The sequence below is a fragment of the Bacillus sp. 05T21 genome, assembly GCF_056396785.1.
Genome location: NZ_JBFTMD010000013.1, coordinates 1 through 113,039, shown reverse-complemented (window position 1 = coordinate 113,039; position 113,039 = coordinate 1). Strand labels below are relative to the sequence as shown.

Sequence of the window (113,039 nt, the reverse complement as noted above, 5' to 3'; positions counted from 1 at the left end):
ATCAGTTAATTGTTAACTTAGCTCATGATTTAAGAACGCCGCTAACATCTGTTTTAGGGTATTTAGATTTAATTCTTAAAGATGAGAATTTGACGAAGGAACAAATTAAACATTTTTCCACAATTGCTTTTACGAAATCCGAAAGGCTTGAAAGTTTAATTGATGAATTATTTGAAATAACGAGAATGAATTATGGCATGTTGCAAATTGAAAAAAGATCAATTGATATAAGTGAATTACTTATACAGTTAGATGAAGAATTATATCCGTTATTAGAAAAAAAAGGTTTAGAAGCGAGATTGAATATGGATTCGTATTTACCTATTAACGGTGACGGGAAATTGTTAGCTCGAGTATTTGAAAATCTTTTAACGAATGCGATTCGCTATGGATACGATGGAAAGTTTGTTGATGTGAACGGATATATTGAGAGTGAAGAGATAGTAGTACAAATTATAAATTACGGAGATAGTATCCCAGAAGAAGATTTACCGTATCTTTTTGATATGTTTTATACAGGTGATAAGGCAAGATCAGAGCAGCAAGGTGGTACAGGCCTTGGGTTATTTATTGCGAAAAATATTGTCGAGCAGCATGATGGGACAATCTCTGCTGAAAGTAACGTAATTAGAACGATATTTGAAGTGAGATTACCAAAAGAAGAGAGCAAAGCAATTTAATAAAAATTTAAACTTTACCCCACTTTTTATTTTAATAGTTTTTTCTATTCTATACGTAAGTTACGTTAAGGAGGAACTAGAAATGAAAAAGTGGGTATTTATTTCTCTTTTTATAGTATGTACAGCATGTGTAGGCTTTTATATATCACCATTATTTCAAAAGGAGATCGATGTTAAAATTGCAGAAAAAGATTACAAAGTAAAAGCCGCGAACACTGAAAAGATAGAGGTCACAAAGGAACAAATTTATAAAGGGGATCTACTATTAGTTAATAAAGATTACCCGGTTAAAAAAGATAGTGTTAGGTCCGATATTATAAATGTAAATCACAATAGTGAATTAGTAAGAGGCTATGTAATATTTGATAGAAATCTTCGCTTATCAAAGGGTGTTGTAAAAAAGTTTTTGAACGTTGTCGATGCAGCTGGGAAAGATGGAGTACAGCATTTCTTAATGAGTAGCGGTTACCGAGATTTTCAAGAACAAAGTAAATTATATAAAGAAATGGGATCTGATTATGCACTTCCAGCAGGATATAGTGAACATAATTTAGGGTTATCACTCGACGTTGGGTCTACTCAAAAGAAAATGGAGAAAGCTCCTGAAGGAAAATGGATTGAAGAGAACGTATGGAAGCACGGATTTGTTTTACGTTATCCGAAAAATAAAAGTGATATTACGGGCATTCAATATGAGCCGTGGCACATACGTTATGTCGGCTTACCACATAGCGCAATTATGCAAAAAAAGAAGATTACGTTAGAGGAATATTTGGACTTCTTAAAAGAGGAAAAAGAAGTTTCAACTGAGGTTGAAGGTAAGAAATATACGGTTTCTTATTATAAAGTTTCAGATCGTATGAACGTGAATGTTCCGGTGAATAAGCAGTATGAAATTTCGGGGAACAATATGGACGGGGTTATTGTGACTGTTCAGGAATAGAGAAAAAAGCTATCTGAAGTAGATAGCTTTTTTTATGGTTGGCTCCCGTCATATGCCTATCAAGCTAGCGAAATAAATCAATGGATACGAAAAATTATCGTTTCCATGCTAGCAAGTAATACAAAAGTAGGATTACTAAAAAAAGTTTATTAAAGTGCGATTTTTTTATTAGGTACTTGTCTATGCTTTATCGTTGTTTTATACACAATATCTGCTTATAAAAAAGGGGTCATTTTCTTATATCGATGAGATTTAAGACCATTCTTTTTAAGCAGTTGATAAAGGCGATTGCTTGAAATAGGAACGAAAAGGAATCATAAATTATATAAATCGCTCTATATTTGCACCGAGTGAATTAGTTATGAGATTTATTTTAAATGTCATTAAATAATTGTTTTATGCAAATTAATAGTAACAAATATTGAAGATTATTAATAGACTAGTTTAATTTTTCTGAATGTTTTATCATTTGAATTGCGAGATAATAAAAAAATATATTTTTATTGTTTTCTGCTGTTATATATTTAGGAGGGAGAATGGTAGATGAAAAAAAATTTATCACGGGGATGATTTCTGCTGCATTATTGCTGAGCTTTACTTTACCATCAATTGCTGATGCAAGTATTGAAACGGAAGATGATGGTATTGTAACGAAGTATCAACCTTTGATTTTGAAAATTTCGAAAAAGAGTATGGTTTTTTAGTAAATGACCGTGTTTTTTTACAACTAGAGGAGGAAGTAAGTAAACTAAGGGTTGAATCTGTTGTTGAAAAAAATCCTTTTACTGGCAAATTGGTTGTTAAGCAGGAAATATTGCCTGCTATTGTTCTTGGTGCATTAAGAGTATTAGTTTCAAAAGTAGGTAGAACTGCTGCGGATAAAGCCTGGGCGATTGCGCGTCCATATGTACAAAAGGCACTCAATTCTCCAAAGCAATATATTTTAGAAGCAGCTAAGGGTGGAATGATAATACAAGTACGTTCTAAAGCTACTGGTAAACGAGTTTTTGCCATAGATTATCATTATATTGATGGAAAAGGTCCTATCTTACATTATCATAGTCCTCCTAATGTGGATGCACATAAATATTTTAGATAATGTCTAAGGAGCTTATATCTATGAAAAAATATAACTTTGACGATTCAATTCATATGCATTTATTTCATTATAGGGATATAGAAGAGGTTTTTACATATGAGGCTATAGCTTATAAAGTATGTAATGAAAATTTATGGGTAGTGTATTTTGATATTTCTTACTATGATGATTTATCAAATCATTAATTTTCTAAGTATCCATTCTATGATAAGTATGGATATGAAATTCTCCATGTTCGTACAAAAGATCTAGATGAGTGTGAAGGAAATAAATTATTTACTGATTGGTTAATTAATAATTCAATTGTTTAGTTCTAGTCCGCTATTTGCGGGCAGTAAGATTTCCACCTCAAAATTTGGTGAAGGCTAATCCACACTGATTAAAGTTTCATTTTATAAATTTATCTATCACCAAAAAGCCTATCAATTTAAGTGCTTTTTGTTTTTTTTATTTATGGCAGAGAAATGTCTTGGAAAATCAGAGACTCAATTTACTAAAAATATCTTAACATATAAAATTTACGAAATGCTAATGGTACCCATTATCGGAATTAAACATTATAACGTTATATTTACTTCTTCCTTTTTTTGTGTTACGCTAAACGTGTGAAAGAGATATAAAATGAAATTTTAATGTAAGCGTATTCTTATGGCTTCTTATAGAAAAGGGTGGAAATACAATGACAGAACGATTCGTGCTACGTAATGTGAAACGTGTGAACGGGGAAGAGATTGACATTGTAGTTGAAAATAATAAAATCGCACAGGTGACGAAAGCTGGTTTTGGCGAGGGCGAAAAGGTTCTTGATTACGCAGGTACTTACGTATCGAGTGGCTGGATTGATTTACACGTTCATGCTTTTCCAGAGTTTGATCCGTATGGCGATGAGGTAGATGAAATTGGCGTTAAGCAAGGGGTAACGACAATTGTTGATGCGGGAAGCTGCGGAGCTGATCGTATCGCAGATTTAGTACAAAGTAGAAAGCAGGCAAAAACGAATTTATTTGCCTTTTTAAATATTTCTCGCATCGGTTTGAAACGAATTGATGAATTATCCAATATGGAATGGATAGATAAAGAGAAAGTAATAGATGCAGTAGAAAAGTATAAAGATGTAATCGTTGGATTAAAAGCGAGAATGAGTAAAAGTGTCGTTTGTGATAGCGGAATTGAACCGCTGCACGTAGCGCGCTCTTTATCTCGTGAAACATCATTGCCGATTATGGTACATATCGGTTCAGCTCCTCCGCGTATTGAGGAAGTTGTACCTCTTTTAGAAAAAGATGATGTCATTACACATTACTTAAACGGGAAAGAAAATAATTTATTTGATGAAGAAGGCAAACCGCTACCTGTGTTGTTAGATGCAGTGAAACGCGGCGTACATTTAGATGTTGGGCATGGTAATGCTAGTTTTTCTTTTCAAGTAGCAGAGGCAGCGAAGCGTCACGGCATTGTCCTTAATACAATTAGTACAGATATTTACCGGAAGAATCGTATACACGGTCCAGTGTATAGTATGGCTAACGTTCTTTCGAAATTCCTTTACTTAGGCTATCCGCTAGAAGAAGTAATTGATGCGGTTACGAAAAATGCGGCAGAGTGGCTGAAAAAACCAGAGCTTGGTCGTATTCAAGTAGGAGATATTGCAAACTTAACTTTATTTACGGTGAAAGATGAACCGATTACGTTAATTGATTCAGAAGGGGATCAGCGCATTGCTGAAAGAAGAATTGATACGAAAGGGGTTGTAATCAATGGGTCATTCATTGAATGCTAAGTACGGATTAAAAAGAGTGATTAATGCGAGCGGTAGAATGAGTATTTTAGGTGTATCCGCTCCTACAGATACAGTTATGGATGCGATGAAACATGGTGGACAAAATTATGTGGAAATTGCTGATTTAGTAGATAAAGCGGGAGACCATATTGCGAGAATTCTAGATTCAGAGGCAGCAGTTGTTGTAAACTCAGCATCGAGTGGAATTGCGCTTTCTATCGCTGGTATCGTTACAGAAGGAAATCGCCGTAAAAGTGAAAGACTTCATCAAGAAGTAATCGCGAAAAACGAAGTGATTATGTTAAAAGGTCATAACGTTCAATACGGTGCTCCTGTTGAAACAATGATTTATTTAGGCGGCGGTAAGCTCGTTGAAGTCGGTTACGCAAATGAAGGGAAAGCAGAGCATATTGAAGATGCGATTGGTGAAAATACAGCAGCGATTCTGTATGTGAAATCCCATCATGCCGTGCAAAAAAATATGATTTCTGTTGAAGAAGCGTGGGAAGTAGCACAGCGAAATAATGTACCACTTATCGTTGATGCGGCAGCTGAAGAAGATATTCAAAAATACGTGAAGTATTCAGACCTAGCCATTTATAGCGGTTCAAAGGCAATTGAAGGACCTACTTCCGGTATTGTCGGCGGTAAACGAAAATATATCGAATGGTTGAAAGTGCAATTACATTGCAGCGGTAGAAGTATGAAAGTTGGGAAAGAAACAACTTTCGGTTTACTTCAAGCGCTTGATGAGTACGGAGTAAAAGAAGATAAGAGTGAGCAAGAAAAAGAGTTGTTACAAGTGCTTATGCCGCTGAAAGAGTTAAACGGTGTAAATGTAACAATCGTTCAAGATGAAGCTGGAAGAGCAATTTTTAGAGCGCGTATTCAAATTAACGAGAAAGAGTTAAATAAAACAGCAAAAGATGTTGTGACGGCATTACGCGAAGGGGAAATCGCAATTTACACACGTGATTACGGAATAAGACAAGGGTTCTTTGATATCGATCCACGTCCACTTCAAGGTGATGATATACATGTGATTGAAGAAAAAATGAGAGAAATTGTAGGGGGAAATTAAAATGACAAACATTCAAAAACGTTTTTATAAAGGCCGCGTAGCATTAAATGTATTAGCGAACAATATCCGAAATGCGAAAGATATTTTTGAAGCAGCAGAAGGTTATGTAGTAGTCGGTGTGTTATCAAAAGACTATCCGACAGTAGAAGAAGCAGTAACTGCAATGAAAGCATACGGAAAAGAAATTGATGACGCTGTATCAATTGGACTTGGAGCAGGAGATAATCGCCAAGCGGCAGTTGTAGCTGAAATTGCGAAGCATTATCCTGGTAGTCATATTAACCAAGTGTTCCCTTCAGTTGGAGCGACGCGCGCAAATCTTGGCGGAAAAGATAGCTGGATTAATAGTTTAGTATCACCAACAGGAAAAGTAGGTTACGTAAATATTTCTACTGGTCCAATTAGTGCAGCTGGAGAAGAAAAAGCAATCGTTCCAATTAAAACAGCAATCGCACTTGTACGTGATATGGGCGGGAATTCATTGAAATACTTCCCAATGAAAGGCTTAGCTCATGAAGAAGAATATCGCGCTGTTGCGAAAGCTTGTGCGGAAGAAGGGTTCGCATTAGAGCCAACGGGCGGAATTGATAAAGAAAACTTTGAAACAATTGTACGTATTGCATTAGAAGCAAACGTAGAGCAAGTTATCCCGCACGTGTACTCTTCTATTATTGATAAAGAAACTGGTAATACGAAAACAGAAGATGTTCGTGAATTACTAGCGGTCGTGAAGAAGTTAGTTGATCAATATGCGTAAGAAAATTGCAGCATTTGGTGAAGTAATGATGCGCCTGCAAGTGCCAGGGTATGAATTGCTATCGCAAGCAAACTCATTAAATTACTCATTTTCAGGTACAGGTGTGAACGTTGCAGCAGCACTTTCTCATCTAGGGCATGAAGGGCTTCTTATTTCAACTTTACCGGAAAATTCGGTTGGAGATGCGGCGGTATCGCACATTCAAAAACTAGGGATTCAAGCACCGTTTATTTCAAGAGGCGGTAAATATGTTGGTATGTACTTTTTAGAAAATGGATTTGGCGCACGTGCAAGCCGCGTTACGTATTCTAACCGATTAGAAAGTAGTTTCAATACGGCGTCTGAAGAGATGTACCAATTTGAAGAAATCGCTAAGGAAATTGATATCGTTCATTTTTGCGGAATTACACTTGCGATGAATGATACTGTTCGTCACCATATGAAATCGTTAGCGAAAGCAGTAAAGGAAAACGGAGGCACTGTTGTCTTTGATTGTAATTATCGTCCATCGCTTTGGGGAGAAGATGGGTATGAACAGGCGAAGCCTCATTATGAAGAAATGCTAGGCCTTGCCGATATTGTAATGATGAATGAAAAAGATGCGATGTTTGTTCTCGGAATGAAAACGGAAGAGACAGAGCGAGAAGCACAACTTGTTGATCTTATTCCAAAAGTCGCAGAAATATATAATATCGCTACAATTGCTGGTACACATCGTTCTATTAATAGCGATAATACACACTCACTTCGCGGATTCATATGTAAAGATGGAACGTTCACTTTTGCCAAAACACTTACGTTTTCTGTATATGATAGAATAGGTGCTGGAGATGCTTATACGAGCGGAATTATTCATGGCGAGATAGAAGAGTTTGCACCAGAGAAAGCTGTTTCATTTGCGTCAGCAGCTGGAATGCTTGCACATACAATCGTCGGTGATACGCCAATGTCATCAGAGAAAGATATACTTCGGGCAATGACGGCATCAGTAGGTGATGTAGAAAGGTAGTGGGTGTAACGGTGAACGTAACGAGAAAAAGAGGTCCATTATATTTACAAATTAAAAATATTATTCGTGATCGAATATTACATGGTGTTTATGCCATTCATACAAATATTCCTTCTGAACCACAATTAGAAGAAGAGTTCAAAGTGAGTAAAATTACAGTACGAAATGCAATTAAAGAGCTCGTTCAAGAAGGGTATTTAGAGAAGAAAAGCGGTAAAGGAACGAAAGTCATTCGAAATACTTCTGCGACAAAGCTTTCAAAGGGAAAGAAATTTACAGAAGTGTTAGTGGAAGAAGGCTATAAAGTACAAAAGAAATTGCTAAAGGCAGAAGTGGTTCATAATGAAGAAGGAACAGTACCATTTCGTTTGTTTGGTAAAGAGAGTTTTCGTATTGAGCGTCTATATGCTTTAAATGATACTCCGTACATTCATTATACGCACTATTTCTCAGCACAAATGGCAAGTACAGACTTAGCGGACTTTGACTTACAATCGCTCTATGATCTAGTCGAGGACCGTGGTATACATTTAGAAAACTTCAGAGATGAATTCGCTGTTGGATTTGCGCCTAATTTTGTTGCAGAAGCGTTAGGAGAAAAAGAGGGAACAGCGTTATTAAAACGTATGCGCTATTCTTACGATGAAGTTGGCGAAGTAATTGAATATAGTGAAGGCTACTACAATACGGAAATGCAGCATTACGTTGTAAATTATGATGTGTAAAAAATGAAGAGGGACCAATTCCCTCTTTTTTTGTAAAAAAATTTCATATCGAAGGGGAATGGGATATGGATATATACTTATTAATCGTCACGTTAATTGCGATCGCAATTGTTATTTTAGGGGTATCGTGGTGGAAGTGGCATGCATTTATTAGTTTAACAGTTGCTAGTCTATTTTTAGCTATTATGTCTGGACTGAACTTGACCAAAATTGTTACTGCCTATGAAACTGGTGTTGGTAGTGTACTAGGGCATTTAGTTGGTATTTTGGCTCTCGGAACAATTTTAGGGAAAATGATGTCTGATTCAGGGGCTGGCATGCAAGTTGCAGATTTCTTTATTAGATTTTTCGGGGTGAAAAAATTACCTTGGGCTATGTTATTCGCCGGATTTGTTATAGGGATTCCAGTGTTTTTTGAAGTGGGAATCGTCATTTTATTACCACTTGTTATTTCAATTCGAAAAACAACGAAACAAAATATATTGTTAATTGCGTTACCTGTTATTGCTGGATTATCGATTGTACATGGGCTAGTGCCGCCGCATCCAGGTGCGATGACAGCAATCGGGATTTATAACGCGAATTTAGGAAAGGTACTATTGTATTCATTAATTATCGCGTTACCAACAGCAATTATCGCAGGACCGGTATTTGCAAAGTGGGTACATAAGCGAGTTATACCTGAAAATGAACCAGAACTTGTTCGTGTTACAACAGTATCTACTGATTTGCCAAGTCGTAAAGCTTCATTCTTTATCATTTTATTACCAGTAGTCTTAATGATTTTATCAGTAGTCGCACCATATATTTCATTACCGGTAAAAATAACTGAATTTTTAGTATTTGTAGGAAGTCCGGTAATCGCTTTACTTATTTCATGTTTCGCAGCGTTTTATTTGCTTGGCATAAAACAAGGAATTAATAAAAAGATGATTAAAAAATTAACAGATGAAAGTTTACTACCTGTCGGTTCCATTATTTTAATAATTGGTGCAGGCGGTGGATTTAAACAAATATTAATTGAAAGCGGCGTTGGAACAGCCATCGCTCAAATGGCAGAACATATTTCATTATCACCGATCGTCTTAGCGTTCATGGTAGCGGGATTAATCCGAATTGCAACAGGTTCAGCTACTGTAGCATTAACGACAGCAGCTGGAATTGTTTCACCGGTTATTCAGCACATGTCTGGTGTAAATTTAGAATTACTCGTTATTGCAACCGGTGCAGGTTCATTAATGTTTTCTCACGTAAATGATGCAGGATTCTGGCTTGTAAAAGAGTATTTAGGATTAACGGTAAAGGAAACATTTAAAACGTGGACGGTGTTGGAGACATTGTTATCATTTATTGCATTTGGCTTTGCGCTTTTACTTAATATGTTTGTTTAGAAGAAGGGGGTGCCTATTTAAAGGTATCCTCTTTTTGTGTTGGGGCTCTTTTCATGAAACAAGCCCGTTTTTAGGAGTGCCAAGCTTCCGATTTGCCCTGAAAACATAATATAAATGGAATCCCCTCATTTAGAGCAAGTTGAACTTGTTATGAATGATACTAAAGGAGGAATAGAGTAATGGGCGAAAAGTGTGAACACAGACATGATGATTGCGACCGTAGACGTGATGATTGCGACCGCAGACGTGGGTGCGGAGGCGGTTTTGCGCTTCTAATCGTATTGTTTATTTTATTAATCATTATCGGTGCTAGCTGCTTCGGCGGAGGTGGCGGCGGTTATGGTGGTTACGGCGGTTATGGCGGCGGCTATGGTGGATATTGCTGCTAATTATTTAAAAACTATTGAAAATAGCCTTGTGCATATTGCACAAGGCTATTTTATTCACGTTTTAATATGCTGTGATAATTTATTGATGTAAAGAGAACGGATTAAGAGGAAGAAAATAATCTCGATAATCCCGAAGAAAGTAAGTACGATGAAGGCCTCTTTTAGTAATGAGAAAGAAAACATGCTTTGTAAAAACTTAATTGCAAATACTGTATGAATACCCGCGATGATATAAGGAACGAAAAATAAAATTCCTAACTGAATCGTTGCAGAACGAAACATTTCGGATTCCGTCAATCCAAGCTTTGTAATCGTAATATACTTCTGTTTTTCACTTGTTAAGTCATTATACATACGGAAATATAAAACGCTAGCTGCACCGATAAAGAAAATAAAGCCGAGAAATGCCCAAATAAAGAAATTCGCAATTGCATGTTCTTTACCGTGAACTAGTTCATCAGTAGCCGTATATATGTAGAAAGGAACTTGCGCTTTCTCTTCTTTATGTTTTTCGTAGAACTCACGTGCATCATCACCAATAGCACGTAACATATTTTTTGTTGGAACCATTGCATTTTCCCAGTTTTCTACGAAGTAGTTATAGATTACGGTCGTTTCAATATGAGGAATCATATCGTCAAAAACATAATCTTGTACAACAATTAAATGGGGGAATGCAAAGGATGGTTCTATCCCTTTATTAATAAATCCTTTAATATGAAATTCTTTTTTATTAGATCCGAGTGCAATTGTATCTTGTTTTGCAAATGGGTTTGAGACAAGATTTAAAAGCTCTGGCGAATGGCGGGAAATAATATAAACTTGTGTAGAATCAAGAGTGATTTCCGGCCTCTTCAATTGTTTAGCAATTGTATTATAATCACTCATTTTCATAAGTAAAATATCTTTTTTCGATGCTGTGTCTTTTAATACTGTAAACTTATATTTCTTGTATTCAAAATTGGCACTCGTAAGCTCAGTTTCAATTGTAGTAATATGCTTTTGTTCAAGGTAATTGTCACCTTCTGATGTATACGTAAAGGGGACAGGATATTGCGCTAGTACGGATGCTTTCGTATTGTTATTAGCAGCAAACAACCCAATAATAATTGTAAATGCAAGTGCAGATAACATGGAAACGATAAAAAGTACATTAATATTACTACGAGTACGAGCAACCAAATCTGAAATCCATAACATATTTATTTGTTTCATATAAAACTTTCTTCGTTTTTTTAAAATGAAGATGAAGAGAAGAAATGTTTGTGAAAAGAAAAAATATGTCCCGATGACTACGAGTGGCAAAATAGATAATATTATAAAGAATACAGATCCATTTTGTACATTTTTTTCCGTTACATAGCCTTGCGGATAACCAGCAATATAATAACATAGTCCTAAACAAGTTAAGGCAAACAATGAGATTATTATAGATGGTCTTTTTTCTTCCGTTTCTTTTTTAGAAACTTTAATTAGTCGAATAGTTTTACGAGTACGAATGAACATCGGTGTAAATGTAGAAACGATGAAAAATAAAATAATAAAAGTTACTGTTGTAACGATAATTGCCTTTGTGGGCCAATATAAGTAGAGGCCTTTCGCACCTGTTAGTTTAGAAGTAACTAGTAAGAAAAAGTTAGAAAACACTAGCCCGCCTTGTATACCAACAAAAATAGCTAGTATTCCAATTATCATATTTTCAGTAAATAAAAGTCGCTTTAATTGTTTTTTTGATATACCAAGAACGGTTAATACCCCGAATTGTTGCTTCCTTACATTTAAAAATGTTCCAAGTGAATAAAGCAGGAAGAAGAATGAGAACAAGACAATGACAAACTGGGCTGAACCAGCTAAGTTCATCAGGGTATCTCGTTCTTGATAGCTCTGAATATTTTGTAGGCGCGGATGATATGAATAGACAGCAAATGAAAAGAAAACCATTATAGAAAAAGCACTACTTACAAAATAAGCAAAATATGCTTTAGAATTACGTGAGACATTTTTAAATGCAAATTGCCAAAACGTCATCCACGCCTTCCTCCTAATAATGCTAAAACATCTAATATTTCTTGATAAAATTTTTCGCGATATAGTCCGCGGTGTAATTCATTGTAAAGCCCACCATCTTTAATGAAAATAACGCGGTTACAATAGCTTGCTGCAAATGGATCGTGCGTAACCATTAAAATTGTTGCATCTTCTTCTTTATTTAACTTCGTAAATAACTCCATTACATCGATTGCTGCTTTTGAATCTAAGTTTCCTGTTGGTTCATCGGCAAGTAGAAGTGAAGGATGATGAATAACAGCACGTGCTACTGCAGTACGCTGCGCTTGTCCTCCAGAAACTTCAAAAATACGCTTGTCCAAAATATGATCAATCCCAAGCTTTTTTGAAATGTTATCGAGTTTTTCGTCCATTTCTTTTAAAGGAACATTATCTAACGTTAAAGGGAGTACGATATTTTCACCGATTGTTAGTGTATCTAGCAGGTTAAAGTTTTGAAAAACAAACCCTAACTCTTGGCGACGGAAAATAGCTAGTTTCTCTCTACGAAATGTGTGCGGTTTTTTTCCATTAATCACGACATCACCAGAAGTAGGGGAGTCAATTGTAGAGATAACGTTTAAAAATGTAGATTTACCGCTACCAGATGGTCCCATGATAGCAACAAATTCTCCTTTATCTACATGTAAATTTATATTTTTTAAAGCAGTATGAGGGACCTTTCCTTCATACACTTTTGAGACGTTTTTTATGTGTAATACTTCTTCCATAATAATCACCTTTCTATTTTTAAAACTTAATATGTTGTGATAATTTTTGCATATAAAAGGAACGAATTAAAAGGAAAAAGATAATTTCAACCGTTCCAAAGATTACAAGTACAACTGTAATCTCAGCGAATAATGATAGATGTAATATCTCTTGTAACATCTTTGTCGCAAACATCGTATGGATCGATGCCATAATGTAAGGAACAAAGAAAAGAATCGCAAGTTGAATTGTAGCGGATTGCTTCATTTCGACTTCTGTTAAACCGATTTTTGTAATCGTTATATACTTTTCTTGCTCATTTGTTAAATCTGTATACATACGGAAGTAAAGAACACTGCCAGCACCGATAAAGAAAATAACACCTAGGAAAGTACCAATTAAGAAAAACGAAGCAACATTTAATTTTGTTTTGTATAGAGAATCGCTTGCTTCACTTGCATGAAACGGTGGATGTTCTGCCTGAATAGCTGCATTGTCATTATCAATTTTTGTTATAAATGCTGAACCGATATTATGTGCCTTTTCCCAATCTGGAACTTTGAAGCTATATACACTCATCTGTTTTGAAGCGGTTGATAAGGCTTCTACATTTTCATCAGATAGTACGAGTAATTGGTATATTAAGCTGTTTGGGAAGGGGTTATAACTTTTATATTCTTTCACTTGTAGTTGTAAATTGTTTTGAGTAAGTGGAAGAATATTTTTCTTTTCTTTAGTATGAATTGTTCCAATAACTTGATCGTCTAAGTCTTTCATAAGAATATAAGATTCATTCTTATTCACCGTGAGAGTTTCCCAGCTTAATGCTTTGGCAAGTACATTATAGTCACTTTGTTTAATGGCATAATAGAGCTGTGAGTTATCCTCAGCTGAAGATACTTCATATATGTCTGTTTTAAATTTTGTATAAGTAAAGTGCTCTTCGTTAAATTTTTGTTCTAACCAATTTAAATGTTCATCGGCAAGCGTATTTTCAGTATGTGATAAATAAGTAAACGGGAAAGGATTTTGCCTTATTTCATCAAACTTTGTGAATTTCCCAAACCCATATAAGAATGTAATCATTGTGAAAGCGAGTGTCGATAACATCGTCACGATAAAGAGCATGTTAATATTTGTCCGAATCCGAGTTGCTAAATCAGAAACCCAAAGCATATTAATACGTTTCATATAAAATTTTCTTCTCGTCTTTAATATGCGAATGAGCAAGAAGCTAATGTGTGAGAAGAAAAAATATGTCCCAGCTGCAGCAAGTGATGGGATGACAAATATACAGGAGGCAGCGTACAAAAGCCCGGCGATATCTCCTAGTGACATAAAATATAGTGGGTTTGCTGCTAAAACATATCCAGATATTAAACATATCGCACCAAAGAGAGAGATGAGTACAGATGCTTTTCTTTCTTTTTGTTTTGTTCCTTCTTTTAAAAGACGTACAGCTTTTCTCGTACGGATTAGCATCGGTGTAAAAGATGATACGAGAATGAAGAGTCCAAGAAAGATAATTATAGTCAAAACGATAGCAGCTGTAGGCCACCAATATAAATATAAACCAGGCACATGCGTAATTTTGGCGGTAACTAATAAAAAGAACTGTGAAAAGACAAGGCCAAATTGAATGCCGAAAAATATGGATAGGCCACCAATTAGCATGTTTTCTAGAAATACGAGCCTCTTTAATTGCTTTGGAGATATGCCAAGTACTGTTAAAATCCCGAACTGTTTTTTTCGTACTTTTAAGAAAGTACCGATTGAATATAGTAAAAAGAAAAATGAAAAGAATACAATGACAACTTCTGAGATTGTCATTAATATGTTCAGAGCAGCATTCACGCCTGTCATATGCAATTTAGGATGAAATAAATAAACTGCAAACGAGAAGAAAATTGCAATGGAAAACGCACTGCTTACAAAATAGGCGAAATAAGCTCTGGCGTTCCGCGTCACGTTTTTAAATGCAAACTGCCAAAATGTCATTCACCTAGACCTCCTAGTAGAGTGATCGTGAAAAGGGTACGGTAGATACCCTTTTCATGTAAAAATTTTTTCGAAAAGATTGTTTTAAATATTTTATCCATTTGTATACTGTGATAATTTTTGCATGTAAAGCGAACGAATTAATAGGAAAAAGATGAATTCTACGGTTCCGAAAATAATAAGAACGGCTGTAACTTCAGTGAACAATGATAAATCAATTACATCTTGTAGCATTTTTGTCGCAAACATCGTATGGATGGATGCCATAATGTATGGAATGAAAAACAAAATACTAAGTTGAATTGTTGCAGAGCGTCTCATTTCCGCATCCGTTACACCAATTTTTGAAATTGCTACATATTTTTCTTGTTCGTTCGTTAAATCCGTATACATTCTGAAATAAAGAACGCTACCTGCTCCAATAAAGAAAATGACACCTAAGAATGTCCCGATTAGGAAGTATGCAGCACTCCCTGATGTGATTCTATATAATGAATCTGCTGATTCATAGGAGCGTATAAGGTGGCCTTCGTATTGGAATGCCTCTCGATCTTTTTGTATTTTTTTCATAAAATCATTAGCAATTTCATACGTCTTTTCCCAGTTTTGTACGTTATAATTGTACGCTGATACACGCTTTGTTGTACTTGGTAAGTTGTTTACAACAACATCAGGTAAAATTAAAGTTTGATATGAAAAGTAAGAGGGAATGGCCCCTGCTTGTTCATTGCCCTTTACTTGTAATATCGTATTTGTGCTAGAAAGTGTAATGGATTTTCTATTGAAGCTTGGCTCAAATTGGCCGAATAAGGTGAAATAAGCGCCACCGTTTAAGACATATGCTTCGTTATCGCTCATGAATAGTTGTTTCATTCGCAGGGCAGCCGCGAGTTTATTATAGTCACTTTGTTTCATTGCATAGATGTCATTGTAAGTTGTTATACCTTCATCTTCTTTCAGTGGTGTTTCATATAAATCAGCTTTGATCTTTTTATAAGAGAAATTTTCTTTTTGTAACTGCTGCTCAAGCCAAGTTAAATGCTCGTTAGTAAAAGGATTTGCGTCATATGAAAAATAAGAAAATGGAAAAGGTGAATTTCTCGTAACCTCTAGCTTTATAAATTTTCCAAATCCATATAGAAATGTAATCATTGTGAAGGCTACTGTAGATAGAATCACTACAATAAAAAGCATATTGATATTCGTTCGAATACGACTTGTTAAATCAGAAATCCAAAGCATATTAATTCGTTTCATATAAAAACTTCTTCTTTTCTTTAAAATATAAATAAGTAAGAAACTAATTTGAGAAAAGAAAAAATATGTCCCAATTGTAACAAGTGCTGGAATCACAAAAATACTTGAAACCATATATATAACGCCTACTTGCGTGTTTATTGAGAAGAAATATTTAGGGTTTGCAGCTAAAATATAACCACCTAATAAACAGATAGCACCAAATAGAGAAATGAATATGGATGGTTTTCTTTCTTTTTGTTTTACATTGTTTGTTTTTAAAAGGTTTACCGTCTTTTTCGTACGAATTAGCATGGGTGTAAATGAAGATACAGCGATAAAGAGACCAAGAAACACAATCGTTGTTAAAATGAAAGCATTTGTAGGGGGATATAAATATATCCCTGGTAGATGTGTAATTTTCGCTGTCACTAATAAGAAAAATTGTGAAAATACAAATCCAAACTGCATACCGAAAAAGATAGATAAAATACCAATTAACATATTTTCAGTGAAAACGAGTCGATGTAATTGCTTTTTTGATATACCTAAAACAGTTAAAATCCCAAATTGCTTTTTACGAACTTTTAAAAACGATCCGATTGAATAGAGTAGAAAAAAGAACGAGAACAAAACAATAACAACTTCTGAAAAAATCATTAATCCTGAAATTTCAGAGATCATAGTGGAATTTTGTAATTTCGGATGAAATAAGTAAACAGCAAACGAAAAGAAAACAGCAATGGAAAAAGAACTACTTACAAAGTAAGCAAAATAAGCTCTCGAGTTGCGCGTTACATTTTTAAAGGCAAACTGCCAAAATGTCATAATATGTACCTCCCGCTAGAAGGTAAATATGTAGTCTTATTGCAAAAAATGTATGAGAGTAAGTTCTCATACATTTTGCTAGCATATGTTACGATCATGCTTCGGTCACCTTCTCTGTATGTTCTGCTTGATTACTTGCAGCTTTGTGGAAGATGATTTTAATCGTCGTTCCTTTACCAACTTCAGAGTCTAGTTTGACAGAGTGACCTAAGTAATCACAAATTTTACTTACAATATAAAGTCCCATACCAGTAGATTCTCCGAATGCACGACCATTTTTCCCAGTGTAAAATGGTTCAAATACTCTTCGAATATCTTCTTGCGGAATACCAACGCCTTCATCGCGAACTTCTAAAATAATGTCTTTTCCATTTCGATAAGCGGATAAGAACACTTTCTTTCCACGCTCACCAGAGTAACGGACTGCATTTGTCATTAACTGATAGATAATAAATTTTAGCCATTTCGCATCAGAAGCAACTTTTAAATCAGAATGTACTTCTAAAACAGGGAAGACTCCGTTTCGAATGAATAATTCTTTCAATCCGTTAATATTTTTTGTTACAGCATCTTTTAATGAAATCGTCTCAACATGGAAATCCTCATGGAAGTTATTTAGCCTTGCCATATATAAAGCCATATCGAGTCCTTGATTTAATCGTTCTAATTCTTTTTTGAATTTCGGGATTAAATGTTCATCTTCCATTTCAAGCACCATAAGCTGCATAACAGAAACAGGCGTTTTCATTTGATGTACCCAATGATTAATAAATAACTGGTGTTCTTGCTGCTTTACTTCGAATGTTTGTAGGTCTTTTTGGAATAGACGATATTGCGTACGAACGAGCTCGTTTACACCGTGTGGCATAGGAGCAGTTGCTCTTTCAATAAACGCATCTTCCAGTTTCTCTGGTGGTTCACTTAATCTGTGATACATTCTACGGTTACGAACGTAACGATAAGCGAGAAAACAGATGAATAAATATAAGCTTAAAACGATGAAGTAAAACTTATTATTTTGAAATCCGTCTACTGCATCATAAAGAACGAAAATGATTCCGAAGTTTAATACATATAGTAGGAAAAATGAAAAATGATCACGTAAAAATAACTTCATGCTTATTCACTCCAAGTTGCGTTAAAACGATACCCAAGTCCACGTACTGTTTCAATAGCATTTTCAATACCAAGCTCATTGAACTTTTTACGAAGACGCGTGATGTTTACGTTTAATGTATTTTCCTCAACGAAGCTTTCGTCGTCCCAAAGAGCGGCTAGTAAATCTTCACGACTCGCTGTACGAGGGAATTTAGATAATAACATTTCTGCTAAAATCGCCTCTTTCTTCGTTAAAAGAACTTGCTCAGCTCCAAAATGAATTTCTGGACGCTCAGGGAATAGTTTTAGTCCTTCAACCTCAACGATACGTTCAGAAATATTTGGTGCATAATCACCATAAATACGGCGTAATTGACCTTTAATTTTCGCCATTACAACGTCATAGTGGAACGGCTTCGTAATATAATCGTCCGCACCGCTTTCAATCGCCATAATTTGTTCCATTTCACCAGCACGTGCCGAAATGAAAATAATTGGACAAGTAGATTCATGACGGATTTGACGGCACCAGTAGAAACCATCGAATTTTGGTAAGTTTACATCAAGTAAAACAAGATGTGGTTTCACTGCGTTAAACGATTCCATAATATCATCGAAGTTCTCTGCAACAACAGCTTCATAGCCATATTTTTGAATGTGAGATTGTAGTAATGATGAAATATTTGGATCGTCTTCAACGATTAAAATTTTATACATATGTATATTCCTCCTAAAAAAACAATTGTAGCTATAGTGTATCATGTGTTTCAAGTCTTTTCATTATGTTGAAAGATAAGCTAGTAAACAGTATGGGTCAAAAGTGGAAAAAGTAAAAAGGGCCTTATATATAATTGACAATTGACTGAAATCATTTTAACATTTAGATAAATATCTAAATGTCTAATTATCGAAAGGAAGAAAGACATTGAATCAAGCATTTAAAGCATTAGCAGACCCGACAAGGCGAAAAATTTTAGACTTATTAAAAGAAGGCGATTTAACAGCTGGGGAAATTGCTGAACAGTTCAACATGACAAAGCCAAGTATTTCTCATCATTTAAATGCACTTAAAAATGCTGAACTTATCCAAGATGAAAAAAGAGGACAATTCGTTATGTACTCTTTAAACACAACTGTATTTCAAGATTTATTGACTTGGGTGTTTACGTTTACGAATAAGGGGGAAGAGGGGAAATGAAAAAACATCTTTTCGCAATTATATTAATTCTGATAGCTTGTATAGCTTGGACGTTTGCTTGGCCGAATTTACCGGATACTATGATAATTCATTGGGGGACTGAAGGTGCGAATGGTTTTACTTCCAAGTTGAATGCAATGCTGTTGCTACTTGGAATTATGATTTTCACTTATGTTTTATTAACAGTCACTCCTAAAATTGATCCTAAGAAAAAGAATTATGATAAGTTTTCTAGAAGTTATATGATAATGAATTATAGCGTATTAGTAGTATTATTTTTAGTAAACATGCTCGTAATTGGGGTGGGATTAGGTTATGACATTCCGATGAATAGTACACCGTATATTATTGTTGGTCTTTTATTTATAGTCATCGGCAACTATTTACCACAATGTAAACCAAACTACTTTGTAGGTATAAAAACACCTTGGACATTAAGTAACGAGGAAGTGTGGAGGAAGACGCATCGTTTTAGCGGAAAGGTTTTTGTAGTATTAGGAGTTATTATGATGTTAAGTATTTTTGCTCCAGCAGCATGGAAAGCTTTCTTACTAATTGGAATTATTATTGGTGCAGTAGGACTAACGATGGGATATTCTTATGTCGCTTATAAAAAAGAACTAAAAATGTAGATAAAAGCTGCGTTTCCTTTCATGGAAAAGCAGCTTTGTTTTTTATAACTTCTTCAAAACCGGTATCCAAATTTCACTTTTGAAGTTTGGAGAGGTTACATCTTTCTGTTCATTCCACAATATTTCCGGTCCTTCCGCTAATTCATAGTTTGAAGAAGGGAACCATTCGGAATAAATACGCCCCCATACATTTTGTAATGCATCAGGAAATGGACCGACAGCTTCAAATATAGCCCATGTTGAAGCTGCGACTTCAAGTTGTTTGAATTGCTTTGGACAATCTTTCGTTGTGGCTACTCCAATGTAGTGATCGAGTTCGCCTTTTTCCTCCATTCTTCCTTCAGAAAAATTCGTAGAAGCACTAATGATTCCATTTGGGTTCACATTTGAAAGCATCTTTAATGTTTGAATGGACTGTGGGGTTAAACTTTTCCACATAGAAGCAATTTCTTCGTTTACACCGTTAAAAACGATTGGTACTCGTTTTTGTATACCAATGATTTGAAATGGCCCTTTTTCTTCAATTCGATAGTTCATTTCATTTCCTCCTTGAATGGATAGTTGGAAGGTCATTGGTGAATAAGCTTTCAAAGAACGACTAGTACTTCGAGCTTTTGAAGGCGTTATTCCGTGCAAATTTTGAAATGCACGTGTAAATGAATCTGGTGAGTTGTATCCATATTTTATAGCGACATCAATGACTTTTGCATTGCTATCTTTTAGTTCAAAGGCAGCAAGGGTAAGACGTCTACAGCGAATATATTCTGATAGTGATATGCCAGCTAGAAAAGAAAACATTCTTTTGAAATGATATTCGGAGCAGAAAGCTATTTTTGCGACTTCTTTAAAATCAATTTCGTGTGTAAGGTTGTCTTCAATATACTGCATTGCCGCATTCATATTTTTAAGTGAATCCATACTATGACCTCCTTTGTATATAGAATAGCAAGAATGAAATAGCTCCATCCGACATTTCATGCACAACTTTGTAGGGGGCATTTTTAACCTTACAAAATTGTAATGTTCCTGTAAGGAGAATGAATGGATGGCATGATATCCCAATGTTATAGTAACAAAGTACTTTAGCTCATTAGGTTAAATTTTGATTTCTCCGCTTATGTGCCTTACATAACTGTCATGTTTGTGTAAGAAACATCGATAGTGGCAAGAGTAGAGAGTGTATATAGTTGAAAATAGAGAATAGAAGAAATGAGGGATGTCGAGATGAAAACAGTGTTAGAAGCAAAAAATATTGAAAAAGTATATGACACAGGTGGGAATAAATTTTCAGCTTTAAAAGGTATTAACTTACAAGTAAAAGAAGGGGAGTTCGTTGGGATTATGGGACCTTCTGGTTCGGGTAAGACGACTTTTTTAAATGTTCTTTCTACAATTGATAATGCGACGAACGGTGAGATTTTAATTGATGGAAAAGACATCGTGAAGATGAACGATGATAAGCTGGCGTTATTCCGCCGGGATCATTTAGGTTTCATCTTCCAAGATTATAACTTATTAGATACGTTAACGGTGAAAGAGAATATTGCGTTACCTCTTGCGTTATCAAAGGTGAAAGCGAGTGAGATTGATCGCCGCGTTCTTGAAATCTCAAAGAAATTCGGTATTGATCATATTTTAAGTCAGTTCCCATATCAAGTATCTGGTGGACAGAAGCAGCGCTGCGCAGCATCGCGTGCGATTGTTACAAGTCCTAGTATGATATTTGGAGACGAGCCGACTGGAGCACTTGATTCAAAATCGGCAACTGACTTGCTAGAAAGTATGAAGTCGTTAAATGAATATGATAACTCTACAATTTTAATGGTAACGCACGATGCATTTGCGGCGAGTTATTGTAAACGAGTTATTTTCATTAAAGATGGTGAACTATATAAAGAATTGCACCGCGGTGAATCAACACGTAAACAGTTCTTCCAAAAAGTCGTTGACGTAATGTCTTCTATTTCTGGAGGTATGGCTGATGACCTTATCTAGCATTGCCCTCCGCAACATACAGCGGAACTTTAAAGACTACTTTGTATATTTTGCATCTATGATCTTTAGCATCGTCATTTATTTTACATTTAAGGCGTTGCAGTACAATTCACAAATGGAAAAAGCTGCGGCAGGTTCTAAAAAAATTAGCGGTGCATTTCAAGTTTCCAGTGTCATGCTAATTATATTCGTAGCGGTGTTCATTATATATTCGAACGGCTTCTTTACACGAAAGCGTAAAAAAGAAGTTGGACTATATTCGTTACTTGGTATTCGTAAAAGACAAATCGGTAAAATGCTCTTTTATGAAAACATGTTAATGGGATTAATGTCTTTAATTATAGGGATTGCGGTTGGTAGCGTCCTTTCGAAACTATTCCTTGAATTATTAGTAAGCATGATGGGATTAAACTTAAATGTACATTTTGAAGTACCGATGGCTGCAATTGTTGATACAGCAATTATTTTCTTTGTGATTATATTGTATACATCACTTCAAGGATATCGTTTAATTTATCGATTCAAGCTAATTGAACTTTTCCGCGCTGAACGTGAAGGAGAAGCAATGCCAAAAGGATCAGTAATTATGGCATTAATTTCAGTTTTCTTAATCGGTTCAGGTTATTTCTTAGCATTAATGTATGTGAAAGCACTTAAGTATGCCGACTTTATGGTAGTCGCACTTTACATTTTACTGGCGACAGTAGTAGGTACGTACTTACTATTTATGTTCTTTACAGTATTCGTATTGAAACGTGCAAGAAATAATAAATCATCGTTTTATAACGGTATGAATATGGTAACGACGTCACAGTTACTATATCGTATTAAAGGAAATGCAAAGTCACTGGCGACAATTTCTATTTTAAGTGCAGTGACATTAACAGCGGTTGGTACGTCAGTTACGATGTATTACAACACATTTACGCAATCAAAAGTAGCTGCGCCGTACAGTTATTCTTATGAGAAAAAAGATGAAGAGCTAGATAAGAAAGTAAGTGCGATCCTTGCTGAAGAGAAGGCGAATCACCCTGTCAAAGATCAATTTGAAATTGAGACGGTTCCTGTAAAAGGAAAGTTTGAAGGGGATAAAGTGGACTTCATTCTTAATCTAAACTACACGATTTCAGAGAAATATCAGTTTATGTCTCAGTCCGAATTTAATAAACTTGCTAAAAAAATCGATGCAGAAACAGTGAATGTAGCTACTGGTGAAGCATTTATATATGACAGCTCTTATATTGAAGGGTATGAGTTTAGTCCTCAATATAAAGGAAGTAAAGCAGTATTCCAAATTGGCAATGAAACGAAGACATTAACGATTCAAGGTGCAAATAATACAGCAATTACGAACTTAGGTGAATTAGTGATTGTCGTTTCAGATGACATGTATGAACAGGCGAAACAAGCATTTGGAACACGTACTGTAAAAAATATTGATGTAAAAGATGAAAGAAACAGTAAAGTATTAACAGAAAAGTTAGCAAAAGTGATGCCAGCTGGTGAATCAGAAATGGTACCATCATTTAGAGATTTCTATACTGGTTTCCAAATGGGGCTTGAAGGAACGGGACTCATGATGTTCATCGGAATGTTCTTAGGACTTGTATTCTTACTGGCAACAGGTTCTATTATTTACTTTAAGCAATTAACTGAAGCAAATGCAGATCGTGAGCGTTACGTCGTACTTCGTAAAGTTGGTGTAACGAAACAAGAAATGAAAAAAGCTATTGCAAAACAAGTAAGCTTTATCTTTGCGATTCCGTTAGTAATCGGAATTCTGCATAGCTTATTTGCACTAAAAGGCTTAGCAAACTTATTACCATTCGAAATTATGATTCCGCTCCTAATTAGTATCGGAGTATATGGCGTCATTTATATTGGATATTACTTCTTAACAGTTCGCTCTTATTATAAGATTGTGAGCGCGAAGTAATAGATGGTAGCTGTAAGGAAATAAGGACTATAAAATAGTGATTCACCTGATTTTTTTAGTCAGGTGAATCACTATTTTTTGTTTTGATAAGCGCTAGTGAGAGATAAACCAAATAACATTTGAGGAGGGAGTAGGCATACAGAATTTGTGTACTATAAGTTTGTTATTCTTATTATATTAATAAAATGATATAAATGAAGTGTTACATATTACTTGATGGGAATAGCATGAATTTTATAGACATAATTAATGCGCATCAATTATGTCTATAAAATTAAAGGTATGTTTATAGTCAAAGGTATCTATGCATATTACATAACGCTTCAAAGGGTTTATTTCAATTACAGTCATACGGCTTGAGGGAAAATAACGATCTTCATAATAAGTGATTAATATTTCTTTTTCGGAAATGAATGACTGTAATAGAAGATCTTCAATCCGCTCCCTATCATTTTGTGGTGATACTCTTATTGGTCCTTTAATAACCTTGCGTGTGCCAGCAGATTGTTCAGGTGTAATAGTCATTTGATTCAATTTCGAAGTGTCGCTATCTTTTGATATATTTGCGCTACTCATGCCTTATATTCTCCTAACAATATATTTTCTGTATCTTTCTAACTTAGGAAGAACAGTTACTATTTAATTACTATTAATTTAAGCGCTAAATTTCTTATGTTCTTGAACTGTACACACTGTATAAAGAGCCTATTTTGAGAAGTAGTCAGCTATAAAACTTATATAATGAAGAAATTATGGCGAATTAGCTTAGTATTAAAAAATTATCAAATTTATCAACTTATTTATAGTAATTTATTTGTCATTATTGTACTTTTTTGAAGGGGCTAGAACTTTATTAGGATTAAAGGAAATAGGGGCGTGTAAAGATAAATAGAAAGAATATAAAAAAGAAGAAACAATCGACTGATTTTGAGGTGAGAGTATTACTACTCACAAATGATAGGATGTATTGACTTGGTGAATTTTATATGTAGGTGAGCTAGTATTATATCTATCCCACCTAGTGTTAAGAAATCGCTTCTATATTACAGTATGATTTTCCCGATATTGTCTAGGGGTCATACTAGTGATTTTTTTGAAAACTCTTGTGAAATAACTTTGATCATTAAAATTAAGCCAAGCACAAATATCCGATAGTGGATATGTTGTTAATGTTAATAACTTTTTGGCTTCTTCTACTCGTTCCCTTTGAATGTATTCACTTAAAGGAATCCCTACTTCTTTTTTAAACAACTTAGATAAATAAGTAGGAGAAATCTCTAAAAGGCTAGCAAGATCATTGAGAGATATTTCATCGTAAATATGCTTGTGAATATGATTTAGGCATGTAGTTATTGAATTAGAATATGCTTGATTACTATATTCTGTAACACGTTCTGCAAAAGTACATAAGGCATCTTCAATTAATCTATTTACGGAGTACATGTTATCTAGTTTTTCAATGGTTTGGATATATAAAGTACCAAGTGAAAAAGCAATATGTGATGGAAGATTACCAGCTATCGCATATCGAATAGCTAAAGTAATTGCGATAATACCATTGTTTTTTTGGTTTCTGAGTTGATCTCCTTTTGATGAAATCGCCGCATCCTCTTGTGGAAATGAATACGCATATTGTATTACTTTTTCTTTATTTCCTTCTTTAATTGCTGAAAAAAATTTACGTTCCAATGATATGTCATAATTTTGCGGATCATGCCGGCGACGTTTTGAAATATATAAATCAGGATTTACAATTTTGTAAGAAACATCTTCTAGTAATTTATTTTTTTCCCAAACAATATCTCTATCTAATTTTTCATTGAAAACTACGTAATGTAACCAAATACTTATATCAATTAGAGTACTTTTTTTAATCTCGGGTAGAAATTGATAGTAGTCTATTCCTTTTTGTATATTAGTACAATTAAAATATTCCATAAGTTTGATGGCCATTTCATCTGATACCTTTGGATAGGTAGTGGGGCCGACTATTATAGTTCCTTTTACATGTTCATGATTTGTTATATGGATACTAATGAAATTCTCAAGATACTTATTTCCTTTGAAAATTGGAAAATTACAAGGAGTGTTTTCTTGATAAATTTCATTAAGATGTTCTTCTTTAGAAGAATAAAAGGGACTACCAATCGTATGAGAAGTAGATTCATATACAATTTTTTTATCAGTAGATAGAAACTGAACAGGAACATGAAATGTACTATGTACAAGATCACATAAGTGCTGTAGGTCGATGGAATTATTCATTATTTTCTCCTTTTAAATAGTTTTGAAATACCACATATTCATACTTAGATCTACATTCATTTCTATAAGATATAAATTTCTTATTATTTTAATTTTTTACTTACATGAAAAGAATTACATATATTGGATAGGAGTGAAAGGTGATTTACAGATTAATTTCCACAGATGTTGTGTGAAAATAGACGTAGCAATGGTACCTTCCATAAAAGTTGTTTTTATATCCATTATACCAAATTAATAAATATAAAAGAGATATTTATATATGGAATATGAAATGTTTTATGTATAAGAATGATAGATAATGCTTTTTCATTCTTCATAAAATCTTAAGAAATCTCCTCAATTTTTGTTAAGAAACGATAGTTATACTTAGAAACAAGTTAAAAACTATTGAACGAATGGGGAGAGATTTACATGCAACTCATAACATTCTTACATGAATTTATTAAACATCCGAAACATACTGGTGCAATTGCGCCAAGTTCAAAAATATTAGCAAAGAAAATGGTAGATGTAATTGATTTCAATAGAGCGAAATGCATCGTAGAGTTAGGGCCTGGTACAGGTGTCTTTACGAAAGAGATTATGAAGAGAAAGAAGAAGGAAACAATATTTCTTCTGATTGAAATTAATGAAGTGTTTTGCAAAGAGTTAACGAGAATGTTTAAAAATGAGCAGAACGTTATTGTTGTACACGGTTCAGCTGAAAATATAAAAAAATATATGGAAGAGTTCAATATAGAATGCATTGATTACGTCTTATCGGGATTGCCTTTTACTTCTTTACCAGAAGAGGTTTCAAAGCGTATTTTAAATAATGTGATGGAAGCCATACATGAGAACGGTGAATTTATTACATTTCAATATTCACTTGTGAAAAAGGGATTTATACAGCATTTTTTTCCTGAAATTACATTGAAAAAAGTGTGGTTAAATGTTCCGCCGGCTTACGTCTTTAGCTGCAAAAAAGAATTACGGAGGGCGTATGCATAATGGAATTACATGAATTATTATCATACATTGAGCAGTACGGTTATTGGGCATTATTTTTCTGTTTATGGCTCGGGATCGTCGGTATGCCAATTCCAGATGAAATGATTGTAATGAGTGGCGGTTTCGTATCATCATTAGGCATATTAAATGTAATTCCCGCTTTTGTCTTAACATATTTAGGTGTTGTATCAGGGCTTTCTTTAGGTTATATATTAGGAAAAGTATTTGGTACGAAAGTACTTGATAAGCTAATGAAAAAGAAAAAAGCAAAATATTTTTTAAAATCGCAACAGATGGTTGAAAAATACGGTCAGTATGCGTTAGTTACAAGTTATTTCATACCTGTTGTAAGACATATTGTGCCGTATTTAGTTGGAATGAATAACATGTCATTTAAGACGTATGCTTTATATTCCTATACGACAGGGTTCGTTTGGACACTTGTTTATTTTGTGCTCGGTTCTTTATTTGGACAACATATTGAAAGTATTGTAGCAGTTGCGATAAAGTATGGCGCGTATTTTGGCGGGATTGTTTTTGTTGTTGCAAGTGGTATTTATTTGTATAAGCAAAGAAGAAGTACAGTGATGAGCAAGTAAATAGACTAAAGGTTTATGCTTATTGAGAGTAGTATAAAAGGGAGAGTTATTTTGTAAAATAACTCTCCCTTTTAATGTAATAGCTCCTTATTACTTACATTAGGTGTTGTTTGAAATACAGTTATATAAATTGTTAATATGATTGTATTGATCAGATTAGCTAGTATAGTCATAAAATCACTTGATGGAGTGATAAGAACAAAGATTGAAAGTGCGGCAGAAGCAAGTGGAATGAACTTTTGTATCGTAGTTAACTTTCCACCGTTATGAAGCTTCGAAGATTGAAAGAAGCAAAGTAAGAAAATAAAGGATGTAAATACTAATCCTAAATATCCCCATCCATCCTCAATATACCAAGGTAAAAAGCTCATTCTTGATGTGAAAATAAATAAATTGAATACTAAGGTGCTAATGATTAACGTATTTAAAATCGTGATATTTGTCTGTTTTTTCATTTGAATTATACTCCGAAATTTATTTTATCCCGTATTAAAGGGCAGTAAAATTCCCACTGATTAAAGGTTTACTTTATTGAGATGTTTTTGCCATTTCCATAAATCGCTGTTCAATTTCATCCAAATCGAATGAATGGCATATTCTGCGGTCTTCTTTATCTAAAATTCGATAATGTTGAGATAAAATATTTTGTTGTATTTGATAACCGTTTAATTCTTTTATTTGTCGCCACCACATTTTTCCGCCTAATGTCTTCGGGAAGTTTGTATTGTAGTGTGTAAAAGCGATTGTTTTTATAATTTCATTCACATCATCTCCGAATGTCATTTGGACTGTATCGCACTGTTCGAAGAGTGTTACGACACAAACTGCACCTGACCATGTTAGGGTGCGTCTTCCTTTTTCAATTTCCACTAATGTTTTCTTCGATAAACCAATAATTTCTGACATTTTATCTTGTGATAAATTATTTTCAACACGGATGAGTTTTAATTTTGAATTAACGAGTTCAATAAATTTTTGTTTATCCATAATACGGCTCCTTTTTTGTTATAGTGTAAAATTACACTGAAGGTGTAATTTTGTCAATTGTAGTGTGAAGAATTCTTTTTATGTTTCTTGAGCTTACTAATTAATATTTCACTTTTAGTTTAAGAAAATATTAAGAAATCAAACGAGTTTTTATTAAGGAATACGCTCTATACTTAGGAACATCTTAAAGAAAACATAATGAAAGGCGGAATATAGATGAAAAGATTTATTTTTGGATCACTACTTGTTATTGTGGCAGGAGCTATATATTTATTAAATGGGAGCGCTAAGCTAGATCAAATGAATCCCTTTCTTGATATAGAGGATTATTATGCAGTGATTGATAATGATGGCAAAGAGTTAGGTGGAAATAAAGGTCGTGAATATAAAGTGAAAGCTTATGATGAAAGTGGGAAGGAAAAAGAAGTTACAATTAACGGAGTAGATGAATTGCTAAAAGGTTCATACTGGCATGTGCTCACGAGTGGTAAGTTCTTACATGATAAAGTGCAAGTAACGATAGATAAAATTCCTGATGGGGCGAAGGCTAAGTTAGGACTGTAAGTATAAAACCGATTCTCAATGAGAGAATCAGTTTTGTTATTTTATGGTAAAATATAGAGGGGAGGAGTGAGAGTTGTGCTACTCATTGTTAGCCTTATATTAATTGGGATTATGTGTAGTATGAGAATAGTATCCTTACATATGATAGAGCGGCAAAAGATAGAAGAACGATATGTATATTGTCCAAAATGTGATTCGAAAATTAGAAGAGGAAATTCGGCTCCTTTTTGTTCGAAATGCAATGTAATATTTTAACTATATTAAATCCAAAATCACTTTGTATGGTTTTGGATTTTTTATGTTGAAAAATCACAGTGCGATTTCAGAAAAATGAAAGAGAAAATGATGTTCTCTTTTGTTTTTTTAGTTAAAATGAGGTGTGCATAACAAGGATATTTTAAATGGAGTGCTATATTTGGGAATTCTTATCATAGTAGGGTGCCTATTGATAGGCATCATTTTTATTGGTTTAAGTATGTATAGGTTTGTAAAAGAAATAAAAGAAAAAAATTCAAAAAAAGATAAATGGACAGTAGTGGCACAAAACATTCTAGAGCTATTTTGTGATCCGCTGCACGGAGCACCGTTCTATTTTTTAGTTGGTGCGCTCTTTTTTGTAGTGGGGCTTTTATTTCTCTATATGGGAATGGGCTGGGTTGAAACTGATTAGTTAGCGCTAGAGAATCAATTATATAGTCGTAGTATTAAGAAGGAGAGAGTAAATGCCAATTATAAGAGATATCCGATTAAGTTTTCTAAAAAGAAAAGAGCATATAAGTAGTTTAGAGACATTAAAATTAACATCCTCAAGCAACTATGATGAGGAGCTATCTTTTTTTAAAGAAACGAGCTGTATTACTTCTTTATACGAGCGACATATGTCAAAGTTAAGAACAGACTATGAAAAAGTTATTTTGATTTACTGTGTGGATGATATTTCATTATTAAATCAGTGGGAGAAGAAATATCGAATTTTTCCTGGATATATGAATGTGTTTGTAGAGTATGAGAGTGTAAAGGATTTTCCATATTTATCAGATAGAGAGAAAAAAGAATTAGCCCTTCAAATCGTTCATACTGAAATGAAGAGTTTAGCTGTGGAATGTGATTGGGATATAGAGATGTTAGAAAAAGCATACAATAAGGTACTGAATTTGGATTATAAAAATGAACTTGTATATATAAAGAAGAGTAGTCCAAATAAAAAATATGTATGTAGTATAATTTGGCAGCATGAAGTGGCTTATGCTGATATGTACTTAGAAATAAGGGAGTATAGAACGAGACGATTAATCAAAAAGGAAAAGCTTATTAGAGAAGAAGATATGTATAAAATGTTTAATCATATTAGTGACGTGGCTTGGAAGTTAAACCATAAAGTGATGTTGATGAACGACAAAGGGAAAACTATATGGATGTTAACCTTTTTAGAGAAAAACGAGCCAGATAATTTAGTTTGGAAGATTGAAAGAATTGAGGAAAGTTGATAAAAAAGAGCTTGAAACCATTCAAACTCTTTTTTATTACTATTTATGTCCTAAAATATGCTCAACCTCATGCACACTTAATTTACTTGCCTTAGCAATCGTTTCAAGTGGTATACCAAGATCATACATACTTTTAATCATTTGAATTTTTCCCTGCTGAATCCCTTCTTTTCGACCCTTTTCAATGCCTTTTTCAATCCCTTTTTTTATTCCTTGTTCCATTCCTCTTTTTATTCCTTCTGTCTCTGCGTGAGCGAATTTTGCTGCCTCATCCATTAAAACTTCCTCCCTTGCGTCATAGGCTTGTCGGAAAGAAGAATCTTGACTCATACGTTCCAAATTATTTATCGCTTTTTGTAAAATAGGATCTCGGTTCATAGCAATATCCTCCAATGTTTTAGTTAAGTGCTCATCCTCATTTGCTGAAAGTAATAAAAGCCAACGAACAAATGGATCTTTCCACGGATTTACTTTTTCTTCATGCCATTGTTCTGTTAACTTTGGGATTTCTACAATGTGAATTTCTATGTCATGACTTAGGAGTTTCTGTTGTTGTGTATTCCATAATATACTCGTTGAATGGAAGGCGTTTTGTTCTGAAAACATTATGAAGTTTAATAAATTTATGGTGATGGTTTTATGCAGTGAGCTATATGGCATGCCCTTTTGTAATTGGGATGTGTATAATTTTCCCCAATAATATAAACTACGTTTTATCATATCGTGATTATTATTGAGCTGTATTTCTACATTTACTTTTGTTCCTGTGTTTAATATCGCTGAAATGTCTAAAATAGATAACTTATCCTCTTCATATTCCCGATGCAAATGTGGATCTTCTAGTTGTAGAGAAGCAATGGGCGACTCTAAAGACTCTTGTAACATAGCGTTTAAAAATGCAATTAGGATATCTTCACTACCATTCGTACCAAACAATTGTTTAAATGCAAAATCAATGCGTAAATTAACTAACTGTTGGTTGAACACAGCGTTTTCTCTCCCTTGTATCAGGTTGTTTCTTTCTTTCATTGTACCTAAAAAGAACTAGGCCATGCAAACAGGCCCTTCTGCTATTTTGTTAGTAGTATTATTAGAAAATGAAAGGCAAGTATGTCTATGTTATACTCTAGTGAAATTGAATTTTTTCAATCAGTAGCTGCTACAATAGAGAAGAAAGATCCAAGTGTTATTGTGAATAAGGATTCTAATACACATTGGAAAAATTGGATGGATTTTGAGTGTGAATGAAATTTAAAGGATAGGAGAACTCATAATAGATGAAAAGAAGAAAGTCCGGAGAAAAGATACAAATGAACCAATTTACATTCCCTTTATGTTACGGAAGTGAAGCACCATCTTATTACTATGAGGTAGCGGCTCATGAAAGAGAGGGACGCTTCCATTTAACATCAGATCTTTGTGTAATGGACGATGAACATTATTTTATTAGAGGCTGTTTAGAGATTCCTATAATTGATTACCACGAAAATTTCATCTGGACTGTGTGGGTATCACTTAGTAAAGAAAGTTATGATAAAGTACTAGAAGAGTGGGATGAGAGAGGACGAGAGAATAGTGATCCTCATTTTGGCTGGTTATCTGTAGAAATACCAGTTTATCCAGAAACACTAAATTTAAAGACAAATGTACATATAAGAGAAGTTGGAATGGCACCGTATGTTGAAGTAGAGCCAACCAATCACCCTTTAGCGATAGAACAAAGAAATGGAATTACTTTAGAGAGAGTTAAAGAAATACAAGAAATTATACAACGACATAATTAGATTAGAAGAAAAAAACGAGTGATATCACTCGTTTTTTTCATTACACAACATTAGGATTATAAATCATCGTAAAGTGCGCTTGTAACAACTCAATATGACACGGTGTATGTAGAGAGCTTTCACCATCTGTATCTACTTCTTTTTCTTCTTCTGTTTCAATATGAATGGATTTAGCTTTGACGTGGAAGATGTCATTTTTATTTGAGTCTTCAAATAGTTTCTTTCCGATATAATCTTTAAACGCTTGAATGCCTGTTGATTTGACTACGAAAATATCAAGTGTTCCGTCATCACATTTTACGTTCGGAATAAAGGATGGGATACCCCCGAGATATTCACCGTTTCCAACCATAACAAGGACAGCTTCATCTTCATACACTTGTCCGTCGTAAGTAATTTTTACTGGGAATGGTTCAGCATTTTTTACAGTTCGAATGGTGCTTAAATAGTAACCAATTTTACCAAGCTTTGCTTTCTCTTCTGCATCAATATTGTTTGATACTTCAGATACGAGTCCAATGCCCCAGAAGTTTAAGAAGTGTTGTCCGTTTGCTTTTGCGACATCAATGGGTTTTACATGTTCTTTTGTAATGAGTTTCGCTGCTTCTGCAATATTTTGCGGAACACCAAGTGTGCGAGAGAAGTCGTTGCAAGTTCCGCCTGGAATGATTGCAAGTGTAGGTCTAGTTTCAAGAGGGGCTAAGCCGTTTGTGCATTCAAATACAGTTCCATCACCACCAAAGACGATAATTAAATCTACTTTACTAGCAAACTCTTGGCAATATTTTGTTGCATCACCTTGTTTTTTCGTATGAAGGATATGTAGGTCAGGAAAAGCTGTGGCAAGTGGTGGTACGATTTTTGTTAAGTTCGTATGTAAATCGCCTTGTCCTGCTTTCGGATTTACGATGAGGAGTACTTTTTCAAATTTTGTTTTTGTCATTCTTCATCTCTCCCTTTGTTTTTATAAATTACGGTAGAAATAAAACTTCCACCAATAATGCATGGAAGCTTATTTGATCCCGCTATTTGCGGGCCAATAATCATTGGGAATGGACAAAAATCCCAATGATTAAGGTTTCACTTTATTATATTATTCCGTTACAACTGAAGCGATAAATGGTAAGTTACGATATTTTTCTGCGCAGTCGATACCGTAGCCAACGATAAATTCGTCTGGAATTTGGAAGCCAACATACTCAGCTTTTAAGTCCACTTTACGGCGTTCAGGTTTATCAAGTAACGTACAGAATTTCAATGCTTTTGGTTTATGCATGAAGAAGTGATCTTTTAAGAAGTGAAGTGTTAAACCAGAATCGATAATGTCTTCTACGACAATTACGTTTTTTCCAGTAATGTTTACATCGATATCTTTTAATAGTTTTACTTTTCCAGTTGTTTCTGTTTGATTTCCGTAGCTAGATGCAGAGATAAAGTCGATAGTTACTTCGTTTTTAATATGACGAATTAAATCAGCAGCGAATACGAAAGATCCTTTTAATACAGCGATTACAACGATTTCTTCTCCTTCAAAATCACGTTCGATTTGAAGCGCTAGTTCTTTTACTTTTTCTTGTAATTGTTCTTCAGAAATTAAAGTGTCTTTTATTTCAATTTTCATTTGAATCCTCCTACAGTGTAAAACTTGTGAACATTTCGACTGTAAAGGATAGAAAGAAAAAAGTCAAAGAAGATATAAGTTTTTTACAGAAATCCCCACAAAATAGTCAGATGATATGATATACTGATAACATTAAGAAAACGCTTCCAAAAAGGGTGGTTATGATGAAAAAGAAACAGTATACAAGTGTAACATTTATAAAAGCATTGCTTTTAACAATTGTTCTTGGTATGTTGGCTTACATAATTGATGTACCTGCAATTCGCATTTCACTAATTGGAATGACTTTAGTATTAGGCGCAATTTCCCACGGTATGATGTCGCAGCTGCAAGAGGCTGGACTTGATGATATGAAAGATTCTATAGATAAGAAATGAGAAACCTTCACGTATATAGAGTGAAGGTTTTTCATTTCTTACAAAAATGTAAGGTGATTTGTAAGACAAATCGATAGTTGCATAGTAGTGTTTTGGATAAACTATAAGTGTAAGGTAAAAGGCAAGCATATTTTAGGTAAATTAAGTTTTAGGCACTCTATATGTGAAAAAGGAGTAGGAGGGCATGGAGAAACATTGGACGACCTTTTCTTTTTTAGCAACTAGTAACACCGTAATGCTAGCTGGAGAAATGGATTTTTTGCATACGTTTGATCGAGAAGACGATCATTCTTCTAAATTTACAATGAAATGGAGTAAGTGGAGCGATAGTTGTAAATTGGAAGAAGAGGCCCCTAACGAAAGGCAAAAAATTATTTTAACAAATCCTATTAAAGCATGGGTCGTTCAATGTCGTAAGTGTAACGTCAAAAATCACTTCAAGAAAACTGAGCCGAGACAATTAGTTATCACTCCGGCCCTTTCTACTTCTCAATCACGCGAAAGTAACAAATAAATATCGAGACACACACCCGAAAAAACATCGTATATATTACGGTGTTTTTTTATTTTTCTAAAATGAAATCTTTAACAGAATTCCATTTCATCTGCATCTTATATTTACATCTCTTGTTTATTCTAATAATACATCCGGTGCGACGTGATGTGTTACTAGAATAAAGTATAAAAGGAGAGAAATAAAATGAAAAAAAAACTATTACCAATTTGTGCGATGGCACTTTTAACAGTAGGATATTCTTCAGTAGCGAGTGCGGATACTGGAACATTAACAAAGGAAGAAGCGGCGCAAGTGCAGCAAGATGCAGCTAAAAAAGAAGAAGCAATTAAGGTACAGCAAAAAAATGATGTAGAGAAAAAGCAAGCGGCACAAGTACAAGAAAAAAGTGATATGGCTAAAAAAGAGGAAGCAATAAAAGCAGGGCAAAAGAATGATACAGCGAAAAAAGAAGTAACACCACAAGTTCAAGAAAAGGAAGCTCTTGCAAAAAAAGAAGAAGCAATTAAGGCCGGGCAAAAGAATGATGCAGCGAAAAAGGAAGTAGCAAAGCCAGCTGTACAAGGTGAAAAATTACCAAACACAGCATCAAATAATGTAGCAATGATGGCACTAAGCGCATGTCTTGTAGGGATAGGGACATTATTTGGTTTGAATCGTCGTAATAAAGTTAAGGCATAAATAAAATATTTTTCTATAAAGAATGGGATAATTTCATATATTAAAAATGGTAGGTTATTCCTACCATTTTTTGCATGGAGGGATTCACAGTGACAGTTCTAAATCGTATTGGATTTACGTTAATGATAGTAGGCTTCTTAATGGGAGTCTATTACGCTTTTGAATGGTATAAAGGAAAAAGTTCTGCACAAGATTTAACGACAGAAGAAATTAAAAATTTTGAACAACAAACATCCAAGCAGCATTCTAGCGAAGTACCAGTAAATGTACAAGTACCTTCTTCTCAAATACAACATAAAGAAGGAGAAAAGATAGCTATGTTAAATATACCGAAAATAAAGAAGAAGTTTTCTATATATTGGGGAGCAAATGATGCAACATTGAAAAAAGGAGTCGGTATGTTTGTTAGTGATTTAACGACAACACCATCTGGAGGGGGACATACTGTACTGAGTGGGCATCGAGATACTGTATTTACAGATTTAGGAGAGTTAAAAGAAAAGGATAACCTTATTTTGGAGTATGATAATAAAATTTACACATACGAAATTCAAAAGACATGGATTACACATGCGGATGATCGCACTGTTATTGTAAAAAAAGAAGAGCCGACATTAACACTGACGACTTGCTATCCATTTGATTATATAGGGGATGCACCGGATCGATATATTATCGAGGCAAAGTTAATTACGAGCAATTCAACATAAAATTATCAAGTACAAAATGCTAGCTACTTAAAATGAGAGGGGGAGACATAGATTATGTCAAAAAACATTTTAATTGTTGAAGATGAAGATATTTTACGCGAAATATTAAAGGATTACTTTTTGAGTGAACAATATAAAGTGCTTGAAGCGAGAGATGGAAAAGAAGCTTTAGTCTTATTTGAAGAAGAAGAGGTCGATTTAGTTATACTTGATATTATGTTACCAGAACTAGATGGATGGTCTGTTTGCCGAAGGATCCGTAAGACGTCCGGGGTCCCAATTATTATGCTGACGGCACGTGTAGATGAAGATGATACGTTACTTGGATTTGAGCTTGGGGCAGATGATTATGTTGCGAAACCATATAGTCCGCCTATTTTATTAGCGAGAGCGAAACGATTATTAGAAAGTAGACAAGCATCAAAGAAACCTTTAGAAAATGAAGATGATACGTTATCAATTCATGGCATTCACGTCCATTTTCCGTCACGTACTGTTACTGTTGATGAGGCAGACATTACTTTAACACATACAGAATTTGAAATATTAGCTTATTTCATGAAAAATCAAGGGATTGTTTTAACGAGAGAACAGTTAATTTCAAGAATTTGGGGGTACGAATTTGCTGGCGATGATCGAACGGTTAATAGTCATATTCGTAATTTGCGAAATAAATTAGGAGAGAAAGCAAAGTACATTACAACTGTAGTGCGAACCGGTTATAAATTCGAGGGGAACATATGAGAAAAGGGATTGTACTTAAATTATTTACCCTTACAACAGCTCTATGTATGTTGATTTTAGCGACGATATTTATTGGTCAAACGATATTTTTTAAACAATATTATGCGAACCGAAAAGTAGAAGATATTAAAGTGAATTTAAATTCCTTTGAGAAGAATTATTTGAATTATGTAGGAAATGCAGAAGGAATTCAGAAGCTGGAGCAAGATTTTTTAAGAGAAAATAATACGTGGATTACGATATTAGATCAGAATGGGAATTTAAAACATGTGGATGATTTTTATTTTGAAGTAACGATAGACCGTAGGCAACAAAAGAGCTTTGGACAACAAATATTCAAGATTCCCTTAGGTAATCTCGTCAATATAGAGGAGATTGATAATAAATTATCAGAGAAGTTTTTAGGACAAGAAATTTATTTTTCTGGAGTGAGAAAAGAAGAAAGTTTTATTCCATTCTCTTTCTCGTTAGGTAAGCAAAATTTAAGTGGATCTAATAAACCGTTAGAAAAAGCGTTTCAGGAGAAAATGATTAAATCAGATGAGGAAAAAAAGAAAGCTGATCAAGAGTCAATTGTTAAGGAAAAGAAGCCAGTCGTTCAGGAACAAGCTACTCAGGAATTAGGTGCTTACATAGGAGGACGTGTTACGAAAGTACAGTTCCCCGATGTAAAAGGTCCTGTGAATCCAATTTATAAAAATAGTTTATTCTTAGATAGAATAAAGGAATTTCAAACTGATTTATTATTAAAAGAGAGTAATCATATACAGTATTCAACACAAATAACGGACTATGAAAAGAATGATATAAAATATAAATTATTAATTAAACCAAAAAAAGAAAAAGACGGATCGGTAACATATATATATGCGATGGCTTCTTTGCAACCTGTCGATGAGGCTGTACAAATGGTGCAAGATTATTACATCTATATTGTTGCATTTGTAGTCGTTCTAATTTTTCTAGCTTCGTTTTATTACTCAAAACAAATTGCAAAACCGCTACTAAAAATAAATGATACAACGAAGAAAATAGCTCATTTGGATTTCACAGAAAAAATTCCGATTACTTCAAAAGATGAAATTGGTGATTTATCGCAAAATATTAATACATTATCTAATAAACTACATTCACATATTGGACAGTTAGAACAAGATATTGAAAAAGAAAGAAAGTTAGAAAACACAAGGAAAGAATTTATTGCGGGTGTATCGCATGAACTAAAAACGCCACTGAGTATTATGAAAAGCTGTATTTCCATTTTAAAAGATGGGGTAGCTGAACATAAAAAAGACTACTATTTTCAGGCGATGGAAAAAGAAGTAGACAAGATGGATATACTAATTTTGGATATGCTTGAATTAGCTAAATTTGAGTCTGGCACATACAACATGAAGATGGATTCTTTCTATATCGATGGAGTGATTGAAGAAATATGTGAACAGCTTTCATCGGAGATAGAGAAAAAAGAACTGGGTGTGCACAAGCATATATGTCCAGCTGAAGTGGTTGGGAATCAAAATAGAATTGAACAAGTAATTGTGAATTTTATTACGAATGCAATACGTTATACACCAGAAAAAGAAGATATTATTATTTCCACAATAGACGGGAAGGATCATATAAAAGTATGTATTGAAAATAAAGGTGCTCACATTGAAGAAGAACAATTAGATAAAATTTGGGATCGTTTTTATCGCGTGGATGCGGCAAGGAAACGTTCACAAGGTGGAACAGGGCTTGGTCTTGCAATTTCAAAGAATATTTTAGAATTGCACGATGCTGAATATGGGGTGAAGAATACCGAAGATGGTGTGTTATTTTACTTCTATTTACCGAAAAAAGCGTAGACAATACTATCTACGCTTTTTTAATTTATTTTCATATTATCTTTACCTAATCTTTATTTTGGAGCAGTATAATTTGAATAGAAAATGAGGTTATGTAAGGAGTCGATGAACCGTGCATAGCAATTGGCTAAGTATAATGGTATTTATTTTCTTTTGTGCATTTATTGTATTTTTAATTGATATTACGATGTGAAAAAAGAGCGCTAAGTTAAGCGCCCTTTTTTTGTGTATTCATTTGATAAGCACCGATGCTTTTGAATAAGCGTGGTGAAGTTGTAAATAAAAGAATTAGTAATACAGTACATAGTATGAAAGAACCGATCATGGTACTGCCGTTTACAATTAATGAATATAGCACAGCTGATTGTCCTTTAGGTGCATATTGACCAAAGAAAATAATACCAGCAATAAAGTGACAGAAATAGCGTGCAAAGCTGCCGACAAATGTGGCAAGGATAATGTAAACGAGTGCTTTTTTTCCTTTGTTTTGTTTTGGTTTATCTTTGCGACTACCAAAACTTGAATGCTCTGCATTACTGTTGTCTGAGGCAAGTGCTTTTTGAATTGGACGATAGAATAAACCAGCAAAGCCGATAAAGGCAAAGGCAATGAAGTACTCAATGAATGCTTGAACTGGTGTTAGAATGTAAGCATCGCCTACGACAATTTGTAAAAGCCCCCAAATTAAGCCTCCTAAGAAAGCCCTTTTGAAGCCCCAGCGGTATGCGATAATAAAAATAGGAATCATAGCAAATGAGATGGAACCGCCTGTTGGAAGTTTAATTGATAATGGTAGAATGTCGATAATCAAGGCGAAGGCTGCAAGAATAGCAGATTCGATCATCGCTTGTAAATTGGTGTTACGCATGTTGTCTCCCCCTAAATCCAAGTTGCACAAAAAAGAACATTATCATAGGAGGATACGAAATACGTAAATAAAAAAAGAGGTGTGTATTTCGGACGTTTGCACAATTCCTGCGTTAGCATTAACTAACAGGTTCAAAGGGTCGGAACGAATTGTTCCCTCTCAGCGGTAAGGCTCCCCCTGTGATAACGAGATTCTTTATTTGTTATTATTTATTGTAAGTGAAATGGATGAGAATGGCAAATATACTTTGTATGACAATTATTGAAATATAATTGTATTGAAATGTTAATAAATATGAAGCAAAAAGATATAGTCCAAGTGAAATAGAGTATGATATAATTTTTTTGAAAATAATTATCATTCTCTTCTGAGGGGGAAGGTTATGAGCTTAGTAGATATTAAAATTGGTGAGAAAGTGTTAGTAAAAAGTATTCAGTCGTTAGATCAGTTATTAAAGCGTAGATTAGCTGCTTTCGGTCTTGCGGAAGGAAGCGAACTTCGCATAAAACAGAAAGCAATGTTTAAAGGTCCTTGTACATTGGAGTGTCGTGGGCAGTTAATTAGTATTCGTCATTGTGACGCGAAAATGATAAAGGTGGAATTAGCGTGAATAAGGTTGCTTTGCTAGGGAATCCGARTACAGGGAAAACATCATTATTTAATGCACTTACTGGTTCTTATGAATATGTAGGAAACTGGAGCGGTGTAACAGTAGAAAAGAAGGTTGGTAAATTAAAAGATAAGCAAGGAACATTAATTGATTTACCAGGCGTTTATGATTTGAATCCAGTTTCACGTGATGAAGGTGTCGTTACGAATTTTCTACTAACAGATGAATTTCATCATATGTTAAATATAGTGGATTCTTCTCAATTTGAGCGAAATATGCATTTAACATTGCAATTACTTGAATTTGGTAAGCCCGTTTCAATTGGTTTAAATATGATTGATGTGGCAAAGCAAAGAGGAATTGTTATTAATGTAAAACGGCTATCAGAAATATTAGGTGTAACAGTCGTTCCTGTCATCGCAAGAACCGGAAAAGGCTGTGAAGAATTACTTACTACTCTTCATGAAGAGAAACAAAAAGAGAAAAAGCCATTCATTATTTCATATGGTGTACAAATGGATGAAGGGATTGGAGAGGTAATCGCTCTTTTAGAGACAGCGAATTATGAGCATCCGAGATGGTTAGCCCTTCAATTTTTAAGCAATAACGAAGTAGTAGAAAAAGAAATGAAAGCATTACCAATTTATAAGGAACTTATAGCCATTCGATCTCGTTTAGATGGAAAACTTGATTGTACGTTGGAAGAGCACATTTACAAGACTCGTGAAGCGTATATTGAAAAGTTAAAAACAAATGTTATGCAACATGAGAAAGAAGGGACAATTCCTTTTTCAGAAAAAATTGATAGGTTAATTACACATAAAATTTTAGGACTTCCAATCTTTTTAGCAGTTATGTTTTTTATTTTTCAGGTTACGTTTACGTGGATTGGTACACCTTTATCTGATATGCTTGATGGATTTTTTGGCGGACAACTTACTGATTGGGTTACAGCTGGGCTCACAAGTGTTGGGGCTTCTGACTTTATTCAAGCACTCGTTACAGAAGGTATTATTGCTGGCGTTGGTGCGGTATTAGTATTCGTTCCACAAATCTTTGCACTATTCTTCTTCATTTCATTATTAGAAGACTCAGGATATATGGCACGAATTGCAGTTGTTATGGATAGAATTATGGAGTTTTTCGGTTTAAACGGAAAAGCATTTATTCCGATGATTATCGGCTTTGGATGTAACGTTCCAGGTATTATGGCAGCGAGAACGATTGAACAAGAAAAAGAAAGGTTACTTACAGTTCTTGTAACACCGTTTATGTCTTGTTCGGCACGTTTACCTGTATATGCACTATTTGCGGGAGTTTTCTTCCCTCATAGTCAGGCGACTGTTGTGTTCTCTTTATATATCGCAGGGATTGTTCTTGCATTACTCGTTACAAAGATTATGTCTCTTACTATTTTAAAAACAGAAAAATCTATTTTTGTAATTGAACTACCACCTTACCGTGTGCCGCAAGCGAAAACGTTATGGCTCAGCACGTGGGAGAAAGGTAAAGGATTTGTTCGTAAAGCGGGTACATTCATCTTCGGTGGTTCTGTTGTCATTTGGTTATTAAACTATGCAGGTCCATCAGGATTTGGTGTTGATATGGGAGACAGTTTCTTAGCGATGATTGGTGGATTTATCGCACCACTTTTTGCACCGCTCGGTTTTGGAACGTGGCAAGCTGCGGCATCCCTTTTAACAGGATTTTTAGCGAAAGAAGTTGTCGTTTCTACGATGGCAATTATTTATGCAGTTAAAGAAGATGTGCTAGGAAATGTAATGGGGGCACATTATACGGCGCTATCAGCCTATGCATTTATGTTCTTTATTTTATTATATGTTCCGTGCTTAGCGACAGTAGCTGTTATTAAACGTGAAACTGGATCGATGAAATGGACAGTTTTCTCTGTCGTTTATCCGCTCGTTATTGCTTATGTATTAACGCTCATTATATACCAAGTTGGGTCCTTACTCGGATTCTAGAAGGAGATGTATCGCGGTGATGGTCAATATTATAATTGGAGCTATCATTTTTGGTTATGCAGCATATACGTTAGTTAATTTTGTAAAGAGAAGTAAAAAAGGCAAATGCGCAGCATGCTCTTTAAGTAAGTCATGTCAATCGCAAACTTGTAGTCCAGATATGGAGCAAATTGCTCAGAAATAGAAAAAGCTTTGCGAAATTCGCAAAGCTTTTTTGTTTACTTTTTAATTTTTACAAGTTGTGATGCTTCTACTCCATTTGCTCCAGGTAATTCTTTGCTAGGGTCTTTATCAAATTTTAGAATACCTACAGATTTTTCTTCACCTTTTACATTTCCATATGCTGCGTCATCAACGATGGCAAACATATCTCCATAAGAACGGCCGTCACCGATAATTGTGTTACCTTCATATTTTAATTTCGCTCCATCAAGTGTAGCATTTTCAACTTTCTCTTTTGCAAATAATACACCTTGTTCTGCTGTTACAGCTGGTAATTTATCAATTGCTTTTGTGTCATCATTTTTATCGACTTTTTTAAGTAGTTCTTTCTTAACGAGTGCCTCGCCAGTTTTCTTATCCATTACAAGAACTTTTTTATCTTCAATTGTTGTAAGTTTCATTTTATACATATCTTTTTCTTTTACTTCTTTTTTGTTTGTATCCGCAATTTGCTGAACTTGATCTTCTGTTCCGTATAATACTAAGCCGTTCGCCTTTTCTCCTAATAAAGAACAACCTGATAATGCTCCGAATGAAATTGCTGCTGCTAACCCGATTCCTACTAATTTTTTCATGATGATTTCTCCTTTTTATATGTTTTATAGTAAATACAGTTTTTGTATTAGTCCTTACAGTATGAGAAGCTTTTTTGCTATTCCGTTGCTTCTGGTATAAGTGTATAAGAAATATTGAAACGTAACTATCGAGTTAGCTTACAGTAACATTACAATTATGTAATTTAGTGAAAGTACATAAAAATAAGTTAACTTTGAGAACAGAAATAATAAGAATATAGTAGGAATACAATATTATATCTGGAATGTCATATTATATTGGCTGTATTTTGGAAATAACATGTAAGGACATCTTAGTTTTGTTATAATAAACACATAGGTTGTAAAAATGAATATTCTTACTGAAAAGGGAGATTTTTAATTTTCCAAGTAGTGAATTTGAAATATGAGGTATATCATAGGAGGAATTTGGATGTCTGTATTTAAACGATTAAGAGATTTAACAATGTCGAATGTGTATTCATTAATTGAAAAAGCTGAAGATCCAGTTAAGATGACGGATCAATATTTACGCGATATGCAAGCGGATGTACAAGAAGCTGAGAAAAGTGTAGCAGCTCAAATCGCACTTGAGAAGAAATTCAAAATATTATTTGAAGAGCAAGAAGCACTTGTGAAAAAACGTGAAGAGCAAGCTCATATGGCTGTTCAAGCTAGCAACTTAGATCTTGCGCGCCGTGCTTTAGAAGAAAAACAAAATGCAGAGCAAAAGATGAATGAGTATAAAGCGAGCTATGAGCAAAACAAAGCAGCTGCTGATAACCTTCGTCTTAAGCTAGAAGAAATGCGTAAGCAATTAACAGAGCTGAAAAATAAACGTGAAACACTTGTTGCACGTGTAAATGCAGCGAAAGCACAAAAGAATATTAATCAGGCGATGTCTGGATTTGATTCAAATTCAGCAAAAGCTGGTTTAAGCCGTATGGAAGAGAAAGCACTTCAATTAGAGGCTGAAGCAGAAGCAAGCGGTGAAATTTACAAGAAAGAAAAGTCGTTAGATGATGAATTCGCAAGCTTAAACAAAAATTCTGTTGTTGACGATGAATTAGCTCGTATTATGAAGCAGTATGAGAAATAATATAGAATAGACAAAGAAACCGACATGTCTGAAGAGAATTCATGTCGGTTTTCTATTACCCCGCTATTTGCGGGCAAAGACTCCCACCTCAACATTTTGTGAAAGCAGAGAGGTTGGTGGGAGATCGACTGCCCGTAAATGCCCGATTGGTGAAGGCTAATAATCAGTAGGGGATGGAAAACTCCCTACTGATTAAAGTTTCACTTTACTTTTTTAGAGGAGGTTTTGTAATGACGTGGATGAATGTTTTAGCTATGCTTGTATGGACTGGAGCGAGTGCGGTACTTTTATTTGCAATTATGTGGGTTGATTCGATTTTTACAAAATACAATGATTTAAAAGAGATGAAAAATGGAAATACAGCAGTGACAACGCGTTTCGTTATGAAATTATTCGCTCAAGGATACATTTTGTCACAATCGATTACGAAAGCGAATGACTTATGGCAAGCGCTTCTTGCCTCAGCAGTTTCATTCGTTATTTTATTAATTGTAGAAATGTTCATTGAGTTTGTGTTAAAGAAAATGTCTGGTTTAGATTTAGAAGAAGGAACGAAAGAAGGCAGCGTAGCACATGCGTTGTTAGCTGGTTCATTACATATCGTTGGTGCACTTATTTTAGGTGCTTGTTTATAAAGAGAAAAGGAGGGGTAGATTGTGAGCTTATTTAAACGTATTAAAAATATAATGAAAAGCCCAGAGCCGCCGAAGCCAGAAAAGAGTCTTTTAACGTTGGCTCCTGGCGATATGATTGAAGTCTCGTTAGTCATGTACGAATTAACTGGGAAAACGAGCATGCATTCTCGCAAAGAGATTGTTTTAACTTTGCAGGACGGGAAAGATATTCGTTATTTGAAAATTGAAGACCGTGAAAATACGTATTACAAATTGTATACACCGATTGATGGTCGTTTAGATTCAATCGATGAAATTCCGACGACGATTGAAATGGATGATATAGAGTATCATATGGAAGAACAATATAATGGACGTGTTGTTGTTATGGGGAAAACACCATTCGCTGCTTCAGAAGAACAGTACGTATGGGAATTCCAATCTGATAACCGCAAATTATTACGTGTTGAATGGCAAAATGGTCGCACAATGATGTATGAGGGAGAAGTAATTATTCCTGCTGATGTACAAATCATAAGAGCAACATAAGGGGGGCGTAATCATGTCAAACCGATTGTTTACCATGATTAAATCGTTCGTGATCCCTATACTTGCTATCGTTACATTACTTGTTATTGCCGGTTATGCTTTATCGGGCTGTCAAAGTGGTCAGGCGAAGTCAATTCAGGACCGTTACCCACTAGAGTCTGTCGCAAAGGATGGTAAACAAGAATCTTACGTGTATAGGGCCGCCAATCGGTCAGTTCCTGAAGTTGCAAAGGAACTTATAGCCGAAAGGAAACCGAAGCAAGCATCTAAAGAAGACGAAAATCAAATGTTCCTCGTTTATTCTGATAAAATGTATAATTTACAAAAGGATAAAGAGAAACCATCTGATACGTTAATTGAAATAAGTAATGAAGAATTTGTCCGTCAAAATTACCAACCATCCTTCTTACAAGGATATATTATGGGGAGTATATTAAACGATATATTCGGTTCACGAAAATCAACATACGGTGATTATCGCGGATATAATGACAGACAAAATCATAAACCGGTTATCCCGGAAAGACCACCTACGAAAGAAGAAAAGAAAACCCCGCCTCCAATTACGAAGGAAGGGAAAGGATCTATTATTAAGCGAGGCGATAATGTAGATCCGAAATCATCTGTAGGTGATAAAGGAAGTATTACGGAAAAAGGAAGTGACAAGACGCCACCGCCTTCTACCGGAAGCAAAGGGAAAATTACGAAAAACCCGGGTGGCTCGAGTGGATCTGATGTGAAGCCGAAATCATCCATTAAAACCCCACCAAAGAATACGTCGCCCCCGAAAACAAGGGTTGGCGGTTCAGGGAAAATTATGAAGAGAAGATAGTATAGAGACCGAAAAGTGGAATTTGCTTTTCGGTCTTTTTATTATGGGAATTAATTCCTTGCAGCTGGTACAATTAATGAATAAGGAGGGAATATTATGACTATGTATAAAAGATTTAGTTTAATCATGTTCCTCGTATTATTCCTCAGTTTGTTTATTAGTACAACGATGAAATTTCACTTTGTAGTTGGTATTCTATGGATACTATGTACATGTACTCTCTTTCTATATGTTCCGCTTCGCTTTCAGCATGAAGTGCCCGCTTTTCAAAAATACGTAGAGTGGATTAAGAGGGGAGGAAGATGGGGGAAGTAAAAATATATCAGCGATTATTGGAATATATCGACTTACCGACAAAAACTGACAACGACCGCAACTTAATAATAAAAAGAGGCTGCACCAAAATTTTGGCACACCCTCTTTTTTCATAATGATTAATGAATATCACGTTTCTTAAAGTTACCGCCTTTTACTTCAGCTACGTCATAAACTGTAATAAAGGCATTAGGATCGATTTCATTAATCAGGTCCTTCATTTTACTTTCTTCTAAACGGTTAATTACACAAGAAATTTCTTTGAATTTCTCTCTTGAATAACCACCGTATACTTCGTTATACGTTGCGCTTCGGCCTAAACGATCGCGAATTGTTTCTACCATTAATTCAGGCTCTTTCGTGATGATTTTAAATGTTTTCGAACCACTTAAACCAACTTCAACGATATGAATCACTTTCGAAGCGATAAAGTAAGCAATTGCCGAAAGGATAGCCCCTTGAAGACCAAATACTGTTGAAACAAAAATAAAGACAAACATATTTAAGAATAAAATAAGGTCACTTGTTCCAAAAGGTAACTTACGAGAAAGCAATACAGCTAGCATATCGATTCCATCTAATGCGCCACCGTTACGTAAGGCAAGTCCCATACCGAAACCGATAATAATACCACCAACAACAGTAATTAAAAGTGTGTCGCCTTCAATAATTGTTGGTATTCCGTGCATGACAACGGTACCTATTGCTAATGAAGCAATCCCGATGATGGAATAAATTGCAAAGCTTTTACCGATTTGTTTATATCCTAACCAAACGAAAGGAATGTTAATAACTGCGATTAGAGCTCCTAATGGCAATCCAAATAATCTTGAACTAACGATACTTAAACCAGTCACACCACCGTCGGATACGTTATTTGGAATTAAGACAGCTTCTAATCCGTACGCTGTGATAAATGCCCCAATAATAATCATCAAAGCTTTTGAAGCAATTTTCAGCTTATTGGGCTTACTCTTGACAATTTTCTTCATGTAATTTCCTCGTTTCAAACTAGTTTCTTATTTGTTACGTAATTCACACCTAAACTCCATTTTAACATTTAATTTGAAAAAATTCTCCTTTAATGGATGTATGCAGGGGATATTATCACCATATTACCATTAAAATATTTTTGAAATTCGTATAAGAAATCCCATCCTTTTAAAGGATGGGATGTTGTTAAGAAAGTATAAAACTAACGACTGTTAGGAATAAAGCGAAACCTAAAATAGTTCCACATATTTTCATATGGCGCTTACGCCCCATAACGACAATTGCGACATATTCACGAATCATTGCATTAGGCCAGTAATAAAAGGCTGTTTTTGATCCGATTCCTTGGCTATTAAGACCAGCTTGTCTTGCATATATACCAGCGCGGAAAAGGTGAAAATTGTTCGTTGTAAAAATACTTCTATATTTACCTTCAGGCTTTAAAGAATCCATAATTTCTTTAGAGAACAACATATTTTGATATGTGTTTACAGAGCGATTTTCTTGTACTGTATGTTCAAGAGAAATTCCTTTTTCAACAGCGTAATTTTGCATCGCCTCCGCCTCAGGAAGGCCTTCATCTGGACCTTGTCCACCAGAGAAAATGATTGTTGGTGGTGTATTCACAGCGGCTTGTTTCCAATAGAAGTCGATCGCTTTATTAATACGACTTGCAAGTAAAGGTGGCACTTTGTCATTAATTAAGCCACTACCAAGAACGATGATGAAATCTTGATTACGCCTTGGTCTGTTGAATTGGTATAAAAAATAAGCAGTTAAGAAGTTAGATAAGTGTATAAAGAAATATACAGTTATAAGAGAAATACCAGCGAAAATAGGCTGGAAATGTGATGAGAACAAACTTGCTGGATTTATAATAGGGAGTAACATAAAGAATAAAATACCTAAAGCAGCAATGAGTGTTAAACAGTTAGTGAAACGTCTTCCTTCTCGTTTCATTAAAATTCTAGCATTCAGAAATAACCCAAACATTAAAGCGATAATACCAAAAGGAATCATAATGATAAGTGCTAAAATAGGTAGCAATATAATTGAACGCAGGGTAGTATTGCCTGAATCATAGGATGTAATAGTACAAAAAATAAGGAAAGAACAGAAAAAGGCATTGAATAAAAAACCGTTTATTATTTTCCGTGGATCTTTTAAGTAAGAAATAAGAAAAATAATAAACAATATAAGAGGAATAATTCCGAAATACATAAATATAGTACACCTCAATTTGTATAATGTTTTATTGCATCCTTAATATTACATGATTTTGAAGATGTTGATAAAAAAATAACGATTTCGAATTTTCTCAACAAACGATATAGTTAAATATGGTAAAATGTATTCAAAGTGATATATTAAAAGTAAAATGGTTGAAGAGGCACTCTGTGGAGTGTCTTTTTCTTTTTGGTATGTAATTATGCATATTATGTTTATTTTCAAGGGAAGAGGATTAAAATATAAGTTGTGGATACACGCTATAAAGCAGAATTTTATATTAATATTTACCTCTACTCTTTTTGTACCTAACAATCTTGTAACAATTCATGATTCTGTTTTCTAGTGTGTGTTTACAAAAAGCGGGATGGGGTATATATAAACAGGGGAAAGGACGTCTTCTTGAAAGGCGTCTTTTTGTTTCTTAGTATAGATAATTTTCACTATTAACGTAGTGCAAACTATCTATACTAAACATTAGCAATCTTCCGTATAAAGATTATCAATTTACTATATATTCCAGTGGTGTTAAGCTACATATGAAAGGCTTTCTTTTTCAAAATATTACCCCTAATAAAATTTTGAAGAAGTCAACTGTCTCCAAACTTGCCAGTAATGCTTAGAGAAAAAGCACTCAATTTGAGTGCTTTTTCTTATTGAAACATGCTATTTTTTTAGGCGATGTTCATAAAATAAAAGTAACGAAATGAAAGTAGGTGAAAAAATGCCGGCAGTCGTTGAAGGTGTTATTATTGAAAACTGTAACGGAACAATTAATTTAGGTGATAAATATAATGTGCATCCGATTGAAAAAACGAAAGCTTATAATGGATCGGGATCTTCAAATACCGGATTAAATGTGAGGACATTCAGTGGTATTAGTACGGCAGATGTAACGGATAACGATGTGTATGACCAAGTAATTCAATCTACGTTATAATTTTTATATGTAAAATTGCATAAAATGATGTGCTTGCCCTGTGATACAATTTAGTTGTGAGCTGTTAGTGATTCTTCTTTATCATAGTTGTTAGATTAGAAATGTAACATCTTATCGAAAATCATACGTAAAATAAAAAAGACACTTCGCTCGAAGTGTCTTTTTTATTTTAGTGATATCCTTTAGCAGAGTCTTTATGAATTTTATTTTTAAATATGCTGTAGCTCCAAAGCTGATATCCAATAACGATTGGTACCATGACGATTGCAACGAAGAACATAATTTTTAAGTTTAATTGACTACCAGCTGCGTTGTATAACGTTGTACTATAAGCGTCGTTAATACGAGATGGTAACATTCTTGGGAACATACCTGCAAAACCAGTTGTCATAAACATTGCGATTGTTAAGCAAACGAATGTGAATGCAAGGCCGATTTTATGTTTGTACACCATAATAAGTGTGAGTACACTCATTAACATTGCAAGTACTGGAAGAATGAATAGTACAGGATATTCCGTGAAGTTTTGGAATAAATTTGTACGATTTGCAGTTGCGACATAGAAAATAGCTAAAATGATAGCAGCTGCCATTGAAAATGGTCTTGCGATTTTATAAGCACGATCAGATACTTCGCCAGTTGTTTTAATCATAATCCAAAGGGCACCAGATACGACGAATATAGCAGTGAAGAAAAGACCACCTAAAATACCATAATGGTTTAGTAAGCTAAGTAAAGTTCCTTCATAACCATCTTTTCCGATTTGCAGCCCGTAATACAGGTTAGCGAATGTAACGCCGAATAAGAAGGCGATTAGGAAACTACCAATTGTAAATGCCCATTTACAAGTTTTTTGCCAAATTGGTGAATCGTCTTTATGCATAAATTCAAGTCCAGCGGCACGAGCAAATAGTGCAAGTAATACTAAAAACAGTGGTGTATATAGGTAACTAAACATATTTGCATATGTGATTGGGAAGGCAGCAAATGTTGCACCACCAGCTGTAATTAACCATACTTCATTACCACCCCAGAATGGACCAATTGCTTCTTGTAATTGATTTCGTTCTTGTCGGTCTTTCGCAACGAATGGGAAAATCATCCCGTTACCGAGTGCGTAGCCATCAAGAATGAAGTAAACTGTCCAAATTACGCCCCATAAACCGAACCAGATAATTGCAAGCATATCATGAGACATGAGCTGTACCTCCTTCAGTAGCAGGTTCTTCTAATGCAGCGGGTCCTTTTTTCGCGAACTTCAGCATTAAGTATACATCTGCAATTAAGAGCAAAGTGTAGAACAATATTAAACTAATTAATGAGAACCAAATTTGTGGAACTGATATAGGTGACACAGATTCTGCTGTACGCATTAGTTTATAAACTGTCCATGGTTGACGACCTACTTCAGCGACAATCCAGCCGGCGTTAATTGCGATATATGGAAGTAAAACAGACCACATTGTAATTTTTAAATAACGTTTTGAGTTTTCTAGTTTTCCTTTTCGGTTTAAATAGAAACCGTACCAAGTTAATGCCATAAAGAACATGCCAAGTGCAACCATTAAGCGGAAGCTATAGTACACGAGGTTAACATTTGGACGATCTTCTTTCGGAATATCTTTTAAACCAACAATTTCTCCATCAAATGAGTTTGTATAGAAGAAACTTCCGAGTTTTGGAATAGTAAGGAATTCAAAGTTCTTTTCATTTTTCACATCAGGAATTTGAATGATTGAGAAGCCTTGTCCTTTTCCAGTTTCCCAAACTGCTTCCATCGCAGCTCCTTTTGCTGGTTGATACTTAGCAGCTGATACACCGGATTGATGGCCCATAAATGGTGTAATTGTTGCGGCGAATAAACCTAACATTAAACCAAATTTAAATGATTTTTTGAAGAATTCCACTTCGTTTTTACGTAGTAAGTGATATGCACTAATTGCCATAACGAAGAAAGCACCGACAATATAACAACCAATTACAGTATGGAAGAACATATTCCATGCATATGGATTTGTAACAAGAGCCCAGAAATCATTTAATTCAGCGCGGCCATTACGTATTACATAGCCAACGGGGTTTTGCATAAAGCCGTTTGCTGTAATAATCCAAAGGGCAGAAATATTTGTTCCAAGTGCAACCATCCACATACAGAAAGCACGGAACTTTGGTGAGATTTTGTCTTTACCGAATAACCATATTCCCATGAAAGTAGATTCTAAGAAGAAGGCAACGAGTGCTTCGATTGCGAGAGGTGATCCGAAAATATCCCCCATATATTTGGAGTACTCAGACCAGTTTGTTCCAAATTGGAATTCCATCGTAATTCCGGTTATAATCCCCATTACGAAGTTAATTGTAAAAAGTTTTCCCCAGAAATTTGCCATTTTACGGTATGTTGGATTCAATGTGCGGGCGTATTGAGTTTCCATACATGCTACTAAAATAACAAGTCCGATTGTCAAAGGTACAAATAAAAAGTGATAAAAAATAGTAATTGCAAATTGAAAACGACTTAGTAACAGAACGTCGGACATAATAAATATTCACTCCTTTTTTACATTATCTACAATCAGTTTATAGTGAAAAAACGTTTAAAGTATGTGAGACTTGTTACAAAGGTGTGTGTATATTTTGAAAGAATTATGTCGATTATCTGAAAATATCCTATTTTTACTATAAATCAATATCCTTTTTGAGTTTTTCAAATTTTGGTACACTATATATGTAGTGTAAATGAGAGAAAAGAGGGTTCTTTACTATGAAGTCATTAGAAGAGATTTTACAATACAATGAAAAATTTGTTGAAGAGAAAAAATACGAAGAGTATGAAACAGGGAAATTTCCAAACAAAAAGATGGTAATTATCTCTTGTATGGATACTCGTCTTGTTGAATTATTACCGAAAGCAATGAATATGCGTAACGGTGATGTGAAAATTATTAAAGTAGCAGGCGCTGTTATTTCACATCCATTCGGAAGTATTATGCGTAGTATTTTAGTCGCTGTATATGAGCTTGGAGCTGACGAAGTATGTGTTGTCGGTCATCATGATTGTGGTATGGCAAAAATTCAAGCAAGCAGTACAATTGAGAAAATGAAAGAGCGCGGCGTAACAGAAGAGAAATTAGATACACTTCGTTATTCTGGAATCGATTTAGAAAGATTCCTACAAGGGTTCTCTAGTGTAGAAGAAAGTGTAGAACATAGTGTGTCAATACTTCGCAACCATCCGTTACTTCCGGAAGAAGTACCTGTTCACGGTCTTGTTATAGATCCTGACACAGGAAAATTAGATTTAGTTGTAAATGGTTACGAAAATTAAGAATTTACTTTGTCATCCTTTTTATCTGGGACAGGATCAAATCCTCCTGGATGGAAAGGGTGACATTTTAATATACGCTTACATGTAAGCCAAAATCCTTTGAAGGCACCGTGTTTTTGAAACGCTTCTAATCCATAATGAGAGCAAGTCGGATGAAAGCGGCACGTTGGCGGTGTCATCGGAGAAATGAACTTTTGATAAAAGCGTATAATACCGATAAAAATCTGTTTCATAATGGTCTCCTTTTCAGCATAGTCTTAAAGTATTATAGCACGACCGTACATAATTCTTTACTAATGTTGATTTCCGTTATATCATATTGGATATAACGGAATTAAATTAAAAGCGGGAGAGATGTTATATGCCATCAGTAGAAAGCTTTGAATTAGATCATACAATTGTAAAAGCGCCTTATGTAAGACATTGCGGAGTTCATAATGTAGGTAGTGACGGTATTGTAAATAAATTTGATATTCGTTTTTGCCAACCGAATAAACAAGCAATGAAACCAGATGTTATTCATACGTTAGAACATTTATTAGCATTTAATTTACGTAAATATATTGATCGTTATCCGCATTTTGATATTATCGATATTTCACCGATGGGCTGCCAAACAGGGTATTATCTTGTAGTAAGCGGGACACCGACAGTTCGTGAAATCATTGATTTATTAGAACTAACATTAAAAGATGCGGTTCAAATTACAGAAATTCCAGCTGCAAATGAAACACAATGTGGCCAAGCGAAGCTTCACGACTTAGAAGGAGCACAACGCTTAATGAACTTCTGGTTAAGCCAAGATAAAGATGAACTTGAGAAAGTATTTGGATAGAAAGAAAAACTGCCTGTGAAAGGGCAGTTTTTTTTATTTTGTTAAGAGAAAACTTGCTCTTTTTTTATGAAAGTATACTAGACACTCCAACATATAAAATAAAGACAGAACCGAGAAAATAAACAAATGCTTTTGCTTTTTGCTGCTCTTTTATTTCATCAATTCCAAAAAGGATAAACATAATACTTAAAAGGATAAATACGAATGGTAAAAGCATAGAGAGGTTTGCAAAGAGGCTAAGTAGAGCGAGAATGAGAGCGATAGTAGCTATTATAATTTGAAAGTTTTTTAACATGAAATCCTCCTTAGTAGAAGTATTGTTATTGAGAAACAAGAATAAGAATGACCATAATTAAAGTAAAGACGCCAGAAAAGAAAGAGATTGTACTATTTACTTTATTTTGTTTCTGTTTTTCTTCTGCGCTCATGATGAAAGTCATAATAGATAAGGCGATAAGCATATAGGGCATAATAACAAGTGCGTTTGTAAATATTCCGGATAGAGCGAGAGCGATGACGATAAGAGCGGATATAATGCGAAATATTTTTAGCATACTATTCTCCACCTTTTTCGTTTTTTTTTATTGTCCTCAAATGTATTACCTGTTCGAAAAAGCAAAATTGGTGAAAATAATCGTCAATAGGTGATTAAAAGTACATGTTACCTTTAGCGAAAGTAGGTCGATATTAAAACGAAGAACATAAGAATAGAAACGAAAAAATACGGAATACTCATTGATTATCGTCCGGATTTCAGTTCATTAATTCCTAGAAGAATAAAGAAACAACTGAAAGTAAATTGTATGTATGGGAGAATTGTGAAATTATCGGTAATAAGAGAATAAGTGCAAAGAGAGTATCAGGAGCATGAAAAGCATGAGAAAAATACGTAATCTAGTTAGCGTTGTATCCCTCCTTTAAATAGACAAATTAACGAAGTATTTCTGAGATACCTAGATATAAAACTGCTGCACCGACTAAAAAAACGAGCGTACTACTTACTTTTTTATGTTCCATCATTTCCTCTATACTTACAATGAAAGCCATACCGCCTAAAAAGATAAACATATAAGGCATAATTCCTCTATTTCCAGTAATAAAACTATAGATTGCTATAGATAAAGCGATAAGTGAAAAAGTAATTCGAACTCCTTTTAACATAAAGGACCCTCCTTCTATTTTATGTAGGTAATGATAAGAACAATCCAAATGAAAGCTCCAGCAACAATGCAAATAAATCCGGTTCCTGAATCCTTCTTTTTTATTTGCTCAATTGCGATGAGAAACATTAAAGCTCCTAATAGAAATTGTGAAAGTGGTAGAAAGTTATTTTGACCTGTATAGAGCCCAATTGCCGACATAGTTATCACAGTGAGTGCGATTGCGATGCGAAGTATACGAGGCATACTATGATTCCTCCTTATTATTTTTCGGGTAAGGGTTATCTTCGGGCTTATCAACAGAATGTTTATATGCGTAGCCTTTATTAATCGTCATGACGGAGAGTACTAATACGATCAGTACGATTATAATGCCGATAATTAATATTTTGAGCATGAAATCCCTCCTTTTCTTTATTTTACATAATTTTGTAATTGATGAAAACAATAGAAATTAAAAGGATGAAAGAAGGGTGTTACATGGAGAATAAAAAAACATATTATATATCAGTTGGAAATGGTCAAATTTCGCAAGTGAAGACGGCGGATACGTATAATTTTGAAATTTATGCAAATGACGAAGAGATTACGGAGTTAAGAGAGTATTTTGATCAAGCGTATGAAGAGGACTTAGGTTCGTATGTACGCTCCCACGTTCCATTCGTTGAGTATCATCACGATTCGAATAATGATCGATATGATGAACAACTACAAAAAGCATATAAAATGATTTATGATCTAGGGAATCATGAAACGAAAGAATTAGTCGCACAAATGGGAATAATCAATGGATTGTAATTGGATAATATTATGCAGAAAAGCGAGAATATGCTACAATTTGTGGTAGGAAAAACTTGTAATCATCAATAGGGGAGTAATGGCATGTACAAATTTAAAGATTATTACCACAACACTGTACAATTATCGTTTGAACGTTACCCATTTTCTCCTGAGCCAAAGCATGTTTGGGTTGTATGCCGGTACGGGGATCAATGGTTATTAACGCATCATTTACGCCGTGGTCTTGAATTTCCAGGTGGTAAAGTAGAACTCGGGGAAACACCGGAAGAAGCGGCAGTTCGAGAAGTTCATGAGGAAACCGGCGGCATAGTTTCTGATTTAACTTACTTAGGGCAATACAAAGTATCCGGAAAAGACAAAATAATCATTAAAAACATTTATTTTGCAACAATTAGTGCGGTAGAGCAACATACGCATTACGAAGAAACGAAAGGGTCTGTGTTATTAAAAGACATTCCTGATAATATTAAAACTGATAGAAAATTTAGCTTTATTATGCGCGATGATGTATTAGCGCGTACGATGAAACATATAGAAGAAATCGGCTGTTTTACGAAGTAAAGTGGCCGGTTTCTTTTTTTGTGTTCAAAATAAATGTAAATATATCTTTACATTTATTTTGGGTATATTATACAATTTTGTAAAGGTGTATTTACGTTTTAGGAGGGGAAAAGATGGATAAAAGAAAAGAAACGACTGTTGCGGTTTCGATGGTTAAATTAAATTTCTATGCATTTCTTATAATATTTGTTTTGGCATTTGGAATTAGTTTTTTACATGCGCTTTTTTCAGGCGAGTTTCAAATTGAAATTACATTGCCGATTATGTTTCTTTTGATTATTGGAATGATTATTCTCGTTTGTATTCATGAGGCAATACATTTAATTGGATTTCGCTATATCGGAGGTGTTCCGTGGAGTGAACTAAAATGGGGCGTCAATTGGAAATTAGGTGCTGCATATGCTCATTCTAAACAGGTGATTACAGTAAAGCAAATGAAGACAGTGTTAATGCTTCCGTTTTTACCAACTGGGATTTTACCAATTGTATTGGGATTAGCTATGAATCTGGAGCCACTCTCATTTTTAGGGATTCTACTAACAGCAGGTTGTATCGGTGACATTGCTTTATATAAAAAAGTTTCAAAGTTTCCAGATGATGCGCTAGTTAAAGATCATCCGAGTAAACCGCAGTTTACAGTATATGAATAATAAAGGAAGAGGAGGCGTTTTTGAAAAATGGCCTCTTTTTGTTTGTCAGCTTTTGTCGGTAAGCCGATGTTCCTTGGCGAATCGCTGATAAAGTGAAATTTCATTTACTATCGTCTTGTTTTTCTCTCCGCCCCTAAAAACGAAAGCACTTCTAACAAATCATCCACCACACGTGAATGTTCAAAGTCACCCCAAAATGAATCTCTCTTCCAAACGCCAAGAATCCCTACTTGTTCAGAACCAAGCACATCATTTTCTGGATGGTCCCCAACGTAAAGGCATTCTTCTGCTTTTACGTTTAGCTTTTGTAAAGCCCGTTCGAAAATCTCAGGGTGAGGCTTTTTAATTCCTTCTGCTTCTGAAACAAGAATCGTGCTTGTATACGTATGTATGTTTAGTGCTCGAAGGTTGCTCATCTGAAATTTAGTAAAGCCGTTTGTAATAATACCAATTTTAATGTTTCGCTGTTTTAATTGTTGAAGTAGTTCATGCATGTTTTGGAAAGGAATACAATGATGTTGGAAGTTTGTAATATAGTCGTGTAGCAGTTGCTCTTGCGTTAAAGTGGTAATGTTGTATTCGCAAAGGAGAGTGGAATATACCTTATCTTTCCACGTGTAACCATTATTGTCGAGTTCGAGAAAACGAGAGCAATACTCGAATTTTTCTATGTTTATCAAATGAAAGGCGAAGCGATTATATTGATCACGAATAAATTGCTCTAAAGATTGACGACGATCTAATAGTGTTCCATCTAAGTCAAATAAGACTGCTCGAATCATGGGAAACCTCCATACAGTTTTTATAATTAATTATCGCATATTCGTTAAAAAATGATTATGATATTTTTGTAGAATGGAATAATGGAGGGGCGTATGAAGAAACTGTATGGCAAGTTAATGTGTTTTATGATTTCAATGGGCTTAGTAGCTGGATGTGATATGTCGGAGCAAACTTCGAAAAGAGAGAAAAAAGATGTGTGCGAAACGACAGAAGAATGCACACAAATAGGTGATAAAACACTTCAAAAAGTATATAAAAAGATAGATGGACTTTCAGAACTTGAAGTACTAGAGGATTATGATTTAGAAGGACATTCAAGTAACGATATGAAAGAAGCAGAAATGAAAAAAAAGGATGATGAAAATTATTTCTTTTTAGCTTCTTATTATATTGATGGTGATGAAATTGTAGATCCTTATTTCGATAAACTAGATCGCAAACGATTGAATAAGGCTTTTGCGGAGGATAAGGACGCGAAAGAAGAAGTATTAAAGCAACGTCAAGATAGGGATTATCATGAATCGTTATGGGAGATGTATAGCACGCTTATTCCTGCTAAGTATCGCACTGACATAAAAGAGTTTGATATGGTAACAGATGGATACGATGGAATTGTCGCTCATGTTATGCCGAGTATGGAGTATCCGAAAGAGTGGACCATTAGCTTAGATACGCTTGATTCTGCAGTAAATATCGATCAAGTGATGAAAACATTAATACATGAGACGGCTCACGTATTGACACTGGGACATAAACAAATACCAGTAAATGAAAAGTACTTAAAGGCTTTTGAAGAAGATAAAGATATTTCATCATACCAAAATAAATGTAAATCTCTTTTCTTACAAGAAGGATGTGCGAAGGAGAGCTCTTATATAAATCAATTTTATAATTCTTTTTGGAAACCAATTGACCAGGAGTGGACAGAAAAGAAAGTGGAAGAAAGCGAAGAAGCTCAAATTGAATTTTTTAAGGAAAAGCATGGTGAGTTTGTTTCACTGTATGGGACGACAAATGTAGCAGAGGATATTGCGGATACATTTACAGCGTTTATTTTACAAGATTCAAAAAAGGTGAAAGAAGGAACAGAATTAAAATATAAAAAAATTGCCTTCTTCTATCAATTCTCCGAGCTTGTAAAAATGAGAGCGGAAGTGTTAGCTGGGTTATATAATGTGTCGAAAACGATGGAACAACCAAGTGGACACTAATGCGAATTATGTGTTCGATATATTTTAGCCAAGGGAAAACGTGAAGAATTGTAGTTCTTTGCGTTTCTTTATGTTGATAAAATTGAAAATTCTGTCTTTTTTAAAAAAAGAAGAAGGAACTGAATCATTAAAATAGAATTAGTATAAAAACGTCACAAATTAGACACAATTATAATGCGCATAGTATAGGGGCTATAAGTTTACTCTCGAGGAGGTAATGAAACGTATGAAAACGATTCTTGCTGTTGCTGGTCTCATTTGGGTAATGTCTCACGGTTTTCCGATTTTTGAAGGGGAGCAAATTCGTAGTGCATTAAATAAAGAGTTTAATGATTATCATATTATTGATCGAAAAGATAATGTCGTTACGGTGCGTGTGAAAGATTGTTTCCATACAGTTACGGTTGCTAATGGGAATGTTGCAGATGATTCGAAAATATGTGATAAAAGGTAGAAGAAAGAAGCTGACTCTAGCGTATCGCTCTAAGTCAGCTTTTTTTTCGTTTTCCAATAAGGAGTTTTTCAAATGCCTCGACAAATACATACATAAGAGTTGCGAGGACGCAAGTGAGCAATACACTGAGCAAGACGAGTGTGAAGTTAAAGACTTGGAATCCGTAGCTAATTAAATAGCCAAGTCCTTGTTTAGAAACGAGGAGTTCCCCGAAAATAACACCGACCCATGATAAGCCAACATTTACTTTTAACGTTGAAATAATTGCAGGGAAAGATGAAGGGAGAATAACGTGCTTATAGCATTGCCATTTATTTGCGCCAAATGTGTCCATGACCTTAATATAGTTGGAATCGACTTCTTGAAATGCGCTGTAAATAACGAGAATAGTAATGATGATAGAGATGATTACCCCCATTGCGATAGAGGATGAAATATTTGGACCGAAAATAACAATGATGATTGGACCGAGTGCAACTTTTGGCATTGCATTTAGGACGACGAGATAAGGATCAAGTACGCGGGCCAAAAGTGGCATCCACCAAAGGAGAGTAGCAATAATAGCTCCAAGTACAGTTCCGAGAATGAAGCCTACTCCTGTTTCAAGTAATGTCGTCCATATGTGGACCCAAAGTGAACCGTCAATCCATTTCGTTAAAAAGAGATCCCAAATACTTGAAGGAGAGCTAAAGAGTAAAGGATCAATCCATTCTTTTTTACTAGCTATTTCCCATAGTGCAAAGAAAAGAACAAGAAGTACAAGTTGTAAAGAGCGAGCTAACCATGCATGTTGTCTTTCTTTTTTTCGAAACTGTTCATGTAGTTGTTTTATATTATCCAAGTCGTTCCAGCTCCTTCCATATTTCTTGGAAGAGGGATGGGAAGTCATGGTGGTGGCGTGCTTCTAATGGCGATAAGGAACGAATACTTTCTGGGACGATGAACGTTTTTGCAATTTTTCCAGGGTTCGCCTGCAGCAAATAAATACGATCACTCATCGCAATTGCTTCTTCAATATCATGTGTCACAAGTAAGGATGTTTTCTTATAGTTACGTAGTAATGTGAAGACGAGATCTTCTAGTTTTAATTTTGTTTGATAATCAAGAGCGGAAAATGGTTCATCTAACAATAAAATTTTTGGGTCGGTCGCTAATGTTCGAACGAGTGCAGCACGTTGGCGCATACCACCGGATAGTTCACGAGGGTATTGCTGTTCTATATCATATAGGCCGACTTGTTTTAAAAGCTTTAATGTATGTTCTTTCGTATTTTCATCATAAACCTTCCGAATATGAAGTCCGAGCATAATATTTTCTTCAATTGTTTTCCACGGAAACAAGTAATCTTGCTGGAGCATATAGCCCATAGAGGGGGTCTTAGTTGTAATCGGTTCACCATCTAAAAATACGATACCTTCAATTGGATCGAGTAGACCTGCGATGATGGAGAGGAGCGTTGTTTTTCCGCAACCACTTGGACCAAGGATTGAAATAAATTCGCCTTCTTCTACTTGCAAACTCATATCTTCAAGAATAAGTTTGGCATTTTCTTTTGCAAAAAAGCAGTGAGAAACGTTACGTATTTGTAAAAAGCTCATACACTTCGCCTCTATTTCTTAATAACGCTTTCGGCAATTTTTGTATTGACGAGCGCTTCATGTGGAACTTCTTTTTGTAATTCACCAGATTCTTTCATAATCGTTTGGAGTTGTTTCCATTCTGCATCATCTAATAATGGATTTGTCGCATATGAATGTTGTTTTTTGTAGCGTTCAATTACTTTTACTGAAATGTCTTTTGAAGTGTCTTTAAATAGTGGTGAAACGGCATCGGCAATCTCTTCTGGACTATGTGTATCAACCCATTGCTGCGCTTTATATAGTGCGCGCGTGAATTTTTCTGCAGCAGCTTTATCTTTCTTTAAGAAACTTTCTTTTGCCATAAACGTTGTATAAGGGACAGTACCAGATTCAGCTCCGAAAGACGCGACGATATAACCTTTTCCTTCTTTTTCAAGTATACTTGCAGTCGGTTCAAAGAGCTGTACAAATTCTCCCGTACCAGATGCAAAGGCATTTGCAATATTAGCAAACTCGATATTTTGAATTAAGTTCGTATCTTTGCGAGGGTCAATGCCATTTTTCTTTAAAACGTATTCACCAACCATTTGCGGCATGCCGCCTTTACGCTGTCCTAAAAACGTAACGCCTTTTACGTCGTTCCAATTAAAAGAGTCTAATTTTTTACGGGAAACTAAAAATGTACCATCTGTTTGTGTAAGCTGCGCAAAATTAATGACAGGATCTTTTGCTCCTTGTTGATGAACATAAATAGACGTTTCTGAACCAACGAGAGCAATATCAATTCCGCCAGATAAAAGGGTGGTCATCGTTTTATCTCCGCCAGCTGTTGTTTGTAAGTCAATATTTAAGCCTTCATCTTTAAAAAATCCTTTTTCAATTCCAACATATAATGGTGCGTAGAAAAGAGAGTGTGTAACTTCGCCAACGCGAATTTTTTGAGCTTGTTCTTTCGTACTTTCCTTTGTACTACTACAAGCAGCGAATGTGAAAACAGCTAGTAACATGATGCAAAAAACGGTTATTAATTTTTTCACTATATGACACCTCCTAGAAGTCAATCTACAAGCATAATATGTAGGTAAGTGCCCATATGTGAGTATAGATAGCAGGAATTTTTCGGGTAATAAAGAAGTACAAATATAAGGGGTGATAAAATGGATTACGAATACGATGATAGCGTACATTTACATCTTGATTATTTCGGAACTGAATGTGATATGGAATCGATTGCTTATAAGAGGAAGCATGAAGACGTGTGGGATGTGTATTTTAATTTTGGAGTATACGGTCTTCAGAAAGAGGAGATAGAGACAGGTCGGTTTATGGACGAATATGCTGGTTATTACGTTTTTTCTGTACATGCTCGTGATTTGAGCTGGGAGTTTGGAAGTGCTCAGTTTGAGGAATGGGTTTTGAAGAACCATATAGTAGAAAGAACGCTTCAAAAATAGGGAGGAATTTTGTGTTTGAATTTCTCATCTTATTGCTTATTTGTGTAATTGGAATTTACATCATGCAAGTGCTCACTTACCGATTCGCAAAGAAAAATATTCATAAATATAAGGAAATGAAATGGATTCATATGTGGCTAGACATGACTATGAAAAAGGGTCCGAGATTAGATTTGTTTGATTTTGTACTTATAGTAATCGTAAGTATCATATGGAAAATATGGATGCTTCCTCTTGTATAGTAAACATGCTAATCATCGTATCCTAATAAATAACGAAAAGAACCTGTCACATGACAGGTTCTTTTCTATTTGTAGCATGTAGTGTTACATGGAAAATCCAATGTATACGACAAATTACGACAAATGGGTTTATACATATTTGTTATTCTATTAAAGGTCATTATTTGTAATGTATATATAGGAGGATTTTTTAATGTTAAAAAAATTATTATTATTTTTACTTATGAGCTTATGTGTAGTGGTTTTAACAGCTTGTAAAGATGAAGAGGAAAAGCTGAAAGCATCGGAAGAACAGAAAATAGATGAGAAGAAAGTTGAAGAAGATAAGAAGGTAGAAGAGCAGCAAAAAGCAGAGGAAGAAAAACGTAAGCAAGAAGAGCAACAAAAAGTAGAAGAAGAAAAACGTAAGCAAGAAGAGCAGCAAAGAGTAGAAGAAAAACGTAAGCAAGAAGAGCAGCAAAGAGTAGAGGAAGAAAAACGTAAGCAAGAAGAGAAACAGAAGGCTCAGCAACAACAGTCTGCACAACAAGAGAGAACACAGAAACAAGAAAAAACAACAGAAGCAACAGGTGGGAAACCGACAAGATCACAAATTTCGGTTGGTTCACATGTAGTTATTCAATTGGATAAAGATTATAGTAAAACAGTGAGTGGTGTTGTGAAAGATATTTTAACAAACACAGAAACACACACGTACGGAATTAAAGTTCGATTACAAGATGGACAAATTGGCCGTGTTCAAAGTGTTGGATAAATAAAAAAGAGGTCGTCCGTTTTTGGACGACCTCTTTTTTGTTATGCTTGGCTAGTGCGGAAAAATGGAAGCTTCTGCACAGCGTAAACTAACCCATATGCAAGAATTAAGCACATAAGAGGGTTAATGAAAAATCCGTAGCGATTAATTGCTAAGAATAAGTTTGAGAAGATGATGTAAATAACAGAACTTGCTACTAGCATCATAACGCGTTTATGTTTAAATGAATTTAGCATGCAGCAGAAACTGCTCAAGAATGTGCCTATGATGAAGACTTTATGACACATTTGCATAAATTTATGAATATGGTATTGGTCTACAGCAGGAGCTGTTTTGAATAATTCAATTGTTTTACCAACAGTGAACCACGAGAACCAATATGTGAAGTCCGTTTTAAATCCATTTTTGATTAAATCTTTTGCGTATGCATTTTTATCTTCTAAACCCTGGGCCTTCATTTGGTTAACTACATTTTCATAGCCGATTTTGTTAAATGGATCCGCACCGGCAATTAATGGGTCCGCACCTTGGGTTGAGAATAAGATAAATTGATTGAACGCTAAATAGTTACGAACAACCCAGGCACCGATAATAAAGAACGGGCCAATGAGCCATAATAATCCAATTCGAATTGAGTCTTTAAATCCATATGTGAACAAGACGACAAGAACAGGAATGAGCATCATTGGAGCTGGATTTGGACGGAACATAAGTAAAATGGAAACGACAATTCCGAACCATATATGGAATTTCACTTTATTATATTTCCATGCGAGAACAAATACATATACACTTAACGTTAATAAGAATATTGAAGGAACTTCGGTTAATAACGTACGGAAGTATGTATAGTTACTTGGATAAATAGCATATAAAATACTTGCGACAATTCCATAAATATTCTTTTCAAATAACTCTTTTCCTATTAAGAATACTAATAACACTGTGCCGAGGTTCAGTATCATATTAATGATGGTTGCCACGTAATAGTAAGGAAGTGATGTAACATCAGAAATAATCATAGCGCCAGCTAATAATAGTGGCTGACCTGGTGTGATGTATGCATTTTTTCCAGGAACTTCACTAGGCTCCAAATAAACATATCCAAAGACACCGTGTTTTAATAGCTGTTCAGCTGTTAACGAATAGTTGAACGCATCATATGCACCATATGTTACTTTGACTACTTCTCCATTTAATCCTGGCTGTTTTACTAGACAAAAAACATGCAACAGGAAAGAAAGCGCCAAAATTACATATACCGCTTTAGGCAAATTTTTAAACTTATTTAACAAAAATGAGCATCTCCCTTTTTATTATTTCTTTCGTATTTTCATGATAAAACCATATTAGTATTAAGGTTTTCCAAAACATAGTTATTATATCATAAAGTGGAATGAAGGAATTTAGTTTTTTAAGAATGAATAGTTGGTATTCCAAAATTTAACTGTTGATTAAGGGAGAATTAAGAAACTACAGTTATAGTAGAATCCAGTGTGAAGACGAAATGCATGAAGTATGTTATCTTAATAGAAACTGTTTTTACGGTGCGGGGTGAAATTAATAAACAGAAAAGAGGGAATGAATTGAGGGGTAATTTTTCATTTCATCAGCCAAGAAGAAGTATATTAATTTCAGCGATGTTAAGTGGCCTAGTAACCCTATATGTAATACCAACACTTTTCTTGATTTTAAAATATTTTAGTTTAGATGCGATGAAAGATATGTTAAATCAAAAAATTGTTTTAAGTATAATGATAATTTTGATGTGGGTTGTACTACTATATGTTGCGTATTTAAATAAAGGTATAGTTAATAAATTTAAACCGATTATTCGGATTTATATTAGAACTTTTTTAGTAGCTCATGCGGTTACTTTTCTTTTTATTTTTATGCAAAATAATATGAATCTCGTAAATACACTGAATTGGATTTACAATTATAACGCACAGTTTATATTTAGTTTAATTGTAATTTATGCGATATATGTTTTGGTGTACAACGTACTTGGAAAAGTTTTTTTGAGTACTATTCTGACAAGCAGTGTATTAATTATTTTGGCTATTGTAAATCACTTCAAAATTGTTTTTAGGGGAGACCCACTATATCCTTCTGATTTTACACAGATTGGACATATGCAATCTGTTATACCAATGGTGATGGATTATTTTAGTTGGGGTTATATTCTTCTCGTTATTGTAAGTGTTGTTGTCTGTATTTTGGCGGGTATGTATGTGAGGAAGTATATTCAAAATGTAAAAGTTCATGCAGGCGTACGAGTTCTATTTATAATAGGATCCGTTTTTATTTTATATGTGTATGGTAATTTTACGAATACGTTTATGAATAAATGGTTTCAAAAGTCAGGTATAGAGTTCGTTTTGTGGAATCAAAATGAAAATTATGCTTCAAATGGTTTTGTGCTAGGATTTATAAGTAATTTAGATACGACAGTCATTGAAAAGCCGAAAGATTATTCAAAAGAAAATATGCTTCAAATAGCAAACGATATAAAGAAACAATATAGTAGCAATATAGGGGCGCAGAAGCAAAAAGAGAAACCGAATATTATTTTTGTAATGAGTGAATCGTTTTGGGATCCAACGAAGTTAACCAACCTGTCCTTTAGTGAAGATCCTTTACCTAATTTGCATCATTATATAGAAAGTTTTCCTGGTGGACAAACTATTTCTCCTGCATTTGGAGGAAATACTGCAAACGTTGAATTTGAGGCATTAACGAGTTATTCAATGAGTTTGTTAAAACCAGGCTCTATACCATATCAGCAAGTCGTTACAAATAAGAAAGAAATTCCATCAATTCCTCGAGCATTGAAAAAAGAAGGGTATTATACAAGTGCAATTCATTCGTTCGGTCGCTCATTCTTTAAACGGGATGATGTATATAAAGCGTTAGGATTTGATAAGTTTAATGCACAAGATACGATGGAAAATGTAGAAGTTGATGGAGATTATATTAGCGATCTATCTATGAGTAAAGAGATAATAGCTGAATTAGAGAAGCAAAAGAAACCTACGTTTGTTCATGCAGTTACGATGCAAAATCATTTTCCATTTACAGAAGGAAGATTTGGTGAAAATCAAATAGAGATTAGTGGATTAGAAAATGAAGAGTCGAAGGCTGAATTAGAGACTTATACAGAAGGATTAAGACGTTCAGATGAAGCTCTTCAATATTTAATAGAGGAGCTAGATAATTTAGATAGACCTACATTATTAGTATTCTTTGGGGACCATCTCCCATCACTAGGAACAAATAAATCTCTTTATAAAGAGACTGGTTATATAACAAATGAAAAAACGCCAAGTGAACGATTAGCGATGGCGCAAACGCCGTTATTAATGTATGCAAATTTTGATATGCCAAATGACAATTTAGGTTTAGTAAGTCCAATCTATTTTTCAAATCTTGTCTTTGATTATGCTGGATTAAATAAGGTACCGTTCTATCAATTTTTATCGAAGTTATATGGAGAAATTCCCGTACTTCGTGATGAATTGAAGATAGGAAAAGACGGAGAAGCAATAAAAAGTTTAACAGAAAAACAAAAAGAAATGTTAAAGCAATATGAGTTTATTCAATATGACTTACTCATCGGAAAGCAATATAGTAAGGATATATTATTTAAATAGGCGACAAAAAAGAACTTGTATACGATACAAGTTCTTTTTTCATAGTATTTAACGGGATAACCAGACAAGCTAGGTTTAGGGAGTATTACTTGTACATTTAGTATAAATTAAAATAGAGTCGTTTTAATAATTGATTTGTGAGAAGTATGTGAATTTTTCATCTAGTATATAATTGGACAATTTGTTTGATTTTAATAGAATCAGTTCCAGATTTGTTATTAATTTTTAGTTTGCAATTATTTGTTGTATGGATTTATAAACAGACAGGATTTCGAGTTGTTAGTATTTATGCGTTTAACGATGAGCGTGCTTATTTTTTATCTATTCTTTGTATGACAATTGTTCCAACTCTTCATTTTTTCCGCATTATCGTTTTATTTTTAATGGAAGAGAAGAATAAGTCATATGTGGAATTTGCTCGTGCAAAAGGTAGTTAAGAAAAAAGAATTTGCCGTAAGGGCAAATTCTTTTTTTACTGTAAAGGAACTATGAATTTAAAAATTTTATCAGTTCCTTATTTAATTCATCCGCTTGATCGATTGGAGAGCCGTGGCCACTATTTGTAAGAGGATATAGTTCAGAGTTTTTGATTCGCTCTTTTGTTAGCTCAGCACTTTTATAAGGGATGAGTTGGTCGTGAACACCGTGGAATATTTTTGTTGGGACGTTAATTTTACTTAAGTCCTTCGTTACGTCTTCGTTTGCAGCGGCTTGCAAAATTTTGATGAGAGCATAAGAAGCGGACTGCATACCGAGATAAGAAAACCATTCTAACGTGGCAGCTCCTAAGTTTCTATTAAAAAATGATAAAGATACATCACTTAGAAACTTAGGTAAATTTACATACATTTGAGCAATCAGAGCATCTGCTTGTTCTTTCGGTACGCCGTAAGGGGATTCTTGGTTTTTCACGAAAGAAGGAGAGACAGCATCCACTAATGCAAGTTTGGAAATACGACGCCCATTATATCGTGACATATACCGAATAGAGAGAGAGCCACCGACTGAGAAGCCGACTAACGCAGCATTTTCTATTTGAAGTGCTTCTAATACAATTGCGATATCATCAGCTAAACGATCATAAGTGTAACCAGTCCATGGTTTATCAGATTGCCCGTTTCCGCGAATGTCCATAGCGACGCAGCGAAACCCGTGCTGTGGTAAAACATTGAATTAATATTGAAACATTTGGTGATTTAAAGGCCAGCCGTGTACAAAGAAAACAGTTTTACTGTCAGGACCTGGGTTCATATCTTGCACAAAAATGTGTACATCTTTTTCCACTGTAACGAACATGACGTATCCTCCTCATGTATTTTAATAGGCTCTTTCCCAAAATCGCTGTTTTGTCATTGCCTGAATAAATTCATTTGCAAGTAAGGTAGGATTTTGTTCTGTTATAACGCCAGGTTTTCCTTCGATGTTTAAAGATTGAACAATAGTAGTTCCATTTTGGAAAGCGCCAATTGGCTTAAAGTGATTATACGATTCTACGACGAATGAACTTGCCTTGTTAAGAAAATGATCATTAATATTTCCGCCAATAAGAAGTAGCCCATCATAAAGAAGTGGTGATCCTGTTAAGAAAGTATCATTCACTTCCCACTGTCCATTTTGAGAGCCTTGCACAAAACCTAATCGTTCGGAAATAATAACGGGCTGAAGACCGGCTTGTTTGAATTGATTTATAATATATTGTGCGTTTTGACCGTCATATCCGTTTGCGACAATGACGCCTACTCGTAATGTATTTGGGCTGAATGTTGTATGTTCCATACTTAGTGCTGGTGAGGATTTTGTAACATTTGATTCTTGAACATTTGGCACTGTTGCCCCGACTGCTTCAGCTACTAAAGTAGCTAATTCTGTACTTATATGACCAATCATACCTACGACTTGTTGGCGAACTGATTTACTTTTTACTTTTCCTAATTCAAAGGAAAAGGCCTGCATAATATGGATTTTTTCGACGTGGCTCATACTATTCCAAAATAAACGGGCTTGTGAGAAATGGTCTTTAAAACTAGCGGCTGTCTCTCTTGTTTTATGTCCAGAAACAGTAGAAGGATATGTAACGAATCCGCCTTTCGTACCAGGTACAGTAAAGGGAGAGTTATTAGCTAAAGAGTTATTATGGTAAGCGACTTTTCCTTTATCAATTATATATTTAGACGCACCATCTCTTTGATTGTTATGAAAAGGACATACCGGGCGATTAATCGGTAACTCTTGATAGTTTGTACCGACGCGGGCTAATTGTGTATCTGTATAAGAAAAGAGTCTACCTTGTAAGAGAGGATCATTTGTAAAATCGATACCGCGGACGATGCTTCCAGGGTGCAGTGCGACTTGTTCTGTTTCCGCAAATACGTTATCAACGTTTCGGTTTAACGTCATTTTTCCGATGATCTTAACAGGGAAGTCTTCTTCCGGCCAAATTTTTGTTGCATCTAATATATCGAAATCGTATTTAAATTCATCCTCTTCTTCTAAAATTTGAACGCCAAGTTCGTACTCAGGGTAGTTTCCGGCATTAATATTTTCCCATAAATCACGGCGATGATAATCTGGATCAGCGCCGCCTAGTTTTTGAGCTTCATCCCAAATTAACGAGTGAACGCCAAGCTTTGGCTTCCAGTGGAATTTTACGAATCGTGACTTCCCATGTTTATTAACGAAACGAAATGTATGAACGCCGAACCCTTGCATCATTCGAAAACTTCTCGGAATTGCGCGATCCGACATAATCCACATCATCATCGCAGCTGATTCTTGATTATTGGCGATAAAGTCCCAAAAAGTATCGTGTGCTGTTTGTCCTTGGGGAATCTCATTATGTGGCTCTGGTTTAAGAGCATGAATAAGATCCGGAAATTTAATACCATCTTGAATGAAGAAAATCGGAATGTTATTACCCACTAAATCGAAATTTCCTTCCTCTGTATAAAACTTAACAGCGAATCCTCGTACATCTCGGTTCGTTTCATTTGCACCTTTTGATCCAGCAACTTCAGAAAAACGAATAAAAATAGGTGTCTTTTTAGATGGGTCTTGTAAAAAATGAGCCATTGTTAAGTCTTCTAAAGAATCATATAGCTCAAAAACACCATGTGCTCCGTAACCGCGGGCATGAACGACTCTTTCAGGAATTCGTTCACGGTCAAAATGAGCGAGTTTTTCTCGCATCAGGAAATCTTCTAAAAGTGTAGGACCACGATCACCAACTGTTAAGGAGTTTTCATCATTTGAAATTTTGACACCTGTATTTGTTGTCATCTCTTTTCCTTCATTGTCTTTTGTAAAGGATTGTAACTGTTCTATTTTTTTATTTTCACGACCGTCCATATAAAGCACCTCCCATATTATACGTATTATTTTTCGTTAGTTTTATGCTTATATAACTATGGGTATATATTACTTATTTAGTTTATTTTATCTTTGTTTACCTATTAAAATCGTTTATTATAATAAATGGTATTCTTTGAAATATCATTTTGAAGGGGTGTTGAAGTGAGAGGAAGTTTTCTATCGGCTAAAGAAGAAAAGAAAAACGCTAAGATTTTCTTATGGATATTACATGTTATTTTAATAGGATACGAGGTTGCATATGCCATTATATTAGAAGATAAAATGCCTTTAGAAAATTGGTATAAAGTAATATGGAAGATTACATATATTATGACTATATTAGGTATTAGTGTTTATTTATTTGAGAGGGGCAAAGCACATTTAGTTAAATATACATACTTATTTGCATACATGATTGCGGAGATTTTTAATATTGGATGGTATGCCTTTCATAATAAGATAGCATTTGATGAAGGGAATATCATCGAATTTATTTTCATTTTTTTCGTGCCAATATTTTTAAGTAAACGATATTTATTTATGTTAACGCCATTTCTTATAGGGAAATATATGATATACCTATTTGTATTTGGAGAACTTAATTTATTTACACCTCTTGTTATGAATATGTTATTGCTTTTCGTGTCGTATATTATTTTAAATCGGTTTTTACAATATCTTTCAGCAGTAAAGAAAAGTATTACAGAGGCTAGTCAGTCACAAAAATTGGCGGTTATCGGAAAAATGGCAGCGACAGTCGGGCATGAAATAAAAAATCCACTCGCGTCATTAAAAGGGTTTACGCAATTACAAAAAGAAAAGCACAAAAAAGATGCGACATATGGACAAATGATTATTGAAATAGAAAATATAAATAACATGATTAGCGAATTGATGGAGGTTGCTACATGTAAACCTTCTGTTTATGAAAAACATATTGTAAGTGATGTTCTAATACAAGCAGTAGCAAATATGCGTGAAAAAATGGATGAGCTAAATATAAATTTCACCTTCAATGAAGAGTATAATAGAAGTGAAATTGAATGTGATAAACGTAAAGTAAAAGGGGTATTCTTGTATGTTATTAAAAATGCTTTAGAGGCAATGGAGCACGGTGGAACATTACAAATACAAGTTGAAGATAAAAAAAGAGATTATGTAATAGTAAGTATAGTAGATAATGGTTTCGGGATAAAAAAAGAGAATTTAGGAAGAGTTACAGAGGCTTTTTATACAACGAAGCAAGACAAAATCGGATTAGGCCTTACGGTAGCAGAGCGAATTATTAAAGAGCATCTTGGAGAATTACATATTTCTAGTGAAGTAAAGAAAGGAACGAGAGTGGAAATAGTACTTCTGAAAAAACTTGAGCGTAATGTGGCACAAGATTAAGAGGTGTTGTTAAAGGAGCTACTATATGGACAAAGACTATATATTTGAAAAGGAAGAAATAAAGGCGTTGAAAATATTTTTAAGTTTATTCTTTGTTATATTTTTTGTGTATGATTTTGCTGAAAAGGCTACTGTCTTTTTCTCGGAGGGAGATCTAAAGCCAGCAGATGTTTTTGGAGAAGGATTAGGTTTATGGTTATATATTTTGATGGTCTTATTATTCTTTACTGGAATTTATTTTATGAAACAGAAAAAGCCATATATTGTGAAGTACATTATTTTAATTGGCTATAATATATTGGATTTTATTCATAACTTCATTATTTATTACGGAAGTGATGCTGAATTTGATGGCGGTAATATAGTAGAAGGATTTTTTATTTTATTTGCACCAATCTTTGTGAATAAAAGATATTTTTTGTTAGTAGCAGGGATACTTGTTGGAAAGTACGCTCTTATGGGAATCGTTATTCAATCCGCTATCGTTCTAATTCCAATGGCATTATGCAGCGTATTTGCTATTATATGTTGGATTATACTTTTAAGATTTCAGTCTTACGTTCGCAAACTTGAAATGATGGATAAAGAAATACAAAAGGTAGAAAAATTAGCGATGGTTGGAAAAATGGCAACAGTAATTGGCGATAAGATTAGAAGGCCGTTAGTGAAATTGAAAAAACTTGTGAATAAGCAAGCGAAAAAACATCCAGAAGATAAGGTTTATAGCGACATTATGAAACAGGAAGTAGATCGTATTAATATAATTGCTAACGAACTAAGTGGATTTGAGAACTCTAAATCGATAGAATCAGAAACTCATAACATAAAAGAAATCATCTCTTATGTTATCCGAGTTATGGAAAAGCCAGCATTAGAACAAGGGGTGAAAATACATGCTATTTATAGTAAAGATATACCTCCAATTACATGCGATGAAAAACGATTGAAACAAGTATTTTTTAATTTAATAAAAAATGCGATTGAAGCAATGTCAGTTGGCGGAACTATTAATGTGAAAGTTATTGTGGAAGATGTAATCATTGTTCAAGTTATAGATGAGGGATGCGGCATTCCAAAAGATAAAATTCCGAAGCTAAATGAAGCTTTTTACACAACGAAAGAAACTGGAACAGGCTTAGGATTAGTAGTTACGGAAAAAATTATTAAAGATCACCACGGTAAATTGAACTTTGAAAGCGAAGTTGGAGTTGGAACGACTGTTGAGATTATGTTGCCGATTTAATGATAGTGTAAGAGATAAATAGAAAACATTACTTAATCAAAAGTGATGTTTTTTTAATTTATCTTGCGTTAAGATCCAATTGGTTCAACCAATAATCAGTAGGGAAGGGATCCCCCTACTGATTAAAGCTTTTTCTATAGAGTACAGTTTAAATAGAGGTAATTAGAAAAATAGAGTATATAGCACTGTCAGTAATCCCAGGGCTAATATAAAGGCATAATGCGTCTCCTCTTGAAACTGGATTTCCAGTTGTTGTACTAGTCCAAATAACAGTGGCAGGTCCTGGTAAAGGGGTAGGGTCATACACTTGAACTAGCTGTGATCCAACGTCTGAAGGAGTAATAGTAAATGTGATTGTTCCAGTGATTTTAGCCGTAGTGGTAAAAGTAATAGTAGATATAACGTGATTAGAGGTAGGGGCGGAAAGGTTTGTTGGGACATTAGTGCAGATTTGAATTGTATAAACTTCTATAGGCAAATTATTTACATTTATAGATGCAGAAAAACCAGCTATATTTCCAAATCCAGCAATTACATAAGGAATAATATTGGAATCAACTGCTGGAGCACCTGCTATACGTTGAAACTCAGCGTTAGTTCCTTGGAAAAGGATGCTTTTTGCTGAACTGCTACCGGTGTGCCCAGTGATTCCGGTAGGTCCAGTAATACCAGTGGGTCCAATGCTGCCAGTAGGACCAGTAGCTCCGGTAGACCCAGTAGAACCGGTGGAACCAGTAGGCCCGGTGTTTCCGGTAGAACCAATAGGTCCAATAGGTCCGATAGAACCAGTAGAACCAGTAGAACCAGTAGACCCGGTAGCCCCAGTAGGACCAGTAGGTCCGGTAGCCCCAGTAGGTCCGGTAGAACCAGTAGCCCCAGTAGACCCGGTAGAGCCAGTAGCCCCGGTAGGTCCGGTAGCCCCAGTAGGTCCGGTAGAGCCAGTAGAACCAGTAGGACCACCTTCTACCAATACGATATAATCTTGAGACACATTCGGAAATCCTTGAGGTGCATCTTTTTTTACAACATAGCCGCTACTCGTGTAAGTGACAACTTGTCCCGTTTTATAGTTAGGAGCGGCTGCTAGACTAAAAGCGGTAGTACTTTGCAAACCGGACCCGGTAGGCCCGGCATTGCCAGTAGGTCCAGTAGCACCAGTGGGTCCAGTAGCGCCAGTAGGTCCAGTACTGCCGATAGAACCGCTGTTGCGTCTACCGTCACAACTAAAGCAATTGCGTTGGTACATATATTATCTCCTTTCTATATTTTTGAAAATATAGTTTTAAAAGTAGAACTACTATATATATATTGTAGATTCTATATTTTTGTGTGGTCGATCGTATTGTGTATATAGATTTTAAAATAGGGGAGGTGTTATTAGTTTTATAACCACCAGGTCTCCTGCGGAATCAAAGTAACATCTACATCAAAATTCTCTTTAAACCAATCATACATCAATGTCTCTTTCACTAAATATTCAGAGGCAGAGTGTGACACACCGATGAGTGACATATTTGTTTCTTTCGCATAATCCATAATGAGTGAGTATTTATGCCTACCATAATCATTGTCGATATGGCAATGGATTTCTCCTGTAATAAATGATTAAGTTATTGTTCTATTTCTTTTAAGGCTGGCATGTTTGGTAATCCTCCTTAAGATAGTTCTTACTTTGTTAGTTGTTTTTGTTTTTTTATGGAAAAATAAGAAGCGGATAGGAAACAAATAAAACCTAGAATCCAGCCAATAGAAGGAGAATAGGGAAGTATATGTTGTAATACCATTCCGCTGGAAATAAAAAAGCTACCTAATAGACATAAGAAAATGAGATATCGCTGTAGTTTGAACATCAGTGATACACCCTCCTTTATCACGCATTAACTGCCCGTAAAAGCCTGATTGGCGAGGGCTAATAATCAGAGGGGGATGGATACCTCCCTGATTAAAGTTTCACTTTATCACATATATTTTATAGTAGTCTTAATTTTCTGCATATAAGATTCAAGAAAAATGGTGGTACAATATATAAATGATACGAGAAGAGAGGATGTAGGTTAACACATGTACGTTACTGTAACAGAAGCAGCATATAAAAAGATTATGGATACGATTCCAAGTGAAACGAAATATATAAAGTTATTTTATGATAATGAAGGTTGCGGTTGTGTTATGAGCGGGATTATTGATTTAGTAGCCGTTTCAGAGAAAGATGAGCGCGATGTAGATATCGAATCAAGCGTACTAAACTTTATTGCAGATCGCACAAAGCTTGTATTTATGGATGATAAATTAACAGTTGATTGGCATGAAGTTGGAGGGACTTTCCAGCTGAAGAGCCCAAGCCAGTTTTATAATCCGAATATGAAGTTACATGTTCGAGTATAATGAAGAGAGAAGGAGTATATAATATGCTCCTTTTTCTTATGGATTTTTTCACATAATGAAATGTACATATAGTTGAATTTTCTGTATAATTCTCTTTGCGGAGGGGGTTGCGCATGAAAAGATGGGGAATTGAGTTATTAATTTTAAGTGTCGTTATTATTTGGGGGATTAACTATACGATTGCGAAATATGGACTTTTAGAATTTACAGCAATTGAGTTTACTGCAGTTCGAATGATGACAGCAGCACCACTACTGTTATTACTTACGTTCTTTATCGAAAAGTCACTTTATATGGAGCGAAAAGATATACCAAGATTAATCATCGTTAGCGTTGTAGGTATTGTACTGTATCAAACGTTATTTATGGAAACTGTAAAATACACATCCGCTACAAATGCTTCTTTACTCATATCTATTTCACCTATTTTTACAACTTTATTTGCGATTTTCTTGAAACAAGAAAAATTCTCTTCTCGAAAGTTAGTTGGTTCCATGATTGCCTTTATTGGTGCTACATTAGTTTTAGTAGCGGGGCATTCACTCGCTAGTTCTTTCTATGGAAATGGGATTGGACTTATTACATCAATATGTTGGGGACTTTATCCCGTTTTAGCAGGGCCGCTTATTAAAAAATACTCAGCATTACGTGTTACTGCATGGTCGACATTAGTTGGAGCGATTCCGCTTTTATTGTTAAGTGGTCCACATGTATTTGTCATGCCATTTCACATTACACACGGAATGACACTATTTGCTTTACTATATTCTATTTTCTTTGTAACAGTATTCGGTTTAGTCATGTGGTATGTTGGTGTTCAAAAAATTGGTGCGTCACATACGATGGTATATATGTATATTACGCCGCTTGTAGCTGTTTTATTTGCAGCTGTATGGGCAAATGAATATGTATCGTTTCAACAAATAATCGGTGGAATCATCATTTTCTTCGGTTTATGGTTTGTGAAATCAGAGAAAGTAGAAGCTAATTCTATCGTGCAAGAACCTATATCAAAATAGGAAAACAGATCATTTATGATCTGCTTTCCTATTTTTTTATTTTTGGTAAAAATACGAGGAATAAAATGGAAGTAATAAGTGGGATTAAATTAAGAAAAGGAATACGGAAGAGTGTAATAAGAATAATACCTGGAAGAAGAACACCGAGGACAGCATAGAAAATACTATGTTTTTTCATGTACCAATATAATGAAAGTCCAATAAGTGCAGGAACAATGAGATGAATGAGAGCCATTAAAAAATAAATCATTAGACGCCCCCTTTATTAATGTGCTTATTACATCATATCCGTATGTTCATAGATTGATATCAATTTTTTCATAATTGGACGAAAATGTTTTGAAAAACGTCACATTTATGAGGGATTCTATATTAGAAATCTTGTATAATATTATTTCCTAAAAGCATTTAAAAAACATAAACATACTGTTTATGTTTTTTAAATTTGAGTGAAATGAATTTTTAGTAGTATGGACTCGAAAGAAATGAGTTATATAGCTTTGGTTGGATAGATAAAAACTATTGAAGGGGAGTACAATATGATTAGTATGTCATTAAGGTCGTTTAAAATTCAATCGTATTATCTACTAGGTATTCTGTTATTAGGCTGGATGTTAACACCGTTTTCAGCACATTTTCTAGGTGCTGGAATTGGACTTATTGTAAGCATGTATTGTGTTTGGATTTTAGGAAGGCGTATCGAAAAGCTTGGAGATAGTATAGTAAAGAAGACGAAAGCGCCGACGCTTGGTATGTTTAATCGCTTTGCAGCTGCAATTTTGGGTGCTATTATTATGTACGAAATTGAGCATCATATGGTAATGTGGGCATTTGCAGTAGGTATTCTGGGTGGTTATTTCTTAATCGTTATTAATTTAGGTTATTATAGTATGAAGGATGAAGAAGAATTAACAAAGGGTTAAAAGAGCTAAAAGAGCTAAAAGAGCCTCTTTTTAGATGGAATAGAGGATCCAGCGGTGGATAGAAGCGGTTAGGGCCTTTTTTTGTTTCCATGCGGTGTGAAACCAGAAGGATGTAGTGAGTGGGGGAATAGTTTATATGTTCGAAGCCGTGGTTTGTATGTTTGAAAATCCGAGTATATCAATTGAAAATTAGGTTTGGAACTTTTTTAGATGGAATAGAGGATCTGGCGGTGGATAGAAGCGGTCAGATCCTTTTTTAGTCCCATACGGTGTGAAACCAGAAGGATGTAGTGAGTGGGAAAATAGTTTATATGTTCGAAGCCGTGATTTGTATAAATGAAAATCTGGTTACTTAAATTGAAAATTGGCTTACTCTGGAATAAGGGATCCGGCGGTGGATAGTACAACAGGAAGCGTAACTTTGTATAAAATATAGGTTTCCGCTTCCAATAAGTTAATATGAAATCACTTAGTAGTATGACTCTTAGGTTCTTTAAAAAAGTTGGATACAATACAACAAGCTATTCCGATAATTAGAATAATGTATTTTATCGTTTTACTTGTATGCTCAAATAAATTAACGTTAAGCATCACAAGTCCCCAAAACATTTGAATCGCTCCATAACTGAATAAAATTTTTCCTGTACGAGAAAAATTTTTCATGGGCCTCACCCTTTCCTTTATATGTAAATTATATCATATCATAGGAAACTACAAATGAATGATTATAAAAAGAATTTTCTGTAAATTTATGGGTATTGGTATGCAATAGATGAAGAGATTAAAGTTTCACTTTATATAAGATATAGAAAGAAGCTTACGTTTTTAACGTAAGCTTCTTTTTTATGTAAGTGTGTGTAACCGTTAAGCCGCATTGGGTTTTGTCGGTGAGTACGCGGAACTTTACGGTTACACGACACTTATTCATATGAGTAAAAGGGTTATTCCAACAGAAAATTTGTAATTAAGCGATTGGACCGCCTAAGTTAATAATAGCTTCAGAAACGCTATCGAATTTTTTGAAGTTTTCTTTAAATTCGTTTGCAAGCTCAATTGCTTTCGCTTTGTAAGCATCTTTATCAGCCCAAGTTTGTTCAGGCATTAATACTTCATCAGGTACACCTGGAACATGACGAGGTACTTCAAGGCCAAAGATGTCGTGTTTTGCAGTTTCGGCTTTAGCAAGTTCACCGCTTAGTGCTGCTTGAATCATTGCACGAGTGTAACCTAAGTTCATACGTTTACCAACGCCGTATTCGCCACCAGTCCAGCCAGTGTTTACTAAGAATACTTTCGCATCATGTTTCTCGATTTTTTCACCAAGCATTTCAGCATAACGAGATGCATCAAGCGGTAAGAACGGTGAACCGAAGCAAGTAGAGAATGTAGCTTGCGGAGATGTAACACCGCGCTCTGTTCCTGCTAGCTTACTAGTGTAACCGCTTAAGAAATGGTACATAGCTTGCTCTTTTGATAACTTGCTGATTGGAGGCAATACGCCAGATGCATCAGCAGTTAAGAAAATAATTGTATTTGGATGTCCTGCAACACTTGGCAGTACGATATTGTCAATCGCATGCATAGGGTATGCAGCACGTGTATTTTCTGTTAAAGTAGTATCGTTATAGTCAGCGATGCGTGTTTGACCATCAATGACAACGTTTTCTAAAACTGAACCAAATTTGATTGCATCGAAGATTTGTGGTTCTTTCTCATGAGAAAGGTTTACACATTTTGCATAGCAACCGCCTTCAATATTGAATACGCCGTTATCAGACCAACCGTGCTCATCGTCACCGATTAATTTACGGTTTGGATCAGCAGATAATGTTGTTTTGCCTGTTCCAGATAAACCGAAGAATAGTGCTACGTCGCCTTCTTCGCCTACGTTTGAAGAGCAGTGCATAGAAAGAATGTCTTGTTCAGGTAGTAAGAAGTTCATAATAGAGAAGATTGATTTTTTCATTTCTCCAGCATATTCTGTACCACCGATTAGTACGATACGTTTTTCGAATGAAACCATAATGAATGCTTCAGAATTTGTACCGTCAATTGCTGGATCTGCTTTGAAGTTTGGTGCAGAAACAATTGTGAACTCTGATTCGTGAGTTGCTAATTCTTCTTCATTTGGACGAATAAACAATTGATGTACGAACAAATTATGCCATGCATATTCGTTAACAACTTGAATTGGTAGGCGATAGTTGCGATCAGCGCCAGCAAATCCTTTGAAGATGAATAACTCTTCTTTTTCTTTTAAGTATTCTAAAACTTTTATATATAATTTATTAAAATGTTCTTCAGAGATCGGTTGGTTCACGGCTCCCCAAGCAATTTTGTCAGCAACCGATGCTTCCTTCACAATAAATTTATCTTTAGGAGAACGTCCTGTGTATTTTCCTGTTGAAGCAGAAACGGCACCAGTAGAAGTTAATTTCCCTTCGTTTCGCATTAATACTTTTTCCACTAATTGCGGAACACTTAATTGAATCTGTGCATTGCTTCCGTTCAATAATTCATGTAAACCAATTTGGACATTCACAGTACTCATATTTATATACCATCCTTTTCATTTAATGAAATATTTCTCGTAATCCCCATCAATAGTATAACACAATTATATAAATAATGTATACTATTTATTTATTTTTGTTTGTGTGAATGTATCATTTCCCTATTAATATTTCATTCTATGGGTATTGAGAAAAACTTTCAGGAAAATGTGAATATTAATTGACAAATGAATATCATTTCTTTAGTATAGGTTGGGACGGATACTCTCTTATCCCGAGCTGGCGGAGGGACAGGCCCGATGAAGCCCAGCAACCTCACTTGTAGTGGTAAATACAGGTGAATAGGTGCTAAAACCTGTGCGAGGCTAACGGTCTCGAACGATAAGAGCAAAGGGCAAAAAGCAGTATGCAAGTAGCAAATTAAACCTTTCCTCTATGTTAAGTAGGAAAGGTTTTTCTGTATGCTTGTGTGGGAGAATAAATGTATGTCGCAGTTTGTGGCAAATTAAGGATGAGTTCCGTACAATATATACAATTACTGTAGGGAGGTTTACCACATGACAAAAAAACGTCATCTGTTCACATCTGAGTCTGTAACTGAAGGACATCCAGATAAAATTTGTGACCAAATTTCTGATTCAATTTTAGATGCGATCTTAGCAAAGGACGCAAATGCACGTGTAGCTTGTGAAACAACTGTAACAACTGGTTTAGTATTGGTAGCGGGGGAAATTACGACTTCTACTTACGTAGATATTCCAAAAATCGTTCGTGAAACAATTCAAGGCATTGGTTACACACGCGCAAAATACGGATTCGATGCAGAAACTTGTGCAGTTTTAACATCTATCGATGAGCAATCTGCTGACATCGCTATGGGTGTTGACCAAGCACTAGAAGCACGCGAAGGTCTAATGACTGACGCTGAGATTGAGGCAATTGGTGCGGGAGACCAAGGTTTAATGTTTGGCTTCGCATGTAATGAAACACAAGAATTAATGCCACTTCCAATCTCGCTTGCTCACAAATTAGCTCGCCGTTTAACTGAAGTACGTAAAGATGACACATTATCATACTTACGTCCGGATGGAAAAACGCAAGTTACAGTTGAGTATGATGAAAATGGTAAACCTGTACGTGTAGATACAATCGTAATTTCTACACAGCATCATCCAGATGTTACGTGGGAAGAAATCGATCGCGATTTAAAAGAGCATGTAATTAAAGCTGTAGTTCCAGCAGAATTAATGGATGGAGAAACGAAATTCTTCATTAACCCAACTGGCCGCTTCGTAATTGGTGGACCACAAGGTGATGCTGGTTTAACAGGACGTAAAATTATCGTTGATACTTACGGTGGATACGCTCGCCATGGCGGTGGTGCATTCTCTGGTAAAGATGCAACAAAAGTTGACCGCTCTGCAGCATATGCAGCTCGTTATGTTGCGAAAAATATCGTAGCAGCTGGTCTTGCTGACAAAGCAGAAGTACAACTTGCATACGCAATCGGCGTAGCGCAACCAGTATCAATTTCAGTTGATACATTTGGCACTGGTAAAGTATCTGAAGACGTACTAGTAGAACTAGTTCGTAACAACTTCGATCTTCGCCCAGCTGGTATTATTAAAATGCTAGACTTACGTCGCCCAATTTACAAACAAACAGCAGCTTACGGCCACTTCGGACGTACTGATGTAGATCTTACATGGGAACGTACAGACAAAGCAGCTACTTTAAAAGAGCAAGCTGGTCTATAATATATGAAAAAAAAGCTTTGCGCGTGTCGCAAAGCTTTTTTTATTTGGTTTTATCCCGCATTAACGGGCAGTAAGCCTCCCACCTCAAAATTCGGCTGTAAAGCAAAAAAGTTAGGTAGGAGGCTAACTGCCCGTAAAAGCCCGATTGGTTCAACTAATAATCAGTGGGGAAGAACAAAATCCCCACTGATTAAAGTTTCACTTTATTTACTACTTGAATGCAAGAACTACAATAAACTTCCCCGTCTAGCTCAATATACTTCTTCATATTTGTCATACCACTTGCCGGAAATGGCATATGAATCCACGCTTTTTCATACGTTTGTATTTCCTTTTCACATGATTTACAAAGGATTGGTTTCTTACGGAACATAGACGGTCACCCTTTCAGTTGGCGTGCTTTTCCTGCGCAAAAAGCACTGCTCAGTAAAAATAGCGTTGCGAATATAATACTCACTAATGTAGCGTATGGAATTGCTCCTTTTAGAGAAAAACCGACAGTGATGGAAGCAACAAATAAGAGGATGAATGTTGTTGTTAATTTTTTGTATAGTTCCATAGTGAGTGAACCTCCAAATTATTTTGTAATTTAAAATGAAATCTACTATGTAGAAAATATAAGGGGATTTAAAGAGTTAATGGTGTGTAGTCCAGGCGTATAAGAAGGTATATTTTCCTTTTTGTGGTCGTATATACTTATATTGTATCACGGTGCATCATTGGCTTCATACATAATTGTGTAAAGATATGTATGATAAAATGAAGAAAAGTCTTTAGGAAAGGAAAGATGAAAAATGAGTGTAACTGAACATAAAAAACAAGCTCCAAAAGAAGTGCGCTGCAAGATTGTAACGATTTCCGATACACGTACGGAAGAGACGGATAAGAGTGGTCAATTGTTACATGCATTATTAATAGAAGCAGGACATAAAGTGACCTCTTATGAAATTGTGAAAGATGATAAAGAGAGTATTCAGCAGGCTGTTTTAGCTGGTTATCATAGGGAAGATGTTGATGTCGTGTTAACGAATGGCGGAACTGGTATTACGAAACGTGATGTAACGATTGAGGCAGTTTCAGTGTTATTAGATAAAGAAATTGTTGGATTTGGTGAGTTGTTCCGTATGATTAGTTATTTAGAAGATATCGGAAGCGCTGCGATGTTAAGTCGAGCAATTGGCGGTACTATTGGAAGGAAAGTTGTCTTTTCAATGCCAGGGTCTAGCGGAGCAGTTCGTCTTGCGATGAATAAGTTAATTTTACCGGAATTAGGTCATATTACATTTGAGCTACATCGCCAATGAGTAAGTGGGCTGGAATTGTATTGGCAGGAGGTATGTCGAGTAGATTTGGTGAGCCGAAAGCATTAGCAATTTGGAAGGGGAATACTTTCGTTGAGCATATTGTGAAAGTGATGACAAGTAATTTGCAAGAAGTTGTAGTCATTAGTCATTCTGATATAAAAGAGCGAGTAGAGAAACTCGTACAAGTTCCTGTTATAGAAGATATTCCGCATTATAAAGGAAATGGACCACTTGCTGGAATTGTATCAGGAATGGAATATGTAGAAGCAGATTGGTACGCTATTATGCCTTGCGATGCGCCAAATGTTTCGCATGAATGGTTTACCATTTTACTAGAGCAAACGAGCAATGAATATGATGCGGTTGTCCCTATTATTAATGGAAGAAAACAACCGTTACTTGCAGCGTATCATAACCGTGTGAAAGAAGAAATTTATGCTTTGCTTCAAGAAGAAAAAAGAAGTATGGGCCAACTTTTATCACAATGTAATGTGAAGTATATTGCTGGTGAAGAGGTACAGGCGAATGCAGATTGGTTTATAAATGTGAATACGAAAGAAGAATATGTACAAGCTCAAAAAAACCTTTCAAATGAATGAAAGGTTTTTTGATATACAGAAATTGGGGAACAATTACTGTATAAAGGTATGTGAGTAAGTTAATTTTAAGGGGATTTCGTGAACTACCCGCCACTTAACGTCCTAAAGGAGTGTTTGAAGTGAGGGCTTCTCGGTTAATCATTACTTCTGATAGCTAACGAATTCGTCCTAAGACAGCCGAGCTAACTCCCTTGTTCCAAAGGTTATTTTATTACAATTTATGCTGACGCTAAAAGACGTATTGCTTCATTTTTGATATTGATGGCTGAGTTATAATCTCTATCGAGATCTACACCGCATATACAAGAATAGATTCGTTCAGACAATGTCAGACTTTTCACATTTCCACAGCTACTACATGTTTTTGTTGATGGAAACCATTTGTCTATTTTCACAAGTTGTTTTCCTTGTTCGTTTAGTTTATAAGTTAAGAAAGAAGTGAACATACCCCACCCATTATCAGCGACACTTTTTCCAAAATGAAGTGCTTGCGATATTCCTTTCATGTTTAGATCTTCAATAGCTACAACATCAAAATTGGCAGCTAACTTTTTAGACTCATGATGAAGAAAATTCTTACGTTGGTTAGCTACTTTCTCATGTAACGTAGCTACACGAATACGTTGTTTATTCCAACGTTCAGAACCTTTATTGCGTCTTGATAATACTCGTTGCGCCTTTGTTAATCGGTCTAACATGTTACGATAGAACTTAGGATAATTGGCTTTCTCATCCTCAGAACTGACGTATAATCCATCCATTGCAAAGTCTAATCCAACAACTGTTTCTACTTCTTTTTGTACAATCTCTTTTTCGTATTCAGTCAAGATTGACACATAGTATTTACCAGTAGGTGTCATAGAAATCGTACAAGACTTGATCATATAATCTTGTGGTATCTCTCTATGTTTTTTGATGCGTACCATTTTCAGTTTTGGCAATTTGATATGACCATTAAGCAACAGAATATTACCGTTTACTACATTCGTTGTATAAGACTTTCTGTCCTTTTTACTTTTGAATGTTGGGAAGTTATTTTGACCACTAAAGAAATTCTTATATGCAGTTTGCAAGTGTAGTTGAGTATTTGCCAAAGCTAATGAATCAACTTCTTTTAACCACTCAAATTCTGCTTTATATTTCGCAGGGGTTGGAGGCTTTTGTTTCTTTAGTTGTTCCTTATCATCTTTGTATTTTTCGTACGCTTCTTTTCGCTCAGCTAACATTCTATTGTACACGAAACGTACACAACCGAAGGTTTTACGTATAAGATTTGCTTGTTCTTCTGTTGGATACAACCGGAATTTATATGCTTTATTCTGCTTTGTCATATCATTTCACCTCACTTTTTACCTTGATTTTCAATATGTTTCTTTACTACGTCTATTGGCGAACTACCAGTAGTTAGTAAGCAAAAACTTCTTGACCAAAACATTTCTTTCTAAAGTTTTTTTCACTTGTGGAAAGTCCTTCTTGATTAGTTGAGAACTTGCACTTTTATAAGCATTAATAAATTTTGTCATTTCTTTTTAAGCGAGTAATTCTGATGCGGTGTGCTGAAGGACTGTTTCATATTGGTCAAGTAAGCCACGAAAGATTCCATCCCAGCTTTTTGATTGGGCATAAGACGAAGCCGCTATGCCCATTTGCATAAGCTGCTCTTCATTTTGCAATAAAGAATGGATGGATGATAGAAATGAATCCGCATGTTTGGGTGGGCAAAGAACTCCCGTTTTTCCATCTGTAATAATATTTTTAACTCCTCCACTATTTGCACCAATGACAGGTGTACCGCATGCAAATGATTCAAGTACGACATTTCCGAACGTTTCAGTAGCTGATGGAAATACCGTCATATGAGAACAAGCGTAGACTTCAGCTAGATCCGCCCCTTGTAAATATCCAGTAAAAGTGACATTTGTTTTCGGAACAGCTTCACGCAAATTTGTTGCTAGAGGCCCGTCTCCAGCGATGAGCCAATGAATATCGTCACGTTCTTTGTTTGTCGTTTGAATAAGTGTTTGAAGAGTATCGATATCTTTTTCAGGAGCAAGGCGCCCGACGTAGGAAAGAATATATTTCGCTGTAATATTATATTTTTTTCGGAATAGGTCTTTATTGTAAGTTGGATGAAAGAGAGTACAATCTACACCACGTCCCCAAATATAGAGCTGTTGAAATCCTTTTTTCTTTAATTGATGTAATGTTTCAGGAGAAGGAACAAAGTTTTTTTGCATATGACTATGAAACCAGCTTAAATAGTTCCATAGCATATTGGAGAGAAATTCGATTTTGTAATAGCGTAAATAGGCGTCAAAATCAGTATGATAAGAACCGACAACTGGGATATTTAACTTTTTGGCATAATATAACCCACAAAGTCCCATATTGAAAGGCGTAGCGATGTGAATGATATCAGGTTTAAAGGCAAGAAGTTCCCGCTTAATGCGCGGAGTAGGAAAGGCAAAGCGACATTCTGGATATAATATTGTTAACGGGATACTTCTCATTTTGTTCACATTCGCTACGAAATTATCTTCTGCCGTATGCTGAGGGGCGAAAACAGAATAGGCGATATTTTCTTTTTGAAAATATTTAGTTAAACGTTCCAAAGTTTTCGCCACACCGTTGACTTGTGGTGTAAATGTATCGGTAAATATGGCGACTCTCATCATATCGCTCCTTTACATGAGTGGAATGAGTTGATAAAAAGAGATGATGCCAGAGCAAGTGCCAAGGCACATGCCTACAAATACATCTGACGGATAATGAAGCCCTAAATAAATACGGGAAATACCGACGCATAATGCTAACGGTAATAGAAAAGCAAGCAAGTTTGGATTATAGCAAATAAATGGAATGAGGACAGAGAAAACAGCGGTTGTATGTCCGGATGGAAAAGAATGATCTTTTAAAGGCTGTACTGGATATTTCGCATCTTGAATTGTTAAATAAGGACGTTTTCGTGGATACCATCTTTTTAATATTTGCACAGGAATATGGCTAATTGTCAAAGAAATAGCAGTTGCAATTGCAGCTTGATGCAAATTCCCTGTTGCGAAAATTAAAAAGAATAGGGTAAGTGCAATGGAAAAACTTGCACCACCGATATGGGTAATATTGCTGAAAAAGATGTTTAATGTTTTTTGATCAAAGTAGCGATTAATTCCTTTGAAGATGTAACATTCTATTTTATATAGTCCACTGACCTTCATGAGATTTTTCCTCCCTCATTTACATATATATGGAGTTATTAACTTCTATTTTAATAAGATTTTATTGAGGGGATAATAAGGTTTTGTAAAGAAAAAGTTAGATTTTTTCATAAAAAAAGCTGCCAGTCTTATGGCAGCGATAAAATCACTTTTGTAACGATTTATAATATTGTCCTTTTTCAACGTATTGTGTGCGGATACGTTCCATATCTTTACGGTCTTCTTCTGTTAATTCGCGAATGACCTTCGCAGGGCGACCGAAAGCTAACGTATTAGGAGGGATTTTCTTTCCTTGTGAAACGAGACTACCAGCACCGATGAAAGCTCCTTCACCAATTTCAGCGCCATCTAATATGATAGATCCCATTCCGATTAAAGCATCTTTTTTAATTTTGCAGCTATGTAAAATAATTTGATGCCCAACGGTAACGTCATCTTCTAAAATAAGAGGATACTGGGGGCTTTGGTGAAGTGTACATTGATCTTGTACATTTACTCTATTTCCAATTATCGTTGGTGATACATCACCGCGGATGACTGTATTAAACCAAATGCTAGATTCTTCGCCAATTGTCACATCGCCTGTAATGGTAACATAGTCAGCGATAAAAGCACTACTCGCAATTTTCGGATTTTTTTCTTTGTAAGGATATATCATGTAAAGCCTTCCTTTCCTAGAGACTAGTTTTAGTGTATCAAATTATGAAAAAGAGTGAAATGGGGGAGTTTCGTATGTGGAACTATGAAGCGGAGGAAGCGAAAGCCGTCATTATTATCGTACATGGTGCCATGGAATATCACGGGCGTTATGAAGCAGTTGCAGAAATGTGGAATCATATCGGTTATCACGTCGTTATGGGCGATCTTCCAGCACACGGAACCACTTCAAGAAATAGAGGACATATCGACTCATTTGATGAATACATAAAGGAAATAAAGTTATGGGTGAAAGAAGCAAGGAAATATAGATTGCCTATTTTTTTATTTGGTCATAGTATGGGAGGACTTGTCGTTATTCGTATGATGCAAGAAACGAAAAGAGAGGACATAGATGGGATTGTACTAAGCTCACCTTGTTTAGGAGTATTAGCTGCACCCTCCGCTTCGCTTCGTGCTGCTTCAAAAATATTAAATGTCGTTGCTCCAAAATTGCAATTTGCAACAAATCTCACTGTAGAAATGTCAACTCGTAATCATGAAGTGAGGGATGCGATGGAGAATGATTCATTGTTCTTGCGTAAAGTATCAGTACGTTGGTATAGTGAATTGATTAAGTCTATCGAGATTGCTCATGAGAAAATAGATGATTTTCCAGATGTTCCGCTCTTGCTAATGCAGGCGTGTGAGGATAAACTTGTAGATAAAACACGTGTCCGTACATGGTTTGATAATGTTAAAATTAGTGATAAGGCATATAAGGAGTGGCCTAATTGTTATCATGAGTTATTAAATGAGTATGAGCGTGATGAAATTTTGAATTATATTCAGTCATTTACTGAAATACGTGTCAATAATATAGTAGAAACAAACAAATAAATTATTATTTGTACATTTAATAGAGGAGATGAAGGAAGAAGTGAACGTACCGAGTAATCCCATAACGCTCATGGCCAAAGTATACCGTGATGTGTTTCCGGTTGTACACCATGAGCTAGCGATGTGGAAAGAGCGTGCCTACCATATTCCGAATGACGAGCTTCATAGTCAAGCGATCGCAAGTATTGAAAATAAAACGTTTCATTGTGAAGGCGGTGGTATTTTAGCGCTACTAGCAAATGAACATCGTGAGGAATGTATTCGTTTTATCGTAGCTTATCAAACGATTAGCGACTATTTAGATAATTTATGTGATCGTAGTACATCACTTGACCCGAAAGACTTTGCGGCTCTTCATGAGTCGATGGTAATGGCATTAAGCCCTGAAGTTGAAGGGGGCGGTAACTATTATCGTTATCGTGATGATCAAGATGATGGTGGTTATTTAGATGAGCTTGTTGAAACATGTCAGGATGTTTTAAAGAAAACGAAGCATTATGATAAAATTGCTCCAATTCTTCATGAACTTGCTTGTTATTATTGTGATTTGCAAATTCATAAACACGTGAAGTTAGAAGAAAGAGAACCACGCTTAAAAACATGGTTTGAAGCGCATAAAGAAAATTTACCACCGATGAGTTGGTTTGAGTTTTCAGCATGTGCAGGTTCTACGCTTGGAATTTTCTGTCTTGTAGCATATGCATTTCATGATGAGTTACATGAAGAAGATATTGTAAAAATTAGACAAGGGTATTTTCCATACGTACAAGGACTTCATATTTTACTTGATTATTTCATCGATCAAGAAGAAGACCGTATCGGCGGAGATTTGAATTTCTGTAGTTATTATGAAAACGAGCAAGCTATATTAGATCGTATGAAACATTTTGTAGAAGAAGCAGAGAAGAGCATTGGTGATTTGCCTCATGCGAAGTTTCATCGTCTCATAAGCCGAGGATTACTTGGTATTTATTTATCAGACCAAAAAGTATCAGCACAAAAGAATATGCACAAAATGGCACGGCGCATTGTAAAATACGGAGGGCTCACTTCACGATTCTTCTACTGGAACGGGAAGATGTACCGAAAGAAAATGGCGCAGTGATGAAGAGACCATCTCAAAAGGTATTTTGGGATGGTCTTTTCCTACTGTCGTATTTTGTAGTTAAGTCGATATAATTTCATGTGCTGTTGCAATCTTGCTCCATAATGAAAAAGGGACAGTCCAAAATTAGATTTTTTGGACTGTCCCTTTTTACTATGATCGTATTTTTAAAAATACATATATGAGAAGTTCAATCGCGAAAATAACTAAAACAGATAGTCCGAATAAAGGCATGACAGCGCCTAGTATAACCATCATGATAAAGAAAATGAATGTGCTTTTCTTATCTCTTTGCTTAGGAGGTGCTGCTAATTTTCCTTTCGGTTTTCTCGCTAACCACATTTTTACTCCGTAATAAATAAGAAGTAATAAAGATAACGTCGTTAGTAAGCATAATATTTTATTTGGCCATCCGAATAAATGTCCTTCGTGAAGCGGGATACCGTAAGTGAACCATTGTGCAAATAATCCATAATCACGATAGTCCGTTTTCGAAATGAGTTCTCCGCTATATTGATCAAAGTAAGCTGTTATTTCTTCATTTGGTGCCACATCCATACCTGTAATACCGGAACCGCTTGATTTCGAAACAGTGAATACACCTTTCGGATCAGTCGGTAGTGAGATAACGTATGGCTTCTTTATTTCAATTCCTTTTTGTAATTCATCAACTGAAATTGCTTTTGGTTCATTTGAGTTTGATTCCGGAGGAGCTTCTTTTCTTGTTGCCCAGGGTAATTCTTTTACCTTTGATTCAGGTGGTGCCATATACAATTTCGGATATCCGATTGATTCATTCGACGCTGCGATTTTATAAATTTGGTTACCCATAAATCCTGACCAAGGTAAACCTGATGCAACTAAAAGAACGAGAGGAATTGTAAATATAATACCGATAATAGAATGACGTCGTTTTGCCTTTTCTCGCTTATTGGATGCTGGTGTGTTTTTGAATTGGCGTATACTCATATACAAACCGGTTACAATTAAAAAGATTGTCCAGCACGCTGCAAGTTCTACAATATAATTGACGACAGTGCCACCGACTAAAAGGGAACTATGTAATTCACGCATTATATTGGCAAACGTTTCAGCTGCATTTTGATCCCCAACAATTTGATTATTGCTATCTAAATACACAAATTTTTGCTTTCCTGTATATTCATTAGCAATCGTAAGCCTAGTATTATAATCCCCATTAAACTCACTAATTTTCGCCACACTATAATGTGGATATTTTTTCTCTGTTAATGAAATAGAATCAGACATCGAAATAGATTCTGTTTGGGCGCTCTTCCCAAAATATAAATCTTTATAGATGAAATCTTCAACTTCTTCCCGAAATAAATACCCAATTCCGCTCAGTGACAAAGTAATAAGAAGCGGCGTAATAAAAAGCCCGGCGTAAAAATGCCAACGCCAAAAAATATAATGAAGCGAACGATTTTGTTTCATACTTCAGTTCCCCTAACCTTCCCTATATGAATAAACTACTTATTTAATATAGCGAGATTAAGTGTGATTACTTTGAAAGAATTGTGAAAAAAGTTAAAAGTTTTGGGGGTTTTTATCAAACACAAAGCACATTTCAAAAGGGATGTGTTCTATGTTTATGAAGACCTTTTTATATTTGATGCATAGATCCTAACAACTGCTTTCGCAAGACATTGAGCGGAATCAACAAAGTCCTCACTCACCACCACATTCAAATCGGTACATGCGATAATAGCGGTATCTACTTCGTCTTTTAACTGTAAAACGAGCAGACTCCATAATTTACGAGCTTCCTCAATTTCTCCGCCTTTAATACAAGTAATAATTTGATTAATCATTTCTTGCCATTGTTCATTATGAATGTACTCTATATTACGTTTTGTAATTCCGTCTTGGTAAATACCTGCTTGAACAGTCGCTTCTGTTGCAAGAAGAGCGACTCTTTTTGTATTTTCAGGAATTGCTTTTAACGTCTCATCGACTATATTCAAAATAGGAATGGTAATAGAACGCTGTAATTCCTCGAAATAAAGATGCGCTGTATTACATGGCATTGCGATGAAATCTACACCAGTACTTTCAAGTTTTTGCGCTCCTTCAATAATCGCTTTTTTCATCGCCGCATGATCAATAGGGCGATCCATATAAAACGGTGTTGGGCACGAATAAATCATCATATGAGGAAAGTCCATATCATGCTTTGCTCCATATATTGTTTGGCACTCTGCTACAACTGTATCGACGAATGGTCCGGTTGATTTTGGACCCATTCCTGCTAGTATTCCAATCATTGTTTAGTCCCCTTTAATATGTAATCAAAAACGTTTTCTGCGAACGAGAAGAAGAAATAAAGTAAGTAATAAAAATGAATATACGATAGCCCAAGCTGTAAGCCATAGAGTATGAGTAAGTATATTATATTTGTATTGTCCAAGCATTATAAAGCTTTCGACAGGTGGTAAAAACCATAGTAACTCTTTTTTTAACCGAATTGAGGCAATCGTCATAAGTAATATAAATGTAAGACTAAGCCAAGCGGTGCTTGCTTTTTGAATAATATTTCTAGTAAATAATGTTGCGATTGAAATTCCTAGTATAGATAAAGACATGTGAGCGAGAAATCCGACTAGAAATAAAGAAGCTGTCATTTTTTCATTAAACATTTGCAAAATAATTGGATAGATTACGGATATAAAAGATAAAACAGTACAAATAAGAAGAGCCGTAATATATTTACCAACGTATAATGCCGAAATATTATTTGTATGTGAAATAGTGATTTGTTCTTGTACAGGATCTTCAGTATGAAAAATTGTGACTGTAATCCAGGCAGATAATAAATAAAGTGCGAGTGCTGTTTCTAAGTATGTCGGTACAATGGGAGTTGGTTTATATGTATATACAAAAAGTAAGCTTATGCAGTACATCGCAATAGTAGGAATGTACTTATACGATTTTGTGTAGTCGAGAAAATGGTAACGAATAAGCGCAAACATAATAAACCTTCTTTCGATTTAAAAATTAGGCTGTAGCAGTGTGATAGATGCTTTTTTATGTAATAAAAACTGAAGCATTTCGTTTGTATATTCCTTTTCGATTTGTAATTGAATGAGGTTTTGATTTGAATTGTGTGTAACTTGTATAAATCCTGATTGCTTTTGTAGTTCTATAGCTGAAAATGTTTCGTGAACAATTGCCTCAATATAGACCTGTTCTGTTGATTTTTGCACAGAGGTATCTTCCGCAATTGTATGATTTGCTAATGTCACAATTCTATCGGCGAAGTTTTCTAGTAGTTGTTTTTCGTGACATGTGAAGAGTATAGATATGCCTTGTTGTTTTAATGAGAGTAAAATATGCTCTAATTCTTGCTGAGAGTTAGGGTCGAGCCCAGAAAGAGGTTCATCTAGAATTAATAAATGGACGTCCGTAAGTAATGCTTGCATAATGCCTGTTTTTTGTTTCATACCTTTTGAAAAGTTTCGTACAACGTAATGCTTTGCATGATGTAGATGAAAAGATTCAAGGAGCATCGGAATTTTATTTCTTAAATATTTTGTTGATAAACCGTGAATGTGGCCGAGATGATATAAATAATCCTCTAATGTAAAACGAATTCCTTCAGGAAAATGTTCAGGGACATAACCGATTTGTATATGTTCTTTTCTTTGAAGTGTCCCTGCCGTAGGTGGAATAAAGCCTGCAATTATTTTGAGTAAAGTACTTTTTCCAGTCCCGTTCCCACCAATAATAGCGAGTGCTTCTCCTTCTGGAATGGATAAATCGATGTTGTCTAGTATAAGTGATCTGCCATACTTCTTTTGAATTCCCCTTAGTTCTACTAGCAAAGTTCTATCCTTCTTTCTTCAAATAGTGTATACATCCATTATATAGGAGAATAAGAAAAAGACGTGCAATGAGTGCACGTCTTTTTTTGTTATGTTTTGTCGAATCATTGATATTTTATCGCTTCTCAATCGCTACAATAAATGGCGGGTTATTTTGCTGGTTAATGAAGCCGTATCTTAGTACGTGAGCTTGTTTTTGATCTAGTTCTTCTGCAAATTTAAGTACAGCGTCGCGTTCTACTTGTCCTTCTGGATGTCCGTGATAAATGACAAGGACGATGATACCTTCAGGTGCCATTACTTCTAGTAATTGTTCGATGGCGTAGATTGTTGAGCTCGGTTTTGTGACGATATGTTTGTCACCGCCTGGAAGGTAACCTAAGTTGAAAATTGCGCCTGTTACTTTTCCTTTTGCATCTTCTGGTAATACGGATAAGAGTGTGTCGTGACTGTCGTGAACTAAAACAGTGCGTTCGAAAAGTTCTTTTTCTTTTAGGCAGATAGTAGAGCTTTCGATTGCTTCTTTTTGAATATCAAATCCAAATACTTTTCCGTTATCCCCAACGATTTCAGCTAGGAAGCAAGTGTCATGTCCATTGCCAAGCGTTGCATCTACTGCGTAATCGCCTTCTTTAACAGCCGTTTGCAGCAGCGAGCGAGCAAACGGTAATACACGTTCTAATTTCATTTTTGTTTCTCCTCATTTGCATATTTTCCTTGCCAGCTTCCGCGGCGTACAAATTCTGCATCGATGGAATTTAATACTTCCCATTTATTTAAGCTCCACATTGGACCAATCATTAAATCAGGTGGACCGTCACCTGTGATGCGGTGCACAATTACGTCTTCTGGAATAATTTCAAGCTGGTCGACAACGAGACTTACGTAATCTTCAAGAGATAAGAATTCTAGTTGTCCTTTTTCATATTGCTTCACCATTGGCGTACCTTTTAATAAATGAAGTAAATGAATTTTAATTCCTTGTACGTCAAGCTTTGCTACTTCACGAGTTGTTTCCATCATCATGTCGTAATCTTCAAGGGGAAGACCGTTAATAATATGAGAGCAAACTCTAATGCCGTGTTTGCGTAATTTATTTACGCCTTCCACATAAGATGGATAATCGTGAGCACGGTTAATAAGATTTGCAGTGCGTTCATGAACAGTTTGTAGTCCGAGTTCAACCCAAAGGTACGTACGTTTATTTAAGTCCGCTAAATATTCAACGACATCGTCTGGTAAACAATCTGGACGAGTTGCGATAGAAAGACCGACAACGTCTTTTTCTGCTAGAAGCGGTTCGAATTTTTCTTTTAACACTTCAAGTGGTGCATGTGTATTTGTGTAAGCCTGAAAATAAGCGATACATTTTCCGTCTTTCCACTTTGAGCGCATTTTTTCTTTCATTTCATGATACTGCGTTATAACATCATCGCGGCGATCACCAGCGAAGTCACCAGATCCAGCAGCGCTACAAAACGTGCAACCACCGTAAGCAACCGTACCGTCACGGTTCGGGCAATCGAAGCCAGCATCTAATGAAACTTTAAAGATTTTTTCACCAAATTCATTTCGTAAGTGGTAATTCCATGTATGATAACGTTTATTGTCATTTGTATATGGAAAAGGGTTTTGAACCTTCATTATTTTCCCTCCTAAGACGAGTCAAAATGAAACAAAATCCATTATAACATACTCATAAGGTTCATATGGAAGGGACACACTAAAGGGGAATTGAAGCAAGGAGGGACAGTTATGGCAGAGCGTCAATCACTTGAAGAGTATATTACACAGGCAGAACAAGCGGTGGAATATGCGAAAGAACAATTAGACCAAGGCATGAGACAAGAGCATTACAATACGATGGAGTATTCAGATGCTCAGTTGCAATTAGAACAAGCATATAATGATTTACAAACGATGCAACAACATGCGAATGATGAGCAGCGTGAGCAGTTAAATAGAGCACGTATGGCAATTCGCCAATTGCAACATCAAATGATTATTACACCGCACTAATAAGGAGTGAATGTAATGGCGAAACGTTCAGATCAAAATAATCCAGAGCAAAAAACGCAAAATGGACATAACGCTGAGTTTTCAAATGAACTTGATCCAGTTGTTCAAGTGAAACAGCGTAATAGTAAAAAGGGACAACCTCAAAGATCAAAGCAATCAGAGTAAACCAGGTCGCAATATGACCTGGTTTTATTTTGCTATATGACAATAATGGAAGATTTCTGTAAGGTTTGTCGATAGTTGTAAGCTTACTTTTCCAGTAGAGTAAGGGAGGATTTAATTTTGGACAAGGAGTTGTATTATGGGGAACAATATTACAAACAAACGAATTGATGAGTTAGATTACATTCGTGGCTTCGCATTACTGGGGATTATTTTAGTAAATATTCTTGCACTACTGAATATTAAAGTTCCAGATCCTAGTACAGTGGATGCAAGTTATCAAAGGTTTCTATACTTATTTGTAGAAGGTCGTTTCTTCTCAATCTTTTCATTCTTATTTGGAGTAGGATTCTATATCTTCATTACAAGAGCAATTGCGAAAGGGAAGAATGGATATGTTCTATTTCTACGCCGCTTAGTTGCACTATTTATCTTTGGTTTGATTCATCAAATGTTTCAGCCTGGGGAAGCACTAGCGTTATACGCAATTTGTGGATTAGTCACTTTACCATTTTATAAAGTGAAGAAGCAAATAAATTTAGTAATCGGTCTTATTCTTACGATAGTTTTTAGTATTATGGCAGCTAAGGAATTATTACCATTAGGTTTAATTTTATTAGGTCTTGCTGCAGGACAATACAAAGTATTTGAAAATCTTTCAGCGAAAATAAAGCAAGTCGCTATTTTTACAGGAGTTATGTTTGTTTTAAGTGTGATAGCTTTATGGTATCAATATGGGCACGTTCCTGCTAATCCATTTGTAAATATGATACTTATGACTGAGGATGGAACAATGGATGCTGCAGGTCAGTTTTTAAAAATTGGTGTTACAGTTGGACCAATTATTTCAGCTTTCTATGTCGGAGCATTAATTTTGCTACTTCAATTAAAACCAGTTCAAACTTTGTTAGCGCCACTGAAATACTATGGTCGTATGGCTTTAACAAATTATATTGGACAAACTGCAATGATTTTAATTGCAGGCAGTGTATTTAATTTTGCAGGAAACTTAACGTACATGCAGACGCTATATGTGTGTATCGCAATTTATGCAATTCAAATTATTTTCAGTGTGATTTGGATGAAAATCTTTAAAATGGGTCCATTAGAATGGATTTGGCGTGTTATTACGTATTGGACGGTAACGCCTTTAAAGAAATAAGAGTAGGAAATAGGCTGTTCCACATGCGAAACAGCCTATTTTTATTGTCATCTTTTGTCGGTAAGTCGATATATTTGAAAAATCGCTGATAAAATTGCATTTACTAATGAAAAAACTAAGCTTACATGCTCAGTTTTTTTTCTTACAAAAGTGTAAGGTAATTGTAATGTTAATAAATAGCAGTTCACCTCCAAAAGGCGCAAAATAGGTAATGGAAAAACAAGCGTAGGAGGATATATATGACGAAACCAGTTGTAGACGTGAAAAACGTTCAAAAAGTGTACGGTAAAAAAGGTGAGAACCAATCACACGCGTTAAAAGGTGTATCATTCTCAATTCAAGAGGGTGAATTTGTTGGTATTATGGGACCATCTGGTTCTGGTAAAACGACATTATTAAATGTAATTTCAACGCTTGATAAAGCAACGGGTGGAGTTGTTGAAATTGCGGGTACGGACATTACGAAAATGAAGCAAGGTGAGCTTTCTGATTTCCGTTCGCAAAAGTTAGGATTCATTTTCCAAGACTTCAACTTATTAGAGAACTTATCTATTTATGAGAACATTGCACTTCCACTTTCACTTCAAGGTGTTTCATCACGTAATATTGGACCGAAAGTAGAGAAAGTAGCGAATATGTTAGGGATTACAGAAATTCTTCAAAAGTATCCAACTGAAGTATCCGGTGGACAGAAACAACGTTCAGCAGCAGCGCGTGCACTAGTGCATGAGCCGGCAATTATTTTAGGAGACGAGCCAACAGGAGCTCTTGATTCGAAAAATGCAGCAAGTTTACTTGATGCGATGACAAACTTAAATGAAGAACAAGGCGTATCTATTATGATGGTTACGCATGATCCATATAGTGCAAGTTACTGTCAGCGTATTTTATTCATTCAAGATGGTGAGCTATATAAAGAAATTCACCGCGGTGGTACGCGTGAAGAATTTTATAAAGAAATTTTAGATGTGCTTGCGGACTTAGGCACACAAAAAGCGTAAGAAGGGAGGTCTAGGGTATGTTATTTAAACTTTCCATGTCAGGGCTAAAGAGTAAGCTGAAAGATTATATTGTCTTACTTGTTGGTCTTGTCATGTCGATTTCAATTTTTTATATGTTCCAAACGTTAGCGCTGAATAAAGCGTTTATCGAATCCAATTCTGTTATTAAGTCTATTGGTTTCGTATTCCAAGCAGGTTCATTTTTATTAGCAATTATAACGTTCTTCTACATTTTATATGCAAACTCTTTCTTATTATCTCTTCGTCAAAAAGAGTTTGGTATGTACATGATGTTAGGTGCAAAAAAGCATAAAGTTACATTACTTATGTTTATTGAAACGATTGTATTAGGTGCTGCGTCTCTTGCGATTGGACTTACAGTTGGTGTAGGACTTGCAGAAGGTATCGGACAGTTATTAATGAAACAATTAGAATTTGCTGGTGAAGGCTATAAGGCATTTTATCTACCATCTATGACTGTTACTTGCATTTTCTTCTTTGCATTATTTGTATTATCAGCAATTATGAACAGTATTAAGTTATCACGTATTTCAGTACTGCAACTTGTACATGCTGATGCACAAACAGAACGTGTTGCAGTAAAAGGAAAAATGACAGGTGTAGTTGCATTTCTTGCGGTTATTTTATTAGGTATTGGCTATGCATCAATGATTTATATGGAAAAACTAAGAGAGATGGGAATCCTTATTGCATTAATTACAACAACAGCTGGTACTTACATGCTATTTGGATCACTTCTCCCAGTTATTATTAAAAAGTTAAAGAGCAATAAAAAACGTAGTGAAAAAGGACTTAACGCTTTTACATTTGCACAATTAAACTTCCGTATTAATAGTTTAACGAAAGTGCTTGCAACAGTAGCGATGTTAGTTGCTCTTGGAGCGGGTGCAATTTCAGGTGGTATGGCGTTTAAAAATAACGTTATAAAAATGGTTGATGGTTTAGTAATATATGATTCAGTTATTCATAACCCAACAGCTGAAGAAAAGAAAATTTTAGATGGTATTACATTTAAAGAGAAAAATGAATATCGTTACAAAGTTGATAATAAATACGTTTATTATGTAAAAGAAGATTTAGAGAAAAACCCTCCTTTCGTACAAGATACAAAACAGATGGAAAGTATGAAGGATTTAGGAAAAACAAAGAAAGTTTCAGAGGAACTGCCAGTAGGTGCAGTTTCTAGAGAAATGAATGAAAAAGATGCGAGTGCTAAAGAACTTCCAGAAGAATGGAACGAGGCTTTCAGAACAATTCAGCCATTTTATCTATATGAAGATCATGCAATTAAAATTGTAGATCAGAAAATGTACGATACTGTAAATGGTAAAGAAGGAATCGTAGTTACTGGAAAAACAGACGATTTTGTAGCATACACAAAAGAATGGAAAAAACTTGACGAGTTGCAGCTAGTTAAATATAAAAATGTAAAAGCTGAAAGATTAGATAGTAAATATCAATCTTACAATGGATTCTACGGCATTGCGAGTGGAACAGTATTTATGGGATTCTTCCTTGGAATTGCGTTCTTAGCAATGATGGCAAGTTGTTTAATGTTTAAAATTCTTTCTGGTGCATCAAAAGATATTACGCGTTATCAAATGCTTCGTAAAATCGGTGTGCGCCGTGAATTATTAACGAAATCAATTTATAAAGAGTTATTCTTAGTATTCTTATTCCCGGCAATTGTGGGTATTGCTCACGTATTAGTTGGTATGAATATTTTCGGATTTATTTTAATGGATCCTTACTTCCGTATTTGGGTACCAATCGTAATTTTCGTAGTTATTTATGCGATTTATTACTTCATTACAGTTCAATTGTATAAAGGAATTGTTCTTCCGAAAGAAGATTAATGAAAAACCGAGCGAAACTGCTCGGTTTTTTATATTTTCAGAAAAAACACTTTAATGTTACTGAAATATATAATATAATGTAAATAAGTAACATAATATGAAAGTATCAGCAACCGAAAAATGAAAGGAGGAATCCGATCTGTAGAAAGAAGCTGAACTTGCACTCCCCCTATTTTTTCTACCCACACCGTATTTGTACAATCATAAATTTCCAAATGAAAAATTGTCGTAAGAGTATATTGTGAAAATAATGGATAATACATGGAAATCTTATAGCATGATAAGGTAAAATGGACAGGATAATGAGAAAATTACCGTTCATAAGATGAGGAGATACATGTATGGAAGTTGTAGAGGCATTAAAAGATATAAGCCAAATTGAGGCTATGAAAAAGTATTTAAAAGAGCACTCGCAGCGAGATTATCTTTTATTTGTTATTGGAATTAACACTGGATTAAAGATCACTGAGCTACTTAGTATGAAATTTGAAGAGGTATTAAATGAAGATAAGACTGTTAAAGAGTTTTATTCTCTTCCTGTGAAAGATGAAAAATTTAAACAAGATATTTATTTAAATACAAAAGTAAAAGAAGCCCTTTTAGCGTACGTACAATCTATTGATGCTCAAAGAGAAAACTACGTATTTCAATCTAATAAAACGACAAATTCAATCTCGCGCCAACAAGCGTATCGTGTTATCCATAGCGCAGCTGAAGCGGTTGGGATTGTTGGAAAGATTGGAACGAATTCAATGCGAAAAACATTTGGATTTCATGCGTACAAAAGAGGAATAGCGATTGCGCTATTGCAAAAGCATTTTCATCACGCAACTCCATCAGAAACGCTCAAGTATTTAGGAATCTCAAAAGATGAGAAGTTTAAAACAGAGATTGATGTAGATTTGTAAAAGGAAAGAGCCGTAACTAAAAAATTAGGAGGCGGGAATATGAATATTAGAGAGAGTGAACTACCGGGCATTGGATGTAAATTTGAAGTGATAACAAAGGGTAATGAAAAAATGGTTATTGTTATTCATGATGATGGAAGAAGGGAAATGTACCATTTTGATGCGGATCATGATGAGAGTATTTCAAGCATTTCTCTTCGTGATTCTGAAGCAAGACAAATTGCGGCTATATTAGGCGGGATGGTATATAGGCCACAAGCTTTAGACACGATTGAGATGGCTTTTGAAGGATTATCAATTGAATGGTTTAAAGTAGAAAATAACGCACCAGTGGTACAAAAAACAATTGGGAGCTTACACGTTAGAAAAACATATAACGTAACAATCATTGCTATTTTGAAAAAGAATATGAAGAAGTTCTTTAATCCAGGCCCAGATTCTATCATTGAAGCTGGCGATATGCTCGTATTATCGGGCGAAAGACATGAAGTGAAAAGAATCATTAAGGAATTACTTTCGGCAGGAGGTGATTCCTAATCGATGGATACTTTAATTTTGGAAGTTGGAACTGCGTTAGTGTTAGTAGCTTTTGCAGCTATCCTCGCTGCAAAGCTAAAGTTTTCGATTATTCCGTTTCTCATTATACTCGGTATGCTAGTGGGGCCTCATGCCCCAGATTTAGGACTTATCGATTTAAGGTTTATTGAAAGCGGAGAAGTTATTTCCTTCCTCGGCCGTGTTGGCGTCATATTCCTCTTATTCTACTTAGGTTTAGAATTCTCAATAAAAAAATTAATTAAATCAGGAAAGTCGATTGCTTTTGGGGGTAGTGTTCATATATCGCTTAATTTCATATTAGGTTTACTTTATGGATATATAATGGGCTTCCCCTTACTAGAAACATTAATTATTGCTGGAATTATTACAATCTCATCGAGTGCAATTGTAGCGAAAGTAATCGTTGATTTAAGAAGATCTGGTAATAAAGAGACAGAGCTAATTTTAGGAATCATTATGTTTGATGATATCTTTTTAGCTGTATATTTATCAGTCGTTTCAGGGTTAGTACTCGGTGGTGCAACATCATTTGTAGGTGCTCTTACATCGGTGTTAATCGCGGTAGGGTATATGCTACTATTCTTTGTAATCGCTAGAAAAGCTACGCCGTTCCTAAATAAAGTATTAGATATTTCGTCAAACGAAATTTTTATTATCGTAATATTCGCTATTTTATTCTTTGTAGCAGGATTTTCAGAAACAATTCATGTTGCGGAAGCGATTGGGGCTTTATTGTTAGGACTCGTCTTTTCAGAAACAGAGCATAGTGACCGGATCGAGCATCTCGTCGTCCCGTTTCGTGATTTCTTTGGAGCTATATTTTTCTTCAGCTTCGGTTTAAGTATAGATCCGTTTTCGCTTGGAGGAGCAGTATGGTTGGCATTAGGAGCAGTTTTCATTACTCTCATCGGTAATTTTACAGCTGGAATGATTGCAGGGCGTAAAGCCGGGTTATCGCATAAGACTTCTGCGAATATCGGTTTAACACTTATATCACGTGGGGAATTCTCCATTATTGTCGCGAATCTCGGAATAGCGGGTGGCTTAATGGCAACGATTAAACCATTCTCAGCTTTATATGTTTTAATATTGGCGTCGTTAGGGCCATTATTAACGAAGGAGTCTGGGAGAATATACTCTCTACTAGACAAAATATTTAAATGGAGTGCTAAAGAAAGTGCAAAACGTAAAAAGGAAGTTGGATAACCTTCCGCGAGGGAACGATTCCATTATTTATAGATTAATATTTTACAAAGACGATTAGAATACATTCTAATCGTCTTTGTACTATTATCTGAATTTCATCAACTATTAATCAGTTGCCTTCCTATTTAAAAACGACTACAATTTTACTGTTATATATATGAACGAAAAAAAGAGAATAGGAGGGGAGACTATGCCAAGGAAAGTATGGCTATTAGTAGCTGGGATGATTATTAATGTCACGGGTGCTTCTTTTTTATGGCCTTTTAATACAATTTACTTACATGATAGTTTAGGGAAATCTTTATCAGTAGCCGGAATGGTATTAATGATCAACTCGCTTACTGGTGTAATCGGAAACTTGCTCGGCGGTGTTTTATTTGATAAATGGGGCGGTTATAAATCAATTTTAGTAGGGATTGTCATTACACTTGTATCGATTTTAGGTCTTGTATTTTTCCATGGTTGGCCATTATATGTTGTGTGGCTAGCATTAATCGGATTCGGTTCTGGAATGGTGTTTCCATCGATGTATGCGATGGTCGGTACGGTTTGGCCAGAAGGCGGGAGACGAGCGTTCAATGCAATGTATGTTGGACAAAACGTTGGGATTGCGATTGGAACAGCGTGCGGTGGATTAGTTGCGTCTTATCGTTTTGATTATATTTTCTTAGCGAACTTTATTTTATATTTTATTTTCTTCTTAATTGCGTTTATTGGATTTCGTGGTATGGAAGCAAAAAAAGAGCAAGAGGTACAAAAAGAAGCCGAAACGAAAAAAGGTTGGTCACTTACACCTGGCTTCAAAGCGCTTCTAATCGTATGTGTAGCATATGCTTTATGCTGGGTTACATACGTACAGTGGCAAGGGGCAATTGCGACGTATATGCAAGAGTTAAATATTAGCCTTCGTCACTACAGTTTATTATGGACGATAAACGGGGCGATGATTGTTTGTGCACAGCCGCTTGTTAGTATGCTAATTCGCTGGATGAAGCGTTCTTTAAAACAACAAATTATGATTGGAATTATCATTTTTGCGGCGTCGTTTATTGTTTTAAGCCAATCGCAGCAATTTACGATGTTTCTCGTTGCGATGGTGACATTAACAATTGGTGAATTATTCGTATGGCCGGCAGTTCCGACCATCGCAAATATACTTGCACCGAAAGATAAGCTAGGATTTTATCAAGGTGTTGTAAATAGCGCAGCGACTGTAGGGAAAATGTTCGGGCCGGTCGTTGGCGGAGCGATTGTTGACTTATACAATATGGAAGTATTGTTTATTGCGATCATGGTAATGCTTGTAGTAGCGCTTATAGCAACGAGTATTTATGATAGACGAGTAAAAGTAGAAGAAACAGTTGAAGAAAAAATTGCAGTTTAGTTTGACGGAACATGCAACATGTTTTAGAATATATTTAAATAAATAGTAATAAAATATCCTTTGGAACAAGGGAGTTAGCTCGGCTGTCCTAAGACGAATTCGTTAGTTAGCAAGAGTAACAAGCCCTCGCTTCAAGTAAGCTCTTAAGAGATACTAAGTGGTGGGTAGTTCACATTAACTCATATTTGTAATAACAGTGAGAAGGAGTAGTAGTAATAGAAGCTGGTTTAGAGAGTTGACGGTCGGTGCAAGTCAATCCACGTTTCGTTATGAACTCGCCTTTGAGTTGCAGTTGTGAAATCATTAGTAGCAATTGCCGTTAATCCACGTTACGGATCTAAGCGAATGTATTTATTACATTAATTTAGGGTGGTACCGCGGGAATCTATAACCTCTCGTCCCTTTCTAGGGATGAGAGGTTTTTTGTATTTTGGGCGGTGAAAATAAATAGAATTTCAAGGAGGGTATCTCATGAGCTTTAATCATCAAGAAATTGAGAAGAAGTGGCAAGGGCATTGGGAAGAGAATAAAACATTCCGTACGCCAGATGAAACAGAAAAACCAAAATTTTATGCACTAGATATGTTCCCATATCCATCAGGTGCAGGCTTACACGTAGGTCATCCAGAAGGTTATACAGCGACAGATATTTTATCTCGTATGAAGCGTATGCAAGGATATAACGTTCTTCATCCAATGGGATGGGATGCATTCGGTCTTCCAGCAGAGCAATATGCACTTGATACTGGGAACAGCCCGGCTGAATTTACAGAGCTTAATATTAATACGTTCCGTAATCAAATTAAAGCATTAGGCTTCTCTTACGATTGGGATCGTGAAGTAAATACAACAGATCCAACCTACTACAAGTGGACACAATGGATCTTCCTAAAACTATTTGAAAAAGGTTTAGCTTACGTTGATGAAGTACCTGTAAACTGGTGCCCAGCACTTGGTACAGTACTTGCAAACGAAGAAATCATTGACGGTAAGAGTGAGCGCGGTGGACATCCAGTTGAGCGTCGTCCGATGAGACAGTGGATGTTAAAAATTACAGCTTACGGAGATCGTCTATTAGAAGATCTAGATGAGCTTAATTGGCCAGAAAGCTTAAAAGACATGCAACGTAACTGGATCGGTCGTTCTGAAGGTGCAGAAGTACACTTCAACATCGACGGTACAGATGAGAAGTTCACAGTTTTCACAACGCGTCCTGATACACTATTTGGTGCAACATACTGTGTACTTGCTCCGGAACATGCGCTTGTTGCAGAAATTACAACAGCAGATCAAAAAGAAGCTGTAGAAGCTTACATTAACTCTGTTAAAATGAAGAGCGATTTAGAGCGTACAGAACTTGCGAAAGAAAAAACTGGTGTATTCACTGGTGCTTACGCAGTTAACCCAGTAAACGGTGAGAAATTACCAATCTGGATCGCTGATTATGTTCTTGCAACTTACGGAACAGGTGCTGTAATGGCAGTTCCAGCTCACGATGAGCGTGACTATGAATTCGCATCAACGTTCAATCTTCCAATGAAGGAAGTTGTAAAAGGCGGAGACATTTCGAAAGAAGCATATACAGGTGATGGTGCGCACGTAAACTCAGCATTCCTTGATGGTTTAAATAAAGAAGAAGCAATTGTAAAAATGATTGAGTGGCTTGAAGTAACAAGCGCAGGAAATCAAAAAGTAACGTACCGTCTACGTGACTGGTTATTTAGTCGCCAACGTTACTGGGGTGAGCCAATTCCAGTAATCCATTGGGAAGATGGTACAATGACAGCTGTGAAAGAAGAAGAATTACCATTAGTTCTTCCGAAAACAGAGAATATTCGTCCTTCAGGTACAGGTGAATCACCACTTGCAAACATTGAAGAGTGGGTAAATGTTGTTGATCCTGAAACTGGTAAAAAAGGTCGTCGTGAAACAAATACAATGCCGCAATGGGCTGGTAGCTGCTGGTACTACCTACGCTACATCGATCCAAACAACAGCGAAGCACTTGTAGACCCTGAAAAAGTAAAACAATGGCTTCCAGTTGATATTTATATCGGTGGAGCAGAGCACGCTGTACTTCACTTACTATATGCTCGTTTCTGGCATAAAGTATTATATGATATCGGTGTAGTTCCAACGAAAGAACCGTTCCAACAATTATTCAACCAAGGTATGATCTTAGGTGAAAACAACGAGAAAATGAGTAAATCAAAAGGTAACGTTGTAAACCCGGATGATATCGTAGCAAGCCATGGTGCAGATACACTTCGTCTATACGAAATGTTCATGGGACCATTAGATGCTTCAATTGCTTGGTCTGAAAATGGTCTTGACGGAGCTCGTCGCTTCCTAGACCGCGTATGGCGCCTATTCATTCAAGAGAACGGTGAATTAAGTGAGAAAATTACTGATGCACCAAACAAAGATCTTGAAAAAGCTTACCACCAAACAGTGAAGAAAGTAACAGAAGACTATGCAGAGCTTCGCTTCAACACAGCGATTTCTCAAATGATGGTATTCATCAACGATGCATACAAAGCTGAAACACTTCCGAAAGAATATGTAGAAGGTTTCGTAAAAATGATTGCACCAGTTGCACCTCACATCGGGGAAGAACTATGGAGCAAACTTGGATACAGTGAAACAATCACATATGCAAGCTGGCCAACATTTGATGAGTCTAAACTTGTAGAAGATGAAGTTGAAATCGTTGTTCAAATTATGGGCAAAGTTCGCACAAAACTAACAATGAGTAAAGACGCATCAAAAGAAGAAATGGAACAACTTGCACTTGAGGCAATCAAAGAACAAATTGAAGGGAAAACAGTTCGTAAAGTAATTGTTGTTCCTGGAAAACTTGTTAACGTTGTTGCAAACTAATTAATTATTAATAAAAGCTCAGAGCGTTTATGCTCTGAGCTTTTTTGCGTGAAAAATAAGCTCAGGATCACCTTCATCTAAGTTTTCGATCATTCCACTACGCATAAATCCATTTGCTTTAAAGACTTTTTGCATATTTGTATTCGATTTATTCGCTGAAGAAAATATTTTTTGAGTAGGAGAATGTCTTAACATATATGAGATTAATGAGCTTGCATGACCTTGTCTTCTTTTCGTTGGCGAAACAATGATTAATGAGAGGAAAGTATAACCAAAGAAATTTGTATCGTATGTTAGAAAACCAGAAATGGAATTGTCCTCTTTTGCAATGATGCAGGTTCCTTCATCAATAGCGTGTTTAATATAATCTCGTCTACTATCGTCTCCGATTACATCAACATCTATATGTAAGATTGAATCTAAATCGTCGATGGAAGCTTTTGCTACGTTCTCCAACGAAAACGCCTCCTTTGAAAAAATAATCAGTTAATTTAGTTTATCATGAATGAAGAACGAAGAAAAAGGCGCGGAATTCCCATATAGACAAACACCTATTCTTCTATAGAAAATATGATAAAAAAGGTAGGTTAAATTGAACAGAAGAGGTGAAAGGAATGAAAGGGATGGACAATAATGCACCACATGGCTTCTTCGGAGGTGGATCGGATAGTTATGGACAAATGATGTTCATGGGAGGAGATGGTCAACACGGATATGGCGGAATTCCAAGTTGGATGGGAGGAGCAGCTGGAGGATTTCCGACGTCAGTGGCGGGTGTACAAACAGGATTTCCGACGTCAGTGGCGGGTGTACAAACAGGATTTCCAACGTCAGTAGCTGGAGCGCAAACCGGATTTCCGGCACTAGTAGGAGGTACACAAGGAGGAGTGCCTGTAGGTATGCCAACTACATTCCCATCTTTCGTTGGAGGCGTACAAACAGGATTTCCTGTACCTGGCGTTGGTGTTGTAGCTGGTGGAATCGGCGGCTTCCCTCAAGGTGTTCACGGTCATCATGAGCATCACGGTCATCACGGTCAGCATGTACATCATGAGCATCACGGCCATCACGGTCAGCATGTACATCATGAGCATCACGGCCATCATCAGCATCATGGCCATCATCAACAACAAGTACATCATCATGGTCATCATCAAATTCATCCGCAGGCTGTCCTTTATCAAACTCATCATCATGGTCACCAAGGCCAGCATCAACACCATGGTCATCATGGTCACCAAGGCCAGCATCAACACCACGGTCATCATGGTCATCATCAACATCACGGCCACCATCAGCAACAAGTACATCACCAAGGTCATCATCAAATTCACCCGCAGGCTGTCCTTTATCAAACTCATCAAGGTCAACATCATCACCAAGGCCAACACCATCACCAAGGCCAACATCATCACCAAGGTCAACAGCATCACCAAGGTCAACACCATCATCAAGGCCAACACCATCACCAAGGCCAACAGCATCATCAAGGCCAACAGCATCATCAAGGTCAACAGCATCATCAAGGTCAACAACAGCATCAGGGTCAACAACAATACCAACAGTATCAGCAGCAACAACAGCCTTGGGCAGGTGGAATTGGAGCAGGGACGGCAGCAGGAGCAGCAGCTGGTACTGCAGGAGCAGCAGGACACGCGGGACACGTGGGTCATTAATAGGCCAAAGGAAAAAAGACATAATAAAAAACTGCTAGGAGATCCTAGCAGTTTTTTTCTGCCTCTTGACGTTGGCGTTCGATTTCCGCACGAAGTTGTGGTTCCGGTGCTTGCCATCCTTCTGGTTTCATAATTTTGCCGTCGCCCTCGCGGAATCGAGGCTTTCCATCAGGGAATAGTTTTGCCATGTTAGCATTGTTTACAATTTCGAATCCTTTATCTGGACGTACGCCCATTTCTGCAAACGTTCCGAATGCAAAGTAAATAAGGTCAATCAGTGCATCATATTGATCTTCAACAGTCGTTGCTTCTAGAAATTCTTCTAGCTCTTCTTGCATAAAGCTAGCACGAATTTTTACACGCTCTTCTGTTAGTTTTGTTGGAGTATTTGTCACAGGATGTCCGAATTCTTCATGCATTTTTGCAACAAGTTCGTATCCTTTATCTAAACCTTTTTCGTTTGTCATGTTGTTTCATCCTTTCTTACGTTATGCCGAATTTTATCCCGCATTAACGGGCAGTAAGACTCCCACCTCAAAAGTCGCAAATGCGAGGAAGTGAGGTGGGAGATAACTGCCCGTAAAAGCCCGATTGGTGAAGGCTAATAATCAGTGGGTAATGGACAAAATCCCCACTGATTAAAGTTTCACTTTATTGTAACATAAGGTAGTTATTAAATAAAAAGAACATCTTATGAGAAATAAGATGTTCGCTCGTTATTCTTCTTTCTTAATTAAAACGGATAAAATAAGATCGATGCCAAATATTCCGATGAGTAGCATTGGTATAACTACAAGTAAATAACGTGTGAAAGAAACATTTTTTAAGTATGTATGAGCAAATAAAAAGACGCCGAGAAATAAAATACCATTTAAAATAGGTTTTACTAATTTTTTAGACATAAGCTCCCCCGTAAATATCCCTTTTCTCTATTTAAAAATAAAAACTCCCCTCTCCGTTGTACCATGCCAGAGAGGGGAGTTCAATCGTTAACTTATTCAATCACACCAGAATTTGTAATATTTACGGTGTATTTTACGTTAACAGGGACATCTTTGTACATTTTTTTCCACTCTTCTAATTTGAATGGGCGATAATGTTGTTTATATTTTGCTCCTAGTCCGAGGGGATCAACGCCTAAAGATTTAAACTGCTTAATTAATTTAGCAGCTTGTGTATCTAATTGTTTTTGTACATTTTTTTCAATGTTTTTTGTGTTCTTGTTATTTTCTAAGTTAATTTGCTTCGATAGTTCTTGAATACGTGCATCAAGATGAACGTGAATGAAAAAAGAAGGCTTTCCGTTTTTAATCTTTATATCGTAAGTTGGAACAGAACGAATATTATTAATCATTACGTACGCAGAATCTGTTTTAAATTCATGTGAATCTAATTTATGTTTCTCTAATAGTCCTTTAAATATGAACATATCTTTTTCCGCAATTTTATCGATATATTTATCCTTTTTAAAAAGACCAATTCCGGTGATTTTTATTTTATCACCATGTTTCTTTAAAATTGGAATATAGTAGTCTTGCCCTTCTTGATAATAACGGAATGCTCCTACATGCAGATTATCTGTTGGTAAAGGACCAGTTTCCATGTTATGCTCTAACAATTTTTTCATATAAATTGCAACGTTGTATGAAGTCGTATATTTCCCTTTTAAAAGTTCAGTACCATTACCTTCAAGTAAAGCAACATATAAAGCGTTCCCTATATTCACATCTCGAAGTAATGTATCGAATGAAGTAGACATTCCTTTTTTTGCAAGTCGTATAGTATATAGAGCAACACGCATTTGTCCGCTAGCAAATGGTTGAGAAGATTCTAAAGATGTGTCTGCTTTTACTTGTTTTACCGCATTTGCGCTGCCTTCAAAAACTTGAACTTTATTTCCTTTTTTCTGAATGGGACAAACGAATGTTACTTTTACTTTATTATTCTTTGCTGTATCAAAAACGGTTCCTTGAATAAGTTGTACATCATCGATAATATTTTTTTGTAAACATCCAGTTAAACTAAAAAGTGCTATACAAGAAATAAGTATTAATTTGCTTTTGATTTTTTCCATTTTCTTTTCACCCACACAATAATAAATAGGATTGGGATGTATACATAAATGAGCCAAAAACTAATTTTTGATGCATTACTAATAAAATTATTAATACCGTGTCTGTTTGTTAAAAGTTGTGAAACAATGAGAGTGATAATGATAAAAGCGATTAAAACACCTCTTTGTTTTACACGGAATATTTCATGCGTTGCTCTCATTGACGCCCATAAGGGAAGGATAAAGCTTGTAATAATAACAAGTGCATAGCCTGAGATTGCAATATATTCTAGTCTTTCTATGAAGGGTAATTGAATGACTTGGGTCATAGAAAGTTGCGACCATATCGTTTTTAACAATTGTTTCTCGCTAAAAAATGCAAAGGCTAAAAGGGTGCTAAATAAATATAGAAGGTTTGAAAATAGTGCCCCGTATTGAGCGTATTTATGAGACTGCTTCGGATTTTTTACAAACGGATAAATCATGAGATAAATTTCAAATCCTGTCATACTGTAGATTGACACATGGGCGGATTTTAAAATATCTGAAAAAGAATGTGTGAAAATAGGTAGTAAATTCGTCCAATGTGAGTATTTCAAAACGAATAGGCTAAGAATTAAATATCCTAGTGTACCACCAACAGAGATGACGCAAATACCAGTAATGACACGGAAGCCAGAAGAAATAATGTAATAACTAACTAAGCATAAAAAGAGTGTTAACATAAAGGTGGAAGCGGTAGGGAACATCCACACTTGAATAATTTCAACATATGTTCGAATGACGGAAATACTGACGATTAAAAAATAGGCTGTAAAGATGATATTAAAGCCATTCCCTAGCCACTTTCCAAATGTTTGCCGATGTAAGTCAATTAAATTCCCGTTTGTTTCTTTTAATAAAAAATACATCATCCATATAAGGATATGGATACATATTCCTGTGAGTAGAACCCCTATCCAGCCGTCGTATCCAGCAGCTTTCGCAATAATTCGAGCGAATCCGAGAACGCCAGCTCCAAACTGTGCACCGTGAATTAAGAAGAAAACAAAGACAGGAGATATTTGATATTTTTCTTGAACTTTACTCATCAATGTACCTCATTCCTTAATCATCAAAATCCGATCTATGTTTTGTTGAAATCCCTTTTGATGCTTTTTTTACATGTTGTGGTCTTGCTTGTACATCCCTTGTATCAATCATTGTTAAGGGAAAACGAATCCAAGAATCTTTAACAGATTGTTGTCTTGTCGGGTAAAACAAAGCGTATGGCTTACGTAAAGAAGTAAGTCTAAATAGATGAGTAAATAAAAACATAAATCCAAGAGAAATACCGAAGAGTCCTCCTATTTCTGCAAATATGAGAAACGGGAAGCGTAGTAAACGAACAGCATTACCCATTTTATAAATAGGTGTAATAAAGGAAGCAAGTGCTGATAAGGCAACGATAATTAATAAAATGTTACTTGTTAAACCAGCTTGTACAGATGCTTGTCCGATTACGATACCGCCTACAATACCGAGCGTTTGACCGACTTTCATCGGTAACCTCGCGCCAGCCTCTCTCAATAAATCGATTGCGAGTTCTAAAAAGAGTGCTTCAATTAAAGGTGGGAAAGGTACTTGTGCCCTTGATAAAATCAAAGTTTCAAGTAAATCACTTGGAATAAGTTCATAATGATAATTTAAAACTGCAACATATAAAGGCGTAGCACAGATTGAAAATAGAACAGCGATAAGGCGTAAAATGCGAGAAAATGTAGCGTATAGCCAAGAGACGTTATAGTCTTCTGGTGAAATGAAAAAATCGAAATAGGATACAGGTGTTAGTAGAACACTTGGAGAACCATCCACAAAAATAGCAATTTTTCCATCAATAAGTGCTTTTGTAACTCTATCAGTACGTTCTGTATTGATATAGAGAGGGAAAATCGACTTTTCACCCATTAGTTCTTGTATATAAGCACTATCATTAATTTGATCATATTCAAGAGCACGTAATGACTCCTCGAGAAAATCTACATTATCTTTTTCAGCGAGGTTGTCTAAATACATCATGACAACTTTTGTTTTGGAAAATTCGCCGATAATCATTTCTTTTGTTTGTAAATCTAAAACAGGAAGACGTTTTCGAACTAAATTAATATTTGTATCAATATCTTCTACGAAACCTTCTTGAGGACCGATAACAGTCGATTCGTTTAAAGGAGGGGTTGGCGCACGATAATTATCAATTGCAATGTTTGCAAGCATGCACTTTTGATCTTGCTGGTTCAATTGAATAATCGCATGTCCCTTCAAAACCATGTCCTCAATTTTTTGTAAATCGTTCGTAATCGTTATACCACTCATTGGAATATGTTCTTTTAATTCTTCTAATGGAGCGGAAGGACGTTCCATTAGAGTAGGCATTAAATATTTTTGTAATTTCTCTCCATCAAGTGAAGGACGATAGTAAGAAATCCAATAAGGCATCGTTTCATCATCAGATGTATGATAATTAATAAAATCACTAGACTTTTTAAGCTTCTCTATTAAATCTTGTAGAGAATGAATATGGTCATTTTCTGGTTTGCTAAAGTCATAAATGCTGTTACTTCCTGAGCTTTGGCTTTGCTGTTTGTTTTGAGAAGTATCATCTTGCTTAGAATTTTGCTGTTTGTTTTGAGAAGTATCATCTTGCTTAGAATTTTGCTGTTTGTCTTGAGAATTATCATCTTGCTTAGAGTTTTGATGCTTGTTTTGAGAAGTATCATCTTGCTTAGAATTTTGATGCTTGTTTTGAGAATTATCATCTTGCTTAGAATTTTGCTGTTTGTCTTGAGAAGTATCATCTTGCTTAGAATTTTGCTGTTTGTCTTGAGAATTATCATCTTGCTTAGAATTTTGCTGTTTGTCTTGAGAAKTATCATCTTGCTTAGAATTTTGCTGTTTGTCTTGAGAATTATCATCTTGCTTAGAATTTTGCTGTTTGTCTTGAGAAGTATCATCTT

The 113,039-nt window shown here is 35.4% G+C and carries 124 protein-coding genes, 5 pseudogenes, 2 riboswitches and 1 other annotated feature (1 of these 132 running past the window's edge); of the genes and pseudogenes, 71 read left to right on the top strand and 58 right to left on the bottom strand.

Annotated elements, in window-relative coordinates:
• The 11 genes and pseudogenes from AC1DKZ_RS20900 to AC1DKZ_RS20850 form a co-directional block, all read left to right on the top strand.
• Nucleotides 1–680: the 3' portion of a sensor histidine kinase gene (locus AC1DKZ_RS20900; RefSeq protein WP_431183143.1), read on the top strand. It extends 427 nt beyond the left edge of the window; only the last 680 of its 1,107 coding nucleotides appear in the window; its start codon lies beyond the left edge, outside the window; it ends in the stop codon at nucleotides 678–680.
• Between the two features lie 82 nt (nucleotides 681–762).
• Nucleotides 763–1,623, top strand: a complete 861-nt coding sequence (locus AC1DKZ_RS20895; protein ID WP_431183142.1) for a M15 family metallopeptidase — start codon at nucleotides 763–765, stop codon at nucleotides 1,621–1,623.
• Between the two features lie 536 nt (nucleotides 1,624–2,159).
• Nucleotides 2,160–2,722: pseudogene (locus AC1DKZ_RS20890) on the top strand (hypothetical protein).
• A 20-nt stretch (nucleotides 2,723–2,742) separates the two neighbouring features.
• Nucleotides 2,743–3,033 (top strand): annotated as a pseudogene (locus AC1DKZ_RS20885) (DUF3986 family protein).
• Between the two features lie 368 nt (nucleotides 3,034–3,401).
• Nucleotides 3,402–4,502 (top strand): amidohydrolase/deacetylase family metallohydrolase, encoded by a 1,101-nt coding sequence (locus tag AC1DKZ_RS20880; RefSeq protein WP_476996990.1) that lies wholly within the window; start codon nucleotides 3,402–3,404, stop codon nucleotides 4,500–4,502.
• Complete coding sequence (locus tag AC1DKZ_RS20875; protein ID WP_476996989.1) at nucleotides 4,480–5,583, top strand: DgaE family pyridoxal phosphate-dependent ammonia lyase; 1,104 nt, start codon at nucleotides 4,480–4,482, stop codon at nucleotides 5,581–5,583. Before AC1DKZ_RS20880 ends, AC1DKZ_RS20875 begins: the two co-directional genes overlap by 23 nt.
• A 1-nt stretch (nucleotide 5,584) precedes the next feature.
• Nucleotides 5,585–6,340: a 2-dehydro-3-deoxy-phosphogluconate aldolase gene (dagF, locus tag AC1DKZ_RS20870; protein WP_000181936.1), complete on the top strand. Its 756-nt coding sequence runs from the start codon at nucleotides 5,585–5,587 to the stop codon at nucleotides 6,338–6,340.
• A complete protein-coding gene (locus AC1DKZ_RS20865; RefSeq protein ID WP_219301121.1) occupies nucleotides 6,333–7,349 on the top strand; it encodes a sugar kinase in 1,017 nt (338 codons plus the stop codon). Before dagF ends, AC1DKZ_RS20865 begins: the two co-directional genes overlap by 8 nt.
• Nucleotides 7,349–8,074 (top strand): GntR family transcriptional regulator, encoded by a 726-nt coding sequence (locus AC1DKZ_RS20860; protein ID WP_002015828.1) that lies wholly within the window; start codon nucleotides 7,349–7,351, stop codon nucleotides 8,072–8,074. Before AC1DKZ_RS20865 ends, AC1DKZ_RS20860 begins: the two co-directional genes overlap by 1 nt.
• Nucleotides 8,075–8,139: 65 nt before the next feature.
• Complete coding sequence (gene gntP, locus AC1DKZ_RS20855) at nucleotides 8,140–9,465, top strand: gluconate permease GntP (RefSeq protein ID WP_476996988.1); 1,326 nt, start codon at nucleotides 8,140–8,142, stop codon at nucleotides 9,463–9,465.
• A 179-nt stretch (nucleotides 9,466–9,644) separates the two neighbouring features.
• A complete protein-coding gene (locus tag AC1DKZ_RS20850; RefSeq protein ID WP_002089219.1) occupies nucleotides 9,645–9,854 on the top strand; it encodes a YjcZ family sporulation protein in 210 nt (69 codons plus the stop codon).
• A gap of 54 nt (nucleotides 9,855–9,908) precedes the next feature.
• On the opposite strand, the gene AC1DKZ_RS20845 is transcribed toward AC1DKZ_RS20850, so the two are convergent.
• The 6 genes from AC1DKZ_RS20845 to AC1DKZ_RS20820 all read right to left on the bottom strand — a co-directional run bounded on the left by AC1DKZ_RS20845 (nucleotide 9,909) and on the right by AC1DKZ_RS20820 (nucleotide 18,488).
• Nucleotides 9,909–11,882: an FtsX-like permease family protein gene (locus AC1DKZ_RS20845; RefSeq protein ID WP_476996987.1), complete on the bottom strand. Its 1,974-nt coding sequence runs from the start codon at nucleotides 11,880–11,882 to the stop codon at nucleotides 9,909–9,911.
• Nucleotides 11,879–12,631, bottom strand: a complete 753-nt coding sequence (locus AC1DKZ_RS20840; RefSeq protein ID WP_000393251.1) for an ABC transporter ATP-binding protein — start codon at nucleotides 12,629–12,631, stop codon at nucleotides 11,879–11,881. The genes AC1DKZ_RS20845 and AC1DKZ_RS20840 overlap by 4 nt, the downstream gene beginning before the upstream one ends.
• Before the next feature lie 19 nt (nucleotides 12,632–12,650).
• Nucleotides 12,651–14,609 (bottom strand): FtsX-like permease family protein, encoded by a 1,959-nt coding sequence (locus AC1DKZ_RS20835; RefSeq protein ID WP_476996986.1) that lies wholly within the window; start codon nucleotides 14,607–14,609, stop codon nucleotides 12,651–12,653.
• Between the two features lie 93 nt (nucleotides 14,610–14,702).
• Nucleotides 14,703–16,673, bottom strand: a complete 1,971-nt coding sequence (locus tag AC1DKZ_RS20830; protein ID WP_476996985.1) for an FtsX-like permease family protein — start codon at nucleotides 16,671–16,673, stop codon at nucleotides 14,703–14,705.
• A 94-nt stretch (nucleotides 16,674–16,767) separates the two neighbouring features.
• The gene (locus AC1DKZ_RS20825) at nucleotides 16,768–17,790 is read right to left on the bottom strand and encodes a sensor histidine kinase (protein ID WP_476996984.1); all 1,023 of its coding nucleotides are present in this window, start codon (nucleotides 17,788–17,790) and stop codon (nucleotides 16,768–16,770) included.
• Between the two features lie 2 nt (nucleotides 17,791–17,792).
• A complete protein-coding gene (locus tag AC1DKZ_RS20820; protein WP_000276736.1) occupies nucleotides 17,793–18,488 on the bottom strand; it encodes a response regulator transcription factor in 696 nt (231 codons plus the stop codon).
• Between the two features lie 208 nt (nucleotides 18,489–18,696).
• On the opposite strand from AC1DKZ_RS20820, the gene AC1DKZ_RS20815 reads away from it, so the two are divergent.
• Nucleotides 18,697–18,969: an autorepressor SdpR family transcription factor gene (locus tag AC1DKZ_RS20815; RefSeq protein ID WP_002089211.1), complete on the top strand. Its 273-nt coding sequence runs from the start codon at nucleotides 18,697–18,699 to the stop codon at nucleotides 18,967–18,969.
• Nucleotides 18,966–19,601 carry an SdpI family protein gene (locus AC1DKZ_RS20810; RefSeq protein ID WP_476996983.1) on the top strand — a complete coding sequence of 212 codons (636 nt, stop codon included), beginning with the start codon at nucleotides 18,966–18,968 and terminating at the stop codon, nucleotides 19,599–19,601. The genes AC1DKZ_RS20815 and AC1DKZ_RS20810 overlap by 4 nt, the downstream gene beginning before the upstream one ends.
• Nucleotides 19,602–19,643: 42 nt before the next feature.
• Here the strand turns inward: AC1DKZ_RS20810 and AC1DKZ_RS20805 are convergent, their stop codons facing one another.
• Nucleotides 19,644–20,519 (bottom strand): AraC family transcriptional regulator, encoded by an 876-nt coding sequence (locus AC1DKZ_RS20805; protein WP_476996982.1) that lies wholly within the window; start codon nucleotides 20,517–20,519, stop codon nucleotides 19,644–19,646.
• A 306-nt stretch (nucleotides 20,520–20,825) separates the two neighbouring features.
• On the opposite strand from AC1DKZ_RS20805, the gene AC1DKZ_RS20800 reads away from it, so the two are divergent.
• Nucleotides 20,826–21,596, top strand: coding sequence for an ABC transporter ATP-binding protein (locus tag AC1DKZ_RS20800; RefSeq protein WP_476996981.1), 771 nt, complete (start codon nucleotides 20,826–20,828; stop codon nucleotides 21,594–21,596).
• On the top strand, nucleotides 21,583–23,532 hold the full coding sequence (locus AC1DKZ_RS20795) for an ABC transporter permease (protein ID WP_476996980.1): 1,950 nt from the start codon (nucleotides 21,583–21,585) through the stop codon (nucleotides 23,530–23,532). The genes AC1DKZ_RS20800 and AC1DKZ_RS20795 overlap by 14 nt, the downstream gene beginning before the upstream one ends.
• Before the next feature lie 246 nt (nucleotides 23,533–23,778).
• Here AC1DKZ_RS20795 and AC1DKZ_RS20790 read toward each other — a convergent pair whose 3' ends face one another.
• On the bottom strand, nucleotides 23,779–24,108 hold the full coding sequence (locus AC1DKZ_RS20790; protein ID WP_377864057.1) for a YolD-like family protein: 330 nt from the start codon (nucleotides 24,106–24,108) through the stop codon (nucleotides 23,779–23,781).
• A 462-nt stretch (nucleotides 24,109–24,570) separates the two neighbouring features.
• Nucleotides 24,571–25,797, bottom strand: coding sequence for a helix-turn-helix domain-containing protein (locus tag AC1DKZ_RS20785; protein WP_377864058.1), 1,227 nt, complete (start codon nucleotides 25,795–25,797; stop codon nucleotides 24,571–24,573).
• Between the two features lie 414 nt (nucleotides 25,798–26,211).
• Here AC1DKZ_RS20785 and AC1DKZ_RS20780 point away from each other — a divergent pair, with 414 nt between their 5' ends.
• Together AC1DKZ_RS20780 and AC1DKZ_RS20775 are read left to right on the top strand one after the other, a co-directional pair.
• Nucleotides 26,212–26,790 carry a class I SAM-dependent methyltransferase gene (locus AC1DKZ_RS20780; RefSeq protein ID WP_242310633.1) on the top strand — a complete coding sequence of 193 codons (579 nt, stop codon included), beginning with the start codon at nucleotides 26,212–26,214 and terminating at the stop codon, nucleotides 26,788–26,790.
• Nucleotides 26,790–27,389: a DedA family protein gene (locus tag AC1DKZ_RS20775; protein ID WP_476996979.1), complete on the top strand. Its 600-nt coding sequence runs from the start codon at nucleotides 26,790–26,792 to the stop codon at nucleotides 27,387–27,389. Before AC1DKZ_RS20780 ends, AC1DKZ_RS20775 begins: the two co-directional genes overlap by 1 nt.
• Nucleotides 27,390–27,460: 71 nt before the next feature.
• On the opposite strand, the gene AC1DKZ_RS20770 is transcribed toward AC1DKZ_RS20775, so the two are convergent.
• The gene (locus AC1DKZ_RS20770; RefSeq protein ID WP_088040316.1) at nucleotides 27,461–27,844 is read right to left on the bottom strand and encodes a hypothetical protein; all 384 of its coding nucleotides are present in this window, start codon (nucleotides 27,842–27,844) and stop codon (nucleotides 27,461–27,463) included.
• 73 nt (nucleotides 27,845–27,917) lie between these two features.
• Nucleotides 27,918–28,376, bottom strand: coding sequence for a helix-turn-helix transcriptional regulator (locus AC1DKZ_RS20765; RefSeq protein ID WP_088040315.1), 459 nt, complete (start codon nucleotides 28,374–28,376; stop codon nucleotides 27,918–27,920).
• Nucleotides 28,377–28,592: 216 nt separating this feature from the next.
• Here AC1DKZ_RS20765 and AC1DKZ_RS20760 point away from each other — a divergent pair, with 216 nt between their 5' ends.
• The 4 genes from AC1DKZ_RS20760 (at nucleotide 28,593) to AC1DKZ_RS20745 (ending at nucleotide 30,427) form a co-directional block, all read left to right on the top strand.
• Nucleotides 28,593–28,940, top strand: coding sequence for a YxeA family protein (locus AC1DKZ_RS20760; RefSeq protein ID WP_242310629.1), 348 nt, complete (start codon nucleotides 28,593–28,595; stop codon nucleotides 28,938–28,940).
• Nucleotides 28,941–29,015: 75 nt separating this feature from the next.
• The gene (locus AC1DKZ_RS20755) at nucleotides 29,016–29,195 is read left to right on the top strand and encodes a hypothetical protein (protein ID WP_088040313.1); all 180 of its coding nucleotides are present in this window, start codon (nucleotides 29,016–29,018) and stop codon (nucleotides 29,193–29,195) included.
• Between the two features lie 160 nt (nucleotides 29,196–29,355).
• The gene (locus AC1DKZ_RS20750; protein ID WP_377864066.1) at nucleotides 29,356–29,610 is read left to right on the top strand and encodes a hypothetical protein; all 255 of its coding nucleotides are present in this window, start codon (nucleotides 29,356–29,358) and stop codon (nucleotides 29,608–29,610) included.
• A gap of 52 nt (nucleotides 29,611–29,662) precedes the next feature.
• Nucleotides 29,663–30,427, top strand: a complete 765-nt coding sequence (locus AC1DKZ_RS20745; RefSeq protein ID WP_476996978.1) for a hypothetical protein — start codon at nucleotides 29,663–29,665, stop codon at nucleotides 30,425–30,427.
• A 39-nt stretch (nucleotides 30,428–30,466) separates the two neighbouring features.
• Here the strand turns inward: AC1DKZ_RS20745 and AC1DKZ_RS20740 are convergent, their stop codons facing one another.
• The gene (locus AC1DKZ_RS20740; RefSeq protein ID WP_476996977.1) at nucleotides 30,467–31,414 is read right to left on the bottom strand and encodes an Rpn family recombination-promoting nuclease/putative transposase; all 948 of its coding nucleotides are present in this window, start codon (nucleotides 31,412–31,414) and stop codon (nucleotides 30,467–30,469) included.
• A gap of 123 nt (nucleotides 31,415–31,537) precedes the next feature.
• On the opposite strand from AC1DKZ_RS20740, the gene AC1DKZ_RS20735 reads away from it, so the two are divergent.
• Both AC1DKZ_RS20735 and AC1DKZ_RS20730 read left to right on the top strand, forming a co-directional pair.
• A complete protein-coding gene (locus tag AC1DKZ_RS20735) occupies nucleotides 31,538–31,675 on the top strand; it encodes a DUF7003 family protein (RefSeq protein WP_002167499.1) in 138 nt (45 codons plus the stop codon).
• Nucleotides 31,676–31,704: 29 nt separating this feature from the next.
• Nucleotides 31,705–32,211 carry a DUF2199 domain-containing protein gene (locus AC1DKZ_RS20730; protein ID WP_476996976.1) on the top strand — a complete coding sequence of 169 codons (507 nt, stop codon included), beginning with the start codon at nucleotides 31,705–31,707 and terminating at the stop codon, nucleotides 32,209–32,211.
• Nucleotides 32,212–32,251: 40 nt separating this feature from the next.
• Here the strand turns inward: AC1DKZ_RS20730 and AC1DKZ_RS20725 are convergent, their stop codons facing one another.
• A complete protein-coding gene (locus AC1DKZ_RS20725; protein ID WP_242248550.1) occupies nucleotides 32,252–33,154 on the bottom strand; it encodes a diacylglycerol/lipid kinase family protein in 903 nt (300 codons plus the stop codon).
• A gap of 150 nt (nucleotides 33,155–33,304) precedes the next feature.
• Nucleotides 33,305–33,832, bottom strand: coding sequence for a hypoxanthine phosphoribosyltransferase (gene hpt, locus AC1DKZ_RS20720; protein WP_000687586.1), 528 nt, complete (start codon nucleotides 33,830–33,832; stop codon nucleotides 33,305–33,307).
• Nucleotides 33,833–33,993: 161 nt separating this feature from the next.
• Between hpt and AC1DKZ_RS20715 the strand changes: the two genes are divergently transcribed.
• The 6 genes from AC1DKZ_RS20715 to AC1DKZ_RS20690 all read left to right on the top strand — a co-directional run bounded on the left by AC1DKZ_RS20715 (nucleotide 33,994) and on the right by AC1DKZ_RS20690 (nucleotide 38,708).
• Nucleotides 33,994–34,209, top strand: a complete 216-nt coding sequence (locus tag AC1DKZ_RS20715) for a hypothetical protein (RefSeq protein ID WP_000976189.1) — start codon at nucleotides 33,994–33,996, stop codon at nucleotides 34,207–34,209.
• A gap of 184 nt (nucleotides 34,210–34,393) precedes the next feature.
• Entirely contained in the window at nucleotides 34,394–34,723 is a 330-nt protein-coding gene (locus tag AC1DKZ_RS20710; protein ID WP_476996975.1) for a hypothetical protein, read from the top strand.
• A 186-nt stretch (nucleotides 34,724–34,909) separates the two neighbouring features.
• Nucleotides 34,910–35,404 (top strand): LPXTG cell wall anchor domain-containing protein, encoded by a 495-nt coding sequence (locus AC1DKZ_RS20705; RefSeq protein ID WP_476996974.1) that lies wholly within the window; start codon nucleotides 34,910–34,912, stop codon nucleotides 35,402–35,404.
• A gap of 89 nt (nucleotides 35,405–35,493) precedes the next feature.
• Nucleotides 35,494–36,114 (top strand): class D sortase, encoded by a 621-nt coding sequence (locus tag AC1DKZ_RS20700; protein ID WP_476996973.1) that lies wholly within the window; start codon nucleotides 35,494–35,496, stop codon nucleotides 36,112–36,114.
• A 54-nt stretch (nucleotides 36,115–36,168) separates the two neighbouring features.
• Nucleotides 36,169–36,858 carry a response regulator transcription factor gene (locus AC1DKZ_RS20695; protein WP_000041840.1) on the top strand — a complete coding sequence of 230 codons (690 nt, stop codon included), beginning with the start codon at nucleotides 36,169–36,171 and terminating at the stop codon, nucleotides 36,856–36,858.
• On the top strand, nucleotides 36,855–38,708 hold the full coding sequence (locus AC1DKZ_RS20690) for a sensor histidine kinase (RefSeq protein WP_476996972.1): 1,854 nt from the start codon (nucleotides 36,855–36,857) through the stop codon (nucleotides 38,706–38,708). The genes AC1DKZ_RS20695 and AC1DKZ_RS20690 overlap by 4 nt, the downstream gene beginning before the upstream one ends.
• A gap of 208 nt (nucleotides 38,709–38,916) precedes the next feature.
• Here AC1DKZ_RS20690 and thiT read toward each other — a convergent pair whose 3' ends face one another.
• Nucleotides 38,917–39,576 (bottom strand): energy-coupled thiamine transporter ThiT, encoded by a 660-nt coding sequence (gene thiT, locus AC1DKZ_RS20685; RefSeq protein WP_044443876.1) that lies wholly within the window; start codon nucleotides 39,574–39,576, stop codon nucleotides 38,917–38,919.
• An 86-nt stretch (nucleotides 39,577–39,662) separates the two neighbouring features.
• Nucleotides 39,663–39,764: riboswitch (TPP riboswitch) on the bottom strand.
• A gap of 194 nt (nucleotides 39,765–39,958) precedes the next feature.
• Between thiT and AC1DKZ_RS20680 the strand changes: the two genes are divergently transcribed.
• The 3 genes from AC1DKZ_RS20680 to AC1DKZ_RS20670 are packed head-to-tail and all read left to right on the top strand — an operon-like array spanning nucleotide 39,959 to nucleotide 42,355.
• Nucleotides 39,959–40,186, top strand: coding sequence for a FeoA family protein (locus AC1DKZ_RS20680; protein WP_000060510.1), 228 nt, complete (start codon nucleotides 39,959–39,961; stop codon nucleotides 40,184–40,186).
• A complete protein-coding gene (gene feoB, locus AC1DKZ_RS20675) occupies nucleotides 40,183–42,171 on the top strand; it encodes a ferrous iron transport protein B (protein WP_476996971.1) in 1,989 nt (662 codons plus the stop codon). The genes AC1DKZ_RS20680 and feoB overlap by 4 nt, the downstream gene beginning before the upstream one ends.
• Before the next feature lie 16 nt (nucleotides 42,172–42,187).
• Nucleotides 42,188–42,355, top strand: a complete 168-nt coding sequence (locus AC1DKZ_RS20670; protein WP_033708410.1) for a FeoB-associated Cys-rich membrane protein — start codon at nucleotides 42,188–42,190, stop codon at nucleotides 42,353–42,355.
• Nucleotides 42,356–42,389: 34 nt separating this feature from the next.
• Here the strand turns inward: AC1DKZ_RS20670 and AC1DKZ_RS20665 are convergent, their stop codons facing one another.
• Entirely contained in the window at nucleotides 42,390–42,968 is a 579-nt protein-coding gene (locus tag AC1DKZ_RS20665; RefSeq protein WP_431183123.1) for a lipoprotein BA_5634 family protein, read from the bottom strand.
• A gap of 412 nt (nucleotides 42,969–43,380) precedes the next feature.
• On the opposite strand from AC1DKZ_RS20665, the gene AC1DKZ_RS20660 reads away from it, so the two are divergent.
• From AC1DKZ_RS20660 to AC1DKZ_RS20640, 5 genes are all read left to right on the top strand, one after another.
• Entirely contained in the window at nucleotides 43,381–44,046 is a 666-nt protein-coding gene (locus AC1DKZ_RS20660; RefSeq protein WP_002015754.1) for a PspA/IM30 family protein, read from the top strand.
• Between the two features lie 230 nt (nucleotides 44,047–44,276).
• The gene (locus tag AC1DKZ_RS20655) at nucleotides 44,277–44,681 is read left to right on the top strand and encodes a DUF350 domain-containing protein (protein ID WP_002089172.1); all 405 of its coding nucleotides are present in this window, start codon (nucleotides 44,277–44,279) and stop codon (nucleotides 44,679–44,681) included.
• Between the two features lie 21 nt (nucleotides 44,682–44,702).
• Nucleotides 44,703–45,209 carry a DUF4178 domain-containing protein gene (locus AC1DKZ_RS20650; RefSeq protein WP_016092500.1) on the top strand — a complete coding sequence of 169 codons (507 nt, stop codon included), beginning with the start codon at nucleotides 44,703–44,705 and terminating at the stop codon, nucleotides 45,207–45,209.
• 13 nt (nucleotides 45,210–45,222) lie between these two features.
• Nucleotides 45,223–46,041, top strand: a complete 819-nt coding sequence (locus tag AC1DKZ_RS20645) for a DUF4247 domain-containing protein (protein WP_476996970.1) — start codon at nucleotides 45,223–45,225, stop codon at nucleotides 46,039–46,041.
• 96 nt (nucleotides 46,042–46,137) lie between these two features.
• Nucleotides 46,138–46,356: a hypothetical protein gene (locus AC1DKZ_RS20640; RefSeq protein WP_476996969.1), complete on the top strand. Its 219-nt coding sequence runs from the start codon at nucleotides 46,138–46,140 to the stop codon at nucleotides 46,354–46,356.
• A gap of 119 nt (nucleotides 46,357–46,475) precedes the next feature.
• Here AC1DKZ_RS20640 and AC1DKZ_RS20635 read toward each other — a convergent pair whose 3' ends face one another.
• A complete protein-coding gene (locus AC1DKZ_RS20635) occupies nucleotides 46,476–47,348 on the bottom strand; it encodes a YitT family protein (RefSeq protein WP_002089168.1) in 873 nt (290 codons plus the stop codon).
• Between the two features lie 187 nt (nucleotides 47,349–47,535).
• Complete coding sequence (locus AC1DKZ_RS20630; protein WP_476996968.1) at nucleotides 47,536–48,570, bottom strand: YdcF family protein; 1,035 nt, start codon at nucleotides 48,568–48,570, stop codon at nucleotides 47,536–47,538.
• A 712-nt stretch (nucleotides 48,571–49,282) separates the two neighbouring features.
• On the opposite strand from AC1DKZ_RS20630, the gene AC1DKZ_RS20625 reads away from it, so the two are divergent.
• The gene (locus AC1DKZ_RS20625; protein WP_088040298.1) at nucleotides 49,283–49,516 is read left to right on the top strand and encodes a spore germination protein; all 234 of its coding nucleotides are present in this window, start codon (nucleotides 49,283–49,285) and stop codon (nucleotides 49,514–49,516) included.
• A 169-nt stretch (nucleotides 49,517–49,685) separates the two neighbouring features.
• On the opposite strand, the gene cydB is transcribed toward AC1DKZ_RS20625, so the two are convergent.
• Both cydB and cydA read right to left on the bottom strand, forming a co-directional pair.
• Entirely contained in the window at nucleotides 49,686–50,714 is a 1,029-nt protein-coding gene (gene cydB, locus AC1DKZ_RS20620; RefSeq protein WP_002164909.1) for a cytochrome d ubiquinol oxidase subunit II, read from the bottom strand.
• A complete protein-coding gene (cydA, locus tag AC1DKZ_RS20615; RefSeq protein ID WP_431183120.1) occupies nucleotides 50,704–52,053 on the bottom strand; it encodes a cytochrome ubiquinol oxidase subunit I in 1,350 nt (449 codons plus the stop codon). Before cydA ends, cydB begins: the two co-directional genes overlap by 11 nt.
• 224 nt (nucleotides 52,054–52,277) lie before the next feature.
• On the opposite strand from cydA, the gene AC1DKZ_RS20610 reads away from it, so the two are divergent.
• On the top strand, nucleotides 52,278–52,841 hold the full coding sequence (locus tag AC1DKZ_RS20610; protein ID WP_002089163.1) for a beta-class carbonic anhydrase: 564 nt from the start codon (nucleotides 52,278–52,280) through the stop codon (nucleotides 52,839–52,841).
• On the opposite strand, the gene yidD is transcribed toward AC1DKZ_RS20610, so the two are convergent.
• Nucleotides 52,838–53,074, bottom strand: a complete 237-nt coding sequence (yidD, locus tag AC1DKZ_RS20605; RefSeq protein ID WP_002112460.1) for a membrane protein insertion efficiency factor YidD — start codon at nucleotides 53,072–53,074, stop codon at nucleotides 52,838–52,840. The genes AC1DKZ_RS20610 and yidD overlap by 4 nt on opposite strands.
• Nucleotides 53,075–53,202: 128 nt before the next feature.
• On the opposite strand from yidD, the gene luxS reads away from it, so the two are divergent.
• Nucleotides 53,203–53,676 carry an S-ribosylhomocysteine lyase LuxS gene (gene luxS, locus AC1DKZ_RS20600; protein ID WP_001141371.1) on the top strand — a complete coding sequence of 158 codons (474 nt, stop codon included), beginning with the start codon at nucleotides 53,203–53,205 and terminating at the stop codon, nucleotides 53,674–53,676.
• 64 nt (nucleotides 53,677–53,740) lie between these two features.
• Here the strand turns inward: luxS and AC1DKZ_RS20595 are convergent, their stop codons facing one another.
• The 5 genes from AC1DKZ_RS20595 to ytzI all read right to left on the bottom strand — a co-directional run bounded on the left by AC1DKZ_RS20595 (nucleotide 53,741) and on the right by ytzI (nucleotide 55,233).
• A complete protein-coding gene (locus tag AC1DKZ_RS20595) occupies nucleotides 53,741–53,971 on the bottom strand; it encodes a YczI family protein (RefSeq protein WP_431183119.1) in 231 nt (76 codons plus the stop codon).
• A gap of 25 nt (nucleotides 53,972–53,996) precedes the next feature.
• Nucleotides 53,997–54,230, bottom strand: coding sequence for a hypothetical protein (locus AC1DKZ_RS20590; RefSeq protein WP_431183118.1), 234 nt, complete (start codon nucleotides 54,228–54,230; stop codon nucleotides 53,997–53,999).
• Between the two features lie 376 nt (nucleotides 54,231–54,606).
• A complete protein-coding gene (locus AC1DKZ_RS20585) occupies nucleotides 54,607–54,837 on the bottom strand; it encodes a DUF3953 domain-containing protein (protein ID WP_431183117.1) in 231 nt (76 codons plus the stop codon).
• A 14-nt stretch (nucleotides 54,838–54,851) separates the two neighbouring features.
• A complete protein-coding gene (locus tag AC1DKZ_RS20580) occupies nucleotides 54,852–55,082 on the bottom strand; it encodes a YczI family protein (protein ID WP_476996967.1) in 231 nt (76 codons plus the stop codon).
• A 1-nt stretch (nucleotide 55,083) separates the two neighbouring features.
• Nucleotides 55,084–55,233 (bottom strand): YtzI protein, encoded by a 150-nt coding sequence (ytzI, locus tag AC1DKZ_RS20575; protein ID WP_431183116.1) that lies wholly within the window; start codon nucleotides 55,231–55,233, stop codon nucleotides 55,084–55,086.
• Between the two features lie 83 nt (nucleotides 55,234–55,316).
• Between ytzI and AC1DKZ_RS20570 the strand changes: the two genes are divergently transcribed.
• The 3 genes from AC1DKZ_RS20570 (at nucleotide 55,317) to AC1DKZ_RS20560 (ending at nucleotide 56,848) form a co-directional block, all read left to right on the top strand.
• Entirely contained in the window at nucleotides 55,317–55,634 is a 318-nt protein-coding gene (locus AC1DKZ_RS20570) for a hypothetical protein (RefSeq protein WP_002089150.1), read from the top strand.
• A gap of 84 nt (nucleotides 55,635–55,718) precedes the next feature.
• Nucleotides 55,719–56,198: an antimutator 8-oxo-(dGTP/GTP)ase gene (gene mutTA, locus AC1DKZ_RS20565; RefSeq protein ID WP_002015736.1), complete on the top strand. Its 480-nt coding sequence runs from the start codon at nucleotides 55,719–55,721 to the stop codon at nucleotides 56,196–56,198.
• 113 nt (nucleotides 56,199–56,311) lie between these two features.
• Nucleotides 56,312–56,848 (top strand): DUF3267 domain-containing protein, encoded by a 537-nt coding sequence (locus AC1DKZ_RS20560; RefSeq protein WP_113938165.1) that lies wholly within the window; start codon nucleotides 56,312–56,314, stop codon nucleotides 56,846–56,848.
• A gap of 107 nt (nucleotides 56,849–56,955) precedes the next feature.
• Here AC1DKZ_RS20560 and AC1DKZ_RS20555 read toward each other — a convergent pair whose 3' ends face one another.
• Nucleotides 56,956–57,630: an HAD family hydrolase gene (locus AC1DKZ_RS20555; RefSeq protein ID WP_476996966.1), complete on the bottom strand. Its 675-nt coding sequence runs from the start codon at nucleotides 57,628–57,630 to the stop codon at nucleotides 56,956–56,958.
• Between the two features lie 93 nt (nucleotides 57,631–57,723).
• Between AC1DKZ_RS20555 and AC1DKZ_RS20550 the strand changes: the two genes are divergently transcribed.
• Both AC1DKZ_RS20550 and AC1DKZ_RS20545 read left to right on the top strand, forming a co-directional pair.
• Nucleotides 57,724–58,842 (top strand): hypothetical protein, encoded by a 1,119-nt coding sequence (locus AC1DKZ_RS20550; RefSeq protein WP_002129569.1) that lies wholly within the window; start codon nucleotides 57,724–57,726, stop codon nucleotides 58,840–58,842.
• Between the two features lie 226 nt (nucleotides 58,843–59,068).
• The gene (locus AC1DKZ_RS20545) at nucleotides 59,069–59,296 is read left to right on the top strand and encodes a hypothetical protein (protein WP_476996965.1); all 228 of its coding nucleotides are present in this window, start codon (nucleotides 59,069–59,071) and stop codon (nucleotides 59,294–59,296) included.
• Nucleotides 59,297–59,330: 34 nt separating this feature from the next.
• Here the strand turns inward: AC1DKZ_RS20545 and AC1DKZ_RS20540 are convergent, their stop codons facing one another.
• The 3 genes from AC1DKZ_RS20540 to AC1DKZ_RS20530 are packed head-to-tail and all read right to left on the bottom strand — an operon-like array spanning nucleotide 59,331 to nucleotide 61,913.
• A complete protein-coding gene (locus AC1DKZ_RS20540) occupies nucleotides 59,331–60,137 on the bottom strand; it encodes an ABC transporter permease (RefSeq protein WP_002138764.1) in 807 nt (268 codons plus the stop codon).
• On the bottom strand, nucleotides 60,130–60,894 hold the full coding sequence (locus AC1DKZ_RS20535; protein ID WP_002034467.1) for an ABC transporter ATP-binding protein: 765 nt from the start codon (nucleotides 60,892–60,894) through the stop codon (nucleotides 60,130–60,132). Before AC1DKZ_RS20535 ends, AC1DKZ_RS20540 begins: the two co-directional genes overlap by 8 nt.
• A gap of 11 nt (nucleotides 60,895–60,905) precedes the next feature.
• A complete protein-coding gene (locus AC1DKZ_RS20530) occupies nucleotides 60,906–61,913 on the bottom strand; it encodes an ABC transporter substrate-binding protein (RefSeq protein ID WP_002089139.1) in 1,008 nt (335 codons plus the stop codon).
• 120 nt (nucleotides 61,914–62,033) lie between these two features.
• On the opposite strand from AC1DKZ_RS20530, the gene AC1DKZ_RS20525 reads away from it, so the two are divergent.
• The 3 genes from AC1DKZ_RS20525 (at nucleotide 62,034) to AC1DKZ_RS20515 (ending at nucleotide 63,326) form a co-directional block, all read left to right on the top strand.
• Nucleotides 62,034–62,330 (top strand): DUF3986 family protein, encoded by a 297-nt coding sequence (locus AC1DKZ_RS20525; protein WP_002034469.1) that lies wholly within the window; start codon nucleotides 62,034–62,036, stop codon nucleotides 62,328–62,330.
• 11 nt (nucleotides 62,331–62,341) lie between these two features.
• The gene (locus AC1DKZ_RS20520; protein WP_002034470.1) at nucleotides 62,342–62,572 is read left to right on the top strand and encodes a hypothetical protein; all 231 of its coding nucleotides are present in this window, start codon (nucleotides 62,342–62,344) and stop codon (nucleotides 62,570–62,572) included.
• Between the two features lie 193 nt (nucleotides 62,573–62,765).
• Nucleotides 62,766–63,326 (top strand): YwbE family protein, encoded by a 561-nt coding sequence (locus AC1DKZ_RS20515; RefSeq protein WP_476996964.1) that lies wholly within the window; start codon nucleotides 62,766–62,768, stop codon nucleotides 63,324–63,326.
• A 41-nt stretch (nucleotides 63,327–63,367) separates the two neighbouring features.
• Here AC1DKZ_RS20515 and AC1DKZ_RS20510 read toward each other — a convergent pair whose 3' ends face one another.
• Entirely contained in the window at nucleotides 63,368–64,621 is a 1,254-nt protein-coding gene (locus tag AC1DKZ_RS20510; protein ID WP_476996963.1) for a glycosyltransferase family 39 protein, read from the bottom strand.
• 291 nt (nucleotides 64,622–64,912) lie between these two features.
• Between AC1DKZ_RS20510 and AC1DKZ_RS20505 the strand changes: the two genes are divergently transcribed.
• Together AC1DKZ_RS20505 and AC1DKZ_RS20500 are read left to right on the top strand one after the other, a co-directional pair.
• Entirely contained in the window at nucleotides 64,913–66,979 is a 2,067-nt protein-coding gene (locus tag AC1DKZ_RS20505) for an LTA synthase family protein (protein WP_476996962.1), read from the top strand.
• A gap of 185 nt (nucleotides 66,980–67,164) precedes the next feature.
• On the top strand, nucleotides 67,165–67,416 hold the full coding sequence (locus AC1DKZ_RS20500; RefSeq protein ID WP_476996961.1) for an ABC transporter permease subunit: 252 nt from the start codon (nucleotides 67,165–67,167) through the stop codon (nucleotides 67,414–67,416).
• Nucleotides 67,417–67,465: 49 nt separating this feature from the next.
• Here AC1DKZ_RS20500 and AC1DKZ_RS20495 read toward each other — a convergent pair.
• Together AC1DKZ_RS20495 and AC1DKZ_RS20490 are read right to left on the bottom strand one after the other, a co-directional pair.
• Nucleotides 67,466–68,275: pseudogene (locus AC1DKZ_RS20495) on the bottom strand (alpha/beta fold hydrolase).
• A gap of 21 nt (nucleotides 68,276–68,296) precedes the next feature.
• Nucleotides 68,297–70,324: a catalase gene (locus AC1DKZ_RS20490; RefSeq protein WP_476996960.1), complete on the bottom strand. Its 2,028-nt coding sequence runs from the start codon at nucleotides 70,322–70,324 to the stop codon at nucleotides 68,297–68,299.
• Between the two features lie 165 nt (nucleotides 70,325–70,489).
• Between AC1DKZ_RS20490 and AC1DKZ_RS20485 the strand changes: the two genes are divergently transcribed.
• Complete coding sequence (locus AC1DKZ_RS20485; RefSeq protein ID WP_353825558.1) at nucleotides 70,490–71,719, top strand: ATP-binding protein; 1,230 nt, start codon at nucleotides 70,490–70,492, stop codon at nucleotides 71,717–71,719.
• A 25-nt stretch (nucleotides 71,720–71,744) separates the two neighbouring features.
• Nucleotides 71,745–72,962, top strand: a complete 1,218-nt coding sequence (locus AC1DKZ_RS20480) for an ATP-binding protein (protein ID WP_476996959.1) — start codon at nucleotides 71,745–71,747, stop codon at nucleotides 72,960–72,962.
• Nucleotides 72,963–73,110: 148 nt separating this feature from the next.
• On the opposite strand, the gene AC1DKZ_RS20475 is transcribed toward AC1DKZ_RS20480, so the two are convergent.
• From AC1DKZ_RS20475 to AC1DKZ_RS20465, 3 genes and pseudogenes are all read right to left on the bottom strand, one after another.
• Complete coding sequence (locus AC1DKZ_RS20475; protein WP_476996958.1) at nucleotides 73,111–74,208, bottom strand: collagen-like protein; 1,098 nt, start codon at nucleotides 74,206–74,208, stop codon at nucleotides 73,111–73,113.
• 137 nt (nucleotides 74,209–74,345) lie between these two features.
• Nucleotides 74,346–74,567: pseudogene (locus tag AC1DKZ_RS20470) on the bottom strand (Nif3-like dinuclear metal center hexameric protein); the annotation flags it as partial.
• Between the two features lie 62 nt (nucleotides 74,568–74,629).
• The gene (locus AC1DKZ_RS20465; RefSeq protein WP_002138748.1) at nucleotides 74,630–74,812 is read right to left on the bottom strand and encodes a hypothetical protein; all 183 of its coding nucleotides are present in this window, start codon (nucleotides 74,810–74,812) and stop codon (nucleotides 74,630–74,632) included.
• Between the two features lie 211 nt (nucleotides 74,813–75,023).
• Here AC1DKZ_RS20465 and AC1DKZ_RS20460 point away from each other — a divergent pair, with 211 nt between their 5' ends.
• Nucleotides 75,024–75,347 (top strand): iron-sulfur cluster biosynthesis family protein, encoded by a 324-nt coding sequence (locus tag AC1DKZ_RS20460; protein WP_002089124.1) that lies wholly within the window; start codon nucleotides 75,024–75,026, stop codon nucleotides 75,345–75,347.
• Nucleotides 75,348–75,460: 113 nt separating this feature from the next.
• A complete protein-coding gene (locus AC1DKZ_RS20455; RefSeq protein WP_002138747.1) occupies nucleotides 75,461–76,366 on the top strand; it encodes a DMT family transporter in 906 nt (301 codons plus the stop codon).
• Between the two features lie 28 nt (nucleotides 76,367–76,394).
• Here the strand turns inward: AC1DKZ_RS20455 and AC1DKZ_RS20450 are convergent, their stop codons facing one another.
• Nucleotides 76,395–76,616 (bottom strand): hypothetical protein, encoded by a 222-nt coding sequence (locus AC1DKZ_RS20450; RefSeq protein ID WP_367963003.1) that lies wholly within the window; start codon nucleotides 76,614–76,616, stop codon nucleotides 76,395–76,397.
• 289 nt (nucleotides 76,617–76,905) lie between these two features.
• On the opposite strand from AC1DKZ_RS20450, the gene AC1DKZ_RS20445 reads away from it, so the two are divergent.
• Complete coding sequence (locus AC1DKZ_RS20445; protein WP_002089121.1) at nucleotides 76,906–77,289, top strand: ATP synthase subunit I; 384 nt, start codon at nucleotides 76,906–76,908, stop codon at nucleotides 77,287–77,289.
• A 465-nt stretch (nucleotides 77,290–77,754) separates the two neighbouring features.
• On the opposite strand, the gene AC1DKZ_RS20440 is transcribed toward AC1DKZ_RS20445, so the two are convergent.
• Together AC1DKZ_RS20440 and pckA are read right to left on the bottom strand one after the other, a co-directional pair.
• The gene (locus AC1DKZ_RS20440) at nucleotides 77,755–77,952 is read right to left on the bottom strand and encodes a hypothetical protein (protein WP_476996957.1); all 198 of its coding nucleotides are present in this window, start codon (nucleotides 77,950–77,952) and stop codon (nucleotides 77,755–77,757) included.
• A 301-nt stretch (nucleotides 77,953–78,253) separates the two neighbouring features.
• Entirely contained in the window at nucleotides 78,254–79,840 is a 1,587-nt protein-coding gene (pckA, locus tag AC1DKZ_RS20435) for a phosphoenolpyruvate carboxykinase (ATP) (RefSeq protein WP_002089118.1), read from the bottom strand.
• 228 nt (nucleotides 79,841–80,068) lie between these two features.
• Nucleotides 80,069–80,190: riboswitch (SAM riboswitch) on the top strand.
• 169 nt (nucleotides 80,191–80,359) lie between these two features.
• Here pckA and metK point away from each other — a divergent pair.
• A complete protein-coding gene (gene metK, locus AC1DKZ_RS20430) occupies nucleotides 80,360–81,559 on the top strand; it encodes a methionine adenosyltransferase (RefSeq protein WP_002112417.1) in 1,200 nt (399 codons plus the stop codon).
• 190 nt (nucleotides 81,560–81,749) lie between these two features.
• On the opposite strand, the gene AC1DKZ_RS20425 is transcribed toward metK, so the two are convergent.
• Together AC1DKZ_RS20425 and AC1DKZ_RS20420 are read right to left on the bottom strand one after the other, a co-directional pair.
• A complete protein-coding gene (locus AC1DKZ_RS20425) occupies nucleotides 81,750–81,932 on the bottom strand; it encodes a hypothetical protein (protein ID WP_002067721.1) in 183 nt (60 codons plus the stop codon).
• A gap of 6 nt (nucleotides 81,933–81,938) precedes the next feature.
• The gene (locus AC1DKZ_RS20420; protein ID WP_002067722.1) at nucleotides 81,939–82,118 is read right to left on the bottom strand and encodes a hypothetical protein; all 180 of its coding nucleotides are present in this window, start codon (nucleotides 82,116–82,118) and stop codon (nucleotides 81,939–81,941) included.
• A 235-nt stretch (nucleotides 82,119–82,353) separates the two neighbouring features.
• On the opposite strand from AC1DKZ_RS20420, the gene AC1DKZ_RS20415 reads away from it, so the two are divergent.
• Together AC1DKZ_RS20415 and AC1DKZ_RS20410 are read left to right on the top strand one after the other, a co-directional pair.
• The gene (locus AC1DKZ_RS20415; protein ID WP_002138739.1) at nucleotides 82,354–82,863 is read left to right on the top strand and encodes a MogA/MoaB family molybdenum cofactor biosynthesis protein; all 510 of its coding nucleotides are present in this window, start codon (nucleotides 82,354–82,356) and stop codon (nucleotides 82,861–82,863) included.
• Nucleotides 82,860–83,462, top strand: a complete 603-nt coding sequence (locus tag AC1DKZ_RS20410; protein WP_476996956.1) for a molybdenum cofactor guanylyltransferase — start codon at nucleotides 82,860–82,862, stop codon at nucleotides 83,460–83,462. The genes AC1DKZ_RS20415 and AC1DKZ_RS20410 overlap by 4 nt, the downstream gene beginning before the upstream one ends.
• 218 nt (nucleotides 83,463–83,680) lie before the next feature.
• Here the strand turns inward: AC1DKZ_RS20410 and AC1DKZ_RS20405 are convergent, their stop codons facing one another.
• The 5 genes and pseudogenes from AC1DKZ_RS20405 to AC1DKZ_RS20385 all read right to left on the bottom strand — a co-directional run bounded on the left by AC1DKZ_RS20405 (nucleotide 83,681) and on the right by AC1DKZ_RS20385 (nucleotide 87,335).
• Nucleotides 83,681–84,793 (bottom strand): RNA-guided endonuclease TnpB family protein, encoded by a 1,113-nt coding sequence (locus tag AC1DKZ_RS20405; RefSeq protein WP_476996955.1) that lies wholly within the window; start codon nucleotides 84,791–84,793, stop codon nucleotides 83,681–83,683.
• A gap of 11 nt (nucleotides 84,794–84,804) precedes the next feature.
• Nucleotides 84,805–84,988: pseudogene (locus tag AC1DKZ_RS20400) on the bottom strand (IS200/IS605 family transposase); the annotation flags it as partial.
• 3 nt (nucleotides 84,989–84,991) lie between these two features.
• The gene (locus AC1DKZ_RS20395; protein WP_476996954.1) at nucleotides 84,992–86,134 is read right to left on the bottom strand and encodes a glycosyltransferase family 4 protein; all 1,143 of its coding nucleotides are present in this window, start codon (nucleotides 86,132–86,134) and stop codon (nucleotides 84,992–84,994) included.
• Nucleotides 86,135–86,146: 12 nt separating this feature from the next.
• Entirely contained in the window at nucleotides 86,147–86,677 is a 531-nt protein-coding gene (locus AC1DKZ_RS20390) for a phosphatase PAP2 family protein (RefSeq protein ID WP_002167520.1), read from the bottom strand.
• A gap of 145 nt (nucleotides 86,678–86,822) precedes the next feature.
• Nucleotides 86,823–87,335 carry a gamma carbonic anhydrase gene (locus AC1DKZ_RS20385; protein ID WP_476996953.1) on the bottom strand — a complete coding sequence of 171 codons (513 nt, stop codon included), beginning with the start codon at nucleotides 87,333–87,335 and terminating at the stop codon, nucleotides 86,823–86,825.
• Between the two features lie 74 nt (nucleotides 87,336–87,409).
• Between AC1DKZ_RS20385 and AC1DKZ_RS20380 the strand changes: the two genes are divergently transcribed.
• Nucleotides 87,410–88,213 (top strand): alpha/beta hydrolase, encoded by an 804-nt coding sequence (locus AC1DKZ_RS20380; protein ID WP_002089108.1) that lies wholly within the window; start codon nucleotides 87,410–87,412, stop codon nucleotides 88,211–88,213.
• A gap of 40 nt (nucleotides 88,214–88,253) precedes the next feature.
• Entirely contained in the window at nucleotides 88,254–89,318 is a 1,065-nt protein-coding gene (locus tag AC1DKZ_RS20375; RefSeq protein WP_002089107.1) for a tetraprenyl-beta-curcumene synthase family protein, read from the top strand.
• A gap of 153 nt (nucleotides 89,319–89,471) precedes the next feature.
• On the opposite strand, the gene AC1DKZ_RS20370 is transcribed toward AC1DKZ_RS20375, so the two are convergent.
• The 6 genes from AC1DKZ_RS20370 to mnmL form a co-directional block, all read right to left on the bottom strand.
• Nucleotides 89,472–90,773, bottom strand: coding sequence for a PepSY-associated TM helix domain-containing protein (locus AC1DKZ_RS20370; RefSeq protein ID WP_476996952.1), 1,302 nt, complete (start codon nucleotides 90,771–90,773; stop codon nucleotides 89,472–89,474).
• A 155-nt stretch (nucleotides 90,774–90,928) separates the two neighbouring features.
• The gene (locus AC1DKZ_RS20365) at nucleotides 90,929–91,603 is read right to left on the bottom strand and encodes an aspartate/glutamate racemase family protein (protein ID WP_476996951.1); all 675 of its coding nucleotides are present in this window, start codon (nucleotides 91,601–91,603) and stop codon (nucleotides 90,929–90,931) included.
• 24 nt (nucleotides 91,604–91,627) lie between these two features.
• Nucleotides 91,628–92,308, bottom strand: coding sequence for an ABC transporter permease (locus tag AC1DKZ_RS20360; RefSeq protein WP_476996950.1), 681 nt, complete (start codon nucleotides 92,306–92,308; stop codon nucleotides 91,628–91,630).
• A gap of 18 nt (nucleotides 92,309–92,326) precedes the next feature.
• Nucleotides 92,327–93,160, bottom strand: a complete 834-nt coding sequence (locus tag AC1DKZ_RS20355; RefSeq protein WP_476996949.1) for an ABC transporter ATP-binding protein — start codon at nucleotides 93,158–93,160, stop codon at nucleotides 92,327–92,329.
• Between the two features lie 115 nt (nucleotides 93,161–93,275).
• Nucleotides 93,276–93,848 carry a tRNA 5-(aminomethyl)-2-thiouridylate-methyltransferase MnmM gene (mnmM, locus tag AC1DKZ_RS20350; RefSeq protein ID WP_476996948.1) on the bottom strand — a complete coding sequence of 191 codons (573 nt, stop codon included), beginning with the start codon at nucleotides 93,846–93,848 and terminating at the stop codon, nucleotides 93,276–93,278.
• Nucleotides 93,845–94,804, bottom strand: a complete 960-nt coding sequence (gene mnmL, locus AC1DKZ_RS20345; RefSeq protein ID WP_002034421.1) for a tRNA modification radical SAM protein MnmL/YtqA — start codon at nucleotides 94,802–94,804, stop codon at nucleotides 93,845–93,847. Before mnmL ends, mnmM begins: the two co-directional genes overlap by 4 nt.
• A gap of 111 nt (nucleotides 94,805–94,915) precedes the next feature.
• Here mnmL and AC1DKZ_RS20340 point away from each other — a divergent pair, with 111 nt between their 5' ends.
• The 10 genes from AC1DKZ_RS20340 (at nucleotide 94,916) to leuS (ending at nucleotide 106,317) form a co-directional block, all read left to right on the top strand.
• The gene (locus AC1DKZ_RS20340) at nucleotides 94,916–95,179 is read left to right on the top strand and encodes a YtzC family protein (RefSeq protein ID WP_002089099.1); all 264 of its coding nucleotides are present in this window, start codon (nucleotides 94,916–94,918) and stop codon (nucleotides 95,177–95,179) included.
• 15 nt (nucleotides 95,180–95,194) lie between these two features.
• Nucleotides 95,195–95,344: a hypothetical protein gene (locus AC1DKZ_RS20335; protein ID WP_001129345.1), complete on the top strand. Its 150-nt coding sequence runs from the start codon at nucleotides 95,195–95,197 to the stop codon at nucleotides 95,342–95,344.
• A gap of 136 nt (nucleotides 95,345–95,480) precedes the next feature.
• Nucleotides 95,481–96,503: a DUF418 domain-containing protein gene (locus AC1DKZ_RS20330; RefSeq protein ID WP_002034422.1), complete on the top strand. Its 1,023-nt coding sequence runs from the start codon at nucleotides 95,481–95,483 to the stop codon at nucleotides 96,501–96,503.
• 239 nt (nucleotides 96,504–96,742) lie between these two features.
• Nucleotides 96,743–97,504, top strand: coding sequence for an ABC transporter ATP-binding protein (locus AC1DKZ_RS20325; protein WP_002015692.1), 762 nt, complete (start codon nucleotides 96,743–96,745; stop codon nucleotides 97,502–97,504).
• A 17-nt stretch (nucleotides 97,505–97,521) separates the two neighbouring features.
• Nucleotides 97,522–99,381 (top strand): FtsX-like permease family protein, encoded by a 1,860-nt coding sequence (locus AC1DKZ_RS20320; protein ID WP_476996947.1) that lies wholly within the window; start codon nucleotides 97,522–97,524, stop codon nucleotides 99,379–99,381.
• 341 nt (nucleotides 99,382–99,722) lie between these two features.
• Nucleotides 99,723–100,289, top strand: a complete 567-nt coding sequence (locus tag AC1DKZ_RS20315) for a tyrosine-type recombinase/integrase (protein WP_476996946.1) — start codon at nucleotides 99,723–99,725, stop codon at nucleotides 100,287–100,289.
• Between the two features lie 39 nt (nucleotides 100,290–100,328).
• Nucleotides 100,329–100,826, top strand: coding sequence for a cation:proton antiporter regulatory subunit (locus AC1DKZ_RS20310; protein WP_002089091.1), 498 nt, complete (start codon nucleotides 100,329–100,331; stop codon nucleotides 100,824–100,826).
• A gap of 3 nt (nucleotides 100,827–100,829) precedes the next feature.
• Nucleotides 100,830–102,053 carry a cation:proton antiporter gene (locus AC1DKZ_RS20305; RefSeq protein ID WP_476996945.1) on the top strand — a complete coding sequence of 408 codons (1,224 nt, stop codon included), beginning with the start codon at nucleotides 100,830–100,832 and terminating at the stop codon, nucleotides 102,051–102,053.
• Between the two features lie 190 nt (nucleotides 102,054–102,243).
• Nucleotides 102,244–103,437 (top strand): MDR family MFS transporter, encoded by a 1,194-nt coding sequence (locus AC1DKZ_RS20300; RefSeq protein WP_476996944.1) that lies wholly within the window; start codon nucleotides 102,244–102,246, stop codon nucleotides 103,435–103,437.
• Between the two features lie 187 nt (nucleotides 103,438–103,624).
• Nucleotides 103,625–103,843, top strand: a binding site (T-box leader).
• A 65-nt stretch (nucleotides 103,844–103,908) separates the two neighbouring features.
• The gene (gene leuS / locus AC1DKZ_RS20295) at nucleotides 103,909–106,317 is read left to right on the top strand and encodes a leucine--tRNA ligase (protein ID WP_404454331.1); all 2,409 of its coding nucleotides are present in this window, start codon (nucleotides 103,909–103,911) and stop codon (nucleotides 106,315–106,317) included.
• Nucleotides 106,318–106,344: 27 nt separating this feature from the next.
• On the opposite strand, the gene AC1DKZ_RS20290 is transcribed toward leuS, so the two are convergent.
• A complete protein-coding gene (locus AC1DKZ_RS20290) occupies nucleotides 106,345–106,773 on the bottom strand; it encodes a GNAT family N-acetyltransferase (protein ID WP_242310570.1) in 429 nt (142 codons plus the stop codon).
• 158 nt (nucleotides 106,774–106,931) lie between these two features.
• Between AC1DKZ_RS20290 and AC1DKZ_RS20285 the strand changes: the two genes are divergently transcribed.
• A complete protein-coding gene (locus AC1DKZ_RS20285) occupies nucleotides 106,932–107,993 on the top strand; it encodes a VrrB protein (RefSeq protein ID WP_476996943.1) in 1,062 nt (353 codons plus the stop codon).
• Nucleotides 107,994–108,037: 44 nt separating this feature from the next.
• On the opposite strand, the gene AC1DKZ_RS20280 is transcribed toward AC1DKZ_RS20285, so the two are convergent.
• From AC1DKZ_RS20280 to AC1DKZ_RS20260, 5 genes are all read right to left on the bottom strand, one after another.
• Complete coding sequence (locus AC1DKZ_RS20280) at nucleotides 108,038–108,460, bottom strand: pyrophosphohydrolase domain-containing protein (protein ID WP_476996942.1); 423 nt, start codon at nucleotides 108,458–108,460, stop codon at nucleotides 108,038–108,040.
• Between the two features lie 249 nt (nucleotides 108,461–108,709).
• Nucleotides 108,710–108,895 (bottom strand): hypothetical protein, encoded by a 186-nt coding sequence (locus AC1DKZ_RS20275; protein WP_002089083.1) that lies wholly within the window; start codon nucleotides 108,893–108,895, stop codon nucleotides 108,710–108,712.
• Between the two features lie 92 nt (nucleotides 108,896–108,987).
• Nucleotides 108,988–110,067 carry a spore germination protein GerHC gene (gerHC, locus tag AC1DKZ_RS20270; protein WP_242248961.1) on the bottom strand — a complete coding sequence of 360 codons (1,080 nt, stop codon included), beginning with the start codon at nucleotides 110,065–110,067 and terminating at the stop codon, nucleotides 108,988–108,990.
• A complete protein-coding gene (locus tag AC1DKZ_RS20265) occupies nucleotides 110,043–111,137 on the bottom strand; it encodes a spore germination protein (protein ID WP_476996941.1) in 1,095 nt (364 codons plus the stop codon). Before AC1DKZ_RS20265 ends, gerHC begins: the two co-directional genes overlap by 25 nt.
• Nucleotides 111,138–111,153: 16 nt before the next feature.
• Nucleotides 111,154–113,039, bottom strand: a 1,886-nt coding sequence (locus tag AC1DKZ_RS20260; RefSeq protein ID WP_476996940.1) for a spore germination protein, incomplete at its 5' end; no start/stop codon positions are given.

Coding starts and splice junctions, on each gene's coding strand:
- AC1DKZ_RS20850 (WP_002089219.1), top strand. CDS start 9,645: ATGGGCGAAAAGTGTGAACACAGACATGATGATTGCGACCGTAGACGT.
- AC1DKZ_RS20330 (WP_002034422.1), top strand. CDS start 95,481: ATGGGGAACAATATTACAAACAAACGAATTGATGAGTTAGATTACATT.
- AC1DKZ_RS20795 (WP_476996980.1), top strand. CDS start 21,583: ATGACCTTATCTAGCATTGCCCTCCGCAACATACAGCGGAACTTTAAA.
- AC1DKZ_RS20450 (WP_367963003.1), bottom strand. CDS start 76,616: ATGATTTATTTTTTAATGGCTCTCATTCATCTCATTGTTCCTGCACTT.
- AC1DKZ_RS20810 (WP_476996983.1), top strand. CDS start 18,966: ATGAAAAAACATCTTTTCGCAATTATATTAATTCTGATAGCTTGTATA.
- AC1DKZ_RS20895 (WP_431183142.1), top strand. CDS start 763: ATGAAAAAGTGGGTATTTATTTCTCTTTTTATAGTATGTACAGCATGT.
- AC1DKZ_RS20360 (WP_476996950.1), bottom strand. CDS start 92,308: ATGTTTGCGCTTATTCGTTACCATTTTCTCGACTACACAAAATCGTAT.
- AC1DKZ_RS20825 (WP_476996984.1), bottom strand. CDS start 17,790: ATGAAGTTATTTTTACGTGATCATTTTTCATTTTTCCTACTATATGTA.
- AC1DKZ_RS20660 (WP_002015754.1), top strand. CDS start 43,381: ATGTCTGTATTTAAACGATTAAGAGATTTAACAATGTCGAATGTGTAT.
- AC1DKZ_RS20480 (WP_476996959.1), top strand. CDS start 71,745: ATGGACAAAGACTATATATTTGAAAAGGAAGAAATAAAGGCGTTGAAA.
- AC1DKZ_RS20265 (WP_476996941.1), bottom strand. CDS start 111,137: ATGAGTAAAGTTCAAGAAAAATATCAAATATCTCCTGTCTTTGTTTTC.
- AC1DKZ_RS20760 (WP_242310629.1), top strand. CDS start 28,593: ATGAAAAGATTTATTTTTGGATCACTACTTGTTATTGTGGCAGGAGCT.
- AC1DKZ_RS20385 (WP_476996953.1), bottom strand. CDS start 87,335: ATGATATATCCTTACAAAGAAAAAAATCCGAAAATTGCGAGTAGTGCT.
- ytzI (WP_431183116.1), bottom strand. CDS start 55,233: ATGCTCAAAATATTAATTATCGGCATTATAATCGTACTGATCGTATTA.
- thiT (WP_044443876.1), bottom strand. CDS start 39,576: ATGCGTAACACCAATTTACAAGCGATGATCGAATCTGCTATTCTTGCA.
- AC1DKZ_RS20640 (WP_476996969.1), top strand. CDS start 46,138: ATGACTATGTATAAAAGATTTAGTTTAATCATGTTCCTCGTATTATTC.
- AC1DKZ_RS20710 (WP_476996975.1), top strand. CDS start 34,394: ATGGAGAAACATTGGACGACCTTTTCTTTTTTAGCAACTAGTAACACC.
- AC1DKZ_RS20695 (WP_000041840.1), top strand. CDS start 36,169: ATGTCAAAAAACATTTTAATTGTTGAAGATGAAGATATTTTACGCGAA.
- AC1DKZ_RS20630 (WP_476996968.1), bottom strand. CDS start 48,570: ATGTATTTCGGAATTATTCCTCTTATATTGTTTATTATTTTTCTTATT.
- AC1DKZ_RS20625 (WP_088040298.1), top strand. CDS start 49,283: ATGAAAGTAGGTGAAAAAATGCCGGCAGTCGTTGAAGGTGTTATTATT.
- AC1DKZ_RS20455 (WP_002138747.1), top strand. CDS start 75,461: ATGAAAAGATGGGGAATTGAGTTATTAATTTTAAGTGTCGTTATTATT.
- AC1DKZ_RS20805 (WP_476996982.1), bottom strand. CDS start 20,519: ATGGATTCACTTAAAAATATGAATGCGGCAATGCAGTATATTGAAGAC.
- AC1DKZ_RS20410 (WP_476996956.1), top strand. CDS start 82,860: ATGAGTAAGTGGGCTGGAATTGTATTGGCAGGAGGTATGTCGAGTAGA.
- AC1DKZ_RS20800 (WP_476996981.1), top strand. CDS start 20,826: ATGAAAACAGTGTTAGAAGCAAAAAATATTGAAAAAGTATATGACACA.
- AC1DKZ_RS20735 (WP_002167499.1), top strand. CDS start 31,538: ATGTCTATGTTATACTCTAGTGAAATTGAATTTTTTCAATCAGTAGCT.
- AC1DKZ_RS20880 (WP_476996990.1), top strand. CDS start 3,402: ATGACAGAACGATTCGTGCTACGTAATGTGAAACGTGTGAACGGGGAA.
- AC1DKZ_RS20635 (WP_002089168.1), bottom strand. CDS start 47,348: ATGAAGAAAATTGTCAAGAGTAAGCCCAATAAGCTGAAAATTGCTTCA.
- AC1DKZ_RS20665 (WP_431183123.1), bottom strand. CDS start 42,968: ATGAAAAAATTAGTAGGAATCGGGTTAGCAGCAGCAATTTCATTCGGA.
- AC1DKZ_RS20365 (WP_476996951.1), bottom strand. CDS start 91,603: ATGATTGGAATACTAGCAGGAATGGGTCCAAAATCAACCGGACCATTC.
- AC1DKZ_RS20420 (WP_002067722.1), bottom strand. CDS start 82,118: ATGGAACTATACAAAAAATTAACAACAACATTCATCCTCTTATTTGTT.
- gerHC (WP_242248961.1), bottom strand. CDS start 110,067: ATGGAAAAAATCAAAAGCAAATTAATACTTATTTCTTGTATAGCACTT.
- AC1DKZ_RS20515 (WP_476996964.1), top strand. CDS start 62,766: ATGTTAAAAAAATTATTATTATTTTTACTTATGAGCTTATGTGTAGTG.
- AC1DKZ_RS20690 (WP_476996972.1), top strand. CDS start 36,855: ATGAGAAAAGGGATTGTACTTAAATTATTTACCCTTACAACAGCTCTA.
- AC1DKZ_RS20595 (WP_431183119.1), bottom strand. CDS start 53,971: ATGTTAAAAAACTTTCAAATTATAATAGCTACTATCGCTCTCATTCTC.
- AC1DKZ_RS20775 (WP_476996979.1), top strand. CDS start 26,790: ATGGAATTACATGAATTATTATCATACATTGAGCAGTACGGTTATTGG.
- AC1DKZ_RS20570 (WP_002089150.1), top strand. CDS start 55,317: ATGGAGAATAAAAAAACATATTATATATCAGTTGGAAATGGTCAAATT.
- AC1DKZ_RS20785 (WP_377864058.1), bottom strand. CDS start 25,797: ATGAATAATTCCATCGACCTACAGCACTTATGTGATCTTGTACATAGT.
- AC1DKZ_RS20745 (WP_476996978.1), top strand. CDS start 29,663: ATGCCAATTATAAGAGATATCCGATTAAGTTTTCTAAAAAGAAAAGAG.
- AC1DKZ_RS20875 (WP_476996989.1), top strand. CDS start 4,480: ATGGGTCATTCATTGAATGCTAAGTACGGATTAAAAAGAGTGATTAAT.
- AC1DKZ_RS20830 (WP_476996985.1), bottom strand. CDS start 16,673: ATGACATTTTGGCAGTTTGCCTTTAAAAATGTAACGCGCAACTCGAGA.
- AC1DKZ_RS20380 (WP_002089108.1), top strand. CDS start 87,410: ATGTGGAACTATGAAGCGGAGGAAGCGAAAGCCGTCATTATTATCGTA.
- AC1DKZ_RS20645 (WP_476996970.1), top strand. CDS start 45,223: ATGTCAAACCGATTGTTTACCATGATTAAATCGTTCGTGATCCCTATA.
- mnmL (WP_002034421.1), bottom strand. CDS start 94,804: ATGAAGGTTCAAAACCCTTTTCCATATACAAATGACAATAAACGTTAT.
- AC1DKZ_RS20445 (WP_002089121.1), top strand. CDS start 76,906: ATGATTAGTATGTCATTAAGGTCGTTTAAAATTCAATCGTATTATCTA.
- cydA (WP_431183120.1), bottom strand. CDS start 52,053: ATGTCCGACGTTCTGTTACTAAGTCGTTTTCAATTTGCAATTACTATT.
- AC1DKZ_RS20305 (WP_476996945.1), top strand. CDS start 100,830: ATGGATACTTTAATTTTGGAAGTTGGAACTGCGTTAGTGTTAGTAGCT.
- AC1DKZ_RS20405 (WP_476996955.1), bottom strand. CDS start 84,793: ATGACAAAGCAGAATAAAGCATATAAATTCCGGTTGTATCCAACAGAA.
- AC1DKZ_RS20395 (WP_476996954.1), bottom strand. CDS start 86,134: ATGAGAGTCGCCATATTTACCGATACATTTACACCACAAGTCAACGGT.
- AC1DKZ_RS20765 (WP_088040315.1), bottom strand. CDS start 28,376: ATGGATAAACAAAAATTTATTGAACTCGTTAATTCAAAATTAAAACTC.
- AC1DKZ_RS20535 (WP_002034467.1), bottom strand. CDS start 60,894: ATGAGCTTTTTACAAATACGTAACGTTTCTCACTGCTTTTTTGCAAAA.
- pckA (WP_002089118.1), bottom strand. CDS start 79,840: ATGAGTACTGTGAATGTCCAAATTGGTTTACATGAATTATTGAACGGA.
- gntP (WP_476996988.1), top strand. CDS start 8,140: ATGGATATATACTTATTAATCGTCACGTTAATTGCGATCGCAATTGTT.
- AC1DKZ_RS20580 (WP_476996967.1), bottom strand. CDS start 55,082: ATGCCTCGTATACTTCGCATCGCAATCGCACTCACTGTGATAACTATG.
- AC1DKZ_RS20715 (WP_000976189.1), top strand. CDS start 33,994: ATGATGAAAAAGAAACAGTATACAAGTGTAACATTTATAAAAGCATTG.
- yidD (WP_002112460.1), bottom strand. CDS start 53,074: ATGAAACAGATTTTTATCGGTATTATACGCTTTTATCAAAAGTTCATT.
- AC1DKZ_RS20550 (WP_002129569.1), top strand. CDS start 57,724: ATGAAGAAACTGTATGGCAAGTTAATGTGTTTTATGATTTCAATGGGC.
- AC1DKZ_RS20390 (WP_002167520.1), bottom strand. CDS start 86,677: ATGAAGGTCAGTGGACTATATAAAATAGAATGTTACATCTTCAAAGGA.
- AC1DKZ_RS20490 (WP_476996960.1), bottom strand. CDS start 70,324: ATGGACGGTCGTGAAAATAAAAAAATAGAACAGTTACAATCCTTTACA.
- leuS (WP_404454331.1), top strand. CDS start 103,909: ATGAGCTTTAATCATCAAGAAATTGAGAAGAAGTGGCAAGGGCATTGG.
- AC1DKZ_RS20780 (WP_242310633.1), top strand. CDS start 26,212: ATGCAACTCATAACATTCTTACATGAATTTATTAAACATCCGAAACAT.
- AC1DKZ_RS20370 (WP_476996952.1), bottom strand. CDS start 90,773: ATGAAACAAAATCGTTCGCTTCATTATATTTTTTGGCGTTGGCATTTT.
- AC1DKZ_RS20300 (WP_476996944.1), top strand. CDS start 102,244: ATGCCAAGGAAAGTATGGCTATTAGTAGCTGGGATGATTATTAATGTC.
- AC1DKZ_RS20425 (WP_002067721.1), bottom strand. CDS start 81,932: ATGTTCCGTAAGAAACCAATCCTTTGTAAATCATGTGAAAAGGAAATA.
- AC1DKZ_RS20590 (WP_431183118.1), bottom strand. CDS start 54,230: ATGCTAAAAATATTTCGCATTATATCCGCTCTTATCGTCATCGCTCTC.
- luxS (WP_001141371.1), top strand. CDS start 53,203: ATGCCATCAGTAGAAAGCTTTGAATTAGATCATACAATTGTAAAAGCG.
- mutTA (WP_002015736.1), top strand. CDS start 55,719: ATGTACAAATTTAAAGATTATTACCACAACACTGTACAATTATCGTTT.
- hpt (WP_000687586.1), bottom strand. CDS start 33,832: ATGAAAATTGAAATAAAAGACACTTTAATTTCTGAAGAACAATTACAA.
- AC1DKZ_RS20820 (WP_000276736.1), bottom strand. CDS start 18,488: ATGTATAAAATTTTAATCGTTGAAGACGATCCAAATATTTCATCATTA.
- AC1DKZ_RS20460 (WP_002089124.1), top strand. CDS start 75,024: ATGTACGTTACTGTAACAGAAGCAGCATATAAAAAGATTATGGATACG.
- AC1DKZ_RS20320 (WP_476996947.1), top strand. CDS start 97,522: ATGTTATTTAAACTTTCCATGTCAGGGCTAAAGAGTAAGCTGAAAGAT.
- AC1DKZ_RS20415 (WP_002138739.1), top strand. CDS start 82,354: ATGAGTGTAACTGAACATAAAAAACAAGCTCCAAAAGAAGTGCGCTGC.
- AC1DKZ_RS20340 (WP_002089099.1), top strand. CDS start 94,916: ATGGCAGAGCGTCAATCACTTGAAGAGTATATTACACAGGCAGAACAA.
- AC1DKZ_RS20845 (WP_476996987.1), bottom strand. CDS start 11,882: ATGACGTTTTGGCAATTTGCATTTAAAAATGTCTCACGTAATTCTAAA.
- AC1DKZ_RS20725 (WP_242248550.1), bottom strand. CDS start 33,154: ATGACAAAAACAAAATTTGAAAAAGTACTCCTCATCGTAAATCCGAAA.
- AC1DKZ_RS20840 (WP_000393251.1), bottom strand. CDS start 12,631: ATGGAAGAAGTATTACACATAAAAAACGTCTCAAAAGTGTATGAAGGA.
- AC1DKZ_RS20555 (WP_476996966.1), bottom strand. CDS start 57,630: ATGATTCGAGCAGTCTTATTTGACTTAGATGGAACACTATTAGATCGT.
- AC1DKZ_RS20280 (WP_476996942.1), bottom strand. CDS start 108,460: ATGACAAACGAAAAAGGTTTAGATAAAGGATACGAACTTGTTGCAAAA.
- AC1DKZ_RS20610 (WP_002089163.1), top strand. CDS start 52,278: ATGAAGTCATTAGAAGAGATTTTACAATACAATGAAAAATTTGTTGAA.
- metK (WP_002112417.1), top strand. CDS start 80,360: ATGACAAAAAAACGTCATCTGTTCACATCTGAGTCTGTAACTGAAGGA.
- AC1DKZ_RS20310 (WP_002089091.1), top strand. CDS start 100,329: ATGAATATTAGAGAGAGTGAACTACCGGGCATTGGATGTAAATTTGAA.
- AC1DKZ_RS20465 (WP_002138748.1), bottom strand. CDS start 74,812: ATGTTCAAACTACAGCGATATCTCATTTTCTTATGTCTATTAGGTAGC.
- AC1DKZ_RS20475 (WP_476996958.1), bottom strand. CDS start 74,208: ATGTACCAACGCAATTGCTTTAGTTGTGACGGTAGACGCAACAGCGGT.
- AC1DKZ_RS20545 (WP_476996965.1), top strand. CDS start 59,069: ATGAAAACGATTCTTGCTGTTGCTGGTCTCATTTGGGTAATGTCTCAC.
- dagF (WP_000181936.1), top strand. CDS start 5,585: ATGACAAACATTCAAAAACGTTTTTATAAAGGCCGCGTAGCATTAAAT.
- AC1DKZ_RS20315 (WP_476996946.1), top strand. CDS start 99,723: ATGGAAGTTGTAGAGGCATTAAAAGATATAAGCCAAATTGAGGCTATG.
- AC1DKZ_RS20655 (WP_002089172.1), top strand. CDS start 44,277: ATGACGTGGATGAATGTTTTAGCTATGCTTGTATGGACTGGAGCGAGT.
- cydB (WP_002164909.1), bottom strand. CDS start 50,714: ATGTCTCATGATATGCTTGCAATTATCTGGTTCGGTTTATGGGGCGTA.
- mnmM (WP_476996948.1), bottom strand. CDS start 93,848: ATGAAATTAGAACGTGTATTACCGTTTGCTCGCTCGCTGCTGCAAACG.
- AC1DKZ_RS20835 (WP_476996986.1), bottom strand. CDS start 14,609: ATGACATTTTGGCAGTTTGCATTTAAAAACGTGACGCGGAACGCCAGA.
- AC1DKZ_RS20705 (WP_476996974.1), top strand. CDS start 34,910: ATGAAAAAAAAACTATTACCAATTTGTGCGATGGCACTTTTAACAGTA.
- AC1DKZ_RS20335 (WP_001129345.1), top strand. CDS start 95,195: ATGGCGAAACGTTCAGATCAAAATAATCCAGAGCAAAAAACGCAAAAT.
- AC1DKZ_RS20730 (WP_476996976.1), top strand. CDS start 31,705: ATGAAAAGAAGAAAGTCCGGAGAAAAGATACAAATGAACCAATTTACA.
- AC1DKZ_RS20680 (WP_000060510.1), top strand. CDS start 39,959: ATGAGCTTAGTAGATATTAAAATTGGTGAGAAAGTGTTAGTAAAAAGT.
- AC1DKZ_RS20585 (WP_431183117.1), bottom strand. CDS start 54,837: ATGTTAAAAGGAGTTCGAATTACTTTTTCACTTATCGCTTTATCTATA.
- AC1DKZ_RS20325 (WP_002015692.1), top strand. CDS start 96,743: ATGACGAAACCAGTTGTAGACGTGAAAAACGTTCAAAAAGTGTACGGT.
- AC1DKZ_RS20285 (WP_476996943.1), top strand. CDS start 106,932: ATGAAAGGGATGGACAATAATGCACCACATGGCTTCTTCGGAGGTGGA.
- AC1DKZ_RS20560 (WP_113938165.1), top strand. CDS start 56,312: ATGGATAAAAGAAAAGAAACGACTGTTGCGGTTTCGATGGTTAAATTA.
- AC1DKZ_RS20275 (WP_002089083.1), bottom strand. CDS start 108,895: ATGTCTAAAAAATTAGTAAAACCTATTTTAAATGGTATTTTATTTCTC.
- AC1DKZ_RS20525 (WP_002034469.1), top strand. CDS start 62,034: ATGGATTACGAATACGATGATAGCGTACATTTACATCTTGATTATTTC.
- AC1DKZ_RS20440 (WP_476996957.1), bottom strand. CDS start 77,952: ATGAAAAATTTTTCTCGTACAGGAAAAATTTTATTCAGTTATGGAGCG.
- AC1DKZ_RS20865 (WP_219301121.1), top strand. CDS start 6,333: ATGCGTAAGAAAATTGCAGCATTTGGTGAAGTAATGATGCGCCTGCAA.
- AC1DKZ_RS20790 (WP_377864057.1), bottom strand. CDS start 24,108: ATGAGTAGCGCAAATATATCAAAAGATAGCGACACTTCGAAATTGAAT.
- AC1DKZ_RS20770 (WP_088040316.1), bottom strand. CDS start 27,844: ATGAAAAAACAGACAAATATCACGATTTTAAATACGTTAATCATTAGC.